The sequence below is a fragment of the Nocardiopsis sinuspersici genome, from assembly GCF_001998325.1.
Lineage (GTDB): Bacteria > Actinomycetota > Actinomycetes > Streptosporangiales > Streptosporangiaceae > Nocardiopsis > Nocardiopsis sinuspersici.
Genome location: NZ_MCOK01000001.1, coordinates 3,434,238 through 3,549,580, shown reverse-complemented (window position 1 = coordinate 3,549,580; position 115,343 = coordinate 3,434,238). Strand labels below are relative to the sequence as shown.

At 72.2% G+C, this 115,343-nt stretch carries 99 protein-coding genes, 3 tRNA genes and 1 pseudogene (2 of these 103 cut by a window edge); 51 read left to right on the top strand and 52 right to left on the bottom strand.

What is annotated here, in order from left to right:
* The 3 genes from NOSIN_RS15340 to NOSIN_RS15330 all read left to right on the top strand — a co-directional run.
* Positions 1–1,102, top strand: partial view of a hypothetical protein gene (locus tag NOSIN_RS15340; RefSeq protein ID WP_077691398.1) — the 3' portion only. It extends 434 nt beyond the left edge of the window; the window shows 1,102 of its 1,536 coding nt (coding positions 435–1,536); its start codon lies off the left edge, out of view; it ends in the stop codon at positions 1,100–1,102.
* 66 nt (positions 1,103–1,168) lie between these two features.
* The gene (locus NOSIN_RS28025) at positions 1,169–1,795 is read left to right on the top strand and encodes a helix-turn-helix domain-containing protein (protein ID WP_077693608.1); all 627 of its coding nucleotides are present in this window, start codon (positions 1,169–1,171) and stop codon (positions 1,793–1,795) included.
* A gap of 121 nt (positions 1,796–1,916) precedes the next feature.
* Positions 1,917–2,720, top strand: coding sequence for a VanZ family protein (locus NOSIN_RS15330; RefSeq protein WP_227015254.1), 804 nt, complete (start codon positions 1,917–1,919; stop codon positions 2,718–2,720).
* A 26-nt stretch (positions 2,721–2,746) separates the two neighbouring features.
* Here NOSIN_RS15330 and NOSIN_RS15325 read toward each other — a convergent pair whose 3' ends face one another.
* Positions 2,747–3,532, bottom strand: a complete 786-nt coding sequence (locus NOSIN_RS15325; protein WP_236743377.1) for a glutamate racemase — start codon at positions 3,530–3,532, stop codon at positions 2,747–2,749.
* A gap of 238 nt (positions 3,533–3,770) precedes the next feature.
* Here NOSIN_RS15325 and NOSIN_RS15320 point away from each other — a divergent pair, with 238 nt between their 5' ends.
* From NOSIN_RS15320 to NOSIN_RS15300, 5 genes are all read left to right on the top strand, one after another.
* Positions 3,771–5,222, top strand: coding sequence for an FAD-binding oxidoreductase (locus tag NOSIN_RS15320; RefSeq protein WP_077691395.1), 1,452 nt, complete (start codon positions 3,771–3,773; stop codon positions 5,220–5,222).
* A 65-nt stretch (positions 5,223–5,287) separates the two neighbouring features.
* On the top strand, positions 5,288–6,574 hold the full coding sequence (locus NOSIN_RS15315; protein ID WP_077691394.1) for an SAM-dependent methyltransferase: 1,287 nt from the start codon (positions 5,288–5,290) through the stop codon (positions 6,572–6,574).
* A gap of 217 nt (positions 6,575–6,791) precedes the next feature.
* Positions 6,792–7,277, top strand: a complete 486-nt coding sequence (locus tag NOSIN_RS15310) for a hypothetical protein (protein WP_077691393.1) — start codon at positions 6,792–6,794, stop codon at positions 7,275–7,277.
* Positions 7,278–7,434: 157 nt separating this feature from the next.
* Positions 7,435–8,721 carry a sugar ABC transporter substrate-binding protein gene (locus NOSIN_RS15305; RefSeq protein ID WP_077691392.1) on the top strand — a complete coding sequence of 429 codons (1,287 nt, stop codon included), beginning with the start codon at positions 7,435–7,437 and terminating at the stop codon, positions 8,719–8,721.
* A 118-nt stretch (positions 8,722–8,839) separates the two neighbouring features.
* Complete coding sequence (locus NOSIN_RS15300; RefSeq protein WP_077691391.1) at positions 8,840–9,739, top strand: carbohydrate ABC transporter permease; 900 nt, start codon at positions 8,840–8,842, stop codon at positions 9,737–9,739.
* 26 nt (positions 9,740–9,765) lie between these two features.
* On the opposite strand, the gene NOSIN_RS15295 is transcribed toward NOSIN_RS15300, so the two are convergent.
* Entirely contained in the window at positions 9,766–10,065 is a 300-nt protein-coding gene (locus tag NOSIN_RS15295; protein WP_077691390.1) for a hypothetical protein, read from the bottom strand.
* Positions 10,066–10,236: 171 nt separating this feature from the next.
* Between NOSIN_RS15295 and NOSIN_RS15290 the strand changes: the two genes are divergently transcribed.
* Complete coding sequence (locus tag NOSIN_RS15290) at positions 10,237–11,136, top strand: carbohydrate ABC transporter permease (protein WP_077691389.1); 900 nt, start codon at positions 10,237–10,239, stop codon at positions 11,134–11,136.
* 71 nt (positions 11,137–11,207) lie between these two features.
* On the opposite strand, the gene NOSIN_RS15285 is transcribed toward NOSIN_RS15290, so the two are convergent.
* Entirely contained in the window at positions 11,208–12,767 is a 1,560-nt protein-coding gene (locus NOSIN_RS15285; protein ID WP_077691388.1) for a long-chain-fatty-acid--CoA ligase, read from the bottom strand.
* Positions 12,768–13,064: 297 nt separating this feature from the next.
* On the opposite strand from NOSIN_RS15285, the gene leuS reads away from it, so the two are divergent.
* On the top strand, positions 13,065–15,560 hold the full coding sequence (gene leuS, locus NOSIN_RS15280) for a leucine--tRNA ligase (protein ID WP_077691387.1): 2,496 nt from the start codon (positions 13,065–13,067) through the stop codon (positions 15,558–15,560).
* 83 nt (positions 15,561–15,643) lie between these two features.
* Positions 15,644–16,234: a hypothetical protein gene (locus tag NOSIN_RS15275; protein ID WP_077691386.1), complete on the top strand. Its 591-nt coding sequence runs from the start codon at positions 15,644–15,646 to the stop codon at positions 16,232–16,234.
* Here NOSIN_RS15275 and NOSIN_RS26810 read toward each other — a convergent pair.
* The gene (locus NOSIN_RS26810) at positions 16,141–16,575 is read right to left on the bottom strand and encodes a hypothetical protein (protein ID WP_143832939.1); all 435 of its coding nucleotides are present in this window, start codon (positions 16,573–16,575) and stop codon (positions 16,141–16,143) included. The genes NOSIN_RS15275 and NOSIN_RS26810 overlap by 94 nt on opposite strands.
* A gap of 87 nt (positions 16,576–16,662) precedes the next feature.
* On the opposite strand from NOSIN_RS26810, the gene NOSIN_RS15270 reads away from it, so the two are divergent.
* Positions 16,663–17,286 (top strand): hypothetical protein, encoded by a 624-nt coding sequence (locus NOSIN_RS15270; RefSeq protein ID WP_077691385.1) that lies wholly within the window; start codon positions 16,663–16,665, stop codon positions 17,284–17,286.
* Positions 17,287–17,329: 43 nt separating this feature from the next.
* Here the strand turns inward: NOSIN_RS15270 and NOSIN_RS15265 are convergent, their stop codons facing one another.
* Together NOSIN_RS15265 and lexA are read right to left on the bottom strand one after the other, a co-directional pair.
* Positions 17,330–18,424 carry an alpha/beta fold hydrolase gene (locus NOSIN_RS15265; RefSeq protein WP_077691384.1) on the bottom strand — a complete coding sequence of 365 codons (1,095 nt, stop codon included), beginning with the start codon at positions 18,422–18,424 and terminating at the stop codon, positions 17,330–17,332.
* Between the two features lie 147 nt (positions 18,425–18,571).
* A complete protein-coding gene (lexA, locus tag NOSIN_RS15260; RefSeq protein ID WP_077691383.1) occupies positions 18,572–19,291 on the bottom strand; it encodes a transcriptional repressor LexA in 720 nt (239 codons plus the stop codon).
* 681 nt (positions 19,292–19,972) lie between these two features.
* Between lexA and nrdR the strand changes: the two genes are divergently transcribed.
* Both nrdR and NOSIN_RS15250 read left to right on the top strand, forming a co-directional pair.
* Positions 19,973–20,455, top strand: a complete 483-nt coding sequence (gene nrdR / locus NOSIN_RS15255) for a transcriptional regulator NrdR (protein ID WP_077691382.1) — start codon at positions 19,973–19,975, stop codon at positions 20,453–20,455.
* 152 nt (positions 20,456–20,607) lie between these two features.
* Positions 20,608–23,454 carry a vitamin B12-dependent ribonucleotide reductase gene (locus NOSIN_RS15250; protein WP_077691381.1) on the top strand — a complete coding sequence of 949 codons (2,847 nt, stop codon included), beginning with the start codon at positions 20,608–20,610 and terminating at the stop codon, positions 23,452–23,454.
* Positions 23,455–23,643: 189 nt separating this feature from the next.
* Here NOSIN_RS15250 and NOSIN_RS15245 read toward each other — a convergent pair whose 3' ends face one another.
* Positions 23,644–23,949: a hypothetical protein gene (locus NOSIN_RS15245; RefSeq protein ID WP_077691380.1), complete on the bottom strand. Its 306-nt coding sequence runs from the start codon at positions 23,947–23,949 to the stop codon at positions 23,644–23,646.
* A gap of 318 nt (positions 23,950–24,267) precedes the next feature.
* Here NOSIN_RS15245 and NOSIN_RS15240 point away from each other — a divergent pair, with 318 nt between their 5' ends.
* Together NOSIN_RS15240 and NOSIN_RS15235 are read left to right on the top strand one after the other, a co-directional pair.
* Positions 24,268–25,977, top strand: coding sequence for an SPFH domain-containing protein (locus tag NOSIN_RS15240; protein ID WP_077691379.1), 1,710 nt, complete (start codon positions 24,268–24,270; stop codon positions 25,975–25,977).
* Complete coding sequence (locus NOSIN_RS15235) at positions 25,978–27,441, top strand: SPFH domain-containing protein (protein ID WP_077691378.1); 1,464 nt, start codon at positions 25,978–25,980, stop codon at positions 27,439–27,441. It abuts the gene before it with no gap.
* A 134-nt stretch (positions 27,442–27,575) separates the two neighbouring features.
* Here the strand turns inward: NOSIN_RS15235 and NOSIN_RS15230 are convergent, their stop codons facing one another.
* The 3 genes from NOSIN_RS15230 to NOSIN_RS15220 all read right to left on the bottom strand — a co-directional run bounded on the left by NOSIN_RS15230 (position 27,576) and on the right by NOSIN_RS15220 (position 29,886).
* A complete protein-coding gene (locus NOSIN_RS15230; RefSeq protein ID WP_077691377.1) occupies positions 27,576–27,767 on the bottom strand; it encodes a hypothetical protein in 192 nt (63 codons plus the stop codon).
* 373 nt (positions 27,768–28,140) lie between these two features.
* A complete protein-coding gene (locus NOSIN_RS15225; protein ID WP_077691376.1) occupies positions 28,141–28,797 on the bottom strand; it encodes a hypothetical protein in 657 nt (218 codons plus the stop codon).
* Between the two features lie 552 nt (positions 28,798–29,349).
* A complete protein-coding gene (locus NOSIN_RS15220) occupies positions 29,350–29,886 on the bottom strand; it encodes a CGNR zinc finger domain-containing protein (RefSeq protein ID WP_077691375.1) in 537 nt (178 codons plus the stop codon).
* A 543-nt stretch (positions 29,887–30,429) separates the two neighbouring features.
* Between NOSIN_RS15220 and NOSIN_RS15205 the strand changes: the two genes are divergently transcribed.
* The 4 genes from NOSIN_RS15205 to NOSIN_RS15190 all read left to right on the top strand — a co-directional run bounded on the left by NOSIN_RS15205 (position 30,430) and on the right by NOSIN_RS15190 (position 35,577).
* A complete protein-coding gene (locus tag NOSIN_RS15205) occupies positions 30,430–31,128 on the top strand; it encodes a ribonuclease HII (RefSeq protein ID WP_077691372.1) in 699 nt (232 codons plus the stop codon).
* A gap of 271 nt (positions 31,129–31,399) precedes the next feature.
* Positions 31,400–33,883, top strand: coding sequence for an AAA family ATPase (locus NOSIN_RS15200; RefSeq protein WP_077691371.1), 2,484 nt, complete (start codon positions 31,400–31,402; stop codon positions 33,881–33,883).
* Between the two features lie 84 nt (positions 33,884–33,967).
* Positions 33,968–34,702: a nucleotidyltransferase family protein gene (locus tag NOSIN_RS15195; RefSeq protein ID WP_077691370.1), complete on the top strand. Its 735-nt coding sequence runs from the start codon at positions 33,968–33,970 to the stop codon at positions 34,700–34,702.
* Positions 34,703–34,779: 77 nt separating this feature from the next.
* Entirely contained in the window at positions 34,780–35,577 is a 798-nt protein-coding gene (locus NOSIN_RS15190) for a tyrosine-protein phosphatase (protein ID WP_077691369.1), read from the top strand.
* Between the two features lie 41 nt (positions 35,578–35,618).
* Here NOSIN_RS15190 and NOSIN_RS15185 read toward each other — a convergent pair whose 3' ends face one another.
* Positions 35,619–37,226 carry a hypothetical protein gene (locus NOSIN_RS15185; protein ID WP_077693607.1) on the bottom strand — a complete coding sequence of 536 codons (1,608 nt, stop codon included), beginning with the start codon at positions 37,224–37,226 and terminating at the stop codon, positions 35,619–35,621.
* Positions 37,227–37,409: 183 nt separating this feature from the next.
* On the bottom strand, positions 37,410–37,697 hold the full coding sequence (locus NOSIN_RS15180; protein WP_077691368.1) for a hypothetical protein: 288 nt from the start codon (positions 37,695–37,697) through the stop codon (positions 37,410–37,412).
* A gap of 592 nt (positions 37,698–38,289) precedes the next feature.
* Between NOSIN_RS15180 and NOSIN_RS15175 the strand changes: the two genes are divergently transcribed.
* Together NOSIN_RS15175 and NOSIN_RS15170 are read left to right on the top strand one after the other, a co-directional pair.
* Complete coding sequence (locus NOSIN_RS15175; RefSeq protein WP_077691367.1) at positions 38,290–40,377, top strand: SpoIIE family protein phosphatase; 2,088 nt, start codon at positions 38,290–38,292, stop codon at positions 40,375–40,377.
* Positions 40,378–40,694: 317 nt separating this feature from the next.
* A complete protein-coding gene (locus NOSIN_RS15170; protein WP_171986597.1) occupies positions 40,695–42,398 on the top strand; it encodes an RNA polymerase sigma factor in 1,704 nt (567 codons plus the stop codon).
* Between the two features lie 472 nt (positions 42,399–42,870).
* On the opposite strand, the gene yaaA is transcribed toward NOSIN_RS15170, so the two are convergent.
* On the bottom strand, positions 42,871–43,620 hold the full coding sequence (yaaA, locus tag NOSIN_RS15165; RefSeq protein WP_077691365.1) for a peroxide stress protein YaaA: 750 nt from the start codon (positions 43,618–43,620) through the stop codon (positions 42,871–42,873).
* A 142-nt stretch (positions 43,621–43,762) separates the two neighbouring features.
* Here yaaA and NOSIN_RS15160 point away from each other — a divergent pair, with 142 nt between their 5' ends.
* Positions 43,763–44,410 carry a GNAT family N-acetyltransferase gene (locus NOSIN_RS15160; protein WP_077691364.1) on the top strand — a complete coding sequence of 216 codons (648 nt, stop codon included), beginning with the start codon at positions 43,763–43,765 and terminating at the stop codon, positions 44,408–44,410.
* A gap of 70 nt (positions 44,411–44,480) precedes the next feature.
* Here the strand turns inward: NOSIN_RS15160 and NOSIN_RS15155 are convergent, their stop codons facing one another.
* On the bottom strand, positions 44,481–44,699 hold the full coding sequence (locus NOSIN_RS15155) for a DUF7455 domain-containing protein (protein WP_073703693.1): 219 nt from the start codon (positions 44,697–44,699) through the stop codon (positions 44,481–44,483).
* Positions 44,700–45,073: 374 nt separating this feature from the next.
* Here NOSIN_RS15155 and NOSIN_RS15150 point away from each other — a divergent pair, with 374 nt between their 5' ends.
* Positions 45,074–47,179 carry a DNA gyrase/topoisomerase IV subunit B gene (locus tag NOSIN_RS15150; protein WP_077691363.1) on the top strand — a complete coding sequence of 702 codons (2,106 nt, stop codon included), beginning with the start codon at positions 45,074–45,076 and terminating at the stop codon, positions 47,177–47,179.
* Positions 47,180–47,428: 249 nt separating this feature from the next.
* On the opposite strand, the gene cds1 is transcribed toward NOSIN_RS15150, so the two are convergent.
* From cds1 to NOSIN_RS15125, 5 genes are all read right to left on the bottom strand, one after another.
* The gene (cds1, locus tag NOSIN_RS15145; RefSeq protein WP_077693606.1) at positions 47,429–48,562 is read right to left on the bottom strand and encodes an L-cysteine desulfhydrase Cds1; all 1,134 of its coding nucleotides are present in this window, start codon (positions 48,560–48,562) and stop codon (positions 47,429–47,431) included.
* Between the two features lie 239 nt (positions 48,563–48,801).
* Entirely contained in the window at positions 48,802–49,128 is a 327-nt protein-coding gene (locus NOSIN_RS15140; protein WP_077691362.1) for a tetratricopeptide repeat protein, read from the bottom strand.
* A 203-nt stretch (positions 49,129–49,331) separates the two neighbouring features.
* Positions 49,332–49,862, bottom strand: coding sequence for a beta-class carbonic anhydrase (locus NOSIN_RS15135; RefSeq protein ID WP_077691361.1), 531 nt, complete (start codon positions 49,860–49,862; stop codon positions 49,332–49,334).
* 84 nt (positions 49,863–49,946) lie between these two features.
* Positions 49,947–52,433 carry a DNA gyrase/topoisomerase IV subunit A gene (locus NOSIN_RS15130; protein ID WP_077691360.1) on the bottom strand — a complete coding sequence of 829 codons (2,487 nt, stop codon included), beginning with the start codon at positions 52,431–52,433 and terminating at the stop codon, positions 49,947–49,949.
* Positions 52,434–52,689: 256 nt separating this feature from the next.
* Positions 52,690–55,593 carry a glycosyl hydrolase gene (locus NOSIN_RS15125; protein WP_077691359.1) on the bottom strand — a complete coding sequence of 968 codons (2,904 nt, stop codon included), beginning with the start codon at positions 55,591–55,593 and terminating at the stop codon, positions 52,690–52,692.
* A 265-nt stretch (positions 55,594–55,858) separates the two neighbouring features.
* Here NOSIN_RS15125 and NOSIN_RS15120 point away from each other — a divergent pair, with 265 nt between their 5' ends.
* Positions 55,859–58,030, top strand: a complete 2,172-nt coding sequence (locus tag NOSIN_RS15120) for a RecQ family ATP-dependent DNA helicase (protein WP_077691358.1) — start codon at positions 55,859–55,861, stop codon at positions 58,028–58,030.
* Positions 58,031–58,662: 632 nt separating this feature from the next.
* Here NOSIN_RS15120 and NOSIN_RS15115 read toward each other — a convergent pair.
* The gene (locus tag NOSIN_RS15115) at positions 58,663–59,598 is read right to left on the bottom strand and encodes a sugar kinase (protein WP_077691357.1); all 936 of its coding nucleotides are present in this window, start codon (positions 59,596–59,598) and stop codon (positions 58,663–58,665) included.
* A 288-nt stretch (positions 59,599–59,886) separates the two neighbouring features.
* On the opposite strand from NOSIN_RS15115, the gene NOSIN_RS15110 reads away from it, so the two are divergent.
* The 5 genes from NOSIN_RS15110 to NOSIN_RS15090 all read left to right on the top strand — a co-directional run bounded on the left by NOSIN_RS15110 (position 59,887) and on the right by NOSIN_RS15090 (position 66,081).
* A complete protein-coding gene (locus NOSIN_RS15110) occupies positions 59,887–62,607 on the top strand; it encodes a bifunctional acetate--CoA ligase family protein/GNAT family N-acetyltransferase (RefSeq protein WP_077691356.1) in 2,721 nt (906 codons plus the stop codon).
* An 86-nt stretch (positions 62,608–62,693) separates the two neighbouring features.
* On the top strand, positions 62,694–63,272 hold the full coding sequence (locus tag NOSIN_RS15105) for a DUF5998 family protein (protein WP_077691355.1): 579 nt from the start codon (positions 62,694–62,696) through the stop codon (positions 63,270–63,272).
* A gap of 334 nt (positions 63,273–63,606) precedes the next feature.
* Entirely contained in the window at positions 63,607–64,188 is a 582-nt protein-coding gene (locus tag NOSIN_RS15100) for a hypothetical protein (protein ID WP_077691354.1), read from the top strand.
* A 297-nt stretch (positions 64,189–64,485) separates the two neighbouring features.
* Complete coding sequence (locus NOSIN_RS15095) at positions 64,486–65,307, top strand: enoyl-CoA hydratase-related protein (protein ID WP_077691353.1); 822 nt, start codon at positions 64,486–64,488, stop codon at positions 65,305–65,307.
* A gap of 120 nt (positions 65,308–65,427) precedes the next feature.
* Positions 65,428–66,081 (top strand): MBL fold metallo-hydrolase, encoded by a 654-nt coding sequence (locus NOSIN_RS15090; protein WP_077691352.1) that lies wholly within the window; start codon positions 65,428–65,430, stop codon positions 66,079–66,081.
* A gap of 5 nt (positions 66,082–66,086) precedes the next feature.
* On the opposite strand, the gene NOSIN_RS15085 is transcribed toward NOSIN_RS15090, so the two are convergent.
* From NOSIN_RS15085 to NOSIN_RS27800, 3 genes are all read right to left on the bottom strand, one after another.
* The gene (locus NOSIN_RS15085) at positions 66,087–68,243 is read right to left on the bottom strand and encodes a CHAT domain-containing protein (RefSeq protein ID WP_077691351.1); all 2,157 of its coding nucleotides are present in this window, start codon (positions 68,241–68,243) and stop codon (positions 66,087–66,089) included.
* Between the two features lie 306 nt (positions 68,244–68,549).
* A complete protein-coding gene (locus NOSIN_RS15080) occupies positions 68,550–68,990 on the bottom strand; it encodes a hypothetical protein (protein ID WP_077691350.1) in 441 nt (146 codons plus the stop codon).
* Complete coding sequence (locus NOSIN_RS27800) at positions 68,987–69,511, bottom strand: RNA polymerase sigma factor (protein WP_227015303.1); 525 nt, start codon at positions 69,509–69,511, stop codon at positions 68,987–68,989. The genes NOSIN_RS15080 and NOSIN_RS27800 overlap by 4 nt, the downstream gene beginning before the upstream one ends.
* 485 nt (positions 69,512–69,996) lie before the next feature.
* Here NOSIN_RS27800 and NOSIN_RS15070 point away from each other — a divergent pair, with 485 nt between their 5' ends.
* A complete protein-coding gene (locus NOSIN_RS15070; RefSeq protein WP_077691348.1) occupies positions 69,997–70,491 on the top strand; it encodes a DUF3145 domain-containing protein in 495 nt (164 codons plus the stop codon).
* Between the two features lie 33 nt (positions 70,492–70,524).
* Here NOSIN_RS15070 and NOSIN_RS15065 read toward each other — a convergent pair whose 3' ends face one another.
* The 4 genes from NOSIN_RS15065 to NOSIN_RS15050 form a co-directional block, all read right to left on the bottom strand.
* Positions 70,525–71,094, bottom strand: a complete 570-nt coding sequence (locus NOSIN_RS15065) for a DUF1707 SHOCT-like domain-containing protein (RefSeq protein WP_077691347.1) — start codon at positions 71,092–71,094, stop codon at positions 70,525–70,527.
* A gap of 238 nt (positions 71,095–71,332) precedes the next feature.
* Positions 71,333–72,121 carry a 3'(2'),5'-bisphosphate nucleotidase CysQ family protein gene (locus NOSIN_RS15060; protein WP_077693605.1) on the bottom strand — a complete coding sequence of 263 codons (789 nt, stop codon included), beginning with the start codon at positions 72,119–72,121 and terminating at the stop codon, positions 71,333–71,335.
* Positions 72,122–72,135: 14 nt separating this feature from the next.
* On the bottom strand, positions 72,136–73,182 hold the full coding sequence (locus NOSIN_RS15055) for an ATP-grasp domain-containing protein (protein WP_077691346.1): 1,047 nt from the start codon (positions 73,180–73,182) through the stop codon (positions 72,136–72,138).
* 242 nt (positions 73,183–73,424) lie between these two features.
* On the bottom strand, positions 73,425–73,955 hold the full coding sequence (locus tag NOSIN_RS15050) for a YbhB/YbcL family Raf kinase inhibitor-like protein (RefSeq protein WP_077691345.1): 531 nt from the start codon (positions 73,953–73,955) through the stop codon (positions 73,425–73,427).
* Between the two features lie 255 nt (positions 73,956–74,210).
* On the opposite strand from NOSIN_RS15050, the gene NOSIN_RS15045 reads away from it, so the two are divergent.
* A complete protein-coding gene (locus NOSIN_RS15045) occupies positions 74,211–75,176 on the top strand; it encodes an LLM class F420-dependent oxidoreductase (RefSeq protein ID WP_077691344.1) in 966 nt (321 codons plus the stop codon).
* Positions 75,177–75,248: 72 nt separating this feature from the next.
* Here the strand turns inward: NOSIN_RS15045 and NOSIN_RS15040 are convergent, their stop codons facing one another.
* Positions 75,249–76,562 (bottom strand): PucR family transcriptional regulator, encoded by a 1,314-nt coding sequence (locus tag NOSIN_RS15040; RefSeq protein ID WP_077691343.1) that lies wholly within the window; start codon positions 76,560–76,562, stop codon positions 75,249–75,251.
* A 246-nt stretch (positions 76,563–76,808) separates the two neighbouring features.
* Here NOSIN_RS15040 and NOSIN_RS15035 point away from each other — a divergent pair, with 246 nt between their 5' ends.
* The gene (locus NOSIN_RS15035) at positions 76,809–77,285 is read left to right on the top strand and encodes a hypothetical protein (RefSeq protein WP_077691342.1); all 477 of its coding nucleotides are present in this window, start codon (positions 76,809–76,811) and stop codon (positions 77,283–77,285) included.
* A gap of 31 nt (positions 77,286–77,316) precedes the next feature.
* Here NOSIN_RS15035 and NOSIN_RS27250 read toward each other — a convergent pair whose 3' ends face one another.
* The 3 genes from NOSIN_RS27250 to NOSIN_RS15025 all read right to left on the bottom strand — a co-directional run bounded on the left by NOSIN_RS27250 (position 77,317) and on the right by NOSIN_RS15025 (position 79,604).
* Positions 77,317–77,490: a hypothetical protein gene (locus NOSIN_RS27250; RefSeq protein ID WP_170293715.1), complete on the bottom strand. Its 174-nt coding sequence runs from the start codon at positions 77,488–77,490 to the stop codon at positions 77,317–77,319.
* A gap of 84 nt (positions 77,491–77,574) precedes the next feature.
* Positions 77,575–78,141, bottom strand: coding sequence for a TetR/AcrR family transcriptional regulator (locus tag NOSIN_RS15030; protein ID WP_077691341.1), 567 nt, complete (start codon positions 78,139–78,141; stop codon positions 77,575–77,577).
* Positions 78,138–79,604: an MFS transporter gene (locus NOSIN_RS15025; RefSeq protein WP_077691340.1), complete on the bottom strand. Its 1,467-nt coding sequence runs from the start codon at positions 79,602–79,604 to the stop codon at positions 78,138–78,140. Before NOSIN_RS15025 ends, NOSIN_RS15030 begins: the two co-directional genes overlap by 4 nt.
* 259 nt (positions 79,605–79,863) lie before the next feature.
* On the opposite strand from NOSIN_RS15025, the gene NOSIN_RS15020 reads away from it, so the two are divergent.
* A complete protein-coding gene (locus NOSIN_RS15020; RefSeq protein WP_077691339.1) occupies positions 79,864–81,051 on the top strand; it encodes a hypothetical protein in 1,188 nt (395 codons plus the stop codon).
* Between the two features lie 165 nt (positions 81,052–81,216).
* On the opposite strand, the gene NOSIN_RS15015 is transcribed toward NOSIN_RS15020, so the two are convergent.
* Entirely contained in the window at positions 81,217–81,642 is a 426-nt protein-coding gene (locus NOSIN_RS15015; RefSeq protein ID WP_193371962.1) for an Hsp20/alpha crystallin family protein, read from the bottom strand.
* Positions 81,643–81,761: 119 nt separating this feature from the next.
* Between NOSIN_RS15015 and NOSIN_RS15010 the strand changes: the two genes are divergently transcribed.
* The gene (locus NOSIN_RS15010) at positions 81,762–82,595 is read left to right on the top strand and encodes a J domain-containing protein (protein ID WP_077691337.1); all 834 of its coding nucleotides are present in this window, start codon (positions 81,762–81,764) and stop codon (positions 82,593–82,595) included.
* Positions 82,596–82,617: 22 nt separating this feature from the next.
* On the opposite strand, the gene NOSIN_RS15005 is transcribed toward NOSIN_RS15010, so the two are convergent.
* The 5 genes from NOSIN_RS15005 to NOSIN_RS14990 all read right to left on the bottom strand — a co-directional run bounded on the left by NOSIN_RS15005 (position 82,618) and on the right by NOSIN_RS14990 (position 85,128).
* The gene (locus tag NOSIN_RS15005; protein WP_077691336.1) at positions 82,618–82,806 is read right to left on the bottom strand and encodes a DUF2795 domain-containing protein; all 189 of its coding nucleotides are present in this window, start codon (positions 82,804–82,806) and stop codon (positions 82,618–82,620) included.
* Between the two features lie 166 nt (positions 82,807–82,972).
* On the bottom strand, positions 82,973–83,314 hold the full coding sequence (locus NOSIN_RS15000) for a MerR family transcriptional regulator (protein ID WP_077691335.1): 342 nt from the start codon (positions 83,312–83,314) through the stop codon (positions 82,973–82,975).
* A gap of 82 nt (positions 83,315–83,396) precedes the next feature.
* Entirely contained in the window at positions 83,397–84,386 is a 990-nt protein-coding gene (locus tag NOSIN_RS14995) for an MFS transporter (RefSeq protein WP_227015298.1), read from the bottom strand.
* Between the two features lie 15 nt (positions 84,387–84,401).
* On the bottom strand, positions 84,402–84,608 hold the full coding sequence (locus NOSIN_RS27795) for a hypothetical protein (RefSeq protein ID WP_227015299.1): 207 nt from the start codon (positions 84,606–84,608) through the stop codon (positions 84,402–84,404).
* A 124-nt stretch (positions 84,609–84,732) separates the two neighbouring features.
* Positions 84,733–85,128 carry a MerR family transcriptional regulator gene (locus NOSIN_RS14990; protein WP_077693604.1) on the bottom strand — a complete coding sequence of 132 codons (396 nt, stop codon included), beginning with the start codon at positions 85,126–85,128 and terminating at the stop codon, positions 84,733–84,735.
* A 64-nt stretch (positions 85,129–85,192) separates the two neighbouring features.
* On the opposite strand from NOSIN_RS14990, the gene NOSIN_RS14985 reads away from it, so the two are divergent.
* Complete coding sequence (locus tag NOSIN_RS14985; RefSeq protein ID WP_077691334.1) at positions 85,193–86,395, top strand: MFS transporter; 1,203 nt, start codon at positions 85,193–85,195, stop codon at positions 86,393–86,395.
* Positions 86,396–86,544: 149 nt separating this feature from the next.
* On the opposite strand, the gene NOSIN_RS14980 is transcribed toward NOSIN_RS14985, so the two are convergent.
* Positions 86,545–87,069, bottom strand: coding sequence for a MarR family winged helix-turn-helix transcriptional regulator (locus NOSIN_RS14980; protein ID WP_077691333.1), 525 nt, complete (start codon positions 87,067–87,069; stop codon positions 86,545–86,547).
* Positions 87,070–87,252: 183 nt separating this feature from the next.
* On the opposite strand from NOSIN_RS14980, the pseudogene NOSIN_RS14975 reads away from it, so the two are divergent.
* The 3 genes and pseudogenes from NOSIN_RS14975 (at position 87,253) to NOSIN_RS14965 (ending at position 90,092) form a co-directional block, all read left to right on the top strand.
* Positions 87,253–87,950, top strand: a pseudogene (locus tag NOSIN_RS14975) (oxidoreductase).
* Positions 87,951–88,050: 100 nt separating this feature from the next.
* Positions 88,051–88,362, top strand: coding sequence for a hypothetical protein (locus tag NOSIN_RS14970; protein ID WP_077691332.1), 312 nt, complete (start codon positions 88,051–88,053; stop codon positions 88,360–88,362).
* A gap of 365 nt (positions 88,363–88,727) precedes the next feature.
* Entirely contained in the window at positions 88,728–90,092 is a 1,365-nt protein-coding gene (locus tag NOSIN_RS14965; protein WP_077691331.1) for a DUF2637 domain-containing protein, read from the top strand.
* Positions 90,093–90,149: 57 nt separating this feature from the next.
* Here NOSIN_RS14965 and NOSIN_RS14960 read toward each other — a convergent pair whose 3' ends face one another.
* From NOSIN_RS14960 to NOSIN_RS14950, 3 genes are all read right to left on the bottom strand, one after another.
* Positions 90,150–90,806: a response regulator gene (locus tag NOSIN_RS14960; RefSeq protein ID WP_077691330.1), complete on the bottom strand. Its 657-nt coding sequence runs from the start codon at positions 90,804–90,806 to the stop codon at positions 90,150–90,152.
* Positions 90,781–92,193, bottom strand: coding sequence for a sensor histidine kinase (locus NOSIN_RS14955; protein ID WP_077691329.1), 1,413 nt, complete (start codon positions 92,191–92,193; stop codon positions 90,781–90,783). Before NOSIN_RS14955 ends, NOSIN_RS14960 begins: the two co-directional genes overlap by 26 nt.
* Positions 92,194–92,378: 185 nt before the next feature.
* Positions 92,379–94,382, bottom strand: coding sequence for a serine hydrolase domain-containing protein (locus NOSIN_RS14950; RefSeq protein ID WP_077691328.1), 2,004 nt, complete (start codon positions 94,380–94,382; stop codon positions 92,379–92,381).
* Positions 94,383–94,541: 159 nt separating this feature from the next.
* On the opposite strand from NOSIN_RS14950, the gene NOSIN_RS14945 reads away from it, so the two are divergent.
* Positions 94,542–94,865, top strand: coding sequence for a hypothetical protein (locus NOSIN_RS14945; protein WP_077691327.1), 324 nt, complete (start codon positions 94,542–94,544; stop codon positions 94,863–94,865).
* Positions 94,866–95,214: 349 nt separating this feature from the next.
* Here NOSIN_RS14945 and NOSIN_RS14940 read toward each other — a convergent pair.
* From NOSIN_RS14940 to NOSIN_RS14930, 3 genes are all read right to left on the bottom strand, one after another.
* Positions 95,215–95,291 (bottom strand) — tRNA-Val (locus NOSIN_RS14940).
* A 31-nt stretch (positions 95,292–95,322) separates the two neighbouring features.
* Positions 95,323–95,393 (bottom strand) — tRNA-Cys (locus tag NOSIN_RS14935).
* 41 nt (positions 95,394–95,434) lie between these two features.
* Positions 95,435–95,507: transfer RNA gene (locus NOSIN_RS14930), tRNA-Gly, on the bottom strand.
* Positions 95,508–95,677: 170 nt separating this feature from the next.
* On the opposite strand from NOSIN_RS14930, the gene NOSIN_RS14925 reads away from it, so the two are divergent.
* On the top strand, positions 95,678–96,847 hold the full coding sequence (locus NOSIN_RS14925) for a molybdopterin molybdotransferase MoeA (RefSeq protein WP_077691326.1): 1,170 nt from the start codon (positions 95,678–95,680) through the stop codon (positions 96,845–96,847).
* Here the strand turns inward: NOSIN_RS14925 and NOSIN_RS14920 are convergent.
* Positions 96,787–98,571 (bottom strand): MFS transporter, encoded by a 1,785-nt coding sequence (locus NOSIN_RS14920; protein WP_077691325.1) that lies wholly within the window; start codon positions 98,569–98,571, stop codon positions 96,787–96,789. The genes NOSIN_RS14925 and NOSIN_RS14920 overlap by 61 nt on opposite strands.
* Before the next feature lie 190 nt (positions 98,572–98,761).
* Here NOSIN_RS14920 and NOSIN_RS14915 point away from each other — a divergent pair, with 190 nt between their 5' ends.
* Positions 98,762–99,313, top strand: a complete 552-nt coding sequence (locus NOSIN_RS14915; protein ID WP_077691324.1) for a TetR/AcrR family transcriptional regulator — start codon at positions 98,762–98,764, stop codon at positions 99,311–99,313.
* Between the two features lie 23 nt (positions 99,314–99,336).
* On the opposite strand, the gene NOSIN_RS14910 is transcribed toward NOSIN_RS14915, so the two are convergent.
* Complete coding sequence (locus NOSIN_RS14910) at positions 99,337–99,834, bottom strand: GNAT family N-acetyltransferase (protein ID WP_077691323.1); 498 nt, start codon at positions 99,832–99,834, stop codon at positions 99,337–99,339.
* A gap of 458 nt (positions 99,835–100,292) precedes the next feature.
* On the opposite strand from NOSIN_RS14910, the gene manA reads away from it, so the two are divergent.
* The gene (gene manA / locus NOSIN_RS14905) at positions 100,293–101,477 is read left to right on the top strand and encodes a mannose-6-phosphate isomerase, class I (RefSeq protein WP_077691322.1); all 1,185 of its coding nucleotides are present in this window, start codon (positions 100,293–100,295) and stop codon (positions 101,475–101,477) included.
* A 102-nt stretch (positions 101,478–101,579) separates the two neighbouring features.
* The gene (locus NOSIN_RS14900) at positions 101,580–101,954 is read left to right on the top strand and encodes an FKBP-type peptidyl-prolyl cis-trans isomerase (protein ID WP_077691321.1); all 375 of its coding nucleotides are present in this window, start codon (positions 101,580–101,582) and stop codon (positions 101,952–101,954) included.
* Between the two features lie 187 nt (positions 101,955–102,141).
* On the opposite strand, the gene NOSIN_RS14895 is transcribed toward NOSIN_RS14900, so the two are convergent.
* Positions 102,142–103,317, bottom strand: a complete 1,176-nt coding sequence (locus NOSIN_RS14895; protein ID WP_077691320.1) for an acyl-CoA dehydrogenase family protein — start codon at positions 103,315–103,317, stop codon at positions 102,142–102,144.
* Positions 103,318–103,578: 261 nt separating this feature from the next.
* Here NOSIN_RS14895 and NOSIN_RS14890 point away from each other — a divergent pair, with 261 nt between their 5' ends.
* The gene (locus NOSIN_RS14890) at positions 103,579–104,214 is read left to right on the top strand and encodes a TetR/AcrR family transcriptional regulator (RefSeq protein ID WP_077691319.1); all 636 of its coding nucleotides are present in this window, start codon (positions 103,579–103,581) and stop codon (positions 104,212–104,214) included.
* A 163-nt stretch (positions 104,215–104,377) separates the two neighbouring features.
* Here the strand turns inward: NOSIN_RS14890 and NOSIN_RS14885 are convergent, their stop codons facing one another.
* Both NOSIN_RS14885 and NOSIN_RS14880 read right to left on the bottom strand, forming a co-directional pair.
* On the bottom strand, positions 104,378–106,921 hold the full coding sequence (locus NOSIN_RS14885) for an MMPL family transporter (RefSeq protein ID WP_077691318.1): 2,544 nt from the start codon (positions 106,919–106,921) through the stop codon (positions 104,378–104,380).
* 39 nt (positions 106,922–106,960) lie between these two features.
* Entirely contained in the window at positions 106,961–107,623 is a 663-nt protein-coding gene (locus NOSIN_RS14880; RefSeq protein ID WP_077691317.1) for a TetR/AcrR family transcriptional regulator, read from the bottom strand.
* Positions 107,624–107,951: 328 nt separating this feature from the next.
* Between NOSIN_RS14880 and NOSIN_RS14875 the strand changes: the two genes are divergently transcribed.
* Entirely contained in the window at positions 107,952–108,395 is a 444-nt protein-coding gene (locus NOSIN_RS14875) for a nitroreductase family deazaflavin-dependent oxidoreductase (protein WP_077691316.1), read from the top strand.
* Positions 108,396–108,463: 68 nt separating this feature from the next.
* Here the strand turns inward: NOSIN_RS14875 and NOSIN_RS14870 are convergent, their stop codons facing one another.
* Positions 108,464–109,819, bottom strand: a complete 1,356-nt coding sequence (locus tag NOSIN_RS14870) for an MATE family efflux transporter (RefSeq protein WP_077691315.1) — start codon at positions 109,817–109,819, stop codon at positions 108,464–108,466.
* Between the two features lie 261 nt (positions 109,820–110,080).
* Between NOSIN_RS14870 and NOSIN_RS14865 the strand changes: the two genes are divergently transcribed.
* Positions 110,081–110,527, top strand: a complete 447-nt coding sequence (locus tag NOSIN_RS14865; protein ID WP_077691314.1) for a carboxymuconolactone decarboxylase family protein — start codon at positions 110,081–110,083, stop codon at positions 110,525–110,527.
* 91 nt (positions 110,528–110,618) lie between these two features.
* Here the strand turns inward: NOSIN_RS14865 and NOSIN_RS28210 are convergent, their stop codons facing one another.
* Together NOSIN_RS28210 and NOSIN_RS14855 are read right to left on the bottom strand one after the other, a co-directional pair.
* Positions 110,619–111,164 (bottom strand): TetR family transcriptional regulator, encoded by a 546-nt coding sequence (locus NOSIN_RS28210; RefSeq protein WP_077691313.1) that lies wholly within the window; start codon positions 111,162–111,164, stop codon positions 110,619–110,621.
* Between the two features lie 154 nt (positions 111,165–111,318).
* Positions 111,319–111,846, bottom strand: a complete 528-nt coding sequence (locus tag NOSIN_RS14855) for a DUF7144 family membrane protein (protein ID WP_077691312.1) — start codon at positions 111,844–111,846, stop codon at positions 111,319–111,321.
* A 246-nt stretch (positions 111,847–112,092) separates the two neighbouring features.
* On the opposite strand from NOSIN_RS14855, the gene NOSIN_RS14850 reads away from it, so the two are divergent.
* The 4 genes from NOSIN_RS14850 to NOSIN_RS14835 form a co-directional block, all read left to right on the top strand.
* Entirely contained in the window at positions 112,093–112,617 is a 525-nt protein-coding gene (locus NOSIN_RS14850; protein WP_077691311.1) for an ArsR/SmtB family transcription factor, read from the top strand.
* A gap of 240 nt (positions 112,618–112,857) precedes the next feature.
* Positions 112,858–113,931, top strand: a complete 1,074-nt coding sequence (locus NOSIN_RS14845; RefSeq protein WP_236743373.1) for a serine hydrolase domain-containing protein — start codon at positions 112,858–112,860, stop codon at positions 113,929–113,931.
* Entirely contained in the window at positions 113,931–114,326 is a 396-nt protein-coding gene (locus NOSIN_RS14840; protein WP_077691309.1) for a hypothetical protein, read from the top strand. Before NOSIN_RS14845 ends, NOSIN_RS14840 begins: the two co-directional genes overlap by 1 nt.
* A gap of 267 nt (positions 114,327–114,593) precedes the next feature.
* Positions 114,594–115,343, top strand: the 5' portion of a protein-coding gene (locus NOSIN_RS14835) for a sensor histidine kinase (protein ID WP_077691308.1). 861 nt of this gene lie beyond the right edge of the window; the window shows 750 of its 1,611 coding nt (coding positions 1–750); it begins with the start codon at positions 114,594–114,596; the stop codon falls past the right edge of the window.

Sequence of the window (115,343 nt, the reverse complement as noted above, 5' to 3'; positions counted from 1 at the left end):
CACCCGGCGCCTGGCCGGTTGGGAGCGCACTCCCGCGTGGCCCGCGTTCACCCTCGCCCGGGTGAACCTCCTCATCGACGAGGACCTGGCCGACCGTGCCGAGGCCGAGCTGCGGCGCTACGAGCACACCGCCACCGGCCCGGCCGTGCTCGGCGCCGACGGGGTGTTCGCCCTGGTCAGGGCCCTTCGGTACCAGGACAAGCACGCTGAGGCCCTGGAGGTGCTGGACCGGCTGGACGCGGAGCTGACCCTGGATGAGGCCAACTCCCGCCGGGCCGCCCTGCACCGCCGCATCCGCTTCGAGCGGGCACGGCTGCTGTCCTGGCTGGCCCGGCTGGGCCAGTGCCAGCCCCAGGAGGCCATCGCGCCGCTGCCCACCGTGGAGGAGGCCGAGGCGTACCCGAGCCTGCGGCCCGCGTGGGTGGAGGCGGTGGAGAACCTGGTGTGCCAGGGCACCGTCCGCAACGACTGGCGGCTGGGTGTGCGCGTGACCACCTGGTCGCGCTACTTCGAGCGGGTGGGAGCCCCCCGGCGCGGCGCGGAGCTCGCCCTGTCCGCCGCACGCCTGGCCGCGGGCCGCGGGGCCCGCTGGGTGGCGGGCTGTTCCGCGCTGCGGGCGGAGCGGCTCATCGGGGAGCTGGGGCGCACCGAGGAGATCGCGGGGGACCTGGCGGAGGTGCGCGCCATGATCGAGGGGATGCCGCCGGTACGGCCGCTGGCCCCGGCCGAGAACGTGCTGGACTTCCTCAGGGCGCAGTCCGCCGAGGAGGTCGACCCAGAACAGCAGGCGGAGCAGGTCAACGCCGCGCTGGAACGCGTTCCGCACGACACCCCGCTGCTGACCGCGCTCGGCCAGGTCGGCCGGACGCTGATGCTGTCGGACGCGGCGACCGAGCCCCAGTGGCGGCACGTGCGCGAGCGGCCGGGTGACCAGCGCGCTGCGCTGTCGCTGCTGGAGACCCTCCTCCACGACAACGACACCGTCGGGGTGCGCAACCTGGTGAGCACTCTCGCCGCGGGCGCTCTGGGCGGCGAGGCCTCCCGCACCGGGTACGTGCACATGGAGACCACGCGGCAGGGCGCCCTCACCCCCAATCCCTGAGGCGGTCCGGGGCCGCACGACCCGGGCCTTCGCCCTGTTCCGGCGAAGGCCGCCGTGTACGACCGGATGTCCGCGTACCGCGTCGGCCGGCGCGCACCGAACCCGCGCGGCCGGTACCCGGCGGGGCCGCACGGGTCACCGCGCCCGAGCGCCCCCACGCCCGCCCCGCCGCTTCCGTGCGGGAGAAGAACGGGTCGTCGACCACGTAGAGCCATCCACCGTCCGGCCGCCGACGGGCCGGTTCGATGGTCACGGTCGTCACCGAACCCCCTCGGGAGCCCGACCCGGTCACCGTGGCGGTGTGGGACATCAGGGCCAGGCCCGCGGACTCCTCGGCCCGTCGGGGCTCGAGCCGGATCCGAGCCCACTCTGAGGCACACGCTGGAGTGGACGGCCGCCAACCCTCACCGCCCCCTCACGCTGAAGGACATGGCCGACAACGCAGCCCTGAGCGTACGGAGCCTCAACAGGCACTTTCGCTCCCAGGTGGGGACCACTCCGCTGCGGTGGCTCCTCCAGGTCCGCGTCAACCGGGCGCAGCGGCTCCTGGAGTCCACGGACCAGTCGGTGGACCGGGTCGCCGCCGAGACGGGCTTCGGCTCGACCGCCACCTTCCGCCACCACTTCACACGGCTGACGGGGGTACCGCCCGGCGCCTACCGCGGCACCTTCGGGAGACGGCGGCGGGAGTGACGGGAACCGGACACCGCGTCGACCAGCGCGTACCGGATCCACGTGGACGGCGGTGAACCGTGACTCCGCGTGGTTCCGGTATAACTGCGGTTCCCCTAACCCCCGTGGAGGCGATATGTGGATGGTGCTCTTCTATGTCACACCGGTGACCGTGTGCCTGGCGTTGCTCGCGTTGCTGGTGTTCTCCTTGGTCCTGGCCAGGGACCAGGAGGGGGCCGGGTGGAGCCGGCCCCTGGCGCGCGGACTCCTCGGGGTCACGGCGGCCGCCTACCTCCTCGTCCTGGCCGCTCCCCTGACCTCGTGGGGCCAGGCGGAGGCGGGGAGCCGCCATGTCGTGTGGAACCCCCTGTCCGCGATCCAGGAGCTCCGGCAGGAGGCGGTTCCGGTGACGGCCTTCGGCCAGCAGCTCAGCACCGGAGAACTGGCGTACTACAGCGTCGATCCGCTCTCCCACGAGGAGAGGGCCGAGATCCTGGACCGGGAGCCCTACGACTTCTTCGCGCACGGAGCACCTGGTACGGACCCGGTGGTCCTGGACGCCGAGGGCCGACCCGCCCCGTCGGACGGGGAGGGGCTCGTGGAGCGGGAGATGGGCGAGTCGATCGCACGGGCCGGTGAACCGATGGAGTCCGCGGCCATGATCGTGGAGGAGAAGGTCCTCCACACCCTGCTCTTCGTGCCGCTGGGGATCCTGGCCTTCCACGCCTTCTCGTCCTGGACGGTGCGCGTCGTGGCCGGTCCCGGGTTCTCGGCCGTGGTCGAGGCGAGCCAGTGGGCCGCGGGCGACCTGGCCGACACCGGCGACGTCCTCGCGAACACCGCGGGTTCGCTGGCGGGAGTGGCCATGGCCGGTGGCGCCGCGGCCCTCGTGCACGCTCGAAGGAGGGCCCGCCGGGCGGAGGACCCACAGCCCCTGGAGGCGTAGCGCCCCGCCGCCGTGCCGACCGCGGACTACGCGGGGGCGGCGCGCGCCTCGTCCACGAGCGAGCGTCCGGCCGGGTAGACCAGCGCCGCCGCGGGCAGCCGGGCGGGCCTGCCGCTGGCCAGGACCCGCACCCGGCCGGGCCGCTCGCCCACGGGAACCTCGCCGGTCCGGCGCAGGGTCTGGGCGACGACCGCGTCGGCGGCGGTGAACAGCGCGGCCCGCCCGCCGAGGGCGGCCGAGATCCGCTCGCCCACCAGGTCGTAGTGGGTGCACCCCAACACCACGCCGCGCACGTCGGCGGGGGTCAGTCCGGCGGCGTAGGCGACGGCGTCGTCGATCAGCCGGGGATCGGCCGACTCCACCGCCTCGGCCAGTCCGACGCAGGCCACCGGGGTCACCTCCACGTCGCGCGCGAAGGTCTCGACGAGCCGGCGCTGGTAGCCGCTGCGCGTGGTCGCGACGGTGGACCACACCGCGATCGGTCCTCCGGCGGCGGCCGCGGGCTTGATCGCGGGGACCGTCCCGATCACCGGGACCCGCGGCTCGAACTCGGCGCGCAGCTCGGCCAGCACATGCACCGACGCGGTGTTGCACGGCACCACCACGGCGTCCAGCCCCGGGGTGCCGGCGGCCTCGCGGGCGGCGCGGGCCCCGGCCAGCGCGCGTGCGATCACCTCGTCCGGAGTACGCGGACCCCACGGCATGTGGTCGGGGTCCATGGACAGGAACAGGTCCGCGTCCGGCCGTGCGGCGCGCAGGGTCGCCGCAGTCGAGAGCATGCCGATACCGGAGTCAACGAGAGCGATACGCACGGATCCCATCTTACGGCCAGCCCTTCACCACCCCGGAGAACCGGCGCGCGATCCTTCCGTGGGGGGCGGTGCCCCGGTCAGGAGTACGGGTAGGGGGTTTCTGATGAAGACACGTAACAAATGGGGTGGCACAAGACCGTTACCGATAGGTAGAACTAGGTGGATCGGTCCGTCCGCGTGGTATCGCGCGGACGGGGCCGGCCCACGCTGTGCGTCGCCGAGGAACGGAAGAACCGGAATGGCTCCTCAACACCAGGAAACGAGCAGCGGCACCTCCACCGGAGGGCGGACGGGCTTCGCCGAGCACATAGCGGCGGTCCAGAAGCTGCGTCGCGACTACCGTGCGCTGCCCCCGGACGCGCCGGTACGCCTGGCCAAGCCCACCTCCAACCTCTTCCGGTTCCGCGAACCCACCAGCACGCCCGCCCTGGACGTGTCCGGCTTCACCGGCGTCATCGCCATCGACCCGGTCGAGCGCCTCGCCGACGTGGGCGGTATGACCACCTACGAGGACCTCGTCGCGGCCACCCTCCCGCACGGGCTCATGCCGACCGTCGTCCCGCAACTGCGCACCATCACCCTCGGCGGCGCCGTCACCGGCATGGGCATCGAGTCCTCCTCCTTCCGCAACGGCCTGCCGCACGAGGCCGTCCAGGAGATGGAGATCCTCACCGGTGACGGCGACATCGTCACCGCCACCCGCGACAACGAGCACAGCGACCTCTTCTACGGCTTCCCCAACTCCTACGGGACCCTGGGCTACAGCCTGCGCCTGCGCATCGACCTGGAGCCGGTCTCCCCCTACGTGCACCTGCGCCACCTGCGCTTCCACGACGCGGCCGAGACGATGGACGCCCTCGCCCGCGTCTGCGCCGACCGCGAGCACGACGGCCAGCCGGTCGACTTCGTGGACGGGGTGGCCTTCGCCCCCGACGAGCTGTACCTGACCCTGGCACGCTTCACCGACCAGGCCCCCTGGACCAGCGACTACACCGGCGGGGACATCTACTACCGGTCCATCCAGCGCTACGCGGGCACGGGGCCCGGCGACTACCTCACCGTCAGCGACTACCTGTGGCGCTGGGACGCCGACTGGTTCTGGTGCTCCCGGGCCTTCGGCACCCAGCACCCGCTGGTGCGCCCCCTGTGGCCGCGCTCCCTCAAGCGCTCCGACGTCTACCGCAAGCTCGTCGCCTGGGACCGGCGCACCGACTTCTCCCGCCTCCTCACCCACTACCGGGGTAAGCGGCCCCAGGAGCCGCTCATCCAGGACATCGAGGTGGACGTCGAGCGCGGCGCGGAGTTCCTGGACTTCTACCACGCCGAGATCGGCATGACCCCCGTCTGGATGTGCCCCCTGCGGCTGCGCGAGCCCCGGCGGCCCGGGCTGGGCGCCGACGAGTACGTGTGGCCGCTCTACCCGCTGGACGGGGAGCACCTCTACGTGAACTTCGGCTTCTGGGGCCTGGTCGACATGAAGCCGGGCCAGCGCCGGGCCCACCACAACCGCCTGGTCGAGGAGAGGGTCGCTGAGCTGGGCGGCCACAAGTCCCTGTACTCGGACTCCTTCTACACCGAGGAGGAGTTCTGGCGTCTCTACAACGGCCGGGCCTACACCGGACTCAAGGAGGCATACGACCCCCACGGGCGGCTGCTGGACCTGTACGCCAAGTGCGTGGGCAACCGCTGAGGCACCACATCACCGGGACGCGACCCGAGGAGATGGGCCGCATCCGAGAGCAGGAAGGACAGAACATGCGGCTTGCCGAGATCTTCGAACGCGTCGTGGGACCCGACGCGCCCATCCGATTCACCGCCTACGACGGCAGCAGGGCAGGGGATCCCAACAGCGACGTGGCACTGCACGTGCGCACGCCGGTCGCCGTCAACTACCTGGTCCAGTCCCCCAACACCGTCGGCCTGGCCCGCGCCTACGTCTCCGGCCACCTGGAGCTGGAGGGCGACATGTACACCGCCCTCAGACGCATCGAGGACTTCGTGCTCGCCGACGGGATCGACCTCTCCCTGCGCGACGTCGCCGCGATCCTGCGGTCCGTGGGCTGGGTCAAGCTCGTCAGCCGGGTGGCCCCGCCGCCCCAGGAGGTGTCCCGCGGCCGCCTCACCGGCCTGGGCTGGCGCCACTCCAAGCAGCGCGACGCGGAGGTCATCCACCACCACTACGACGTCTCCAACGCCTTCTACGAACTGGTCCTGGGCCCGTCCATGACCTACACCTGCGCCGTCTTCGACGAAGAGGACGCCGCACCGGACCGGGTGAAGCGCTTCGACGGCGCCCTGGAGAGCGCCCAGTTCCGCAAGTACGAACTGGTCTCGCGCAAGCTCGGACTGGAGCCGGGCATGCGCCTGCTCGACGTGGGCTGCGGATGGGGCGGCATGGTCATGCACGCCGCCCGGGAACACGGGGTCCGCGCGCTCGGCGTCACCCTGTCCAAGGAACAGGCCGAGTGGGCGGCCAAGAAGATCGCGCAGGAGGGGCTGTCGGAGCTGGCCGAGGTCCGCCACATGGACTACCGGGACGTTCCCGACGGCAGCTACGACCGGATCAGCTCCATCGGCCTGACCGAGCACGTGGGGGCCAGGAACCTGGCCTCCTACTTCTCCTCGCTCAACGACAAGCTCGTCCCCGGGGGACGGCTGCTCAACCACTGCATCACCCGGCCGCGCAACGACCTGCCGCCCATGAACACCAAGGGCGTCATCAACCGGTACGTGTTCCCCGACGGCGAGCTGGAGGGTCCCGGCAAGCTCCAGACGGAGATGAACGACGCCGGGTTCGAGATCCGCCACCAGGAGAACCTGCGTGAGCACTACGCACTCACCCTCCGCCACTGGGGCGCCAACCTGGACCGCCACTGGGACGAGGCCGTCGCCGAGGTCGGCGAGGGCACCGCGCGCGTCTGGCGCCTCTACATGGCCGGTTGCGTGCTCGGCTTCGAGCGCAACGTGGTGCAGCTGCACCAGATCCTCGGTGTGAAGCTGGACGGCACCGAGGCGCACGTGCCGCTGCGCCCCTGGTTCTGAGCGCCCCGACCCTGAACGGAGCCCGGGCGGACCGTCGCGGTCCGCCCGGGCCCCGCGGTTCGCCGGCGGGGGAGCACGGCCTGTCCGCGGTCCCCCGGGGACGGTTTGGCGGCATCATGGACCCGGGGCGTGTTCGGCCGGCACCCGTCCAGCCGTGCGACGCTCCGGCACCCACCGAACAGCCCCCAGTCCCACACCCACCGGAAAGGACCACACCGTGTCCGAGTCCTTCGACGGCGGCACCGACGGGCCCACGCCCGCCTCCGACGTGCCCGACCATGTCAAGCGCACCGCCATCGACCTGATCGCCGCCTACACCGACCGCGACCGGGAGGAGCTCGACCGGGTCGTTCCGCACGCCTCCGACGACGCGGACGCCGTCATGTCCGAGCTGAAGGTCATCGCCGCCTTCCTCAGCCGCCGCGTGCAGCAGACCGGCGTGGTGTGGAAGCCCGCCGACTCGCGTGAGGCCGTCGCCCGCACGGTCGCCGAGATGCTCCCGCCCGAGCTGGAGTTCGCCGTCTCCACCGCCTGGGAGGCCCACTCGGTCGGCGAGGAGGAGGCCGCCGAGCGCCTCACCCAGGGCGATCCCATGGTCTACGTGCACATGCTCGCCGCCTTCGGCGCCGCCATCGGTCTGGCGGTGTACAAGCGCGCCGAACTCCTCTCCATCCTGCGCCAGGTCACCGGACTGGCCGACTAGCGGGGGAGTCCTCACAGCGGCCGCGACACTCCGGGCGGCTCCCGTCCGCCTAACGGGTCAGACACGAAAAACAGTGGTTTACTTCACTCCAGGCGGTTCCTTACGTAGGTTTCCTACCAACCCCGGGGGAACCCTCGAAAGGAACGGGAGGCGAGCCATGGCCCGCAGACGAACACACGAGTACGTTCCGCTCACCGCCGCGGCCGCGGCACTGGTCCTGGTCGCGACGGCGTGCGGTACCGGAGGGGGTGACGGGGGCGAGGCCTCCGACAGCCTCCTGGTCTGGATCATGCAGGGCACCAACCCCGACGAGACGGAGTTCTTCGAGGCCGCCAACACCGCGTTCACCGAGGAGACCGGTATCGAGGTCGAGGTCGAGTTCGTGCCCTGGCAGGACGCCCAGAACAAGATCTCCACCGCCATCGCGGGCGGCACCGTGCCCGACGTCGCCGAACTCGGCAACACCTTCACCCCCGGCTTCGCCGACGCCGGGGCCCTGCACGACCTGTCCGGCTACGGCGTCGACACCTCCCAGTACATCCCCGGCCTGATGGAGATGGGCCAGATCGGCGGGGGCGTCTACGGCGTCCCCTGGTACGCCTCCATCCGCTCCGTCGTCTACCGCAGCGACCTGTTCGAGGAGCACGGCCTGGAGGTCCCGGAGAACTGGGACGAGCTGCGCGAGACCGCCGTGGCCCTGTCCGAGGCGGAGGAGGACATGATCGCCCTCCCCGTCCCCGGTGACGCCCAGTACTCGGTCATGCCCTGGATCTGGGGCGGCGGGGGCGAGATCGCCGTCGAGGGCTCCGACGGCACCTGGACCTCACAGATCGACAGTGAGGGGTCCCGCGCCGGGGTCGAGTTCTTCACCGACCTCGCCCTGGAGCACGGCACCTCCACCACCGGCGCCGTCAACTGGAACGAGATCGCCGTCATGGAGTCCTTCGCCGAGGAGGAGGCCGCCATGGCCATCCTCGGCAGCGCCAACCCCAAGGCCGTCCTGGAGGCCAACCCCGACCTGGAGGGCAGGATCGGCTCCTTCACCCTGCCCGGACGGGACGGCGGGTACATGCCCTCCTTCGCGGGCGGCTCGCTGCTGTCGGTCTTCGAGGGCACGGGCGACGAGGAGGCGGCCTGGCAGTACGTCCAGCACCTGACCGGCGACGAGTTCTCCACGCGCTGGTCCGAGGAGACCGGGTTCTTCCCGGGCGTGTCCGCCTCCGTCGACGAGTTCTCCGCCTCCGCCGACCCCGTCCTGGAACCCTTCGCCGTCCAGCTCAAGGAGGCCAGCCGGGGCGTGCCCGTCACCCCCGCCTGGACCCAGGTGGAGGCGGAGAAGGTCCTGGTCGGCATGCAGCAGTCCATCCTCAACGGCGAGGCCACGGTGGACGAGGCCACCGCGGAGGCGGCCGACGAGGTCGAGCGCATCCTCAACGGGGGGTAGACACGTGCGAACACCGGTCGGGCTGGGCTCCAGCAGCGGACCGGGGCAGGACACCCGCCGTCCGCCCGAGACGTCCCGGGGGCGTCCCGGGCCACGGCGGCGGGCACCGCTCCTGGGCATGCGCAGGCGCAGGGCGCTCCTGCCGTGGGTGCTGCTCGCCCCCGCGCTGACGGTCATCGGGCTGCTGCTGCTGTTCCCGCTCGGCCGGATCGTGTGGCTGTCCTTCCGCGAGTACGAGCTGCGCAACCTGGTCTCGGGCGAGTCGGACTTCATCGGGTTCGCCAACTACGCCGCCCTGCTGACCGACCCGTACCTGTGGCGGATCGCCATGGTCAACACGGTGGTCTTCGCCGCGGTCGCCGTGTTCACCACCATCGTCGTGGGAACGCTGGTCGCGCTGCTGCTGGCCACGCTGCGCCCGGTGCCCCGGGTGATCGTGGTCTCCTGCGTCATGGTCGCCTGGGCCATGCCCGCGGTCAGCGGCACCTACGTGTGGATCTGGATCTTCGACGTCGACAACGGGGTCGTCGCCCAGGCGCTGACCTCCCTGGGCCTGCTCGACCCCTCCGGGTACAACTGGTTCGCCGACCGCCTGTTCTTCTACGCCGTCGTCACCCTCAACATCGTGCACGGCGGCTTCCCGTTCGTGGCCGTCACCGTCCTGGCCGGACTGCTCACCGTCCCCAAGGAGCTGCACGAGGCGGCGCGCATCGACGGCGCCGGAGCCTGGAAGCGCTTCTGGCACGTCACGTTCCCGGTGCTGCGCCCGGTGTTCGCCGTGGTCACCGTGCTCTCCACCATCTGGGACTTCAAGGTGTTCGCGCAGATCTACCTCATGCCCGGCGGCGACGTGGGAGGGTCGCGCATGCTCAACCTGGGCGTGTGGTCCTACGTGCGCTCCTTCGGCCACAACGACTACGGCCTCGGCGCGGCCATCGCCGTCCTGCTCACCCTGCTGCTGCTGGTCATCACCGTGTTCTACCTGCGCGCGCTGTTCCGGGAGGACGGGATCGGATGAACACGGTGACGCGGGGACGGATCCGCTCAGGAGACCGGGCCGTGGACCCCCGCGACCAGCTTGTCGCGCACCTGGCGCCAGTCCACCGAGGCCAGGGAGTACCGGTTGAGGTCCTCGCGCACCGCGGCCATGGTGCGCAGGTCGTACTCGTCCAGCGGGCGCCCGTCGTCGTTGTCCCGGTTGACCAGGTTGTCGACGTAGGCGTACAGCAGCCGCCCGCCGGCGTCTTCCAGGGCGTGCCGGAGCGCGCGCTCCCGAAAGCGCGCGTCATAGGGGATCCAGCTGATGACGACCTCGGTGGGGGAGGGACCGGCGGAATCGTACACGGCGCTACGCCACCGCCTCCGGTGACCCTGTCGACACGGCCACACCTCCTCCTCCACCGCCGGGGCGAGGGCGTCCATCCCCGGACAGAGGAGGAGTCTAACGGCCCGATCCGGGCCTGGAGCAACCGGAACCGGACTCGGCCTTCCGGGCACCGCTGAGGAGGAGCACCCGTGGTCACGCGCACAGACACACCCGCCGCCGACCCCGCCTGGGAGGCCCAGGTCCGCGACGCCCGGCGCAGGGGGAACGTCCTGCGCGCGGGCGGGCTCCTGGCCAAGGGTGCCGGGGTGGCCGTCCTGCTGGCGTTCACCCTCTTCCCCGTCTACTTCATGCTCATCAGCGCGTTCTCCGACCGGACCACCTCGGGAGCCGGGGCGCTGCTGCCCACGGGCGTGTCCCTGGACAACTTCGTCTACGTGCTCACCGAGGCCGACTTCGGCCTCTACATGCGCAACTCGCTCGCGGTCGCCTGCATCACCGTGGTGGGCGCGTGCGTACTGTCGCTGCTGGCCGCCGTGGCGGTGGCCCGCTTCCGCTTCCGGCTGCGCACCGCCGTGCTGGTGATGATCCTCGTCGTGCAGATGGTGCCGCTGGAGGCGCTGGTCATCCCGCTCTTCCTCCAGGTGCGCGACCTGCGACTGCTCAACACCCTGCTGGGCCTGGGCGTGGTCTACGTGGCGCTGTCCCTGCCGCTGGCGGTGTGGATGATGCGCGGGTTCGTCGCCGCCGTGCCGGTGGAGGTGGAGGAGGCCGCCTACATCGACGGCGCCTCGTGGGGGCAGATGTTCTGGCGGGTGCTCTTCCCACTGGTCGCGCCCGGACTGGTGGCCACGGCCATCTTCTCGTTCATCGTGGCGTGGAACGAGTTCGTGCTGGCGCTGACCTTCATGACCCAGAGCGACAAGTACACGGTGGCGGTCGGGCTGCGCCAGTTCTTCGGCCAGTACGCCAACGACTGGGGGCACGTGATGGCCGCCTCCACGCTCATCACCATCCCGGTCATGGTCTTCTTCATCCTCGTGCAGCGCTTCCTGGTCTCCGGGCTCGTCCAGGGGGCCGTCAAGGGATAGGGGCGCGGGAGGCGGGGCCGGCCCCCCGAGGGGGAGGGGGCCGGCCCCGCCGCGCGCCGCGCAGGCGCGGGTCAGGCGCGCAGTTCGCGCTTGAGGATCTTGCCGGTGGAGGTCATCGGCAGTTCGGTGCGAAACTCCACCTCACGCGGGTACTTGTAGCCCGCCAGGCGCTCCTTGGACCACTCGACGATCTCCTCGGGACTGGCCTCGGCGCCGTCCTTGAGGATCAGGAACGCCTTGATCTCCTCGCCGTGGGTGTCGTGGGGGACGCCCACGACGGCGGCCAGGCTGACCGCCTCGTGGGTCATCAGGACCTCCTCGACCTCACGCGGGTACACGTTGTAGCCACCGCGGATGATCATGTCCTTGGAGCGGTCGACGATGAAGTAGAAGCCCTCCTCGTCGCGGCGGGCGATGTCGCCGGTACGGAACCAGCCGTCCCGGAGCACCTCGGCGTTGGCGTCGGGGCGGTTGTGGTACCCCTTCATCACGCAGTGCCCGCGCACCGCGATCTCGCCCTCCTCCGACTGGTCGTTCCAGTCGTTGTCGATGAGCTTCATCTCCACACCCCACACCGGCAGGCCGATCGAGCCGGTCTTGGCCTTGATCTTGGGGTTGTTGAACGACACGACCGGGGAGGTCTCGGACAGGCCGTAGCCCTCCTTGATGCCCACGCCGAAGGTCTTGGTGAAGTCCTGGGAGAGCTGGCCGGGCAGGGCGGAGCCGCCCGAGACCGCGTCCACCACGTCACTCGCGATCTTCTCCAGGTCGTAGGTCCCCGGCTCGGCGGACTGCACGGCTCCCAGCAGGCCCCAGTACATGGTGGGCACCCCCGCGAAGCCGGTGACGCCCTCCTTCTCCATGATCCTGAGCGCCTCGGCGCCGTCGAAGCGCGGCATGAGGACCATCGTCCCGTGGCGGTACAGGACCGAGTTGAGCATGACCGTCTGGCCGAAGATGTGGAACAGCGGCAGGACCACCAGGGCGACGTCGCGGCCGTCGGGGTGGGGCTCGACCATGCCGGAGGAGACGACCGCGTTCATCAGCAGGTTGTTGTGGCTCAACTGCGCGCCCTTGGGCTTGCCGGTGGTGCCACTGGTGTAGATGATGACCGCGGTGTCGTCAGGATCGGCCTGCACCGTCTCGAACTCGCCGGGCTGGCCGTCCAGGGCCTTCCAGAAGGTCTCGGCGCCGTCGATGGTGGACTCGGTGGCGCCGGGGGAGGAGGGCAGGTCCACGTAGAACTCGCAGCCCTCCACCTGGTTGAACGCCTCGAAGGAGCGCTCGCCCAGCGGCAGCTCCGGGGAGCCGGTGAAGGCGAAGAGCGCCTTGGCGCCGGAGTCCTCCAGGTGGTAGGCGATCTCACGCGGCGTCAGCAGCACGTTCAGCGGTACGACCACCGCGCCCGCCTTGAGGGCGCCGAAGTACACGAAGGGGAAGTAGGGCAGGTTCGGGCTGGCCAGCGCGATCCGGTCCCCGGGCCTGACCCCTCGCGAGACCAGGAGGTTCGCCACCTGGTTGGCGATCATGTTCGTGACCGCGTAGTTGAGGCGCAGGTCGCCGAAGACCAGGCACTCCTTCTCCGGAGCCGACCGGGCGCCGTCCTCCAGAAGCACGGACAGGTTGAGCATGGGGGCCTCCCGCAGGCAGATGAGTCCAGGACGGAACAGGGAAGCGGACCCGGTGTGACCGGGGTCGCGTGTGCTGCGCCACTTTTACGGCAGAGTAACAAACCGGCTGGTCGGTGTGGAGAGTCTCAGGGCGGTAATCCTCCGCGCCCCGTCCCGCCCCCGGCGGCCCATCCCGGTGTGCGGCTCGTTTCCGGGTTCCACCGGACGCGTCCCCGCGCGCAAAACCCGTCCGCGACCGGATCCGCCAGCCGCTAACCTGAGTCGTGTACACCCCGACCGACTAAGGAACACGTGGCGATGACAGCGGTAGACGGCGACCAGAAGACGGGCGACACCTACGACGCCCGCGCCCTCCAGGACAAGTGGCAGGCGCGCTGGGCCGCGGAGCTCCCGTTCCAGGCCGACGAGGACCCGTCGGACACCCGCCCGCGCTCCTACGTCGTCGACATGTTCGCCTACCCCTCCGGCGACCTGCACATGGGCCACGCCGAGGCCTACGCCATCGGCGACGTCATCAGCCGCTACCGCCTCCAGCGCGGTGACAACGTCCTGCACCCGGTGGGCTGGGACTCCTTCGGCCTGCCCGCCGAGAACGCGGCCATCAAGAACAACTCCCACCCCGCCGAGTGGACCTACGCCAACATCGAGACCCAGGCGGCCTCGTTCCGGCGCTACGGCATCAGCGTGGACTGGTCGCGACGCCTGCACACCAGCGACCCCGAGTACTACAAGTGGAACCAGTGGCTGTTCACGCGCTTCTTCGAGCGCGGGCTGGCCTACCGCAAGGACGGCCAGGTCAACTGGTGCCCCCAGGACCAGACGGTGCTGGCCAACGAGCAGGTCGTGCAGGGCAGGTGCGAGCGCTGCGGCTCGGACGTCGTCCGGCGCAGCCTGAACCAGTGGTACTTCAAGATCACCGACTACGCCCAGCGCCTGCTGGACGACATGGACCAGCTGGACGGCGGCCGCTGGCCGGACGAGATCCTGGCCATGCAGCGCAACTGGATCGGCCGCTCCACCGGAGCCGACGTCCACTTCGCCGTCGAGGGCCGTGACGAGCCCGTCACCGTCTTCACCACCCGGCCCGACACCCTGTACGGCGCCACGTTCTTCGTCGTGGCCGCCGACGCCGAGCTGGCCGACGAGCTGTGCGCGCCCGAGCAGCGCGAGGCCTTCGACGCCTACCGCGCCGACGTCGCCAAGCTCTCCGACATCGAGCGCCAGGCCACCGAGCGGCCCAAGACCGGTGTGTTCCTGGGCCGCCACGCCGTCAACCCCGTCAACGGCGAGCGCATGCCCGTGTGGGCGGCCGACTACGTCCTGGCCGACTACGGACACGGAGCCATCATGGCCGTGCCCGCGCACGACCAGCGCGACCTGGACTTCGCCCTGGCCTTCGACCTGCCGGTCCGGGTCGTGGTGGAGACCGGTGAGCCCGACCCGGCCGAGACCGGCGTGGCCACCGCGGGGGAGGGCACCCTGCGCGACTCCGGACCGCTGGACGGACTGTCCAAGACCGAGGCCATCGAGCGCATCATCGGGGTCCTGGCCGAGCGCGGCACCGGAAGCGGCACGGTCAACTACCGGCTGCGCGACTGGCTGCTGTCCCGCCAGCGCTACTGGGGCACACCCATCCCGATCATCCACTGCCCCTCCTGCGGCGAGGTGCCCGTCCCCGACGAGCAGCTCCCGGTCACCCTGCCCGAGCTCAAGGGCGCCGAGCTGGCCCCCAAGGGCATCTCCCCGCTGGCCGCCGCCACGGACTGGGTCAACGTGGACTGCCCCTCCTGCGGCGGTCCCGCCGAGCGCGACACCGACACCATGGACACCTTCGTGGACTCGTCCTGGTACTTCCTGCGCTACTGCTCCCCGCGGCTGGACACGGCCCCCTTCGACACCGAGGCGGTCGCGAAGTGGGGGCCGGTGGACCACTACATCGGGGGCAAGGAGCACGCCACCCTGCACCTGATGTACGCGCGCTTCTTCACCAAGGTCCTGCACGACATGGGCATGGTGCCCTTCACCGAGCCCTTCCGCCGCCTGACCAACCAGGGCCAGGTCATCAACCAGGGCCGGGCCATGTCCAAGTCGCTGGGCAACGGCGTGGACCTGGGCAGGGAGATCGACGCCTACGGCGTGGACGCGGTCCGGCTGACGATGCTGTTCGCCTCCCCGCCCGAGGAGGACGTGGACTGGGCCGACGTCTCCGCGGTGGCCGCGCAGAAGTTCCTCAACCGCGCCTACCGGGTGATGGCCGAGGCGGGTGCGGCCAGTGAGCCGGGCACCGATCCCTCGAAGGGCGACACCGAGGTGCGCCGGGCCACCCACCGCGCCGTCGACCAGATCACCGCCCTGATCGAGTCCCGGCGGTTCAACGTGGCCATCGCCCGCGTCATGGAGCTGGTCTCGGCCGCCCGCAAGGCCATCGACTCCGGTCCCGGCGCAGCCGACCCGGCGGTCCGTGAGGCCGCCGAGTTCGTGGCCGTCTCCCTGTCCCTGTTCGCGCCCTACGTGGCCGAGGAGGGCTGGGAGAAGCTGGGCCACACTGAAAGCGTCGCCGTCGGCCACTGGCCCGAGGCCGACCCGGACCTGCTGGTACAGGAGTCCGTGACCTGCGTGGTGCAGGTGCAGAGCAAGGTCCGTGACAAGCTGTCCGTCGCGCCCGACATCGACCCGGCGGAACTGGAGCGGCTGGCCCTGGCGTCGGAGAAGGCGCAGGGCTTCATCGGCGACAAGCAGATCCGCAAGGTGGTCGTGCGCGCGCCGAAACTGGTGAACATCGTCGTCGGCTGACCGGTACGGGTGACGGCGGCCGCTGGAGGCGGCCGCCGTCCGCGTGCGGTCGGCGCGGCGGCCGACAGGGAGGCGGTGGCCGGGTGGGTCCCCTCGTACGGGTGGCCGTGGTCGGTGCGGGCGCGGTGGTGCTGTCCGCGGCCGCGATCGGCGGTGCTCTGTGGCTGGCCGGGGACGACCCGGACATGCCCGAGAACGGTGACGTCCACGCCGCCGCTCCCGGGTGCGGGGTGGTCTCCGACGCGCTCGTCACGGGACTGGTGCCCGGCGCCGTCCCGGAGACCTCCGAGCACGGCCCCCTGCCGGGCGGGGACAGCTCGGTGTGCTCGTGGTCCTCCGTGGGGCCGGCCGACGGCCCGCAGGGGGTGCTGCGCGTACACCTGTCCGCCCGCTTCACCGACGGCACGGGGGAGGAGCCGGTCAGCGGCGACCAACGGGCACGGGAGGCCTACGCCGCCCTGGTGCCCGTACGCGGCGACGAGGTGGAACTGCCCTCCGGCGAGGGCCGTGTGTGGCACGGCCAGGCGCCCGGGACCGCTGAGCTGGCCTTCACCACCGACAACCTGCTCGTGCGGGTGTCCTACGCCGGGACCTCCGGCGCCGAACCGGTCGGTTTCGATGACGCCCGAGACCTGGCCGTGGAGTTCGCCGAACAGCTCGGAGAGGCCTTGTGAGCGACCAGCACCCCGATCCCCGGCATCCGCGGGGACAGGAGCACGGGCGGAACGAGGGGCAGGGGCAGCAGCCGCAGTCTCAGGAAGCCCGGTTCTCCCAGCAGCCACCCGAGCAGCCGCCGCAGCCGCAGCAGCCACCTGGGCAGCAACTGCCTGGGCAGCCGCAGCAGCCTCAGGAATCTCGGTCTTCCCAGCAGTCCCCCGAGCAGCCGCAGCAGCCGCCGCAGTCTCAGGAAGCCCGGTTCTCCCAGCAGTTCCCTGAGCAGGCGCAGCCGCCGCGGGCGCGGCCATCCGGGCAGCAGTATCCCCAGCCCTCCCGGCAGCCGCCGCAGGCGTACCACCCGCAGCAGGCGGTGCAGCCCCAGGGGCGGTACCCGCAGCAGCGGTGGCCGCAGCCCCCACCGCAGGGATCGCCCGTCTCCGAGACGGTGCCGTCCGCCCAGCCGCAGAGCCGGGGGTGCGCCACCACAGCGGTGGTCGCCGCCGCACTCGTCCTGATCGTGCTCGCGGCGGGGGCGATCTGGTACGCGGTGGTGCGCGACGACCCCGCGACGGGCGACTTCGCGTCCGCGCCCGGGTGCGCCGTCGCCGAGACGGAGACCCTGGACGAGCTGGTGCCCGACCACGAGCTGGAGGTCGATGAGCCGGTCGGCGGCGAGAGGGACCCCTTCGGCTCGGGCCGGCAGTGCCGGTGGGCGACCCCGGGCGGGCCGGGCCGGGCGGTCCCGGGCGCCGCGACGCTGGTGATGGTGGCCGCTCCCAACCCGGGCGGTGTCACGACGGCCGTCGACAACCTGCGCACCACCACCTCCCAGCACGAGACCCGGAAGCTGGAGGGGGTCGGCGACGAGGCGGTGACCTGGATCCAGGGCGAGCCGTTCACGGTCTCCTGCGTGGGCGCCCGGGTGTCCAACCTGTACCTGGAGACCTGCTACAGCGTGGCGGCCGGCTACGACGCGTCGGAGCCGGGCGACGAGGAGCGGATCGTCGCGGGAGCCGAGGAGCTCGCGGTGTCCGTGGTGGAGGCGCTGCCGGAGTCCATCCCGGAGTAGCCGCCGGCCTTGCGGCGTCGGCCGGCCGCGGAGCCGGCACGGGCTACCAGGCGGTCTCCAGGAACTCCTCCAGCGCCGGGAAGACCTCCTCGGCGAAGGGCCGCTGGGAGTCCAGGACGGTGGAGCCGGGCTGGTCCTCGTAGCGGCGGAGGATGTGGTCGGCGCCGGGGATGTCGACGCGCTCGGCGTCCTCCAGACCGGTCATCAGCCGGTCCACGTCCTCGCGGGAGACCTGGGCGTCCTCCTCGCCCCACACCACCAGCACGGGTGTGCCCTCGGGCAGGTCCTCACCCAGCTCCACGGGGTCGAAGGAGTCCATGTAGGCCAGGAAGTCCTCGTTCCGCGGGGAGTAGACGCCCTGGACCACCGTGTCGATGTCCGCCGACCCGAGGGGGCGGCCCGCCCTGAGCGCCGCCCGTGCGGCGCGCGCGTCGGAGAGCGTCTGGACGGCCTGTCCCTCCTCGACCTGGCCCAGGGCCTCGGCCACGCGCACCTGCTCGGTGAGCTGTCGGTCGAGCAGGTCCAGGTAGCGGGTACCGGGGGGAGCGGCCAGCACCAGGGCGGGGGAGGGGGCGCCGTCGTCGATGAGCTCGTGGGCGCGCAGCGCGTAGAGGGCGCCCTCGCTGTGCCCGACGACGACCACCCGCTCGGGGTCGACCTCGGGCTGGGAGACGAGTTCGTCGTAGGCCGCCGCGACCTGCTCGTCGAAGAGCCGCGGGTCCACCGACCGGACCTCGCTTCCGGGCACCGGGGGCACGAAGCCGGATCCGCTGCCGTACTTGTCGTAGCGCAGCGAGGCCACCCCGGCGTCGGCCAGCACCCGGGACAGGTTCCAGTTGGTGTTGGCGTCCGGGCGCATGTCGCTGTTGCCGTCGCGGTCGGTGGGGCCGCTGCCGGAGATGATGAGCGCGCCGGGGACGGTGCCGGAGACACCCTCCGGCGTACGGAAGCTCGCGGACACCTCGTGCCCGCCGCCCTCGAAGGCCAGCTCCCTCTCGGTGCCGCCGACCCCCGGTACCTCGGCGCTCGCGCCGTCCTCCGACGCGGGTGCGCAGGCGGTGGACAACAAGGCGACGGCGACCCCGCCGACCAGCGCGGCGCGCAGGCGGGCGGTGGGGGAGGAGGCAGGTGTGAACACCCTCTCAGCCTAGCGGCTCGCGTCGGCGGCCCCGCTGCCGTCCACGCGTGCGGGGTCCTCCACCGTGCCGTCCGCGGCCGGGCGCTCCCCTCCGGCACGGGAGGTCCCCGGTCCGTCCGAGGGGGGACGGGCCGGGGACGCGAGGACTCAGACGCGGCGCATGACCGCGACGACCCTGCCGAGGATGGTGGCGGCGTCGCCGTTGATGGGCTCGTAGGCCTCGTTGCGGGGCATCAGCCACACGTGGCCGTCCTCCTCGCGGCGCAGCACCTTGACGGTCGCCTCCTCGTCCAGCAGCGCCGCCACGATGTCGCCGCTCTCGGCGTCCGGCTGCTGGCGGACCACCACCATGTCACCGTCGGTGATCGCGGCGTCGGTCATCGAGTCGCCGACGACGGTGAGCATGAACAGGTGCCCCTCGCCGACCAGCTGGCGGGGCAGGGCGAGCACGTCCTCCACCGACTCCTGGGCCAGGATCGGGCCGCCGGCGGCGATCCGGCCGACCAGCGGCACGGCCGCGGCGCGCGAGGGATCGATGTCCTCGGGGGTCACGGCCTGCCCGCCGGCGCGGCCGGGAGTACGCAGTTCCACCGCACGCGGCCGGTTCTGGTCGCGGTGCAGGTAGCCCTTGCGCTGGAGCACCTTGAGCTGGTGCGCCACGCTGGACGGGCTGGACAGGCCGACCACCTCCCCGATCTCCCTTATGGACGGGGGGAAGCCCCTCTCACGCACATAGCGCTGGATGCAGTTCAGCACGCTCTGCTGGCGCGCGGTGAGTTTGGGGGCTTCGGGCGTGGACCCGCCCGCGTTCTCCACTGGCGCAAGAACGGTGGCGGTGTCCGCGGTCCCGGGATTCTCCTCCGGCACGGCCGGGCCTCCTCGGCATTCGGTTCGGTCAGGGCCTGCTTGTGTGACTGCCACCGCCGGCCCGCGACCGCGCCGACCTGGGGGTCTGCGTGACGGCGAAACCAGCGTGATATCACCGCCAACTTTAGTCGTTGCGCACGGTGATATCAAACAAGCGTTCGAGACCGGAGTAATTGCCTCCGCGCCTTTCCGCGGTCAATTCCCGGCCCGTACTTATGTGTGTACACGCGTTCACGCCGCGTTGTCCCACGAATGCGCGAACAGGTGTCCGCGGGGCTCGTTTCGGTGTGATGCGGAAGACATCTTCTCCTGCGCCGGTCCGGCCGAAATTCCGGTGACGTGGTGATTCCCGGCACGGCGGGCCGCCGCGGTTCGCGGCCCGAGCGGTCCTCGGCGTTATCCTGGACCGCGGTGCCGGACGCCCCCGGGAGGCCGGCGGGCGCCGAGTCCCCCTGTCCGGGCGCCGGATCCTCCCGCTCCTTCGCCGTCGTCGTCCCCGTGGCCGCGCGGTCGTTCGCCGTGCGGGGACACGCCCCTGTCAGAGTTGCGTCGCGCGGCGCGGACCTCTAGGTTCGACCACAACATCTGGTGTTTGGGGAAGAGGTTCTCACCTAGAAGTTGTGGTTGTAGTTTAGTAGTATCTAAGGGTCGTCGTTCGGTGAGAGAAGCAGGTGAACCAGGGTGCACTGTCCGTTCTGCCGTCATCCGGACACCAGGGTGATCGACAGCAGGTCCACCGACGACGGCGCGGCCATCCGGCGCCGCCGGTCCTGCCCCGTCTGCGAGCGCAGGTTCACCACCCAGGAGACCGTCCTGCTGATGGTCGCCAAGCGCTCCGGGGTCACCGAGCCCTTCAGCAGGGCCAAGATCATCGCCGGGGTGCGCCGGGCCTGCCAGGGCCGTCCGGTCTCCGAGGACGCCCTCGCCAAACTCGGCCAGCAGGTCGAGGAGGAGATCCGCGGCCGCGGCCTGGCCGAGGTCCCGGCCCACGAGATCGGCCTGGCCATCCTCGGACCGATGCGCGAACTCGACGAGGTCGCCTACCTGCACTTCGCCAGCGTCTACCGCGGCTTCGAGAGCCTCGCCGACTTCGAGGCCGAGATCGCCAGCCTGCGGCGGGACCGTGAGCCCGAGCCCGACACCCAGACCAGTACCACCGGGTAGCGCCCTCCCGCGGCCGGGAGGCGACCGCGGGAGGGGCGCCGCCCCGGGGCGGGCACGGAGAAGAGCACGTCCGGTCCCGCGCCATCCCACGACAAGACGCCGCGCACGGCCGGTAGCCGTGCCCACGAGGTAGAGGTAGGGGAGATTCCGCGATGACGGAGACCGCCAGCGGTCCGACAGGACGCAAGGGCAAGGGGAACCGCAAGGGGATGAAGGTGAGGCGCGTCTTCACCTCTCCCGGCGTGCACCCCTACGACTCCCTGGAGTGGGAGCGCCGCGACGTCGTCATGACCAACTGGCGTGACGGCACGGTCAACTTCGAACAGCGCGGTGTGGAGTTCCCGACCTCCTGGTCGATGAACGCCACCCAGATCGTGGCGAGCAAGTACTTCCGCGGCGCGGTCGGCACCCCCGAGCGGGAGTGGAGCCTCAAGCAGCTCATCGACCGCGTCGTCGGCGTCTACACCGCCACCGGCCGCGAGCACGGCTACTTCGCCTCCGACGAGGACGCCGAGGTCTTCGACCACGAGCTCAAGTACGCCCTCGCCCACCAGTTGTTCAGCTTCAACTCCCCGGTGTGGTTCAACGTCGGCACCGCCTCCGCCCAGCAGGTCAGCGCGTGCTTCATCCTGTCCGTGGACGACACCATGGAGTCGATCCTGGACTGGTACAAGGAGGAGGGGATCATCTTCAAGGGCGGGTCCGGCGCGGGTGTGAACCTGTCGCGCATCCGCTCCAGCAAGGAGCTGCTCTCCTCCGGCGGCACCGCCTCGGGCCCCGTCTCCTTCATGCGCGGCGCCGACGCCTCGGCCGGAACCATCAAGTCCGGCGGCGCCACCCGCCGGGCGGCCAAGATGGTCGTGCTGGACGTCGACCACCCCGACATCCAGGACTTCGTCGAGACCAAGGCCCGCGAGGAGCACAAGATCCGTGCCCTGCGCGACGCCGGCTTCGACGTCGACCTGGGCGGCGACGACATGTTCAGCGTCCAGTACCAGAACGCCAACAACTCCGTCCGGGTCTCCGACGCGTTCATGCGCGCCGTGGAGACCGGCTCCGACTTCGGCCTGACCTCCCGCACCACCGGCGAGGCCGTCGCCACCGTCGACGCCAAGGACCTGTTCCACCGCATGGCCAAGGCCGCGTGGGAGTGCGCCGATCCGGGCCTCCAGTACGACGGCACGATCCAGGACTGGCACACCACGCCGGAGAGCGGACGTATCAGTGCGAGCAACCCGTGCTCGGAGTACCTCCACCTGGACGACTCGTCCTGCAACCTGGCCTCGATCAACCTGCTGAAGTTCCTGCGCGAGGACGACACCTTCGACGTGGAGGGCTTCACCAGGCTCACCGAGCTGGTCATCACGGCGATGGACATCTCCATCACCTTCGCCGACTTCCCGACCGAGAAGATCGGTGAGACCACCCGCGCCTTCCGCCAGCTCGGCATCGGCTACGCCAACCTGGGCGCCCTGCTGATGGCGACCGGCCACGCCTACGACTCCGACGGCGGACGCGCCGTCGCCGCCGCCGTCACCTCGCTGATGACCGGCGCCGCCTACCGGCGCAGCGCCGAGCTGGCCGGTGTGGTCGGCCCCTACGACGGCTACAAGCGCAACGAGCAGGGCCACAAGCGGGTCATGCGCAAGCACGCCGCCGCCAACGACGACCTGCGCACCGTGGGATCCCTGGAGGAGCCGATCCACGCCGCGGCCACCCGCGAGTGGGCCGAGTGCCTCAAGGTCGGCGAGCGCAACGGCTGGCGCAACGCCCAGGCGAGCCTGATCGCGCCCACCGGAACCATCGGGTTCATGATGGACTGCGACACGACCGGCATCGAGCCGGACTTCTCGCTGGTCAAGTTCAAGAAGCTGGTCGGCGGCGGCTCCATGCAGATCGTCAACCAGGCCATCCCGCGCGCGCTCAGGAACCTGGGCTACCAGGACGAGCAGGTGGAGGCGATCGTCGAGTACGTGGCCGAGAACGGCCACGTCGTGAACGCGCCGGGCCTGCGCCCCGAGCACTACGAGGTGTTCGACTGCGCGATGGGCCGCCGCTACATCCAGCCCATGGGCCACGTGCGGATGATGGCCGCGGCGCAGCCGTTCCTGTCCGGCGCGATCTCCAAGACGGTGAACGTGCCGGAGGAGGCCTCGGTCGAGGACTTCGAGCACATCTACTTTCAGGGCTGGAAGCTGGGCCTGAAGGCGCTCGCCGTCTACCGGGACAACTGCAAGGTCGGCCAGCCGCTGTCCACCGGCGGGACGAAGGAGAAGGAGAAGGCCGCGCCCGAGGCGGCGGGGACCGCCGAGGTGGCCCGCCCGGTCCGGCGCCGCCTGCCCAAGAAGCGCCCGAGCGAGACCACGTCGTTCTCCGTGGGCGGGGCCGAGGGCTACATCACCGCGGGCTCCTACCCCGACGACGGCCTGGGCGAGGTGTTCATGAAGCTCGGCAAGCAGGGGTCGACCCTGGCCGGGGTGATGGACGCCTTCTCCATCGCGATCTCCATCGCCCTGCAGTACGGGGTTCCGCTGGAGACCTACGTGGAGAAGTTCACGAACATGCGGTTCGACCCGGCGGGCATGACCGACGACCCGGACATCCGCATGGCCCAGTCGGTGGTGGACTACATCTTCCGCCGCCTGGCGCTGGACCACCTGCCCTACGACGAGCGTGCCGCCCTGGGGGTGCTGTCGGCCGCCGAGCGCCAGGCGCAGCTGGCGGGCGAGGACCCGGCCCAGGTCGCCGCGCAGGTGGAGTCCTACGCCCAGTCCGCCGCCACCCACGGGTCGGAGGCCGCCGAGGCCCCGGCCGAGTCCCGGGAGGAGGAGCCCGCGGCGGTGGAGAAGCCCACCGCGGCGCACTCCACCACGGAGCTGATGGAGGGCAAGGGCTTCGTCGCGGACGCGCCGCTGTGCGTCACCTGCGGTACCAAGATGCGCCCGTCGGGCAGCTGCTACGCCTGTGAGGGCTGCGGCGCCACCAGCGGTTGCAGCTGATCCACCGGGGCCGGACCGCCGGCGGGGGAGGGGCACGGCGTACGGCGCCGTGCCCCTCCCCCTTCCGCGTCGCGCCACCGTCTACGATCCGGACCTGCCAGGCGGCCGGATCCCGAGGACCCGGGTGTCCCGGCCGGCGGACCGGACCGACCGCGGTCGGCGGGATCCAGCGGTACCGGACCGGGCGCCTCAGTCGCGGTCGCGGTCACCCGAGGCGGCCGCGACCGCCGCGGTCGCCGCGGTCACCCCCAGCACGGCGGGCCAGGGGCCGACCTTCCTGGCCAGCGGGTGGGCCAGCCCGAAGGCCCCCAGGTACACGCCGGTGAGCGCGACCGCGGTGCCCACCCCCGACCGGCGCCGCCACGTCTCGAAGGCCGCGGCGCCGAACGCCGCCAGCACGACCCCGCCCAGCGGGCGGTTGCCGGTCGTGCGGGCCACCGTGTAGCCGCCGAGCAGGCCTGCGCTGGTGAGGACGGCACTGGGTACTGCGGGCATCGTCGGTTCCCCCTCTGCTTCCGGCCGAGGCCGGTGCGATACGTGCGGCAACGACGTTATCCCGGCCGGGGGGAGGCCGGCACGCGGGCCTTCCCCGCACGTGTCCGGCCAGGGTCCGCGCCCGACCCGCCGACCCGCCGGAGGGCTGCCCCGCCATGTTCGGGACACGGCCCCTGGGTTTCGGGCGTCTCTCGTGCCAAGGTTGGTGCTGTCCACTATGGTTCGCCGGGTCACACGACCGGTCCCCGTCCGGAACCGGACCGCGACATGCGACGTCAAAGCCGATAGTTCCCCACCTCCAACAAGGAGTTCATGCCTATGTCGTTCGCGCAGACCGTGCGCGGCGCGGCTGGCGCCGTCGCCCAGGGCGGCGATCCGCGCCAGGCGGTGTCCGACGCAATGCAGCAGGCCACCGAGGACGGCGGTCTCGACCCACGGGACTTCGTCGCCGCCCGTGAGCAGGGTGACTCCGTCGGAACCCGCATCGAGCAGAAGACCACCTCCCTCAACAACGCGGGAGAGGCGCTCAACCGCAGCTACTACGAGCGCGGCGACAGCGGCCCGGTCCACGTCATCTGCCCCATGGTCATCCCCCGAGGCCGCACCTTCCTGACGATGCTTCCGGCCATCGCGCTGGTCGTCATCGGTGTGCTCGGCGCCTTCGCCGTCCTGACCCCGCAGGCCATGGCCGGTGGAAACCCCCTGCTCAACCCCGTCTTCGGCGTCCACTACTGGCTCATCACCCTCGCGATCGCCGTGTTCATGTGGTGGCGCCAGGGCATGGTGATGGTGCCCGAGGGCTGCGAGGCGATCGTCACCCGCTTCGGCAAGATGGAGAACATCTACCAGCCCGGCCGGGTCACGCTCCTCAACCCCTGGAAGCGCGTCTCCTACATCGTCAACACCACCCGCGAGTACCCGTTCAACGCCCCGATCCGCTCGGCGCCCACCAAGAGCGGCGTGCAGGCCTCCATCGACCTGTTCGTGCAGTTCAGGATCGTCAACTCCACCGACTTCGTCTACACGCTGGGCGGTGTGAACGGCTTCCAGGAGAAGCTCAACAACGCGATCAGCGAGACCACCCGGAGCCTCATCTACGAGCAGGAGGCCTCGGCGATCTACGACATGGTCGGCGACAACACCCAGAGCCTGGTGGAGCAGCTCAACCGCCAGTTCAGCGGGATCGTGGAGCTGACCAGCGCCAACATCACCCACGCCGAGCCCTCCAACCAGGAGTACCGGATGGACCTGGCGGCGCCGGAGATGGTGCGCGTGGCCAAGGACGCCTACACCTTCGAGTACGAGCTCCAGCTGCGCAAGGAGCAGAACGAGGGTGACCTGAACAAGGAGCTGGCGACCCTCAACGAGACCCTGTCCGCGATCCAGGCCGACATCGCCCAGTACCAGGCGCAGATGGACACCGCCCTGGAGCGCGAGACCAACCGGGCCCGCTCCCTGGCGCACCAGCGCTTCGTCGAGGCCGAGTCCGAGGCCAACGCGAACGCCGCCCTCCTCCAGGCCCAGGCCCTGGACATCCGCGCGGTCAGCGCGGCCGAGGCGCCCGAGATCCTCAACTACCGCTTCCGCGGGAACCTCCTGGACAAGCTGGAGGCGGTCGCCGACAGCCTGCCGCAGGTCCTGCGGATCGGGTCGGGCGACTCCGCCAGCGTCGACTACCTGCGCATCGCCCAGGAGATCATCGGCCAGGCCGACACCGCCCTGTTCTCCCAGGAGGACATGGAGGGCCTCCGCTCCCGGCTGGACGACATCCGGACCCGTATCGCCGAGCGCGAGCAGGAGATCAACACGCTGCTCGATGACGCCGAGAGCCCCCAGGCCGCGCCGGAGAGCGGCGAGGACCCGGGAGAGGACCGGGTGGAGCAGATCCGCCAGTCCGTCTCCGAGCAGTCCATCGACGAGCGACTGGCCGACACCTCACAGGAGTCCGAGTCCCCCGAGGACCCGCCGGAGCCGCCGTGGTCACAGCGCGGCCCCCAGGGTCCCGGCCAGAACCAGGGAGGTCAGTAAATGAGCCAGCCTGTGAACGCCGGCGGCGGCTCCAGCATCAAGGAGTCCCTCGCCTCCTGGGGTGACCTGGCCGGTCTGCTGCGCGGCGGCGACCAGGGTGCGATCGTCCCCGTGGTCATCCCGCGCGACAACCGCGGCCTGCGGTGGATGATCCTGGTCTGGTTCGGCCTGTTCGCCCTGTGCTCGGCGCTGATGATGTCCCTCAACGCCGTGATGGGCGGGGTCGTCGCCGGGATCGGCTACACCGTCCTGGCCGTTCCGACCCTGATCGTGGGCGTGCTCAGCATCATCGCGGCGGGCCTGTGGTGGTGGCGCGGCTCGATCATCGAGATCGAGGAGGGCACGCACGGCATCCTCACCAGGTACGGCGCGATCGTGAAGCCGATCGGCCCGGGCCGCCACTACCTGTGGCACCCGTGGTCGCGGGTGGACTTCGTGGTGGACACCCGCACGGAGATCCCCTACACGGCGCCGGTCCTGGCCTGCCCCACGCGTGAGAACGTGCCGCTGAAGTCGATCGAGTTCTTCCTCAAGTTCCAGATCACCGATCCCATCCGGTTCGTGACGATCATCGGCGCCAGCAACTTCGACCTGGTGCTGTCCAGCGCGGTACAGGACGCCATCCGCCAGCGCAGCCGCCAGGTCAACACCGAGTCCGCCTACGACCTGCGCGGCTCCAACGTGGAGGACATGCGCCGCCTGCTCAACGGGCAGCTGGAGAAGTACGGGGTCCGGATCACCGGCTGCAACATCCCCGACGTGCAGCTGCCCAACCAGTACCAGCAGCACCTGTCCACGCGGGAGCGGGTCGCCAAGGAACTGGTGGCCTACGAGCAGGAGTGGGAGCTGACGCGCAAGCGCCGCATCGACACCCTGCTGATGGACATCGAGCGGTCCAAGAAGACCCGTGACGCGAAGATCGTCGAGGTCAACGCCTCCCTCAACAAGGCGCGCAAGGACGTGGCGCAGATGCTGGAGGAGCAGGTGACCGAGGCGCAGCGGGTGCGCTACGAGATCGAGACGCGCGGCCGGGCCGACCTGGTGGCCGCCGAGAACGAGGCGAAGGCGCAGCAGCGCCTGGCCACCGCCTACCGGGACAACCGGGCGGTGCTGGAGTACGAGCTGGCCCGCCGCCGCCTGGACGTGGGCGCCGTGCTGGCCGAGCACGCCCCGCGGCCGGTGGTGGTGCAGACCGAGGCGGGCTCCGGGGACAGCTCGACGCTGTCGACGCTGCTGACCGCTCAGCTGCTGCCGCAGATGATGAACGAGGGCTCCGCGCGGGCGTCGCTGGGCACCGCGGGGAACGGCACCCAGGAGGCCGTGGACTCCGCACGGGGCGCGGTCGCCGCCGCGGCCGAGCGCCAGCAGCAGATGGCCGAGGAGTACCGGAACCAGCAGGACACCGCGATGCGCCAGCAGTTCGAGCGCGGTGAGGGCTACGGCGGGCAGGGACGCCGCCGGTAGCCCGGCTGTTCGCCCCGAGGCCCCGTGGAGGGGCCTCCGGCGGGGAACGAGGGAAGAGGGGCCCGCGACCGGGAACGGTCGCGGGCCCCTCCCGCTGCTGGGGGAGCACGCGTGTCCGGGCTCCCCGGGCGGGGTCAGCCGACGGGGGAGAGGGCGGTGTAGCCCGCTTCGATGTCGATCCCGTGTCGGGCCGCGATCTCCACCAGGTCCTCCACCTCTCCCGCCTGGGCGCTGGCCAGGTCGTCGTCACCGCGTGCGTGGGCGCGGCGCAGCGCGGTGATCGAGTCGTGGAGCCGCAGGTGAAGGGTGAGCACGAACTCGCGCATGGAACCTCTCCTCAGGATTGGCAGCGCTGCCGGAAGGGGGGAGACCGTGGGGCCTCTCCCGGGGGGCGCGTCCATCTCTACCGGTCGAAGGTGAGAGGAACGTTGGAACAGGACAGCCGCCGGCAAGGAGAAGGTAAGACCGCGGTCGCAGACCGCCCGTCGAGGACGGCGGAGAGGCCCGGACGTGCCGTTCGGTGAGGTTGGTGGACTCGGTCCTGTGCCGCTGGGGGTGGCGGGGCGCCGACGGGGCCGCCGGAGGCTCCACGGGTGAGCCCGTGAGGTAGGCGCGGACACACCGTGGGGACCGGGGCTTTCCGTACCCGCGGCGTCCGGGCACGAGGCGAAGCGCGGCGGAGCCCCAAGGAGGCACGGCCTAGTGGTCGACCCAGACGTACCAGTCGCCCGACACGTGCTCGTAGATCTTCGAGCCCTGCCCGGGGACGAACACGCCCTCGGGGATCTCCTCGGTGCTGTAGGCCAGCCCGCCGGGGGCGAACAGCCCCGAACCCTCGACGGCGTAGTGCGTGACGTCCCCCGACACGGAGATACTGCGCAGCGAGTACATCCCCGCCCGCTGGCCGTTGAGCGGGATGGTGGTGAGGTCGCCGGTGCTCTCGCGCAGGTCCATCAGAGCGTCGGCGGAGGCCTGCAGCCGTGTCTGGAGGGGAACGTCGGCCACGGCCAGTCCGAGCACCACGGCGGCGATCACCGGAGCGGACACCCAGCGCAGCCAGTAGTAGCGGATCATCGGACGGGCCACGGCCAGCGCGATCCCCAGACGCAGGGCGCCCATCCCGGCGAGGAGCAGGCCGCCGGCCAGGCCGATGGCGAACGTGGGCAGGTGCCCGGCGGGCACGCTGTCCTCGAAGAGCAGCACCAGTCCCACCACGCCGCACGCGGGGATGTAGAGCCGTCCGGGCGGGCGTGAGGCCCAACTGATCAGGCGTTGGCCGAAGGTCGGCTTCTCCGCGATCTCGATCAGTTTGGCCACGGACCCGTCAGGGTTCGGGCCAGAAGCTGCGGCGGACATGGTGTTCCCCCCACCGAATCCGTGTCATGGAGACGCTGACCCGAATCGGGTGTGGCGGAGGGGCCACTGGGCCGCGTCATAGTCGATACGGCCGCCATAGCGCGGCCTGTCCCACAGGATAGAGCAGTGGCGGAGCGTGTTCGGGGAGACAGGACGAAACAGCGGGATCTTTCTCCTCTGTTCCGGGGGGTCCGCGTCCTCGCCGTCGATGCCGTTCGATGTCGCTCCGCCCCCTTCGGCGGCGGTACGAGGTGATACCGCGGACACCGTCCGCCATGCGCGGTCGCCCACAGGAGCACCGCCGTGACCAGCGCCGTCGCCGTCCACGAGGAGAGCGGCGCCGGGGCCGGGGAGCCCGTCGCGAGGGCGCCGGGCAGGGCTTCCGACACCGGACGGGTGCCCGGCCGGCCGTGTGAGCAGGCACACCGCGAAGGCGGACGAGAACGACACGCGCGGGGCGGGGCACTGGTGCCGTCGCCGTCCGGGGCGCACCGTCGGCCGGCGCTTCGGGGCCGGGTACCCGGGTCCGGCGGACGGCCCGCCCCCGCGGTGCTAGGCCGGTGAGGAGCGCGTGCGGTGTCTGCGCACGCGCACGCGTGTGGAGCACCGGTCGGAGCAGTAGTGCCGGTTCGCGCGTGAGGAGCGGTCCAGGAACGGGGTGTCGCAGTCGTCGGCCCCACAGGTGCGGACGCGCGGCATCAGCCCGGACGCCCATGCGCTCATGACCCCGGGGACCAGGGCCTCGGCGACCCGGGCCACGGTCCGCGGGTCCGGGCTCACGTGGCGTACCGGGCCGCCGACGGAGTCCACCACGGGGGCGAGGTCGAATTCCCGGGCCAGCGCCGACAGCGCGGCCGGCGCCGACCCCGGGTCCGGGTCCAGGACCAGCGGAGCCAGGCGGTCGCGCAGGCCGCGCACCTCGGCGAGGTCGGTCGCCGCCCCGTGCCGTGCCCTCGGGGCGGTGCCCGGGACGAGTTCCTCCAGCCGGTCCAGGGAGTCCAGTTCCTCCGGCCACGCGCCCACCGGGCGGGTCGCCACCAGGGCCAGGGCGGCGCGGAGCAGGTCTTCGGCGGAAAGGTCCGAGGTCATGCCCCCATCCTCCCATGTAACGATATATTGTCGTACTTACCCGTTACGCTCCCCTCCTGGCCTCCCCCTCAAGACCACGCTCGCCTCCCGGAGCCTCTGGTCCTTCTCCCCGGTCGCCGCCCTGTGCCGTGCGCCCGCACCCATGGCCGCCGTCGCCACGACCACCACCAGCCTCACGCTCACCGGCCGGATCGACACCGGTGCGGTCATGACCACCTGCCACGTGGTCGGCACGCTGGCCGCCACCCCGTCGCGGCACGTGTCGTCGGGCGCCGGCCGGTCCCGCGCGTGCCCGCGGTCCGGATGTCCGCCCACGGCGTGCTCTGGCCGGCGGTCTGGGCCGCCGTCGGCACCGGCCAACCCGGGCGGACCCGGTATCCGGGCGCGGTCCTCGCCGGAGCCTGCCCGGCCGTCCTGGGGCAGCCGGCCCTCCTCGTGCCGTCGGGTCCGGCCACCGCCTCGACACCGGCCGTGGCGGTGGGCCTGTCCCGGCCTCCGGCGGAACCGGCCCGGACGGTGGCCGGGCCGTTCTAGGGTGGGGGTGTGTCGACCACTCCCACACCAGCCGTGCAGCCCGCCGCCCCCACCCACGAACTGGAGGACGAACTCCGTGCCTTCGGCGCGCGGGTGGTCGCCGGTGTGGACGAGGTGGGGCGCGGTGCCTGGGCCGGGCCCCTGCTGGTCTGCGCCGCCGTCTCCGGCGGGGGAGACCCGCCCGCCGGGCTGACCGACTCCAAACGCCTGACCCCCAGGCGCCGCCGCGAGCTCGCCGACCGGCTCCGTCCCTGGGTCGCCGACCACGCCTTCGGCTGGTCCCCTCCCGAGGAGATCGACGAGGTCGGCATGACCGAGGCCCTGCACCGTGCCTCCCGCCGCGCCCTGGACGCGCTCGCCCCGCGTCCCGACGCCGTCATCCTCGACGGCAGGCACGACTTCATCGGCCGCCCCTGGCGCGTCCGCACCCAGGTCAAGGGCGACCTGACGTGCGTCAGCGTCGCCGCCGCCGCGATCCTGGCCAAGGTCCACCGCGACGCCTTCATGGCCGAACTCGCCGCCGACCACCCCGGCTACGGGTTCGAGCGTGCGGCCGGATACCCCTCGCCCGTGCACCGGGCGACCCTGGCCGAGTCCGGCCCCACCCCGCACCACCGCATGAGCTGGGCCTACCTCGACGACCTCCCCCGATGGAAGCACCTGCGCAAGGTCCGCCCCGGTCCCGGCGGACAGATCTCCCTCCTCTGACCCGCCCGAGCCGCTGTCCGTACACCCTCCGGCGTCCGTACGTCCCCGTCCGGGGCCGCGTGCGGGACCGGGACGAACCCCGGGAACCGGCGTCGGCCCGCACCCGGCGACCGGGCCGCCGGGGAGACGACACGCCGCCCCGCACTGGACATCGGCCCCACTTGGGACAAGGCTTTGGCTGTGGACGTCGGCCCCCGGCGCCCATCCACCCCGACCCCCGCCGGTCAGGAGAACCGACCGCCCACGGACCCCCACGCAGGAAGGGGCACGGATGACGCGTGAGACGCGCTCCACCACCGCCGCGGAGCCCGAACGCGCCTCGGGACTCGACCGCCTGCGCACCCTCTACCACCGGATCCCCCTCGGCAGACGGCTCGTGTGCGCCCTGGTCCTGACCACCGTGGTCGCCGTCGCCGCCTTCGTCACGGGCCCCTCCGTCCCGGGCGCGGTCGTGGGGACCCTCGTCCTGTTGACGGTCCTCGCCGCCCTCATGCGCTCGACCGACGCCTTCGTCACGGTGATGGTGTGCGTGCTCTGGCTCGCCGTGGCCGTCCCCCTGTTCCAGATCCCCCTCACCGGCGAACCCGTCACCCTGCTGATCCCGCCGCTGCCCCTGCTCGTGGTCCTGGCCGCCGGCCGGGCACGCGAGTTCCCCGTCTGGCACACCGCCGCGCTCTCCCTCACCGCCGGGCTCATCGCCGGATTCTCCCTGGCCCTGGTCGGACTGGTCGTCGAGTCCTTCTCCGCCTCCTGGGGGATCGCCCTGCTCTACACCGCCGCGGGCGCCTGCCTGCTGTGGCGGCTGTCCGCCTCCCGCCAGATCCTCAGGGACAGCGAGGCCAACCGGCGCGAGGCCGCCAAGGCCATGCCCGTGTCCCGCCGCACCGGACGCGGCGACCGCTCCGACGCCTCCGGCGGACCGGACGCCGAGGGCCGCGCCCAGCCGATGCGCGGCCGCGCCGACACCGGCCCCCGCCCCGGCCGGCCCGCCGCGGGAGAGGCCCACGACGAGGAGCCCGTCCCCGTGGACCAAGCCCTGGCCGAGCTGGAGGACATGATCGGGCTCGACCCGGTCAAACAGCAGGTGCGCGGGATCGCCGCCTCCATCGAGGCCGCCCGGCTGCGCGCCGACGCGGGGTTCCCCGTCGAGCGCCCCCTGCGCCACCTGGTCTTCTCCGGGCCGCCCGGCACCGGCAAGACCAGCGTCGCCCGCACACTGGCCACGATCTTCCACTCCTTCGGCCTGCTGCCCACCTCCCGCGTGGTCGAGGCCCAGCGCGCCGACCTCGTGGGGGAGTACCTGGGCGCCACAGCCATCAAGACCAACGAGCTCGTGGACCGCGCCCTGGGCGGCGTGCTGTTCGTCGACGAGGCCTACTCACTGGTCAACGAGGGCGACGGGCAGTCGGACCGGTTCGGCAACGAGGCCGTGCAGACCCTCCTCAAGCGCGCCGAGGACGACCGCGACCAGCTCGTCGTCGTCCTGGCCGGGTACGAGAAGGAGATGGACGCCTTCCTGGCCTCCAACCCCGGCCTGGCCTCCCGCTTCGCCACCCGCATCAGTTTCCCCAGCTACTCGGCCGACGAGCTGTTCCGTATCGCCGAGTCCCTCGTCCGCCAGCGCGGCGACACCCTGGAGGCCGGGGCCGCCCAGGCGCTCCGGCGAAGATTCGACCAGGTGGTCCAGCGCGAGGTGGTCGACGAGCTCGGCAACGGCCGCTTCGCCCGATCGGTGGTCGAGAAGGCCGCCCAGGCCCGCGACGTGCGCGTGGTCACCGCAGGGGTGGACGGCGGCGAGCCCGCGCCCCGCCCCGAGGCCGAGGACCTGATCACCGTCCGGGCCGTCGACGTCGAGGCCGCCCACCGGGAGCTGACCTCCCGCCTGCCGGGCTTCGGGGAGGCCCCGGGCATCGAGGAGGCGCTGGCCGAGCTGGACGCCATGATCGGGCTGGAACCGGTCAAGGAGCAGGTCCGCTCCATCGTCGCCCAACTGCGTGTGGCCAAGCTCCGGGAGGAGCAGGGCCTGCTCAACCAGGCGCCCATGCGGCACTTCGTGTTCTCCGGCCCGCCCGGCACCGGCAAGACCACCGTCGCGCGGGTGCTCGGCCGGGTCTTCGCCGCCCTCGGCCTGCTCGGCCGTGCCGAGGTGGTCGAGGCCCAGCGCGCCGACCTGGTCGGCGAGCACCTGGGGGCCACCGCGGTCAAGACCAACCGGCTGGTGGACCGCGCCCTGGGCGGTGTGCTGTTCGTCGACGAGGCGTACTCGCTGGTCAACCCGGGCTACAGCGGCGGGGACGCGTTCGGTGCCGAGGCGATCCAGACCCTGCTCAAGCGGGCCGAGGACGACCGGTCCCGGCTCGTGGTCGTGCTCGCCGGGTACCCGGCCGAGATGGAGCGCTTCCTGGCCTCCAACGCCGGACTGTCCTCGCGGTTCAACGTGCGCGTGCGCTTCCCCTCCTACGCCCCCGCCGAACTCACCGAGATCGCCGAGGCCGTGGCGGCGCGCACCGGGGACACCTTCGACGACACCGCGCGCGAGGACCTGCGCAGCATCTTCGCGCACGTGTGCGAGGCCGGGTGGATCGACGAGCTCGGCAACGGCCGCTTCGCCCGTTCCCTGTTCGAGAAGGCGTGCTCCCACCGGGACCTGCGGGTGTCCCAGGAGGTGGGGGAGGCCGCGACCGCGGCCGATCTCACCGTGGTGACCAGCGCGGACGTGCGCAGGGCCTACGCCGAGGCCACCCAGCAGGCCTAGCCGGCGCACCCGTGCGCACCTCGGCCCGGCGGCCCCGTACACGCCCCGGGAGGCACCCGCCGACGTGCTGCTAGTGTCCGTCGCATGACCGCTTCTCCCACTTCCTCCTCAGTGTCCCCCGTCACCCAGGCGCTCATCCTCGCCGGCGGCAAGGCCACCAGGCTGCGGCCCTACACCGACACACGCCCCAAGGCGATGGTGGAGGTGGCCGGACGTCCCATCATCGACTACCAGCTGGAGTGGCTCACCGACCACGGTGTCGAACAGGTCGTCGTCTCCTGCGGCTACAAGGCCGAGGTGCTGCGCGAGTACCTGGAGGCCCGCGAGGGAGGGCCGGAGATCACGCTCCTGGTGGAGGACGAGCCGCTCGGACGCGGTGGCGCCCTGCGCTACGCCTCCACCGGCCTGCGCGACTCGGGCGCCCCCTACTTCGCGCTCAACGGCGACGTGCTCACCTGGTTCCCCCTGGACGAGATGACCGCGCACCACCGGGAGCGGGGCGGCCTGGCGACCCTGGCCCTGTCCCAGTTCCGCACGACCTGGGGCATCGTGGACGTGGACGACCAGGACCGGGTCGAGGGCTTCACCCAGAGCCCGCTGCTCCCGGTGTGGATCAACGCCGGGGTGTACCTGTTCGAGCCGGGCCTCACCCCGCTGCTGCCCACCAGGGGCGACCACGAGTCCTCCACCTTCCCCGACCTGGCCAAGGAGGGGCGGCTGACCGCCTACCGCATCGACGGGTTCTGGCGCGGTGTGGACACCGCCAAGGACGTCAAGGAGGCGGGGGAGCAGATCACCGCCATGCGCGAGGGCGACTGACCGCCACGGTGGTGGGGCGGGCGCCCGACCGCCGTTCCCCGAGAGGGCGGACGTCGGCTGGAGGGGCTCTGGGACGGATGGGTATCGTCGCGGATGTGACGAACGACGGTTTCATCCTCTCCAGCGCCCCCAACTTCCGTGACCTCGGCGGTCACCGCACGGCCTCCGGCCGCACCGTCCGCCGCGGCCTCGTGTACCGCTCCGACGCCCTGCACACCATCGCGGCGGAGGAGCTGCCCGTCTACAACGGCCTGGGTATCCGGCAGCTCGTCGACCTGCGCACCCCGCACGAGCGCGAGACCCTGCCCGACATCACGCCCGAGGGCGCCGAGTACGCGGCCGTGGCCGTGCAGAACCCCGAGGCGGCCGGGGCCAACTTCTCCCTGTCCCTCGCCGATCCCGAGAAGGCCCGGAGCATGTTCGCCGACGGTGCCGCCGAGCGCTTCATGCACGGGGTCTACCGCGAACTGGTCACCGACGCCGAGGCGCTCACCGGGTACCGGGACCTGGTCGAGCGCGTCGCCAAGGGCCCGACCGCCCTGGTCTTCCACTGCAGCGCGGGCAAGGACCGCACCGGCTGGGGCGCCGCCCTGATCCTCGGCCTGTTGGGCGTGGACCGCGAGACCGTCGTCGCCGACTACCTGGCCAGCAACGAGCGCCAGGCCAACACCGACAAGTGGATGAGCAGGCTGGCCGCGCACAGCGGTCTGGAGTGGGAGGAGGTCGCCCCGATGACACGGGTGCGCGCCGAGTACCTGCGGATGTCCTTCGACCACATCGACGAGGTCTACGGCTCCTTCGACGACTACGTCTCGGACGGGCTCAAGCTGTCCGACGCCGTCGTGGAGAGGCTGCGCGAGCGCATGCTGGACTGACTCCCCCGGATCCACCCGGGACGGAGGGCCCGGGGCGGCCCCTACAGCGCGTCCAGGCGGCGGCGCAGGTCGTCCTCGCCGGTGGCGGAGTCGAGCACCCCGGCCAGCGCGGCCAGCACCGTGGGCCGGTCCATGCCGCGGTCCAGCATCCGGCGTGCCGCCGCCCACAGGTTCGCGGGCCGCCCGTGCCACAGCCGTCTGGCCAGCCGCTCGTGCCGGTCCAGCTCCCGCTCCCGCCCCGGGTCGTCTCCGGTCACCGGCCGGTACCAGCGGTCCTGCCCGGTGGAGTGCCGGCCGCTGTGCGGTGTGGCCGCCTCGTACTCGCCGTAGTGGTCCAGCCGCAGCAGCGCCCGGCGGCCCTCGGGCGTGTCCGGGTCGAACTCCTTCGGCGCCCACGTCACCAGCTCGCTCGCCAGCAGCGGGAACGCGAACATCCGCCGTGCCAGTGACGCGAAGTCGCCGTCCGGCAGCAGCCGCCGCACCGCCTCCTGGCGCAGGCCCAGCGGGCGCGCCGGATCGCGGTAGGTGCGGATGAACTCGGAGGTGCACTCCCACACGGCGTCCAGGGTCGCCCCCACCGCCACCTCGGGCAGATTGCCGCGCGCGCCCGCCCAGCGCACCCACGCCGCCAGCACGTGCGGCATGGCCTCCTGCTCCTCGGGCAGCAGCACCACCCGGCCGGGAAGCCAGTGCAGCAGGAACGACTCGACCTTGCGCGGGCTGACGCGCATCGGCCGACCGCTGTCCACGTCGCAGCCGTGGGCGATGATGTGGTCGACGCAGCGGCTGGCCGCGTAGGAGTCGGAGAGCTCGGCGGCCTCGTCCGAGGACAGGAAGCGGGCGGCCAGCACCGCCCGCCGGTCGCGCCGCCACACCGGCACGGGGGAGATCTCCACCCCCTCCGGAGGGACGGGCAGTGCCCGTACCCGTGCGTTGGCCAGCGCGAAGTGCGCGGCCAGGGAGCCCCCGGTCAGGTCCGAGACCTTCAGCCCGACCAGCTCCACGGTCGGCCCCGAGGCCGGGTCGCCCGAGGCGTCCACCACCTGCTCGGTGCGCTCCAGCGCGCGGGACAGCAGCGCGCGGGCCTCGGTCAGCTCGATCCGTGCGAACCGGGCGAACTCGTCCGCCTCGGCCCTCTCCCGGCACTGCTCCAGCAGCTGCTCGACCTTGGTGGTCACCCAGGCGTCGCGCAGCACGCCGCCGCCGTTGTGGTCCAGGACCAGGATCAGCGCGTGCTCGGGCGGCAGGGACCCCGGGCCGCCGGGGCGGTCGCGGCTGAACACGCACACCACGTCGTCGGTGTCGCCGAACTGGTCGCTGCTGACGTAGGCGGCCACCGGGGTGGCCACACCGAGCTGGGAGGCCCACTCGGGCACCTGGAGGCCGCGCTCCCTGAGCGCGATCATCCCCTGCTCGGCCAGGCTCCGCTGCGTGGAGGAGGTGCCCAGCGCGGTGACCGCCGCGAGTACGCCGAGCCCGGCGGGGTCGGCGGAGGCGGTGGCGTGTGCGATCAGCCCCTCGCCGAGCAGTCGTTCGACGTCCATGCCGGGGACACGCTCACCCCACCAGGCGCCGAGCATCTCGCTGAAGGCCAGCTCGGCGTCGAGGGGATGGCGCATGGCCAGCAGTGCTCTGGCGGCGCGCAGCATCTCGTCGAAGACGGCGTCGGGCACCGGTTCGGGACCTGTGGGTGGAGGTGTCGGGGAGGGCACAACCCGAGCGTATGCCAGCCCCGGGCGTGGCATTCGCGTCCGGGCGGCTCCGCGTCGGCCGCCGCACTCGGGGTGCGGTTCCTCACGGCGGGTGGTCGCGCGCTCCCCGCGTCCGGTGGGTCAGCGCGGCCCGGAAACGGTGTGATGGCTGGTGAACAGGGACGTTCCCGGCCTCCGTGACGCCTTTCTGACGGTCTGCGAGGGCGGTACGGAGTTCACCATCGCCTCCAGGTGCTCGCGGGCGACCCGCTCGACCAGGTGCGGTGTGACCGTGATGCCCAGGTGCTCGACGCAGTGCCAGGTGTCACTGACGCAGCGCTCGACGCAGCGACGGGACAGGGCGTTGAACTCGCCGTGGAGCCGCGCCGATATCCGCCTGAGATCCTGGACCGGGAAGATCTGGAGCATTCTTGCTCACACCCCTAGCTGGAGATGGCCTGGACGGTGACCTTCACCCATTCCACTTGTTCTGGACGGAGTGTCAACCCCTCTCCAGGCGCGCTGTTGACAAAACCTCTGGGAAGCATTGTTTACTCGAACACCACCATCACCGCAGGTCAGCAAGACGAAAAGGGCATTTCGGGCATATAACGTTCCTGTTGCGAACGGTGGAGTGCAACCCATCATGAGTGCTCATAGCCCAGAATGGGCCGAAAACACGCCGGGGAAACTCCCCGTCCACCTTGGCACGGCTGACAGGTGGCCTATTATTTACCTTCCGCGTCCGTGAGTGGTGCTCCTCCATCGCGGGCGCCGCCCAGGCACGACGGCCGTTGCGCGCGGACGGGTGTGTCTTATGCTTGGAACCGTGACAGCGGCCGAGAGGAGTCATCGAGCGTGACTCCCGAGAGTCGCGGAGCCCCCGGTCACCTTCGGCGCCGCCCACCTTTCGGTTTTCACGCCGTGGACGGTCCGCGTGGTCGACAGGGGCCACGCGGTCCAGGCAGCAGCCCCAACGAAACACGGATGGGGAATCGACGGTTCCGGAGGTGTCGAGCAGTTGAGCGCCGAGACGTCCATTCCGCCGCCCAGGATCAGCGGGGCGCAACTCCCCGACGCGGTGCAGTCCCTTCTCACCGACTCCCCGGTCGGATTCGCGTTGCTCGACTCCGACGACGTCTTCAGCACGATCAACCAGCGGCTGGCCGCCGTTTTGGACCGCACCCCCGCGGAGTGCCTGGGCAGGACCCCGGGCGACCTGCTGGAGGAGAGCGGCGAGCGGACCGCCGCCGCCGACCACCGCGCCTGCCTGGCCAGCGTGCGCGAGGACGGGCACGCCGTGCGCGACCGCTACCGGACCCGTACCGGGCAGCGGTGGGACCTCACCTGGTTCCCCGTCACCGAACCCGACACCGGTGACTCCTACGTCGCCCTCATCGCCGTCCACGACGCCGGCCGGGCGAGCGGGCACGACGGCGTGGACGGCGGCACCACCGCCCACCGCGACGAGCAGCGGCTGCGCGCCCTGCTGCGCGCCGGCAACCAGATCGTCTGGACCGCCGGACCCGGCGGCGACGTCCACGAGGACTGCCCCCAGTGGCGGGCCATCACCGGCCAGGACCTGGACCACTACCTGGGCCGGGGCTGGCTGGAGGCCCTCCACCCCGACGACCGCGCCCGCGTCGAGCGCGCCTGGGACGACGCCGTCCTCGACGTCACCCCCTTCGACGCCATGTTCCGCGTGCGCACCTGCTCGGGCGGCTACGGCCACTACCGGGCCCGCGCCCACCCGATCATGGACGGCTCCCGGACCACCGAGTGGGTCGGAACGCTCGTCGACATCACCAACGAGCGCGAGGCCGACGAGCTCCGCCAGCGCCTGAACCAGCAGCTCAGCGAGGCGGCCATGCGCACCGCCCGCCTACAGAAGGCCACCTCCGACCTGGCCGAGGCGCTCACCGCCGACGAGGTGGTCAACGCCATGTCCCAGATCGGCCGCTCCGGAGTGGGCGCCGACCACACGTGCGTGGTCCTTCTGGACCGCGGCCGCCTCCGGCTGCACGCCGTCGCCGCCGAGCACACCCACCAACTGCCCGGGTCCGCCTTCCCGGTCGACCACCCGGACATCGCGGCCAGGGCGATCGCCGACCGGCTGCCCCGCCTGGCCGCCAACCCGGCCGAGCTGGCCGAGCTGCTCGACGACGCCCCCGAGGTCGCCGAACTCGTCAGGTCCACGCCGGAGAGGGCCTGGGTCGCGCTGCCGATGATGGCCGCGGGCCACCCCATCGGCGCGCTGCGCTTCGCCTTCTCGTCCCCGCGCAGGGTCACCGACGAGGAGCGCGTGTTCCTGGAGGCCCTGGCCGGGCAGTGCGCGCTGGCCATCGGCCGCGCCCTCCTCTACGAGCAGGAGCACAACACCGCCGTGGAGCTCCAGCGCAGCCTGCTGCCCGAGGAGCTGCCCGAGGTGCGCGGTGTGCGCCTGGCCGCCTACTACCGGTCCGGATCACAGAACGTGCAGGTCGGCGGCGACTGGTACGACGCCTTCCCGCTGCCCGACGGCCGCGTCGCCGGGGTGCTGGGCGACGTCATGGGCAAGGGCATCCAGGCGGCGGCCGGGATGAGCCGCATCCGCAACGCGCTGCGCGCCCTGGCGTTCTCCATGCCCGAGCCCGCCGACGTCCTCGCCGGACTGGACCGCATGTTCTCGGCGACGGAGGGTATGGACCAGGTGACCACCCTGGTCTACTTCGTGCTGGACCCGGTCACCGGCCAGCTCGACCTCAGCAACGCGGGGCACCTCCCGCCGCTGGTCGTGGCGGGCAGCGCCGGTCCGTCCCTGCTCGAAACCGATCCCGACACACCGCTCGGCGTCAGCTCCGCGCGGGGCCACCACAAATTCTTCGTGCAACCCGGTAACACCGTCGTCCTGTATTCCGATGGACTGGTTGAGAACCGCAAGCGGTCCGTCGACTCCGGACTCGACGAGCTCGTCGACGTGGTGTCGTCGGCTCCTCCGGAGGTGGTGGGCGATTCACAGCAGATGCTGGAGTACCTTGTTGAGAGCATGCTCGATGGGTATGAGCAGGACGATGACGTCACTCTGCTCGCCGTTCAACTTCCGGTGATCGATTCCGCGTCGGAGCGGTAGTACCGGTTCGCGGCGGAGCGATGGACCTGCGGTGGACCGACAGCAGACCGTACGAACAAGTCCATCGCCTTGCCTACAGTGAAGAAGCCGTTCCGCCCCGCGATGCGGGGGTGATCCTCTGCGGGGATGACCTCCCGGAGCGCATACGCTTGAAGGGGCCGACCCCCGGGGAGCGCATACGCTTGAAAGACCAACGGCTTCCCCGTTCCAGTGGGGACGATCCCAGGCCGCAGGTGGGAGAGGGCGCGGTGCCCGGTCCCGGCCAGGCGGACCACCGGGTCCGACAATCTCGCCACACGTCCGTTCGAGAGGTGTTTGTGTCATCTGCCAGTTCGACTCGCTCGAAGCAGTCCGAGTCACTGCAAGAGCCCGTCATTCAGCAGCTGATCGAGCGTGGGCGGTCCCAGGGCTTTCTTGAGCCCGAGGACGTGCGCCGTGCCTTCGAAGAGGCCGAAATCCCGATGTCGCAGGCGCAGTCCGTGCTCCGCAGCCTCGCGAAGGAAGGCGTGACCGTACTCGTCCCCGAGTCGGCATCCTCCCGGCGCAAGGCGCCGCGGCGCAAGCCGGCGGCCACGCGGTCCACCTCGACCAGGTCCACCAAGGCCGCGACCGCCGACGGGGCCGCCAAGCCCGCGCGCGCCGCGGCGGCCAAGGAGCAGCCCGAGACGGTCACCGCGGTGGTCGACTCCGTCGCCGAGGCCGTCGAGGAGGTCGAGGGCCCCGCCGGGAAGTCCGCGCCGAAGAAGGCCGCGGCCAAGAAGCCCACCGCTGCCAGGAAGGCCGCGCCGAAGAAGGCCGCGGCCAAGAAGACCACTGCCAAGGGCCCGGCGGCCAAGTCGGCCGGAGCCAAGAAGACGGCGGGCAAGAAGGACCTCGCACTCGCGGCGGACGGCGAGTACACCGAGGACGAGGATGGCCTGGACGACCTCGAGCACACCGGCGCCGAGCTGGAACTGGTCGAGGACCCCCCGGAGTCCGGGGACAAGGACGTCAAGCCCGCCAAGCCCGAGGCCGTGGGCGCTCCCGCCAAGCCCGCCAACGAGGACGAGTCCTTCGTCCTCTACGACGATGACGACGACGCCCCGGCGGCCCAGGTCGTCGCGGCGGGCGCGACGGCCGACCCGGTCAAGGACTACCTCAAGCAGATCGGCAAGGTCCCGCTGCTCAACGCCGAGCAGGAGGTCGAGCTCGCCAAGCGTATCGAGGCCGGCCTCTTCGCCGAGGAGAAGCTGTCCGAGGACGGCGAAATCCTCACCTTCGAGCTGCGCGACGAACTGGAGTGGATCGCCGAGGACGGCGGCCGTGCCAAGAAGCACCTGCTGGAGGCCAACCTCCGCCTGGTGGTGTCGCTGGCCAAGCGCTACACCGGCCGCGGCATGCTGTTCCTGGACCTGATCCAGGAGGGCAACCTCGGTCTGATCCGCGCGGTGGAGAAGTTCGACTACACCAAGGGCTTCAAGTTCTCGACCTACGCGACGTGGTGGATCCGCCAGGCGATCACCCGCGCCATGGCCGACCAGGCGCGCACCATCCGTATCCCGGTGCACATGGTCGAGGTCATCAACAAGCTGGCCCGCGTGCAGCGCCAGATGCTCCAGGACCTGGGCCGCGAGCCCACCCCGGAGGAGCTGGCCAAGGAACTCGACATGACCCCCGAGAAGGTCGTCGAGGTCCAAAAGTACGGGCGTGAGCCGATCTCCCTGCACACCCCGCTGGGCGAGGACGGCGACAGCGAGTTCGGCGACCTGATCGAGGACTCCGAGGCCATCCAGCCGGGCGAGGCGGTCAGCTTCACACTGCTCCAGGAGCAGCTGCACTCGGTGCTGGACACGCTGTCCGAGCGAGAGGCGGGCGTGGTGTCCATGCGCTTCGGGCTCACCGACGGCCAGCCGAAGACTTTAGACGAGATCGGCAAGGTCTACGGAGTCACCCGGGAACGCATCCGGCAGATCGAGAGCAAGACGATGTCGAAGCTCCGTCACCCGTCGCGTTCGCAGGTACTCCGCGACTACCTGGACTAGTCCTTCCAGGTGGTGGCCGGCCCTCTCCCCGACGGTGTCGGGGCCGGAGCGGCCGAGGCCGACGAGGACCGATCCGTTCCCGGTGTGCCGCCTCGCCCTGTGGGCGGGGCGGCACACCGGGTTCCGGTGCCCCGTGGTCCGCGCGGGTGTGGCGACTCCCGCGTGTACCGGAGCATCCCCCGTGGCGCTCCGGGACGTCCACCGCGTTTCCAGGCGCCGCTACGCCTGGTCCGGCAACACCGTGTCATCCATCCGATGTGTCATCCATCCGACACCGACCATGGTGCCGCACGTGCTGTAGGTCTGGCATAAAGTCGCGATATCGAGTCGTTACATTACGGGGAGTGGCCGGCGGCCGCTCCCCGTCGGTGTGCCGTTCCGACCGCTCGCCGCCCGTGTCCACCGTGCCCGTGGCCACCGGCCGGCCCCCGCGGGGGTCCCTTCCCCCGGGGCCTTCCTCCCGTGCGGTCCCTCAGTCGCGGACGATGACGTTCAGGGCACGCGGACCGGGCAGTTCCACGGTGTGCCCCAGGTCGCGCAGGGCGGCCACCAGCTCCTCGGGGGTGGCGGCGTCCACACCCTCCACGAGCAGGGAACGGGCGATGTCGCCCCGGGTGGCCTTGGCCATGTGGCTGACCACCGAGCGCTTGACGGCACCGTCCACGACGCGCTCGCGCAGCACCTTGACGGCGACGCCGTTCGCGGGGGCGAACGCGGCGGCGTAGACGGCCGAACGGCAGTCGACGACGAGCTGGTCCCCGACCAGCTCGCCCAGGGGCGCGGACAGCTCGCGGCGCCAGTAGGCGCCCAACCCGCCCAGGGGCGGAAGCTTCACACCCATGGACAGGCGGTACGGGGGAAGCCGGTCCGCGGGGCCGACCACGCCCCACAGCCCGGAGAGGACGAGGATCCGCCCGGCCGCGTCGTCGGGGAGGTCGGTCGGGCGGAGCCGGTCGTAGAGCACGCCCGTGTACAGGTCGGCGGCGCGCAGCGTCGGCGCGGTGGCCAGGTCCATGTTGCGCTTGAGCGCGTCGGTCTGGCTGGGGCCGAGCCCCAGGATGTCCATGGCGGTGTCCGCGGGCCCCGCGCACAGCTCCGCCAGCGCGGCCGCCACCCTCTCGCGGGCCCCGGCCAGCTCCGGGAGGGTCAGCGCTCCCAGGTCCAGGCGCGGCCCCTCCCCTGAGGTGGCCTTGCCCTCGGACGGCGGCAGCAGGACGATCATGGTGCGGACTCCCAGGTGGACGCGGGTTCTGTGTGCCCGCCCATGTTAGGACGGTCGCGTGCGGGAGCCGTGCCGCCCCTCCTCCGCGGAGGCCGATCGGAGGCCGGCGTGTAGCATCGGCCGCTCTGGGAGAGGAGCGGGGATGCACGAGTGGGCACGGCGGGTGACGCGGGACTGGCCGCCCTTCGAGGTCGAGGAGCGCGGCGGCTGGCGGTTCGGGTTCGCCGAGGGGATCACCAAACGCGCCAACTGCGCGCTGGTGATGGACCCCGGCGCGGACGTGTCCGAGGTCACCGCCTACTACACCGGGCGCGGGGTGCGGCCCTGCGTGCAGGTGTGGCCGGGGGAGGAGGAGGTCGACCGGCGCCTGGCCGGGCACGGGTACGCGGTGGTGGAGCCCACGCTGGTCCTGGCCCGTGACCTCGGCGAGCCTCCCGAGGCCCCCGGAACCTCCTCGGTCTCGACCGCGCCCGGAGCGGCCTGGTCGGGCCTGGACCTGACGCGCATCCTCGGCGGGGTCGACGCCGCCTACGCCGCCGCCGGAGGCGGCAGGGGCGCCGCGGTGCTGGACGGGGAGTCGGTGGGCGTCTGCGCCATGTTCACCGAGCCCGGGGCGCGCGGCAGGGGCGTGGCCACCGGGATCCTGGCCGACCTGTTGCGCTGGTCACACGACAAGGGCGCGCGCAGGGCCTACCTGTGCGTGGTCGCGGACAACGCCCCGGCCCTGCGCCTGTACGAGCGTGCGGGGTTCACCAGGGTGTCCGGCTACCACAACCGGGTCCTGGGCTGACCGGGTCCCGGGTCCGGACACCACGAAGGCGGCGGTTCGGTGAACCGCCGCCTTCGCCCTGTTCGTGTGGCTAACGCTCGTCCGTCTTGCTCTCGTGCAGCTTGTCGGTCTCGTCCTGGATGTCCGAGGCGATCTTGCGGAGAGAGTCGTCGTGCTTGCGCATGTGGTGCGCGCAGAACAGCAGTTCACCGCCGGAGTTCAGCAGCACCCGGACATAAGCCTGTGCACCACAGCGGTCGCAACGGTCAGCAGCCGTTAGCGGCTGGGTGGGGGCAAGGGTTCCAGTCACTTCGCCATCCTCAATACTCGGCGTTAGTCACCTCTGACAACATCTAACCCGGCCAAGACGTTCCCAACCCGGGCCCGTGTACGCCGACAGCGGAATCTGCCTGGTAGGTGCCCTGGTGGGGCGCTTTCGAGATCGATGTCGTTTCTGTTGCTGGTTGTACCCGTATGGAGGAGCTACATCCCCGTAGAGAAGGAGCATCCAGGTCGCATCCACCAGAGGTGGTAGTCTCGCGCGGGGCAGGCTCCCGTCCTCCCGCCGTGTCCCGGCGGTAGCAAGTGACCGGCACGCCGCCCCCTATCGTCAGTGCGGCGCGGTACAAAGGGCACGCACCGCATCAGCGCCCTGATGGCCCTCGAAACGCAGGAGATGTCCGAGTGACCGCCTTGACCGCAGCCGTTCACGACCCCGAGGATTACTCCGCCCGGCACCTGTCGGTCCTCGAAGGTCTTGAGGCGGTGCGCAAACGGCCGGGCATGTACATCGGGTCCACCGACAGCCGCGGCCTCACCCACTGCATGTGGGAGATCATCGACAACTCCGTGGACGAGGCCCTGGGCGGCTTCTGCGGACGGATCGACGTCACCCTGCACGCCGACGGATCCGTGTCGGTGAGCGACGACGGCCGCGGCATCCCCGTGGACGCCGAGCCCAAGTCCGGCCTCTCCGGCGTGGAGCTGGTCATGACCAAGCTGCACGCGGGCGGCAAGTTCGGCTCGGGTTCCTACACCGCCTCCGGCGGCCTGCACGGCGTCGGCGCCTCGGTGGTCAACGCCCTGTCGGCGCGCCTGGACGTGGAGGTCGACCGCCAGGGCCGCACCCACGCGCTCAGCTTCCGCCGGGGCATGCCCGGCCACTTCGCCGGCCCCGGGCCCGACGCCGAGTTCACCCCCTCCTCGGGCCTGGAGCAGATCCGCAAGGTGGCCCAGAAGGTCACCGGCACCCGCATCCGGTTCTGGCCGGACCTGCAGATCTTCCTCAAGGAAGCCGAGATCGCCCGCGAGTCGCTCCTGGACCGGGCCCGCCAGACCGCCTTCCTCGTTCCCGGGCTGACCATCGCCGTGCGCGACGAGCGCGCGGAGGGCGAGCCCGCCCACGAGGAGGAGTTCCGCTTCGACGGCGGCATCAGCGAGTTCTGCACCTTCCTGTCCCCCGACGACCCGGTCAGCGACGTGCTGCGCATCCAGGGCAGCGGCAACTTCACCGAGACCGTCCCCGTCCTGGACGACGCCGGGCACATGGTGCCCGCCGACGTCGACCGCCGCCTGGACGTGGACGTGGCCCTGCGCTGGGGCACCGGCTACGACACCACCGTGCGCAGCTTCGTCAACGTCATCGCCACCCCCAAGGGCGGCACCCACATCAACGGCTTCGAACGCGCTCTGGTGCGGGTGATCAACGACCAGCTGCGCGCCACCAAGCTGCTCAGGAACAGCGACGACCCCGTCACCAAGGACGACACCCAGGAGGGGCTCACCGCGGTCGTCACCGTCCGCCTGCCCGAGCCGCAGTTCGAGGGACAGACCAAGGAGATCCTCGGCACCTCCGCGGCGGCCAAGATCGTCTCCCAGGTGGTGGGCAAGGAGCTGCGCGAGTTCCTGACCACCACGAAGAAGGCGGAGAAGGCCAAGGCCCGCATGGTCCTGGAGAAGGTCGTCGGCGCCGCCAAGGCCCGTCTGGCCGCGCGCCAGCAGCGCGAGACCCAGCGGCGCAAGAACGCCCTGGAGAGCTCGGCGCTGCCCGCCAAGCTGGTGGACTGCCGCAGCGAGGGCCTGGAGCGCAGCGAGCTGTTCATCGTCGAGGGCGACTCGGCCCTGGGCACCGCCAAGCTGGCCCGCGACTCCGAGTTCCAGGCGCTGCTGCCGATCCGGGGCAAGATCCTCAACGTGCAGAAGTCCTCGGTCGCCGACATGCTCAAGAACGCCGAGTGCGCGGCCATCCTGCAGGTGATCGGCGCCGGCTCGGGGCGGACCTTCGACATCGACGCCGCCCGCTACGGCCGGATCATCCTCATGGCCGACGCCGACGTGGACGGCGCGCACATCCGCTGCCTGCTGCTCACGCTCATCTACCGGTACATGCGTCCGATGCTGGACTCCGGGCGGGTCTACGCGGCCGTCCCGCCGCTGCACCGCATCGAGCTGACCAACACCCGGCGCAAGCGCGGTGCCAAGCCCGAGGACCGCTACATCTACACCTACTCCGACGCCGAGCTCTCCCGCACGCTGTTGGACCTGGAGAAGCGCAAGATCTCCTGGAAGGAGCCGGTGCAGCGGTACAAGGGCCTGGGCGAGATGGACGCCGACCAGTTGGCCGAGACCACCATGGACCCGCGCCACCGCACGCTGCGCCGGATCCGCGTGGAGCAGGCCGAGGAGGCCGCCTCGGTGTTCAACCTGCTGATGGGCAACGAGGTGGCCCCGCGCCGCCGCTTCATCCAGCAGGGCGCCCAGGAGCTGGACGTGACCCGCATCGACGCCTAGACCGTGTTTCTTTGAGGCTGCGCTGCGCCTCGCCTCGTGCTCGGGCGCCGCGGGTACGGGAACCTTCGGTCCCTGCGGTGCACCCGCTCGTGCCTCGCGGGCGCACCTGCGGGGCCTCCAGAACCCCGTCGGCGCCCCCGCTGTGTCGTCTTTGAGGCTGTGCTGCGCTTCGCCTCGTGCTCGGGCGCCGCGGGTACGGGAACCTTCGGCGCCCCCGCCGGACCGGGTCCACCGACAGGCCCCGGGTTCTCAGGGGGTCCGCGGCGGTGCCCAGACCCCCTCCGCGAGGAACCGGTCGACGGCCGTGCGGTAGGGGGCGGGGTCCAGGCCCCTCTCCGCCACCCAGGCGTCGTTGTAGTAGCTGTGCTGGTAGCGTTCGCCGCCGTCGCAGATCAGGGTGACCACGCTGCCTCCGCGGCCCTCACGGAGCATTCTGGCGATGAGCTGCCACGCGCCCCACAGGTTCGTGCCCGTGGAGCCTCCGGCGCTCAGCCCGGTGACATCGTGCAGGTGCCGCATCGCGGCGATGCTCGCGGCGTCGGGCACCGGCATCATCAGGTCGATCACCGAGGGCACGAAGCTCGGCTCCATGCGGGGGCGGCCGATCCCCTCGATCCGCGAGGGCATGCCCGTGGAGTAGTCGGCCGCACCGGTCACCCAGCCGGGGAAGAACGCCGAGTTCTCCGGGTCCACCACCGCCAGGCGGGTGCTCAGCCGCCGGTAGCGCAGGTAGCGGCCGATGGTGGCGGAGGTGCCGCCGGTGCCCGCGCCCACCACGATCCAGTCGGGGCAGGGGTGGCGCTCCAGGCTGAGCTGTTCGAAGATCGACTCGGCGATGTTGTTGTTGCCGCGCCAGTCGGTGGCCCGCTCGGCGTAGGTGAACTGGTCCATGTAGTGGCCGCCCGTCTCGGCGGCCAGCCGCTCGGCCTCGGCGTACATCGCGGGCGGGGTGTCCACGAAGTGGCACTTCCCGCCGTAGCGCTCGATGAGGGCGATCTTCTCCGGGCTGGTCCTGCGCGGGATGACGGTGACGAAGTCCAGGCCGACCAGTTGGGCGAAGTAGGCCTCCGAGACCGCCGTGGAACCCGAGCTGGCCTCCACGATGGTGGTGCCCTCACGGATCCACCCGTTGGCCAGCCCGTACAGGAACAGCGAGCGCGCCAGCCGGTGCTTGAGGCTGCCGGTGGGGTGTACCGACTCGTCCTTGAGGTAGAGGTCGATGCCCCACTCCGGGGGCAGCGGGAACACGTGCAGATGGGTGTCGGCCGAGCGGTTGGCGTCGGCCACGACCCGGCGCACCGCCTCGTCCGCCCAGGAACGGGCGCTGTCGTCACGCCGGTCCACCCAGGAGGTGTCGCCCGGCTCGCTTGGTGAGGGTGCCATGCCCAGCAGGGTAGCCCGCACACGCGTGGAGAGGCGCCCGAGGCGGGAGGGCGGACCTCGTCGCGGGGACCGCGGCCCGCGCCAGGGAGGAGCCGGCCCTGGCCCCGCTGGAACGCCACGACGAGTCGGGGACCGCGGCCCGCGCGAGGGAGGAGCCCGAGCCCGGGGATCCCGGCCTCCTCGCACGGGTGCCGTCGCCCGGCGGGCGGGGCGGGCGGCGCCCCCGGAACAGGCGCCGGCTAGTCCAGTGAGCCGCCGGACATCACCGAGTACATGCGGCGGTAGGTGGACGCCTCCTCGTGGCGGCTCTGGCGCTCCAGCGTGCGTGCGAGCGCGATGTGCGCCCAGTTGTCCACCGGGTCCAGCTCGATGATCCTGCGGAAGGTCCGCTCGGCCTTGTTGAGCTGTGCGGAGTGGAAGTAGGCGCGGCCCAGCAGCTCCAGCAGGGAGCGGCTGTCCGGTTCGTGCTCGACGATCGGTTCGAGGGTCCGGGCGGCGTAGATGGGGTCGCCCAGCTCCATGAACATACGGGCGCGGTTGAAGGTTTCGTAGGTGTTCTCTTCCACGGTGCTCCTTCCGACGACGCGGGGTCGTCCCGGGTCACAACGGCCGGGGCGGCGACCGCATTCCCTGGTGGGGCGGGTGGGGCGGACGCCCGGTGCGGTCCGACACGACCGCACCGGGCCCGCGCTCCTACTGAAGAGATCCCCGGACACGTGCGCCGCGACACACCCGGCCGACGCGTCCCTCCCGGAAGGCGGGAGGCGCCTCAGAGGTCGACGGGGGTGACGCGTCCGGTGTCCACGTCGTAGATCGCGCCCGTCACCGGAAGGCCCTGGGGCAGCAGGGGGTGGTGGCGGATGCGTTCCAGGTCGTGCCGGAGCGCCCCCAGCTGGTCGTTGTCGGTGTGGAACTCCAGACTGCGGGTGTCCACCCCGTACTCCTCCCGGATGAGGTCGTGGACGGCGTCGTCGCTCTCCACGGAGGCCATCTTGCAGCGGGTGTGCGGCAGGATCAGCACCCGGTCGACACCGAGCAGGTACACCGCCAGGACCAGGGTGCGCAGGGTGTCGTCGGTCACCCTGGCGCCCGCGTTACGGAGGATCTTGGCGTCCCCCGGCTTCAGCCCCAGTGTGTCCAGGGGCTCGATCCTGGAGTCCATGCAGGTCACCAGGGCCAGGCCGCGCGCGGCGACCGGCTTGAGGCCGCCGAGGGAGAAGGACTGGGCGTAGGCCTCGTTGGCGGCGAAGAGGTCGTCGAAGGCACCCTCGGAGGAGGTGGCACCGCTGTTGTCACTCACGTGGAGTCGCTCCCTTGTTCCGTGGTCGCACACGCGCCGCGCGCACCGGGCGGATCCGGTGCGCGCGGCACATCGGTGAAGAACTCAGGCGCCGGCCCCGGAAGGGGTGATCCCGGAGTCGGTCTGCCCACTACCTACGGTAACGATCGCACGGGGGAGGGCCTCACCCGACCCGTCCCTGCGCTCGGTCAGGTCGGGCAGGCGCACCGGCTTGCCGTCGGCGCGCGCGGCGCGGGCGGGGGATCGGCCGATCCAGGCCAGCAGCAGCGTGTCCTCGCCCTTGAGGTAGCGGTGGCAGCGCACACCGCCGGTGGCGCGGCCCTTGGACGGGTAGGCCTCGAAGGGCGTGACCTTGGCCGAGCCGGCCTGGGTGCCCTCCAGGGCGTCGGAGGAGCCGGAGACGGTGACCACCACCGAGTCCTCCGGACAGGACACGGCGCCGAACCACAGCACCCGCGCCTCCTCCGACAGGCGGATCCCCGTCACGCCGCTCGCGGGACGGCCCTGGGGCCGCACGGTGTTCGCGGAGAAGCGCAGCAACTGCGCCTCGGAGGTGATGAAGGCCAGGTCCTCCTCGCCCGTGGACAACTGGGTGACGCCCATGACGCGGTCGTCGTCCTTGAGCGTGATGATCTCGAAGTCGTCCTTGTTGGGCGGGTAGTCGGGCGAGACCCGCTTGACCACGCCGTCGCGCGTGCCCACGACGAAACCGGGCCCGGAGGCGTCCATCGACACCACCGACACCACCCGTTCCCCCTCGTCGAGCTGGACGAACTCGGTCACGTCCAGCCCGGAGGCCAGCGGCGGGGCCTCCCCGACCTCGTCCGGCAGCTCGGGCAGCTCCACCACCGGAACGCGGATCATCCGGCCCAGGTCGGTGACCAGGCCGACGTCCGAACGGGAGGTGGTGGGAACGGACACGTGGACCGCGTCGTGCCGGGTGCGCAGACCCTCGTACACGCGCGGCACGGCGGCGCCCTTGCTCCGCCCGATGGTGCCGTGCACGCCCATCAGCACGTGGCAGGGCTGGTCGGCCATCTCCAGCGGGATCACCGCGCTGCGCGAGGCGCCGTCGCTCTCCCGGAGCTGGGTGCGGCGCGGGGTGGCGAACTGCTTGGAGACCTCGCCCAGCTCCTTGGAGACCAGGCGGCGCAGCTTCTTGTCCGACTCCAGGATCTCGGTGAGGGCCTCGACCTCCTTGTTGAGCTTGTCCCGCTCGGTCTCCAGCTCCTGCCGGTCGAAGCGGGTCAGGCGGCGCAGGGGGGTGTCCAGGATGTAGCGGGCCTGGACCTCGGACATGTCGTAGGCGCCCATGAGGGCCTCGCGGGCGGCGGCGGTGTCGTCGGCCTCGCGGATCAGGGAGATGACCCGGTCGATGTCCAGCAGGGCCACGATCAGGCCGTCCACCAGGTGCAGGCGCTCCTGGCGCTTGGTGCGGCGGAACTCGCTGCGGCGGCGCACCACGTCGAGGCGGTGGTTGACGTAGACCTCGAGGAGCTCGCGCAGGCCCAGGGTCTGGGGCTGGCCGTCCACGAGGGCGACGTTGTTGATGCCGAAGGACTCCTCCATCGGCGTGAGGCGGTACAGCTCCTCCAGGACGGCCTCGGGGTTGAAGCCGTTCTTGAGCTCGATGACCAGGCGCAGGCCCTGGGTGCGGTCGGTGAGGTCCTTCAGGTCCGAGATGCCCTGGAGCTTCTTGTTCTGTACCAGCTCCTTGATCCGGCTGACGATCTTCTCCGGACCCACGCTGTAGGGCAGCTCGGTGACCACCAGGCCGGTGCGGCGCGCGGAGACCTTCTCGATGGAGACCGTGGCGCGCGTCTTGAAGCTGCCGCGGCCGGTCCGGTAGGCGTCGCGGATGCCGTCCATGCCGAGGATGGTGCCGCCGGTGGGCAGGTCCGGGCCCGGAACGAACTCGGTGAGTTCCTCCAGGGTGGCGTCGGGGTTGGCGATCAGGTGGCGGGCGGCCGCGACGACCTCGCCCAGGTTGTGCGGGGCCATGTTGGTGGCCATGCCCACCGCGATCCCGGAGGCGCCGTTGACCAGCAGGTTCGGGAAGGCGGCGGGCAGGACCTCGGGCTCGGTCTCCTGGCCGTCGTAGTTGGGCCTGAAGTCGACGACGTTCTCGTCGATGGAGGAGACCAGCAGCTCCGCGGCGTGGTCCAGCCGGGCCTCGGTGTAGCGCATGGCGGCGGGGGCGTCGTCGCCGCCCAGGGAGCCGAAGTTGCCGTGGCCGTCGATCAGCGGCACGCGCATGGCGAAGGACTGGCTCAGGCGCACGAGGGCGTCGTAGATGGCGCTGTCACCGTGGGGGTGCAGCCGTCCCATCACCTCCCCGACGACGCGTGCGCACTTGACGTGGCCGCGGTCGTGCCGGAGCCCCATCTCGTTCATCTGGTAGAGGATGCGCCGCTGCACGGGCTTCATACCGTCGCGCGCGTCCGGTAGCGCGCGTTGGTAGATGACCGAGTAGGCGTACTCCAGGAAGCTGCCGCGCATCTCCTCGGAGACGTCGATGTCGATGATCTTCTCGGCGAGATCCTCGGGGGGACGGGTAGTAGTACGGGCCATGTCCGTAATTCTGGCCTGTGCCAGAGACTGAAACGTACATAGGCGCGTGGTTGGAGGTGTGTGAGCCGTGCGACGCGTGGTTTTCGCCCATCCTTGGGACGGTTTTCGCCCCGGGGGCGGGCCGGGGCGAGAACCACTGTCGGGGATGGTGCGGGGAGGGGGCCGTCCGCTGGTCACGGCCCCTCCCGGGCACCGCGGGAACGCCTGGGGAGCGGCGTCCCCGCGGTGCCCCGCCGACCGCCGACCGCCGTCGCCGTCAGCCGGTGAAGGGAATCGTGATCGAGGCGCCGCCGTCGGGGCCGAGCAGAACCTTCGACGACTGGTTTCCCAGGGCGCTCCACAACTCGACGCGGACCGAACCGCCGTTCATGTCGCCGAGGGCGCCCTCACCGCTCGCCAGGCCCTGTTCCTGCGTGTACTCCTCCCAGCCGTCCAGGTCGTCGGTGGCGAGGTAGCGGTAGGTCTCCGTCCGGTCGTCGGTACCGTCGCCGTCCAGGTCGTAGACCACGCGGACCTGGACGGCGTTGGCGATCGCGCTCCCGGAGTCCACCGGAAGGGAGAACGCCGTGGAGCCGCCGGTGTGGGAGCCGGTCAGGCCGTCGGCGCGCAGGACCACCCTGTCGTCCGGCGGCAGGCCGTCCTGGTTGCTCCCTCCGGCGGAGGCCACGGTGATCTCGTCGACGGAGCCGTGCGGGGTGCCGGAGAGCGCGGTGGGGGTCAGGTGGAGGCGTCCGTCACCGATGTCGCCGTCCCCCGGGTCCCCGGGGTCACCGGGGTCACCGGGGTCTCCCGGGTCGCCGGGGTCGCCTCCGCCGCCCTCACCCGTGGTGGAGGCCAGGGAACGCGGCTCCACGCGCAGTTCGACGCCGTCGGAGAAGGTGACGGTGACGGGCTCCGGTCCCGGGTTGAACGCGGTGTGGGTGCGGGCGCCGTTATCGTCGAAGACCGCGTAGTGCGCGGTGTCGGCGGTGACGGAGGTGTCGACGGTGCCCACCTCGGCGAGCGTGGAGACCCACTGGTAGGTGTGCGGCTTGGACTCGCCCGCCTCCGGCTCGTAGGTGTCCCACTGCTCCTCGAACATGCGCAGGGCGTCGTCTCCGTCGGAGAGGGCGCGGTGCGCCCAGTGGATGTCGCGCCAGATCTGCGGTTCGCGGCCGAGGCGGTCCACCAGGGACTCGTACATGGCGCCGGCGTGCTCGGGGTCGTACCCCAGGTACAGCGAGCCGGCGGTGATGGGCAGGTAGTTGATGCCGTAGTGCTCCTCCTCACCGCCGTCCCACCAGATGCGGTAGTCGCCGCCGTCGCCCCAGACCATGCCCACGACGTCGTGCCCGAAGTCGTCGGGGAAGGTCGCGCCGCCGTGGTCCTGCCAGTAGCGGGCGATGGCGGAGGCCTGGGTGGTGTGCAGGTACACGCCCAGGTCGCGCAGCTCCTCGTCGCCGGTCAGCGAGCCGAACAGGGCGGTGGCGGCGGCGAAGTGCATGCCCTCGGAGGAGGACTCCTGGTTGTTGCCCGAGGCGAACCCGGCGTGCCCGGAGGCCCATCCGTGTCCCGCGTAGGGGGAGAAGGAGCGCAGGCGGGGGAACATGTCGCTGTCGGGGTCGGGTTCGGCCACGTCCCGGATCAGCAGGCGGACCATGCCGCCCCAGGAGTCCTCGTCGGCCCACGCGCTGTCGTAGCGGGCGACGACGGCCGCCGCCGAGACGAAGTAGCCGTAGTGGAAGTCGTGGTCGTTGAGCTCCTGCGCGGCGCCGAAGCTGGCCGGGTAGCCGAGCATGGTGCCCCACTCGGCGTTGTGGTGGAACTGGCGGGTGCCGCCGGCGGTCAGCCAGTCCTCCAGGCGCCCCCTGACCAGGTCGAGGAGCTCGTCGCGGGCCTCGGTGTACCCGATGGAGTCGGCGATGGGCACGAGCTGGGCCAGGCGCCCCATGGCCTTGCCGTCCCAGTAGGTGTCGCCGGGTTCGGGGAAGGGCTCGGGGTCGGCGAGGACCTCGTCGATGAGCTGGCGCATCCGGTCGTGGTCGGCGCTCTCCACGGTCGGCAGGCTGGGCAGGACGCCCTGGGTGGTCAGCTCGGTCGTGAAGGCGGTGCCCTCGACCACCCGCATCTCGCCGCGCGGTGAGGCGTAGGAGAGGTCGGTGAGCGCGGTGGTGGCGTTGTCCCACTGGTGGGGGTAGAGCGCCATCAGCGTGCCGGTCTCCCCGCCCTCGCGCGCCTCGGTCTCCAGCCGGTAGGTGCTGGTCAGGGTGGCGGCGGCCTCGTCGTAGCCGTACTCGACGACGGAGCCGGTGACGAAGGAGTGGGCGTAGGGGGCGAAGGCGTCCAGGTCGCCGGGGGAGGGGAGCACCGCCACGGAGTAGTGCCCGTCGGCTCCGGTGGCGGCGGTGAAGGTGTTCCCGGACCGGGTCCAGGCGGTGTCGGAGGGGGCGAAGAGGGCGTAGTGGCGGCCGTCGACGCTCGCGCCGACCACCGGTCCGTCCTCGTGCCAGACCTCGGGCGGGCTGGAGAAGGCCACCTCGGCGTCGCCGCCGCCGGTCTCGGCGTAGGCGAAGGGCATGCCTTGGCCGATGGTCACGCGCAGGGACGAGCCGCCGCCCTCCCAGTGCGGGGTGACCGTCCAGTCGCCGCTGTCGGCCACCCGGGTGTCGGGGGAGTCCAGCCCGGTCGTGCCCAGGGACAGGTCGGCGGTGTGGGGGTGCTCGTACTTGAGGCCGTCGCCGACGAGCCGGTGGTCCTGCGGGTAGCCCATCTCCAGCCCGCCCGCGTGGGGGCGGAAGCTGGCGGGGTGGGCGAAGAGGTTCTCGCCGTACGGGTTGTCGGGATAGCGCTGGAAGATGAGGGAGGACCACCACTCGTTGGTGGGGGCGGGGCCCTGGTAGTCGTCGGTGACCTTGGGCGAGACCGGGTTGCCGTTGAGGTCGGAGGGGCCGGAGGCCCCCGCGGGGAGGGCGTCGGTGTAGCTTCCCGCGCCCACCGGGACCTGTGCCGCCGACTCGGCCGCGGACGCGGTGCCGGCGCCGTCGAGGGTGAGGGCCGGAGTGGACGCTCCGACGACGGCGAGTGCCGCCGCGGCCGCCAGCGCCCCGAACCGCGCGTTCCGCCGGGACGAGGCCCGGGATCGCGGACGCCCGGGACCGGATCGACTCCATGGGTGTTGCATGGTGCGCCTTTCGCTCGTTCTGGAGGGAGGTGGCTCCCCGTACATGCGGGAGCGCTCCCAGACGTGAGCCCTGACGAGGAGTGTTCATCCGGGCACCGAGAAGCGCAATGCCGGTAAAGTGGAAAGTTTCCTTACTGTTACACGGGTGGCCTCGTGCACCTTTTTGGAACTCAGTGCCTAAATGTCCGTCTGGACCTGTTCCCGTCGGGACCGGGCCTGTGGACGACCGCTTCGTCGGTCCCCGGGCTCTGGTACCAAAGGACGTATGGCCACACCCGTTCCTGACAACACCGTCCCCACCGACGCCCCCGGCGGCGCGCTGCGCGAACGCGCCGAGGTGCACCTGCGGGCCCTGGCCGGGGACTCCGCCCGGCTGCGCGAGGACCAGTGGACCGCCATCCACGCCCTGGTCGCCGAGCGCCGCAGGGCCCTCGTCGTCCAGCGCACCGGCTGGGGCAAGTCGGCGGTGTACTTCGTGGCCACCGCGCTCAGGCGCGCCGAGGGGGCGGGCCCCACCGTCATCGTCTCCCCGCTGCTGGCGCTGATGCGCAACCAGATCGCCGCCGCCGAGCGCGCGGGCATCCACGCGCGCACCATCAACAGCTCCAACACCACCGACTGGGAGGCCGCCTACACCGACGTGGCGGCGGGCAGGGTCGACGTGCTGCTGGTCAGCCCCGAACGCCTCAACAACCCGGAGTTTCGCGACCGGGTCCTGCCCGAGCTGGCCGCCGGTGCGGGCCTGGTCGTCATCGACGAGGCCCACTGCGTCTCCGACTGGGGCCACGACTTCCGCCCCGACTACCGGCGGATCCGTTCCCTGCTGCACGACCTGCCCGACGGCGTCCCGGTGCTGGCCACCACCGCCACCGCCAACGAGCGCGTCACCCACGACGTCGCCGAGCAGCTCCGGGCGGGCGGAGAGCGCGAGGACACCCTGGTCCTGCGCGGCCCCCTGGAGCGCGAGAGCCTGCGCCTGGCCGTCGCGCGGCTGCCCGACTCCACGGCCCGGCTCAGCTGGCTGGCCGAGCACCTGCCCAAGATCCAGGGTTCGGGCATCGTCTACACGCTCACCGTCAGCGCCGCCCAGGAGACCGCCCGCTTCCTGACCGAGCAGGGCATGGACGTGCGCCCCTACACCGGCCAGACCGACCCCGACGAGCGCCGCGAGGCCGAGGACGACCTGCTCGCCAACCGGGTCAAGGCACTGGTCGCCACCAGCGCGCTGGGCATGGGCTTCGACAAGCCGGACCTGGGCTTCGTCGTCCACCTGGGCGCCCCGCAGTCCCCGATCTCCTACTACCAGCAGGTCGGCCGCGCAGGCCGCGGCGTGCAGCGGGCCGAGGTGGTGCTGCTCCCCGGCCGTGAGGACACCCAGATCTGGGAGTACTTCGCCGGGCTGTCCTTCCCGCCCGAGCAGACCGTGCGCCAGACCCTGGAGGTGCTCGCCGACGCCGACCGGCCGCTGTCGCCCGCCCACCTGGAGACCCGGGTGGACCTGCGCCGCACCCGCCTGGAGCAGATGCTCAAGGTGCTGGACGTGGACGGCGCCGTCCGCCGGGTCCGGGGCGGCTGGGAGGCCACCGGCCGACCGTGGTCCTACGACGCCGAGCGCTACGAGGCCGTCAGCCGCGCACGCGAGCGCGAGCAGCGCGCCATGCTCGACTACATCGACCTCGGCACCTGCCGGATGGAGTTCCTGCGCCGCCAGCTCGACGACCCGGAGGCCGTTCCCTGCGGGCGCTGCGACGTCTGCACGGGGGAGTACTGGCCCACCGACGTCGACTCCACCCGGCGTGAGGCCGCCGCCGAGCACCTGGACCGGCCCGGCACCCCGATCGCGCCGCGCCGCCAGTGGCCGACCGGGATGAGCACCCTGGGCGTGGACCTGTCCGGCAAGATCAAGGAGGAGCTGCGGGCCGGGGAGGGGCGCGCACTGGGCCGCCTCACCGACATCGGCTGGGGCAACGAGCTGCGCCGTGTCCTGGCGGCCGACGCCCCCGACGCGCCGGTGGACGAGCGCGTGGTCCAGGGCGTGGTGCGGGTCCTGGCCTCCTGGGGGTGGGAGCGCCGCCCCGTCGGAGTGGTGGTGATGCCCTCGCTCACCCGCCCCGGGATGATCACCGACCTGGCCTCACGGCTGGCCCGGCTCGGGCGGCTCACACCCGTGGGAGCGCTGGAGTACGGCACCGGGCAGGGGCCGGGGCCCCGAAGGCACAACAGCGCGATGCGCCTGGAACAGGTGTACTCGGCCCTGGCCGCGGGAGAGGAGCTGGCCGGGCGGATGGCCGAGCTCCAGGAGCGGACGCCGGGACCGGTACTGCTGGTCGACGACTTCGTCGACACCGGCTGGAGCCTCACCGTGGGCGCCGCCCTGCTCCGCCGGGCCGGGGCCCCCGAGGTCCTGCCGCTCACCCTGGCCACCACCGGGAGCTGATCCGGCGGCGTCCGCGCGGCGGACGGGTGAAACTCCGAGGAGGCTCCCTCCACGCCGGTCCCGCGCCTGGGCTGTGTCTCCTGGAGGCTGCGCTGCGCTTCGCCCCGTGCTCGTGCGCCGTAGGTACGGGAACCTTCGGATCCTCCGGTGTGGCGGCTCGTTCCTCGCAGCCCCACCTACGAATCCTCCAGAACCCCGTCGGCGCCCTCGCTTCTCCTTGAGGCTGCGCTGCGCTTCACCTCGTGCTCGGGCGCCGCGGGTACGGGAACCTGCGGTCCCTGCGGTGCGCCCGCTCGTGCCTCGCGTGCGCATATGCGGGGTCTCCGGCAGCCCCGTCGGCGCCCTCGCTGTGTCGTCTTTGAGGCTGCGCTGCGCTTCGCCTCGTGTTCGGGCGCCGCGGGTACGGGAACCTTCGGATCCTCCGGTGTGGCGGCTCGTTCCTCGCAGCCCCACCTGCGAATCCTCCAGAACCCCGTCGGCGCCCTCGCTGTGCAGTGGCACGGGACCGAGTCCACCAAGCAGAACCCAGGGTCGTCGCGGAGGCCGACGGTGTCACGGGGAGCAGGAGCACCGCGGCCGGGCACGTCCCGACGAGCACTCGCGGCCACCGCCCCGGCCGCTGCCGACGGCGTCTAGCGGATGCGCTGGCCGCGCGGGGCGCCGCGGCGGACCGGCTGGCCCTCGCCCAGGTCCGGGCGTGCGCCCGGCTGGTGCAGGGCGCGTGCAGCCAGGTGGTGCGCCCGGGACAGCGCCTCCTTGGGGTGGCGTCCGGCCAGCCACGCGGGCAGGAAACCGGCGACGAACGCGTCACCGGCGCCCACCGACCCCGGGGACGGCTCCACCTGCTCGGCGGGCGCCGTCACGCAGTCCTCACGGGTCTTGGACGCCCACAGGCCGCCCTCCTGGCCGAGCTTGAGCACCACGTTCGGGAACCAGGCGGTCAGCACCTTCGCGGCGGCCTCGGGCTCGTCGCGTCCGGTGAGCACCCGGGCCTGGTCGACGTTGGCGAACAGCAGGCGCGTGCCCTGCGTCCACTCCAGGAAGTTCTCCGCGCCCGCTCGCTCCAGCGGCGCGTGCGAACCGGCGTCCACCGAGATCGACATCCCGCTCTCGCGGGCCATGCGCAGCGCCACCCGGGCCGCGCGCCGGGAGTCGGGGTTGATCAGCGTGTACCCCGACACGTGCAGGTGCCCGTCCGGGCCGAACACGTCGCGGGGCAGGTCCTCGGGCTGTAGGCGGGCGTTGGCGCCCGGATCGCTCAGCATCGTCCGGTCGCCCCGGTGCGTGATCATCACCACGCAGGTACCGGTGGGGCGCTCGGGGTCCATCACCACGCGCGAGTCCAGGCCGTAGCCCATGAGTTCCATCTCGCGTGTGCGCCCGGTGATGTCGGAGCCACGTCGACCAACGAAGGTGGTCTCGGTGCCCTCCACGGCCAGCCACGAGGCGATGTTCGCCCCCGATCCGCCGCCGTACATGACCACGGACGCCGGAGTGTCGCTGCCGCGAGCCAACGGGTAGAACGCGCGCGCGACGGCGTCGGTCATCAGGTCACCGATCACGACCACTCGTGTCATTTCGCCAACCACCGCCGAGGATTATGAGATTCCGTGCTCGCACGACGTTAACAGGTGAACTGTCAGCGGCGTGTAACGAAGTGACAGCACCCCGGCCACACCGGATCCGATTCCTTCCCGGAACCCCGAACCCCGGCAGGGCAGGCGACCGGGGCCCGGACCGAAACCCTGGGACCGGGCCTGTGGAGACGCGCCCGACAGCGCCCTGCGAGCGGGGTTTTCACGGCACCCGGGCGGACTTTCCCCGGATTCGGCCGTTTGTCGTCTAGTCTCGCAGTCGTGCAGTCCTACCCGAACCACTGGGAAGCCGACGTCGTCCTCACCGACGGAGGCACCGCGCACCTGCGCCCCATCACCCCCGAAGACGCTGACCTGCTCCGCGAGTTCCACGCCAGGCTCTCCCCGGAGACCATCTACTACCGGTTCTTCGCGCCCTACCCCAAGCTCTCCGACCGCGACATCAGGCGCTTCACCAACGTCGACTACGAGGACCGGGTGGCGCTGGTCGCCACCATCTCCGACTCCCTCGTCGCCGTGGTGCGCTACGACAAGGTGGCGCCCGAGGAGGCCGAGGTCGCCTTCGTCGTGGAGGACGCCCACCAGGGCCGCGGACTGGCCTCGGTGCTGCTGGAGCACATCGGCGCCGCCGCGCGCGAACGCGGCATGCGCCGCTTCATCGCCGACGTGCTCCCCGAGAACCGGCGGATGATCAACGTCTTCCGCGAGGCCGGATACACCGCCCAGCAGACCTTCGACGAGGGCGTCATCCGGCTCACCCTGGACCTTCAGCCCACCGACGACTCCACCGAGGTCATGCGGGCACGTGAACAGCGCGCCGAGTCGCGATCCATCGCCCGCCTGCTCTTCCCGAGCTCGGTCGCGGTCATCGGCGCCAGCCGCACCGCGCACACCATCGGCCAGACCGCCCTGCGCAACCTGCTCGGCGGTGAGTTCCAGGGCCCCGTCTACCCCGTCCACCCCGAGGCCAGGGCGGTCGTGGGCGTGCGCGCCTACCCCTCGGTCCTGGAGATCCCCGACCAGGTCGACCTCGCCGTCGTGGCGGTACGCGCCGACATGGTGGTCGACGTGGTCGAGCAGTGCGCCGAGAAGGGCGTGCACGGACTCATCGTGGTCAGCTCCGGGTTCGGCGAGACCGGCCCCGAGGGCCGCGTCCGCCAGGACGAGCTGGTGCGCACCGCGCGCGCCGCCGGGATGCGCGTGGTCGGCCCCAACTGCCTGGGCATCGCCAACACCGACCCTGCGGTCTCGCTCAACGCCACCCTGTCCCCGGACCTGCCGCCCACCGGCACCATCGGGTTCTTCTCCCAGTCCGGGGCCCTGGGCCGCGCCATCCTCCAGCGCGTCGCCGAGCGCGGGATGGGCCTGTCCACCTTCGTCTCGGCGGGCAACCGCGCCGACGTGTCCGGCAACGACCTCATGCAGTACTGGCAGGAGGACCCGGCCACCGAGGTGGTGTTGCAGTACCTGGAGTCGCTGGGCAACCCGCGCAAGTTCACCCGTCTGGCCCGCCGCCTGGCCAAGCAGAAGCCGGTCGTGGCGGTGCGCAGCGGCGGTTCGACGCGGACCACGCCCACCGGCCACGCCGCGGGCGGGCTCGCCCTGCCCGACTACGCGGTCACCTCGCTGTTCCAGCAGGCCGGGGTGGTGCGGGTGGACGACATCACGCAGATGTTCGACGCCGCGCAGGTGTTCGCCTACCAGCCGCTGCCCGAGGGGCCCCGCGTGGGCGTCATCGGCAACTCCGACTCCCTGGAACTGCTGGTCAAGGACGCGGCCGTGCGCCAGGGGCTCAAGCCGCACGACCCGGTCAACCTGGGCCCCCAGGCCACCGCGGAGGACTTCGACCGCGCCCTGGAGACGGTGCTGGCCGCCGAGGACGTGCACTCGGTCGTGGTGGTGTTCGTCCCCGCGCTGCACCCCATCTCCGACGACGTGGCCCGTGTGCTGCGGGCCCGCTCCCTGAGCTCGGCCAAGCCCATCGTCACCACCTACCTGGCCCGCCAGGGGATCCCCGACGAGCTGCGCCAGGTCGGCGAGCGGGGCGAGACCCTGCGCGGGTCGGTGCCCTCCTACCCCTCGCCCGAGGACGCGGTGCGCGCCCTGGCCTACGCCACCCGCTACGCCCAGTGGCGCAACCGCAGACCCGGACGCCACCCCGAACTGCCCGACATCGACCGCGCCCGCGCCCGCGCCACCATCGCCCGCGCGCTCAAGAACAGCACGAACCAGACGAAGGACATCGCCTGGTTCGGCGGGGAGCGCCGCTACGACGAGGAGACGGCGATCTCCGGCGAGGACGCCCGCGAGCTGCTGTCCTGCTACGGCATCACCGCCTACCCCGACATCCCGGTCTCCTCGGAGGAGGAGGCCGTGGTGGCCGCCGGGGAGCTGGGCTACCCGGCGGTGGTCAAGGCCGACTCCCCGGACCTGCGCCTGAGGGCGGGCGGCGCTTTCGTGCGCGCCGACCTGCGCACCCCCGAGGACGTCCGCAGCGCCTTCGCCTCCCTGCACGACCGCTTCGGCGAGGAGGCCTCGCTCGTCGTGCAGCGCATGGCCGCCCCCGGGGTGCCCACGGTCATCCGGGCGGGGGACAACCAGTCCTTCGGCTCGGTGGTCTCCTTCGGCCTGGCGGACGTGACCGCCGAGCTGCTCGACGACCGGTCCTTCCGGCTGGCGCCGCTCACCGACGTGGACGCCGCGGACCTCATCCACGCCGTGCGCGCGGCCCCGCTGCTGTTCGGACTGCCCGCCGGTGCGACCTCGCTCGCCGAGCAGCCCAACGTGGAGGCCCTGGAGGAACTCCTCATACGGGTGTCGCGCCTGGTGGAGGCCTTCCCCGAGGTCGGCTACGTCGACCTGGACCCGGTTCTGGTCAACGCCACCGGCGCCCACGTGCTGGGCGCGCGCATGTGGCTGCGCGAGGCCCCCGAGGTACGGCCGGACGTCGGTCCCCGGCGACTGCGCGGGGTGACGTTCTGATCATGGGATGGGCGTCCCGTTTCACGTTCCGGTCGCGAACTGTCACGGGGAGGAGGCAGGATAGGGGTATGAGGAAAACACGTGCCGTGTCCACGGACTGGCGGCTGGAGATCGAGCGCAGCGGGTACTACCCCGCGCTGGTGATCGACGCCGTCGCCGATGTCCTTGGTGACGAGAGCGCCGAGGCGTTCATCGTGCACCACGAGGCGACCTTCGACCCGGCCATGGAGATGCGGCGGCACATCACCGTGATGCTGCTGACCGCGACCCGGCTCGTGGTGTGCCACACCGACGAGCACCCGCCCACCGAACCCGGCGGTACCTCGCACGCCTCCACCACGACCGACAGCATCCAGTTGGGCAACATCCAGTCGGTGGCCCTGACCCGGGTGGTGCCCAACCCCGCCCAGTACACGCCGGGCAGCCTGCCCAGCGAGCTGGTGCTGAGCGTCAACCTCTCCGTGAACTGGGGAGCGATCGCCCACATCGACCTCGAACCGGCCTCCTGCGAGGACGAGGCGTGCGAGCTCGACCACGGTTACACCGGAGCGATCACCGCCGAGCCCCTCACGCTGCGTGTGAGCGAGGCCGCGGACGGAGCCCCGGCCGTTTCGGCGATGATGCACTTCGCCGACGCCCTGTCCGCGGCGAGCACCCGCCGCTGAGGACGCCGGAGCCGGGAGGTCCTCCCCGGGTCCGAAGGAGGCTTCCGGCCCCCGGCCGGATCCCCGGCCGCGAGGCGGGGGCCTCCGGTGCCGCACGGGGGCCACGGCGTGCGGTCGGCCGGTCGCCGACGGTTTCGTCGGCGTCGGCGCGAAGAGCGCGGGTGAAGCCGGCCGTGACGGCGGCCGACCCCCCGAAGGGGCCCGGCGCCGTTCCCGGCACGGGCACGGCGCCGGGCCCTCCCGCGAAAAGGACGGGAAAACCGTTCCGGGCCGACAGCACCGGCTTCCCGAGTGTTCGCTTGTGGGCCGGAGGCCGCGGCCATAACCTGCGAATATGCTCGTGCAACGAATGCAGGCGGCGGCACTCTTCGCCGGGCCGGTCATATTCGCCGCATCGCCTTTCTTCTGGGTCGACGGACATTACGGCGTGAACGGTGGGATATTGATCGCGCTTTCCATGGTCCCCTGGGTGTACGGACTGATCGGCGAATATGAGCGGTTGCGCGAACGCGTCCCCCGTGTCGCCGGACTGTGGTTGCTGGTGCTCCTGATCGGGATGTCCGGCACCATCGCCTTCGGGTTGCAGGGATTCTTCGAAGGCGTGCTGGGTGTGGAGGGCCGTGCGGCCCTGGCGCGGTTCGGCGACTACCCGCCGCAGAGCGTTCTTGTGCTGTGGATTCCGGGTCCGTTCTTTCCGCTTTCCCTTCTGGCCTTCGGTGTGCTCATCGGTTGGACCCGAATGTCTCCATGGTGGGTGTCCGTCCTGATCTGCCTGGCCGCTGTCGCCTTTCCGCTGGGCCGAGTTCTTCGCCTCGAATGGGTCGCCTACATCGCCGACCTGCTGGTGGTGATTCCGTTCTCCCAACTCGCCTGGCGCGCCTGGCGCAGGGCGGAAGCCGTCTCCGCGGCGCCCTGAGCCAGGGCGGCCGCCCGCCTCCGTGACCGCGCCCCACCGCGACCCGTCGGCTCCGGGAGTACGGCGGCACGGGAGCCGCGGGTGGCGGGGAGCGGACTCCGTCGCTTCACGTGACACGGGGACACGGCCGGGAACCGGCGAGCGCCGTGGTGTCCCGACGACCCGGCCCTCTAGGGTTGTCCGTGCACAACGCCACGAGCGGGACGCGTCCGGCCACGAGCCGGGCGTGTACGCGAGCCGCGACGGACCCGCGCGCTCCCGTCCCTCCCCGCACCCGGAGAAAGGCCGGCGCCCACCATGACGCAGCACCCCTCCCCGACACCCTCGGACGACACGCCCCTGGTACGCCTGACCGTCGACCGGGCCATCGCCACGATCACCCTCGACTCCCCCCGCAACCGCAACGCGCTGTCCGCGCGGCTGCGCTCGGAACTGTCCGAGGCCCTCGCCGACGCGGTGGCCGACGACGAGGTGCGCGGTGTCGTGCTCACCGGCACGGGCCCCGTGTTCTGCGCGGGAGCCGACCTCAAGGAGATCGGCGCGGCGCTCCGGGGCGCCCCGGTCGAACCGGCGCCCGAACTCCCCGAGGTCTTCGAGCAGATCATGGGCGCGCCCAAGCCGGTGGTCGCCGTCCTCAACGGTGCCGCCCGGGCCGGGGGCATAGGGCTCGTGGCCGCCGCGGACATCGCGCTGGCACCCGAGAGCGCCACGTTCGCCTTCACCGAGGTGCGCATCGGCGTGGTCCCCGCCGTCATCTCCGTCCCGGTGTCCGCCCGGATGCACTCGCGCCAGCTCAGCCACTACTTCCTCACCGGGGAGGTGTTCGACGCCTCCGAGGCCGCCGGGGCGGGCCTCATCACCCGGGCCGTCCCCGACGGGGACATGGAGCACGCGGTGGACACGGTCCTGCGGGGGCTGCGGGCGTCGGCGCCGCGCGCGCTGTCGCGCACCAAGGAGCTCCTGGGCGAACTGGGCTCGGGCGCGCTGGCCGCCGCCGACCGGCGGTCCGAGGCCTTCTCCCGGATGGGCGAGCTGTCCGCCGAGTTCTTCGGGAGCGAGGACGCGGCCGAGGGCCGTGCCGCCTTCTTCGAGAAGCGCCCGCCGCGCTGGGCCCGCTAGCCGGCCGCCGGCCGCTGGGGGCGCCCTCCGCGACATCCGAAGGTCGGACACCCCGTCACCGGGTGTCCGACCCGTGCGACCCGGGTGCGTCCGCTCCCGACGACAGGTCACAATGGTCGGGTGAGTTACTCCGGAGATACCAGGGTCGGTGGTCCCCCCGACCTGCGACGACTAACGCATCTGACGATCACCAAACTGGCCGTCGGGCCGATGGACAACAACACCTACCTGCTACGTTGCCGTGCCACCGACGAGGCCGTGCTCATCGACGCCGCGGCCGAGCCCGACCGCATCCTGGAACTGATCGGCGAGAACGGCCTGACGAGGGTGATCACCACCCACCGCCATCAGGACCACTGGCAGGCACTGGCCGAGGTTGTCGGCCAGACCGGTGCCCGCACGGTCGCCCACCCCGACGACAGCGGGGAGCTCCCGGTCTCCGTGGACGAGCCCGTCGTGCACGGGACGCGCGTCCCCGTGGGGGAGAGCTTCCTGACCGTCATCCACCTGCGCGGGCACACCCCCGGGTCGATCGCCCTGCGCTACGACGACCCCGACGGTCGAACCCACCTGTTCACCGGTGACAGCCTCTTCCCGGGCGGTGTCGGCCGCACCTGGTCCGACGAGGACTTCCGCGTTCTGCTCGGGGACGTGGAGGAGCGCCTGTTCGGTTCGATGGCCGACGACACCTGGGTCTACCCCGGGCACGGGCGCGACACCACCCTGGGAGTGGAGCGCCCGCACCTGGACGAGTGGCGCGAGCGCGGCTGGTAGGGGCCTCAGACACCGAAACAGCAGAAGCCGATCCGCCCGAGGTGAACGGCCACCGCCTCGGGCAGGGGCACACCCCTCGCGAACGCGCGGTGGAAACGGCGCATCGCCACGTCGGTCCTGGAGTCCCCGACGGGGACGGGGCTGGCGACCACCGCGCGCACCCCCGCGGCGAGCAGAGCACCGACGAAGCCCAGCGGAGCCCCGGCCCGGCCCGCGAAGCCCCGGCCGCTCCAGCAGGTGGACAGGACCACCACGCCCGGCACCCGGGGCAGCGCGGCCAGGTCGCAGGCGAGCAGGGGGCCGTCGTCCAGCGTGACCGAGGCGAGCATGGGCGAGCGGTGGGGAACGCGCCCGTGCCCGGCCAGGTGGACCAGGTCGGCCTCCCCGAAGGCGGCCAGCACGTCGAAGCGCCCGGTCCGGTCGGCGGTGAGCACACGCGCTCCCGGATAGAGGCCGGCCAGCCCGGCCACCTCGCGCCCGGCCCCGGCGGGGCCGGGCGCCGCCACCAGCAGTACCCGTTCCGGCACGGCGGGCGCGGCGGTGCCGGAGGGGGCGTGGTCCAGCCAGAACCGGGCGGTGGGCACCAGGTGCACCGGACGTCCCCGTAGCGGGGGGAGCACGCCCCACGGCGGATCGCCCAGGTAGGGATCGCCCGCCACCACCAGCGGGCGGTCCCCGACCAGTGGCAGCAGCGGGCCGAGCAGGGCGTCGGCGGCGGCGTCGGCCGCCTCCTGGGCGCCGGTCCCGAACGCGTGCCCGGGGAGCAGCAGCGGATGCACGAACCGGCCGAGTACCCGTGCCACGTGGCGGAGCGGCCCCAGCACCCGGGCGTGGACCCGCCCGGCCACGGCCACGAGCGCCACGGCCTCCCCTCCGGCCCGCGTGTACCGGACGAACGCCCGGTCGCCGAGCCGCTCCAGAAGCGCGTCGGCCACGGGCCGGACGCGGGAGTCCCGTGGCGGGCCGCCCGCGTGCCCCCGCGCGGGCGCGGAGGGCGGCGGTGCGCCGGACGGCCGCGCGGACCGGGTCTCGTGGTGTGCCTGCCAGCGGGCGGACTCCAGGCGTCGGGCGGCGGTGTCGGGGTCGCGCCCGTGGACCAGGGCGTCCCGGTAGTGCTCGGCCAGTGAGACCGTCGCCGGCGTACGCAGCCCGGGACCGGGAACGTGGGGGACCGCCCAGGTCCGGGCCAGCTCCGCCCACTCCAGGGCGGCGGCCGCGTCCCCGGCCTCCAGCGCGCTCTCCAGCCCGGCCTGGACGACGTGCGGGTCGCTTCCCGCCTCCGCGAGCCAGGGCCCCGGCAGACGGGGCGCGGCGCGGTCGAGCGCGTCCAGCGCCCGGTGCCGCGCGGCCCCTCCGTGCGGTCGGGCCACCGCCAACGGCCTCCGAACGGCCAGGGCGTTCCGTGCCCGGGACACGGGGCGGGACCGGTCGCCGCGCACCGCGATCCGTTCCAGGCGCGCGGCCAGCCGGTACCACAGGGAGCCGGTGCCGAACATGTGGCGGACCCGGCGGGTGAGTTCGACGGTACGGAGGAGGTCGCCCCGCAGCAGCCACAGTTTGGCCTCCACCAGCATGGTGTTGGCCGACGCGGGCGCGCCGTCGGCCCAGGGGCCGTCCGCCAGGGCCGTCGCCGCCTCCTCCACCAGCCCCTCGGCCAGCAGTGCCTCGGCCAGGTCCACGTGCAGGGCCTCCCGCCGCTCCGGGGGAAGGCGGTCGGTCAGGCCGTGGAAGGTGGCGATGGCCCCGGAGGCGTCGCCCCGGTAGAGGCTCAGGCACCCCAGGTTCTGGCGGACCACCATGTCCATCAGCGGCAGGCGGCGCTCCTCCGCCAGGGAGAGGGCCTCGCACAGGTGGTCCTCGGCCTGCGCGAAGCGTCCGCACAGCGTCTGCGCCAGTCCCAGGTTGAGCAGGACCCCCGGCATCACCGTCACGGACTCGGCCACCGGGTGGCCGCGGAGCCGCCGATGGGTGTCGGTCAGCAGCTCCGCGGTCTGCTCGAACATGCCGCCCTCCTGCGCCAGCAGGACTCCGCGGGTGACCCGGGCGAGCAGCGATCTGCCGGAGCGCAGCACGGTGTGGTCGAGTTCGCCCCGCCCGCCTGGGAGGGGAGGGGCCGAGGGGGAGTCCGGGGGAGGGGATGCCGGCTGGGCGCGCAGGGACACGTACGGGTGCCTTTCACCGAGGGGGTGTCGGTCCCAGGGATAACAGCGGTGGGGGCCCGGCGGGAGTGGTCGGAGCCGATCCGGGGAAACCCGGCGTGCGCGAACCCGGACGAAGCCGGGTAAGAACCACGATCGGGAGGGTGTTCACGTTGTCCCCCAATCCGGATTCGGAGCGTCCCGTACTGTGACGCCTGGGACACAGCGGCCCGGAGCACCGGAGCACCGGAGCATCAGGGCACCGGAGCGCCAGGGCGGCGCCGGGCGGTGCGGTACCGGACGGGCCGGGAGCGCGGGACGGCCGTCCGGTCAGACGGTGAACCAGTCGGTGACCACCGGCGGGTGGCCCATCCGGCTCAGGGACAGGCTGATCGGCCCGCGGGCCAGGCCGGACAGGGTGAACCTGCCGTCCTCGCCGACCCGCAGGCTGTCGGAGGAGCCGGGACGGCGCACGTGGAGGACCGCGTGCTCGCACTCCCCGGTGGCCAGCCCGGACAGGGCGCGCAGCCCGCCCTCCGAGTGGACCTGGACATCCATGGTGAGCTCCCCGTGCTCGAACCGCAGGACGGCCACCGCCACACCGTCCGCCTCCTCACCGGCGGAGCGCAGGACCTCGGTGGTGGGCGTCGCCTCCCCGGTCAGCCGTGCCACGTCGGCGGCGTCGTCGCCGCGGCCGAAGGCGGCCAGGGCGGACGACCTCCCCTCCAGGGCCCACGTCGGGAGGGGGCCGGTCCCGGGTCGGTTCCTCACGTCGGTTCCTCCAGGAGGCGGCGGAGTCTGCGGAGCATGCGGCGCCGCTGGTTCGTGGCGGCCCTCGGGTTCCCCGGGCCGTCGGCGGACCGGGGGCCGTCGGGCGCGAGGGGCTCGCCGGCGTTCCCGTCGAGGTAGAGCAGGGCGGCACGCCGCTCTCCGGGGTCGGTCAGCCGCAGGACCGCTCGGCGCAGCTCGTCGCGCTCCTCCTTGCGCAGGTACGCGGACTCGGGGCTCGGAGCCCCGGCGGAGGCGTCCCGGGGGAGGCTCTGGGGATCGACCGGCCGGAGACGGGCGCTCTGGCGGCGCTGGCGGCCGCAGACGTCGCGGGTGACCCGGCGCAGCCAGGCGCGGAGCAGTTCGGGGGAGCGGAGGCGGGGCAGGTGCTGGTTCAGGGTCAGCCACACCGTCTGCACGGCGTCCTCCCGGTCCGGGGCGGACAGGCCGTAGGAGCGGGCGACCGCGTTCACGACGGGCAGGTGCCGGTCCACGATGGCCTCCCACGCCCTGTGCTCACCCAGGCAGGCCCGCCGGACGAGTTCCGCGTCACCGGGGGAGGCGTCGGGGGCGGGGGTCGGAGGGGGGACCGAAGACGTGCCGACGTCCCGTCCGCCGGCGTCCGACGGTGCCCCATTCGCTCCGGGGCCGTCTGCTCCGGGGTCGGCCGTGCCGCGGCCGGTTGTGGCCGCGGCCGGAGAGGACGAGGTTGCTTCATCCCGAGAAAAGGTCGAAAGTACGGTTTGAGGAGAGGCTCGGGTGCTCTGGACGTCCTTGTGCGACTGGTCTGGCAAACCCGCCCCCACTATGATCGGACTTCCGCTCGCCGGGGCTCACGCTAGTCTCTGGGGCCTCCGGACACGGCGGGAACGCTGGAAAAGACCAGTGTGAGCGCTGGTTCTCAGTGTGCCCTTGGGGCACAATGGGGCAGGAGAATTCAGGCGGGTATGCAACCTTCTCGTGGTACGAGGGCGTCGGGGAAGCGCACTCGTTCGTATCAGGAGGTTCGGTGTCCGCACGTGGCGTCTTGTACGTCCACTCCGCGCCCGCGGCGCTGTGCCCACACGTCGAGTGGGCGGTCGCGGGCGTCGTTGGAGTACCCGTGAAACTCGACTGGGTCGCCCAGCCCGCGGCCCCCGGCAACCACCGGGCCGAGCTCAACTGGCAGGGGAGGCCCGGAACCGCGGGCGCGGTGGCCTCCGCGCTGAACACGTGGCAGCGCCTGCGTTTCGAGGTGACGGAGGAGGGGTCGCCCGGTTGCGACGGCGTGCGCTACAGCTACACGCCGTCCCTCGGCATGTTCACCGCCCTCACCAGCGCCGCGGGGGAGGTCCTCGTACCGGAGGGCCGCCTGCGCCTGGCCGTGGAGCGCTCCGCCGCCGACGGCGTCGAGCTGGCCGCCGAGATCGAGCGCCTCACGGGCCGGGCCTGGGACGAGGAGCTGGAGCCCTTCCGCTACGCGGGCGACGGTGCTCCGGTGCGCTGGCTCCACGCGGTGGGCTGAGCACCGGGCGGGAGCGGGCGGGCGCCCGGACGGTCAGGGCGGCTCCTCCTCGCTGGGCCAGATGGCGGAGGCGAGCAGGACGGAGGCCCATATGCCCAGGGGCACCAGGGGCCAGTAGGGCACGAGCTCCCCGTCCAGCAGGCTGACCACGCCCCAGACACTGGTGAGGAGCACCGCGACGCCCAGCCACCAGCGCCACTCGTCGCCCCACTCCCGCCAGGGGACGGAGAGAACGGACAGGTCGCCCTCGGCCGGGGGCTCGTGCCGGCACCGCGGACGGGGATCGCGCTGGAACCCCGGGTCGGTGCGCGCCGTTTCCGGCCGGGGCCCGTGCCGCGGGTACCGCCGGTCCGGTGGGCCGGACCAGGCGGGGCCGGGGCCGGGAGGGGGTCCGTGGACGGAGGGGCCGGGCACCGGGAGGTCGGCGGTCAGCGAGCGCAGTTCGCCGAGGAGCACGGCGCCCAGTGCCAGGCCGACCCGGTGGTCGTACTCCTCGTGGTCCAGGCGGCCCTCGACGAACGCGGTGGTGAGGTGCTCCACCGTGAGGTCGCGTTCGGCGTCCGAGGCGCGCATCCGGTTCAGCGGCAGGCGTTCGTCCTCCACTTCCCACCCCCAAAGGCGCGAGCTGGTGACCACACGATACGCGTCGCACCCGGTGTGGAAAAGGGATACACGGAAAGTGAGCCGGGGTCTCCCGCGGAAAGCCCCGGAGCTGCGAGGACGCCTCGCCGAGCCGTTTTGGAGCCGTTCCGGGAGAGGCCGGTGAGGAGCCCCGGGAAAGGGGTTCGGAAGGGGCCCGGAAGAGGGCTCCCCGGCATGCCGGACGGACCCGGACGCCCCCTCAGGAGGCCAGCCAGCGGACGACGGTCCGGCAGGTCCGCGGATCGGCGCACCCGACCAGTCCCGTGTGCTCGTAGGTTCCCCGGTAGTCGAACGGCGTGCCGTCCAGGCGGGTGACCAGACCGCCCACCTCCTCCAGGACGAGTGCGGGCGCGGCCACGTCCCAGTCGCGGACGGGTACGTCCTTGACGAACAGGTGCGCGGAGCCGTCGGCGACCAGGCACAGTTTCAGCGAGATGCTGCCGCTCTCCAGGTAGGCGCCGTAGCCGAAGTGCTCGTGGACCCGGCGGGCGATCCCCGACGGCTCGGGGGTGTTGTCGGTGAGCACGCCCCGGCCGGGCGGGGACGCCTCACAGGAGGGCATCGGGTGGCCGTCGCGCCACGCGCCCCGTCCGCGCACGGCCGTGTAGAGGGTCCCGGACTCGGGGGCGAACACAGCGGCGACCTCGGGCCGCCCCCCGACCACCAGCGCCGCCTGCGTCACGTATCCGGGGAACCCGTGGACGTAGCTGGCGGTTCCGTCGATGGGGTCGATCAGCCAGTAGCGGGGCGGACGCTCCCCGCGCAGCGAGTCCGGATCCTCCTCGCTGACCACCGGGATCCGCCCGTCGACCCCGCCCAACCGCTCCGACAGGGCCCGGTGCGCCATCGCGTCGGCCCGGGCCTTGAACTGGTCGCCCTCCCACACCCCGCTGCGGGCGGAGGCGTCGGACCGCCATGCGCGGAGCAGGCCGCCGACCTCCACGACCGCCGTGGCCACCGCCTCCGACAGGGGGTGCCCGCCGGCCACTTCGCGTACGACGCTCACCGGGCACGCACCGGCACCGCGGGGGCCTGGCCGCCCGACGGCATCCGCCGGGGCAGCGTAGAAGCGCCCGCGGGCGCGGGGGTGATGCCCTGCGCGGTGAACTCGGACTCGCTGAGGAAGTCGTCCGTCCACCGCCGTACCATCGCCACCCCCTCGCGCCAGTCGTCGGTCAGGCGGGGACCGCCGGCGACGGCCTGCCCCAGCAGGCCGGCGATCTCGTCGACCCCGGCGGCCGCGGTCAGCGACGCCGTGGAGGAGAACCGCGGGTTGATCTCGAACACCCTCGGCCGGCCCTTCCCGTCCAGGCACAGCTGCACGTTGAACGGTCCGTCGGCGCGCAGCGCGGTCTGCACCGCCCGGCAGGTGCGGACCACCTCCTCGTGGCGCCGGGTCACCGCGTACCTGGTGACCCCCTGCTTGAGGACGACCTCCTTGGGCACCACGGCCTGCACGTCGCCGTCCCGCCACACCACCACCGACACCGTGTACTCGGGGCCGGTGATCCTCTCCTGCACGATCAGCTCGTCCGCCGCGTAGCCGCCCTCGGCCACCACCTGGGCCATGTCGCGGACCGAGTCGATGGCCACCACCCCGCGGCTGCCCCGTCCGGTGCGCGGTTTGACGATGAGGCCCCCGGAGGCCGATCCCGCCGCGTCGCTGGGCCACTCCGAGGCCAGCCAGGTGCGCGGCACCCCGATCCCGGCGTCCTCCAGCTCCCGCATCAGCACGTACTTGTCCAGGCAGGTGGTGACGAAGTCCAGCCGGGGGAGCAGGACCGCCACCCCGTCCTTGGCCAGTTCACCCACGTGGACCAGTTCCTCGTCCACCAGGGGGACGACCGCGGCGGCGTCCTCGTCCGCGCACAGTGCCCGCATCCGGGGCAGGAACGCGTCGCTGTCACCCGGCGGCACCAGGTACCCGCGGTCGGCCAGGTACAGGCCGGGCGCGGCGGGGTCGACGTCGGTCGCCACCACACGGAAGCCGTGTTCGCGCAGGTGGAGAATGGTGTCGGGGGTGGGAGCCGACCCCGCTGTGGTGACCACGACGGTGGGTTTCCTCGCAGGCTGCTGTGGCACCTTCGGTCCTTCCAAGCGCGGTCGGTGGACGTGTGGAGGATGGGTTTACGAGCCTAGACCGCAGGTCACCGGATGACCCGCGATTGGCCGGTTCCGGTTGCCGGGTGAACCGGCGGGGCCTCTCGCGCGTGCCCACCGGCCTCCGTGGGAAGGGGCGGGTGCGCGGCGGCGCCGCAGCACCGGCCCCCGTGCCCGTGGGCTCCTCCTCGCTACTCCTGCTCGTAGACCGGGGTGATCATCGCGCGGCCCAGGGCGTGTGAGAACAGGTTGAAGCCGAGGAAGGCCGGGCTCGCCGACTCGTCCACCTCCAGACGGGGGACGTCCACCGCGTGCACCACGAAGAAGTACCGGTGCGGACCGTGCCCGGGGGGCGGAGCGGCACCGATGTAGCGGTGCGCCCCGGCGTCGTTGCGCAGGGTGACGGCCTGCTCCGGCAGGCCGGAGCCGTCGCCGGCGCCCGTCGCCAGTTCGGTGACCTCGGCGGGGATGTTCGCCACCGCCCAGTGCCAGAAGCCGCTGGCGGTGGGCGCGTCCGGGTCGAAGCAGGTGACGGCGAAGCTCCGCGTCCCCTCGGGGAAGCCGCTCCAGGACAGGTGCGGTGAGACGTCCTCGCCTCCGGCGCCCATGATCCCGCTGACCTGGGCCTTGGGCAGGGTCCGCCCGTCGGCCACGTCGTCGCTGGTGACGGTGAACGACGCGACCTGGGGCAGGAAGTCGTAGGGGGAGGGTGGCATGGCCACGAAGGGGCCTCCTTCGTTCGTCTGGGTGGCTTCTGCGGCCCGGCCGGGTCCCGGCGGAAGCGGGGCACGGTCCCGGGCCCTACGAACATACGCCTCACAGGGAGCGTGCGTCTCGGGACGAGGCGCCGTGTCGGAAGACGGGGGCCGTCTCGCGGTGTATGAGGGGAGGCGCTCCGAGACAACAAACCGACCGGGCGGTACGGTCTTGTCGACAAGAATCGGATTCGGTCCTTCGAACACCGACAGGGAGTCGCCATGACCACTCGCTGGGGCATCACCATTCCGCTGGAGGGGGTCCCGCTCCCCGAGCAGCGGTCCATCATCGAACAGATGCCCGACCTGGGCTACACCGACGCCTGGTCGGCCGAGGCCAACGGCACCGACGCCTTCACCCCGCTCGCCCTGGCCAGTGTGTGGGCTCCCCGGCTGCGCCTGGGCACCGCGATCGTGCCCGCGTACACGCGCGGTCCCGCCACCCTGGCGATGAGCGCCGCCACCATGGCCGCCGCCGCGCCGGGCCGGTTCGCGCTGGGGATCGGCACCTCCTCCAACGTGATCGTGGAGCGGTGGAACTCCATCCCCTTCGAGGAGCCGTACAAGAAGGTGCGCGACACGGTGCGCTTCCTGCGGACCGCGCTCACCGGGGAGAAGGTCAAGGCCGACTACGACACCTTCAGCGTCAAGGGCTTCACACTCGGGGCGGTCCCCGAACAGGCCCCGCCGCTGCTGGTGGCGGCCCTGCGCCCGGGCATGCTCAAGCTCGCCGGACGCGAGGGCGACGGCGCCATCATCAACTGGCTGTCGGCGGAGGACGTGCGCCAGGTGACCCCCTACGTGCGGCAGTCCGGTGAGGACAAGGAGGTCGTCGCGCGCATCTTCGCCATCCCCGGCGCCGACGCGGACACCGCCCGCCGGATCGGCCGGTGGGCCATCTCCGCCTACCTCAACGTCCCCGTCTACCGGGCGTTCCACGAGTGGCTGGGCCGCGAGGAGCTGAACCCGATGTGGAAGGCCTGGGACGAGGGCGACCGCAAGGGGGCGCTGGCCGCGATCCCGGACTCGGTGGTGGACGACCTGATCGTGCACGGTCCCGCCGAGTACTGCCGTGAGCGCATCCGGGCCTACATGTCCAACGGTGTGACCACCCCGGTGATCGCGCCGATCGGCCCGCCCGGCCAGGACCCGGCCGCCGTCGTGCGGGCACTCGCCCCGGGGGACTGACGCGACCGCTCCGCCGGGAGGGCCCGGCGGGATCTCCGTACCGGACTCCCGCCGGGCTCCCCGCCGGAGCCCTCACTCCGGCCCGCCCTCCTCCACCGGGCCCAGGATGCGGCGCGCCCGCAGCACCAGTTCCAGTTCGAAGCGCTCGCCGGGGTCGCGCAGCCGCGCACCGAACAACTCCTCCAGCCGGCGCATCCGGTAGCGCACCGTCTGCGGATGGATGTGCAGCCGCTCCGCCGCCTCGTTGGCGTTCAGCCCCGACTCCAGCCAGGACAGCAGCGTGTCGGCCATCCGCTCCCGCTGCGGCCGGCGCAACCGCGCCAGCGGGGCCAGCCGGGACCGCGCCATCTCCGCGACCAGGCCGGCGTCCCGCGTCAGCAGCAGGGCGGGCAGGTGGTCGCTCCACCGCACCACGCCCCCGCCCCGCACCGCGCCCGTCCGCACCAGCTCCGCCAGGTCGCGGGCGCGCGCCAGCGACGCCGGTGCCCGGTCCAGCGGCACGCTCGGCCCCAGCACCGCGCACGCACCGCGCAGCGAGCGCTCCAGCGACCGCAGCCGCCCCGGCCCCTCGGGGTCGGGCACCAGCGCACACGGCTCCGCCCGGTCCGGATCCACCAGCACGTCCGACGGCAGCGCGGACACGGCGGGGAGCGCACCCGTCGGCGACGGCACGTCCGCCGCCGTGCCCGTGTCCCCGCGCGCCGTCCCGGGTACCGGCGTCCCGCCCACCGCCGTACCGGGCGCCTCCCGGTACAGCAGCGCCACCGCCACCCGGTCGGGTACCCGCCACCGGGCCGCCCGGGCCAGCGCCGGCACCGTCCGGGCCTCCTGTTCCGTGCCCGCCTCGGCCAGCAGCACCTCCAGCAGCCGCGCCCGGCGGCGGCGCAGCGCGTCCGCACCCGCGCCGCGCACCCGTGCGTGCCCCTCCCCGGCGGCGGTCGAGATCTCCTCCTGGAACGCGAAGATCGCCTCTCCCAGCACCGCCATGTGGTCACGGGTGAGCGCGTCGGCGTCGGCCAGCCTCCGCCACGCCACGGCCGCCGCCGTGCGCATCCCCGTGTGCAGGCACTCCAGGGTGCGCCCGTGCCGGGCCTCGCCGGCTCCGAACGCCCGGAACTCGGCTGCCAGCGCGTCCACGTGCCCGGGGGAGCGTCCGCCGCTCTCCACCCGGTCCAGGAACGCGTGCACCCCCGCGCCGATCACCCGGCGCTGTCCCTCGGCGTCGGCGGACTCCAGGGGCGGGGGGTGGCTTCGCGCCCGGCGCCGGACGCCCTCCAGGGCCTCCTCCACCAGGGGCGGCACCAGCGGGCGCAGCCGGGCACCCAGCTCCGGGGGGATCCGCGCGAACGGGTCCGTCCGAGGGCTCTCCCGCGGGGGATAGGTCATGTCACCTCCGGCGCGGACGCACGGCGGAGCCGCCCGTGGCACGCCCGCGCGTGCTCTGTGCGCCAGAAAGCTCGGTCGCCCCCGGGGGAGGGGGACCGCGTTCCCATACCACCAGAGCCGGGCCTCGCGGACAACCCCGGCCTCTCCCCGCCCGCCGGAGGTGTTCTGGTCACGGAGCGGGTGGATGCGGTAACAATGGTGCGGACACGCCGCCCTTTCCCCGCGACCCCCTCGAAAGGCGCTCCGATGAGACGGTCCCCGCTGTTCACGCTGCCCCTGGCCCTGCTGCTGGCCGTCACGGCCTGTTCCGGGGAGGAGACCGGAGGCGGGGACGCCGGGCGGGAAGCCGCGGGCCAGGAGGGCGGGGACGTCCCGGCCGAGGCGCTGCGCGCCGCCGAGGGATTCGTGGCCTCCCTCCAGGCGGCCGACGGCGAGGCGGGCTGCGCGCTGATGGACGAGGCCGCCCGGAAGGCCCTGGCGGACGCGCACGGGGCCGCCGACTGCGCGGCGGCCTTTCCCCCCTACGCCGAGTCCCTCCAGAACGGGGAGGGCGTCGAGACCGGTGAGACCGCCATGAGCACAGACCTGGGGGGCGACACCTCCATCGTCACGGTCACCCTGGTCCACCCCGAGGAGGACCCCGGTTCCCTGGAGCTGCGTCAGGACTCCGACGGACAGTGGGTCGCCACCCGTCTGCCGGGCGTCTCCCTGGGCGGCGCCTGAGGAGGCCGGTCCCCACGGCGGGAGGCCCGGTTCAGGTGAAGAGGGCGTAGCCGAAGGCCATGCCGCCGATCACGACCACCACGGTGACGAGCTGCCAGATCCACCGGGCGAGCAGTCCTTCGGACGGGTCCGCCGGACCTGCCTGGTTCGCCGGGCTCGACGGCTGGGCGCCGTCCTGGTCCTTGGGGTTCTTCCGGTTGTCCACCCCACCTGGCTTACCAGACGCCGTGGAGGTCGGTGCCCCCGGCCGGTCGGCGGACCGGGGCCGGGCCCGGGGAGGGGCCACGCCTCAGCGCGGGTCCGGGCAGGCCCGCGCACAGGCGTCGACCTGCTGCTGGACGAGCGGGGCGTACAGCTCCAGCAGCGCGTCGCGGGAGACCTCGTCCTCGGGGAACAGGCCCAGGACGCGGACGCCCTCGGCGAGGCCGAGCATCTGGCAGGAGATGGCACTGGCGTAGCGGCGTTCGGGTGTGGTGTCCCCGATCAGGGCGCCGACGCCGTCCAGGAGCTTCCCGCGCGTCTCCTCGCGGGAGCGGTCGGGCTCGGGGGAGTCGCGGACGTGGGCGGCGACGATCAGCCAGCTGTCGGGGACGCCGTGCTCCCGCCGGGTGAGGACCTTCTGTACCAGGGCGCGGCCGATGCCGGAACGGGGCAGGTCCAGCTCGGCGAGCGGGACCTCGTGCGGCCCCATCTCGTTGAAGAGCTCGGCCTTGCTGCGGTAGTGCTTGATCACCAGGGCGGGGGACACCCCCGCGGCGGCGGCGATGTCGCGGATGGTCACCCCCTTGTAGCCGTGCTCGGAGAAGAGCTCTCGCGCCGCGGCGATGATGGTGCTGCGGCTGTCGGACCTGGTCACGGTCTCACCCCCACGGACTCCTTGGCGCTCCCGGGCCCGGACGCCCTCACGATGGTCCCGTACTCCCCGTCCCCTCCGCTGCGCAGGGTCGGGATGAGCGCTCCCACCAGCACACTGGCCAGGGCCACCGCCACACCCAGCCAGTGGACCAGCTCCATGGCCTCCTCGGAGGGGAACACCGCCCCGCCCACGCTCACGGTCAGGGACGCGAAGACCAGCGCGATCACGGCGCTGCCGCTGGAGGTGCCCAGTGAGCGGACCAGGGTGTTGAGCCCGTTGGCCGAGGCGGTCTCGCTGCGGGGCACGACCGCCATGACCAGGGCGGGCATGGAGGCGAAGGCGATGGCGGTGCCGATGCTGACGAACATGTTGCCCAGCACCACGTTCAGGACGGTGTCGGAGTTGAACACCCTCCACAGGTAGGTCAGGCCCATGACCGTCGAACCGGTCAGCAGGGTCGGCTTCCCGCCCCACCGGTCGAGCATGCGGCTGGAGACCGGGGAGAAGCACAGCATCATCAGGCCGCTCGGCACCATCGCCAGCCCGGCGGTGACCACGGGGAGGGCCAGTCCGTACCCGGTGTCCTCGGGGACCTGGAGCTCCTGGGTGGTGACCAGGCCGTTCAGGAACATCGCGAACCCGGCGAAGTACGAGGACACGTTGGTCAGCAGCATCGCGGGCCGGAAGGCCGTGCGCAGGTTCACCATGGGGTCGCGGGTCCGCAGCTGGAGGGGGACCCAGACCGCGAGCGTGACCGCGGAGAGCGCGGTCAGGCCGATGACCTGTCCGCTGGCCCAGCCCCACGAGGAGCCCTTGGACAGCGCGAGCAGGAAGCCGACGAGGACGACCGAGAGCATGATCGCGCCGACGACGTCGAAGCGGCCGGAGGAGCGCTGCGGGGACTCGTTGATCAGCAGGCGGATGGCGACCATGAGGACCGCCCCCACGAGCGCGGTGGACCAGAACAGGGAGGTCCACCCGAACGCGCTGTAGAGCACACCGGAGAGCGGCAGTCCCAGGGCGGAGCCGATGCCGAGGGTGGCGCTCATCAGGGAGATGCCCCCCGAGAGCTTCTCCCTGGGCAGTTCGTCACGCATGATGCTGATCCCCACGGGGATCAGGGAGGCGCCGAACCCCTGCATGGCGCGGCCGGCGATCAGGAACGGGAAGCCGCCGCCGAGCGCCGCGACGAGCGAGCCCACGGTCATGACCGCGAGGGAGATGAGCAGCATCCTGCGCTTGCCGTACATGTCGGCCATACGGGAGACGATCGGCGTGGCCACGGCACCCGTCAGGAGGGTGGCGGTGACCAGCCAGGACGTGTCGTCGGCGGAGACGCCGAGGATCTGCGGCATGTCCGGCAGCAGGGGGATGACGAGCGTCTGCTGTAGCGAGACGATCAGCCCGCAGAGGGTGAGGATTCCCGTGGTGGCCCAGGCGGGCACGCGTGGGACGGACGTCATTGGGCCTCCAGGGACGACGCGCACGAGTGGGGCGCGGAAGTGTTCGGGCGCACGCTCCGGACACGTTCGTTCGAGCCGGTCGGGTAGGTGCCTGAGGGGAGGAGAGGGGGTGAACGATCGTTCACCCCCATCGAGTAAACACTGTTACACCTTTGGAGGTCAAAGCCCTCGCGCTGATTGGGACCCTTCTCACTCGTGGGCCGGTGCCGCTTCTCCTCGGTGTCAGCGAAGTGGCATTGGGTAGCCGTCGGTCCGCGACGTGATCGATCCGGTGGAACAGGACGTGGTGGCGGTGTCGAAGGACGAGGGATCCGAGGACGACCGGAGCATTCGCATCGGCTTCCTCGCCGATCCCGGCCTGCCGGCCAAGATGGCGGAGCAGATGGCCGAGAAGCTGGCCGACGTGTTGTCGGAGAAGGTCGACGACACGGTGCGGTGGCGGGTGAGCGTACGCTCCGAACCGCTCGTCCTCGACGGACACGACGACGTCCCCCTCGACTCGATCGCCCGCAGCGCCTCGGCGGAGGAGGAGTGGGAGTACGTGGTCGCCCTGACGGACCTGCCCCGGCGCGTGGGGAGGCGGCCGCTGCTCTTCAGCCTCAGCAAGGCGCACAGGCTGGCGATGCTCTCGCTTCCCGCCACGGGCTGGATACGGATGCGCGCCCACGTGTGGCAGGCGGTCGTCCACCTCGTCGACCGGATGACCGCCGAGGACCCGGACCGCGGGCGCGGGAGCGGGGCCGCGTCGCAGCAGCCGGGGCACCGCCTCGTCACGTTCGCCTCCCCGGTCCGCGACGTCGGAGCCGAGTACGACATGGACGAGTACCTGGTGCTGGTCGGACTGCGCGGACGGGTACGCCTGCTGCTGGGCATGGTGCGCAGCAACCGGCCGTGGCGGCTCGTGCCCAGCCTCTCCAGCGCGTTCGCCGCGGCCGCCGCCACCGGCTCCTTCGGTGTGTTCTACAACTCGATGTGGAACATCGCCGACGCACTCAGTCCGCTGCGCCTGTCACTGATCAGCGTGTTCGCGCTGACGGCCATGACGGTCTGGCTCATCGTCTACAACGGGCTGTGGGTGAGTCCGAGGCAGCGGCACCAGCGGGAGGAAGCGGTGCTGTACAACGTCTCCACCGTCTGCACCGTGGGGATCGGCGTGGCGTGCATGTACGTCCTACTGCTCGGGGTGACGCTCACGGAGGCCCTGGTGGTCATCGCCGGCAGCGTCATGGAGTCGGCTCTCGGCCACCCCCCGGGGCTGGGGAGCTACGTCTCCATCGCCTGGCTGGCCAGCTCCCTGGGAACCATGGCGGGCGCGCTCGGCTCCAGCTTCGAGGACCAGGCGGCCGTCCGAGAGGCCGCCTACAGCGCGCGGGAGCGTGAGCGCCGCACCAAGTTCGAGGAGAACGCCGAGAAGCACCGGGAGACCCGCGGGGACACGTCCGGATGACGCCGTGGCGGGCGGCGGGGAGAGCCGCGGGGAGCCGGCCGGCCGGGGTCGCGGGGCGGATACGGCCGGGGGCCGGGAGCGGCCCGAGGACGGGTGCGGCGGGGCCGCCCGACGGTAGCGGGGGCCGGGAGGGTGCGTCCCCGGCCCCCGCTGGTACGGACTGGATCAGGCGTCGAGCCGGCGGGTCCGGCCCTCGCCCCCGCTGACGCTGATCTTGCGCGGCTTGGCCTGCTCGGCCACCGGCACGCGCAGTGTGAGGACGCCGTCGGTGTAGTCCGCGACGATGTTGTCGAGGTCCAGCGCCTCGTCCAGGAAGAGCTGACGGGAGAACGTGCCCGAAGGCCGCTCGGCCACGACCATCTCCCGGCCCTCCGCCGACGCGCCGGTGCGCTCGGCCCTGACGGTGAGCACGTTCCGCTCGACCTCCAGGTCGATGGAGTCGGCCCGCACACCGGGCAGGTCGAAGTGGACCACGAAGGAGCCGTCGTCACGGTAGGCGTCCATCGGCATGGCGGCCGGACGGACGGAGCCGTCGAGAAGGCGCTGGGCGATCCGGTCGAACTCACGAAGCGGATCCGTGCGCATCAGCATCACGCCACCTCCTGCTTGCTGAGATTACCTGATGCCAACTGACGCAAGTTTTATACCACGGCCGATGGAGAATAAACATCGTGAGCAGGTAAGGAAACCTCCATGGGGAAGGAGGGGCCATGTCCTCTCGGGAGGATCCCCACGCCGTGCTGGGACTGGAGGCCGGAGCCACGAGGGAGCAGGTCGTCCGGGCCTTTCGCGCACTGGCACGGCGCTACCACCCGGACTCCCCCGGTGGGGACCACGCCGCCTACATCCGCGTCCGCAGCGCCTACGAGGCCCTCATGGACCCCCGCCACCGGGGCGGCCGCGACACCGATCGCGGTGCCGATCGCGGCACCGGCGGCCACACCCCTCCACCCCGCCGAGGCGTCCGCATCCCGGTACGGGTGCGCGGCCAGCGGCCGCGCCGCGGCTCCGACGCCACGTTCACGGTCCGCCTGGACCTGGCCCGGGCAGTCTACGGCACCGCCGTGACCGTCGCGCTCGGCGACGGCCGCACCGTGGACGTCGCCGTCCCGGCCGGGACGGAGCACCGTTCCCGCCTGCGTGTGCCCGGCCACGGGCGGCCGGGTTCCCACGGTGGGGCTCCCGGCGATCTCGTGGTGACCGTGCTGGTGGAGGAGCACCCGTTCTACCGGAGGGTGGGGGAGGACCTGCGCACCACGCTCGTGCTGAGCTACGCGGAGGCCGTCCTCGGTGCGCGGGTCGCCATCACCTCGCTGGACGGCAGGGAGATCACCGTGCCCGTCGCGCCCGGTACCGCGCCGGGCGCCACCATCCGGCTTCCAGGCCAGGGCGTACCGTCCCGCACCCGCGCGGACGGCGCCGGCGCCCTGGTCCTCGACGTCACCGTCGACGTTCCCGCGGGGGGCCTGACGCCCGGGCAGCGCGCCGCACTGGAACACCTCGGCGGCACGCTGCCCCGCCCTGGGAGGGAACCGCGCCGATGAGCAGCGGTGCCCGCGGTCCGTGTCAGCCGAACACGGCCTTCTGCACGTCGTCCGGACCGTCGAACCGCTCCGTCTTGGCGTTCGAGATCCTCTCGACCAGATCACTGCCCGCGCCGTTGTTCTTCGCCAGCGACGCCAGGTCGTCGCGGCTGGCGGGATAGTCGGCGCCCTTGAGTGCCTTCTGCAGCTCAATGGGGTTGATGCTGGCCATGGCGGCCTCCTGTTCTGTGCTGGTACACACGGCGCCAGTCGTCTACCCGACCCCCACGGCGCCAATCGCGCCGGAAGGCAAAACGCCGTTCGGCCCGGTGACGAGTCCACCGATATGCGGATGAACCCCTCGCACGCGTTGGCCGGGGCGCGGGGCGGGCCCGGCGCTACCGGTTTCCGATGCGTCCCAGGAGCCGCTCGCGGTGGTCGGAGAGGTCGGAGATCCTGCGGTCCAGTTCCGTGAGGCGGCTGTTGTAGATCTCCAGGACCCGGTGGCAGTACTCCGGGTCGAGCGCCTCTCCCAGGCAGGGGGCGAGGGGGCGGAGGTCGGCGACGGTCAGGCCCGCGTCGAGGAGTTCGCGGATGTTGCGGACCCGCACGACGGCGTCCTCGTCGTACTCACGCCACTCCTTGCCGGTCCTGCGCGAGTACAGGAGTCCCTGCTGCTCGTAGTACCTCAGCGACCTTCGACTGGCACCCGTGCGCTCGGAAAGCTCCCCGATCCTCACGGAGCCAGCGTACCTTCGCGGGGTCCGGGAGCGACGCCCACACCGCGGCGCCGCCATGGCGGGGCGGCCCGCATCCGTGACCTCACCCGGCTCCGGTCGGGGCACTCCGCCGGGCCCCGGCTCCCACAGGCGGGTTCTGGCGTGCGGGCCGCAGCGTGAGCGCCAGTGCGGCCAGCATCAGAGCGGTGGAGGCCAGGGGCAGGTAGGCCACCCCGACGGTCCCGACGACGACTCCTCCCAGGGCGCCGCCGACGCCGGCGCCCAGGTAGAGGCCCGCGATGTTCGCCGCGAGCGCCGTCATGCCCTTTCCCGGGCCGGCCGCCGCGAGGACGCTGCCCTGGACGGGCGGGTTGAGCCCCCAGGCGAACACGGCCCAGAAGGCGACCAGCGCACCGATGACCAGGGGATGCCCCGAGCCGGTGAAGGCCAGGGCCGCGAGCATCCCGAGGCCGAGGACATGGCCGCCGACGACCGCGGAGAGGGCGCGCTGCGGTCCCAGCGAGTCCGCCCAGCGGCCACTGACCAGGGCCCCTCCCAGTCCGGCGACACCGACGACGAAGAGCAGCGAGGTGAGAAGCGTGGAGGAGTCGGAGGAGACCTGCGCGGTGTAGACGGACAGGTAGCTGTAGAACATCAGTCCTCCGCTGGCGGCGAGGAAGGTGATCGCCACACAGCGCAGGACCGCCGGATCGCCCAGCGGACCGAGCCGCTCGCGCAGAGGGGCGGGCGCACCGCCGGGAACCCCGGGCGCGGAGGCCAGCAGGCCCAGGGCCGCGGCCACGCCCACGGAGGCGATGAGCACGAAGGTGGCGCGCCAGCCGACCGCTCCGCCCAGCCAGGCGCCCAGGGGGACGCCGGTGATCAGCGCGACCGTCATGCCCGCCGTGACGACGGCGAGGTAGCGCCCCTGCTGTCCCTCCGGGGCGCGTGCGGCGGCGGTGGCGAAGGCCGCCGCCGTGACCACGGCCGCGGCCAGGGCCGCGACGGCCCTCGTGCCCATGAGGGTCCAGTAGCCGGGCGCGACCGCGGCGCCCGCGTTGGCCAGGGCGAAGACGAGGAGTCCGACCACCATCACGGTTCGCCTCGGCTACCTCTCCAGGGTGACGGCCATGGTGGGCGCGCCCAGGGCGTAGACCACGGCGAAGACCGTGACCAGTTGTCCGGCCGCGGCGACGGACACGTCGAGGTCCGAGGCGATGGCGGGGAGGATCCCCGCGATGATGAACTCATCGGTCGCCGTGGCGAGGAGGACGACGAAGAGGACGAACAGCCAGAACGGCGGTCTGCGACTCACTGGTTTTCCGTGCATGCGGATCACGCTAGGTACTGACACTGGTGTCAGGTTCAAGCGCTGCGCCCGGATTCCCCTGGAATCGCGGGTCGGTGGCCACGGCCCCGTGCGGGGAGGACGGACGCGCTCACGTGTCCGGCTCTGTACCGACCGCCTCACGAGAGCGGTTGTCGCGTACTGCGTCGAGGTACTCGGATACCGCGTCCCTGTTGCGGGACAGACAGTCGATGCGGCTGGTCATACGGTCCCGTTCCCGCTCCAGGGTGGCGATCATCTCCGGTGTGGCGTCGGAGAAGTGGATCGTCCTGGGTTGGTCGAGGCATGGAAGGATCTGCCTGATGATCCTGGTGGGAAGGCCCGCGTCGAGCAGTCCCCTGATCTGTACCACCCGGTCCACGAAGCGCTCGTCGTAGTCCCTGTAGCCGTTCTGGCAGCGCCGGGAGGCGATCAGTCCCTGCTCCTCGTAGTAGCGAAGCAGGCGACGTGAGGCGCCGGTGCGCTCCGACAACTCACCGATGAGCATGTGGTCCACCTCACTGGGGCCGCGATTGACCTTCACATAAGTGTGAGGCTTCCAGTATGCGGCCATGCCCATTGACAGCACACACCAGCCCGAGAACAGCGACACAAGCCAGAAGCTCCCCGTGGCCTCTCTGCTCGCACTGGCCACGGCGGTCTTCATCACGGTCCTGACCGAGACGCTGCCCGCGGGACTGCTTCCACTGATGAGCGCGGACGTGGGGGTTAGCGAGTCCGCGATGGGGCAGGTGGTGACGGTCTACGCGATCGGCACCGCCCTCACCGCCATTCCCCTCACCGCGGCCACCGCAGGGTGGCGGCGCAAGAGGCTGCTGGTGACGGCCATGATGGGTTTCGCCGTGGCCAACACCGTCACGGCCTTCTCGGACGACTACGTCCTGACCATGGTGGCTCGCTTCGTCGCGGGGGTGGCGGCAGGCCTGGCCTGGGCAATGCTCGTCGGATACGCGCGCCGGATGGCCCCCGCACACATGCGGGGCAAGGCGATCGCGATCGTCATGGCGGGGATCCCGATCGCCCTGTCCCTCGGAGTGCCTACGGGGACCTTCGTCGGTGGTCTCCTCGGCTGGCGGATCACGTTCTCCCTCATGTCCCTGCTCGCAATCGCGGTGGTCGGCTGGATCATCCTGGCCGCTCCCGACCGCTCCGGGCAGAAGCCGGGAAACCGTACTTCGGTCCTGCGCGCCCTCACCGTTCCCGGTGTGGTGCCGGTCCTCGTCGTCACCCTGCTCTACGTGCTGGCCCACACCATCCTCTACACCTACATCGCCGCCTTCCTGGAAGGTGTCGGTATGGGCGGCCTCGTCGGTGTCGTTCTCCTGCTCTTCGGTGCGACCTCCATGGTCAGCATCTGGGTCGTGGGAGCCCACATCGACCGCAGGCTGCGGCCCCTGACCATCGCGGGCATCGTCCTGATCGGCGTGGCCGCCATGATCCTGGCGGTACTGGCACAGAGTCCCGTGATGGTCTACCTGGCGGTGGCGCTCTGGGGGCTCGGCTGGGGCGGTGTTCCCACGCTGTTGCAGACCGCGGCGACCGACGCCGGAGGCGATCCGGCGCAGGCCGTGCTCGTCACCCTCTGGAACGCGGCGATGGCGGGTGGCGGAGTCGCCGGCGGCATCCTCCTCAGCGTGCCGGGGTTCGGCGCCCTCCCATGGAGCGTTTTGCTTCTCCTGGTGCCGGTGCTACTCATCGTGCTCGCCGCACGGGTGCACGGGTTCCCGGCCAGAGGCGTGGGAACGGCCGTGTGAACACCGGAGCCAAGGCCCGGCCAGTGGGGTGAGGCGCCTTGCGGCGCACGTGCCCACCGGCCGGTGTCCGACGACGGCGACGGGGCCGCAATTCTGCGTGGGCGGGCCGGGCGGCTGCCCGAACGGGCGGAGCGGACGTCGGCTCCACCTCAGCGACGCCGACCCCTGCGGCCCTCCTCCGAGGCGGACAGGTTGCGTTCGAGCTCACCGAGCGCGCGAAGCACGCCCTCCCGCCGGTCGTCGTCCATGTCGGCGACCGTCATCCGCTCCAGGTCCGCCCAGATGCGCTCGACGGCCTGCCGCAGCCCCATGCTCGCGGAGGTCGCCTCGACGATCGTCACCCGTCCGTCCGTCGGACTGGGCGAACGCCGCACGAACCCGGCGCGTTCGAGTCGCCGCACGGAGCGGGTGACGGTCGGCGCGTCGGCGTCGAGAACGGCGACCAGGTCGGTCTGCCGCTGCGGGCCCTCGTCCCAGAGCCGCATCATCAGCAGCTCCTGACCCGGATACAGGCCCACCTCGCGCAGCAGTTGCCCGGCGAGCAGTTTGTGGATGCGCGCCACCCGGAAGATCGCGTGGCTCACGGGTCCCGCACCGGCGACCCGGTTCCGGTCCGGCCCCGCGGCGGCCGTGCCCGCGGCGGCCGTGTCGTCGGCGTCGTTCGTCGTACTCACCGGCCCAGTCTAGGACAGCCGCCACGTTTGTCCGGACAACCTTTTTCGCCGTAAGGCTTGATCGGGCCTACTGGGGGTGACATGGTGAGGTTGGTTGATTGAACAACAAAGCGAGGGGAGGCAGTGCGAGCAGCCTTCACACCCGGACGCGTCGGCCGACACGAGCTGAGGAACCGGATCGTCATGTCCCCGATGACCCGCAGCAGGGCGTTCGGCCCGGACCTCGCCCCGACCGGCATGACGGCGACGTACCACGCCCAGCGCGCCGGTGCCGGGCTGATCATCACCGAGGGCATCCGGCCCAACGCCGTCGGCCAGGGCCACCCGAACACCCGGGCCTGCACACCGACGCCCGGATCGCCGGCTGGCGCGGGGTCACGGACGCGGTCCACGCCGAGGGCGGAGTGGTCTACGCCCAACTGATGCACACCGGCCGCATCGGCCACCCGTCCGACTACCGGACCTCCCACCACACCGTCGGTCCGTCCCCGGTGAGGGCGCGGGGCCGGATCTTCACGCGGGAGGGCCTCCAGGACCTCGTCCTCCCGCGGGAACTCGGCGCGGAGGAGATCGGACAGACGATCCGCGACTTCGCCGCCGCGGCCGAGAACGCCGTCACCGCCGGCTTCGACGGGGTCGGGCTCCACGGGGCGAACGGCTACCTCATCCACCAGTTCCCCTCCACGAAAGCGAACCCGCGGACGGACGAGTGGGGCTCCTCCTCTCCCCGCGACGGGGCCCGCTTCGCCCTCGAAACCGCCTCGGCCGTCGCCGAGGCGGTCAGATTTCCCAGTGGCGCAGACCCCGTCCTTCGGGACGGGGACAGCCACCCCGGGGACAAGAACAAGAAAGGTACGCTGCTCCGTGTTCTGATCCGATAACCAAGGATCACGCGGATGGCCTCACCTCTCGGGGCGAACCGTGCCAGCCTGTGGAGACCTCTGGGATGCCATGTCTGTGAAGCAGGAACCAGCGCGTGCCGTGAGGCGCGTAGCGCCACCGGGCCGCAAGGTCTGCCCGGAATCCCTTTCCCTTCGGGAGAGGGAGGAAGCCAAGGTCCTCGACCCGGCCACGCCCGGGACGGGGACGGGGCCGGAGCACCTCGCCCCCGTCGAGGAGGGCGCGACCGACCCGGTCTCGTTCGGCGGGCTCTTCGTCTCCAACCCGGGCCTGCCCGAACGGCCGGCGGCGGGGGCTGAGCTGGCCGAGCCCGACATGTCCAGGGCCTACGGCGCTGAAGAGCGCGGATACACCGGCTATCCCGCGCTGGCCGACGGCATGGTCCGCTTCTGAGGGAGCGGCGGTGTCCGCACGGCACGAGACGAACCGCGTGGGGGTCGTCACCGGGGCCGGGGCCGGCGGGGGCGCGTCCGTGAACTGACCGGGCGACGCGTCATCCGGACACGGGTTCCCGGCCGGCCGGGATAGCGGCCGGGGCGACCGTGTCCTCCTCCGCGGGGGCCGAGGACGACACGGCGTCCGCCCCAGGTCACAGGAGCGAGTCGATCCCCACCCTTTTCCGGCAGGAGCATCCGGCATTTCGCCAGGGAGCGCGGGGTGCTCTCCCTCCAGGTCCCGGCAAGGGGGGCGATTCCGGAGTTTCTGCGCAATCGGGCTCTGTCACACTCGTTTGGGTCCCCGCCTGCTCTGGAGAATTCATGTCCGAATCCCTGCCCCTCCCGTTGTGGTCGCTGATCGCCGCGGCCGCCCTGGCCGTCACGGTACTGGCGGTGTGGGGCATGCGCCGCCTGGCCTCCCGCAGACCCGCGCGCGTGCGGGGGGACTCGGGGACGGCGCCCCTGCACGGCGGCTACCTGGTGGCCACCGCCGTCATCGCCGTGGTGGCGCTGGCACTGATCCTGGTCGCGTTCACCATGAGCTACGCCGCCCTGTACGAGGCGGCCACCTGGCTGGCCCGCACCCAGTTGGACGCGATCAACGGCGGTGACCTGCGCTTCCTCTTCCCGCTGGGCATCGACGCGGTCATCGTCTACTTCCTGGCCATGGACCTGCTCATGGAGTGGCAGGGCCGGCGCCACCCCCTGAACCGGTGGGCGGCCTACGCCCTGTCGGCCATCACCATCATCCTCAACGTGAGCCAGGGGGACGGCTCCACCGCCTCCTACCTGGGCCACGCCGGCCCGCCCATCGTCATCATCCTCATCGCTGAGGGGGTGGCGGCCTGGGTGCGCCATCTGGCCGGGATCGCGCACGGCCAGTCCGCTGACCGTATTCCCGTGGGGCGGTGGATCGCCCACCCGCTCTCCACCATGAAGGTGGCCCGGCTCATGCTGGGCTGGGGCATCACGTCCTACCCCCAGGCCCTGGAGCGCGAGCAGCGCCGCCAGCTGGCCTACGCCATGCTGCGCGAGCAGCACGGCCGTACCTGGCGCCGCCACACCCCCCGGCACCTGCGGTGGATGCTCAACAACGGCTACGACCTCGACACCGCCTACGAGCTGACCCGGGCCATGACCGCGCACGCGGTGGCCATGACCGCCGCGGAGGTGGCGGCCCTGGCCGGCGGCACCGGCCGCCGCCGCCCGACCGCCCCGGCCCACACCGAGCGGGAGCGGGCCGACACCACGGGGCGTGAGCGGGCCGAAACCTCCGGCACCGCGTCGTCGCGGACCCGCGCCGCCTCCCGGGCGCGGGGCACGCACTCCTCCTCCACCCCGCGCGCCAGCAGGGTGGAGGAGACCCCTCCCGCGGAGCCGCTCGCGCCCGCGCAGAAGCGCCAGCGGGTGCGTGAGCTCATGCGGTCCTTCCCCGGGATCACCGACAGCGAGCTCGCCCGGTACATCAACGCCTCCCCGAGCACGGCGCGCCGTTACCGCAACGAGATCACCCACCAGCGCCTGGGGGTGGACATCCCGGGACACACACCCGGCCAGGACCAGGCACGGCGCGACGACGAAGGCGAACGGCGCGACGACGAGGGCGAACGGCGCGACGACGAGGGCGAGGGCGAACAGCGCGAGGGCGCCCCTCCGGCGCTGGCCACGGCCCGCCCGGAGCACTGACACGCGGGGCGGACCCCCCGGCCACCGGAGGCCGTCACCTCTCAGGGGGCCGCCCCCTCAGAGCGCCGCCACTCCGTTGCGGTACGCCCAGACGACGGTCTGAAGCCGGTCGCGGACCCCGATCTTGGTCATCACCCGTCCCAGGTGTGACTTGACGGTGCTCGCCTCGATGACGAGCTTCTCCGCGATCTCGACGTTGGACATGCCCAGGGCGAGCAGCCGCACGATGTCGGTCTCGCGTTCCGTGAGCAGGTCGCCCGACCCGGTGTCCCTCACGCGTACGGGCTTGCGCCTGGCGAACTCCGTGATGACCCGCCGGGTCACGGCCTGGTCCACCAGGGCGTACCCGTTGGCGAGTCGGCGCACGGCCGCGACCAGGTCGTCGGGCGCGATGTCCTTGAGGACGAACCCGCTGGCTCCGGCCTCGAGCGCGCCGAAGACGTACTCGTCGAGGTCGAACGTGGTCACCACGAGGATCGCCGGAGGGGTTCCCGAGGCCCGGGCCAGGATGTCGCGGGTGGCCGTCAGCCCGTCGCCCCCGGGCATGCGCACGTCCATGCACACGACGTCGGGCCGCACGCGCTCGACGAGCCCGACGGCGGCCGGACCGTCACCGCACTCCCCGACCACCTCGATGTCGTCGGCGACCTCGAGCATCACCCGGAAACCCGCCCGGACGACGAACTGGTCATCCACCAGAGCCACCCTGATCATGAAAGGCATCCTTCGCGGTGACATGATCGGCCCGGTCGGCCGAGATCCCTCGTGTGAAGGGCAGTGTAAGCCGGACACGCCATCCGCCCGAATCCGTCGCCCCTGTCCTGAGCACAGCGCCGATCAGCTCGGCCCTCTCCCGCATCCCGATGAGGCCCAGTCCGCGTGCGTGCCCCGGTGCCTCCTCGCGTTCGAGGCCGGGCCCGTTCTCGACTTGGAGCACGATCTCGGACTCCCGGTAGTGCAGTTCCACGCACACGTGCGCTCCCGAGGCGTGGTCCCGGGCGTTGGCCAGCGCCTCCTGGACGACCCGGTAGAAGGTGACGTCGGCAACGGGCGGCAGGTCGTAGGCGTGGCCGGTGCGTCGCAGGGTGACGCTGCCTCCCAGCGCCAGCTCCCGTTCGACCAGGTGGCCGAGTACGGCGATCCCGGGAACGGGCGCGCCGTCGGCCCCGCCACCGGTGCCGTACGGATGCTCCCCGGGCTCCCGCAGGGCACCGACCACCATGCGCAGGCTGTCGAGGGTCTCCCTGCCTTGGGCCCGGACCCAGGCGATGGCCTCTCTGGCCGCCCGGTCGTCGCGGCCGACCAACTGCTCGGCCGCGCCCGTCTGGACCACCATTCCGGAGAGGTGGTGCGCCGCGATGTCGTGCAGTTCCCGTGCCATGAGGGCGCGCTCCGCCCTGATGGCGTTGTTCGTTCTCTCCCGCTGCGCCTCGGCCGCCCTGCGCCGCTCCAGCCGGGCGAAGCGTCGACGCGCGGCCACGTCGTTGCCGACGAAGCCGACCACGCCGAAGCCGAGCAGCCCGGCCAGCGCCTGCGTGACCCCCGCCACCAGGGGGCCGTCCACCTCGGCGGGGGGCGACAGCGACGTGAAGGGCGGCAGCGCGAACACGAAGCCGCAGACGCCCAGGACGGCCGTGACCGCCACGACGGTCCAGAGCAGCCGCCGCAGCGAGAGGAGGGTTCCGCAGGTGTAGGCCACGAAGAACGACGCCAGTCCTTGGAAGGCGACGTCGCCGGGCAGGAACACGTACATCCCCGCCTGGGCCGCCACCACGGCGGACAGGCACAGGAGGGGAGCACGCCTGCGCACGCACAGCACCAGCGACTGCGCGCATGCCAGGACGGCGATGACGGTCAGGGCGGTCGGTGTGAACGCCGCTCCCGAGGAACCGGCCACGACCTGCAGCGATAGGAGCATGCCGGTCGAGACCAGCGCGACGAGCACGCCAAGAGCGAGATCGCGGGCGAACGGCCCGCGCAGCCCCAGACGGTCGAGTCCGGCGTCGAGCAGCGCCAGCGGGCGGGAGATCGGTGTTCCGGGCGGATCACGGATCCCCGCGGCCTCGGTGTTCTCGGAGTGCGCCGTGCCTTCGAGCGTCATGCTTCCGCCTGGTTTCGTGTGTGGAGGAGGGGATGAGGGTAGCGCGGGCCGAGACCTCACACGCCGCCGGCGGACGGTTCCTCGCGGAGGCTGGAACGGGTCGGCCCCGGACGTGCGGGGACCCCCGTCCACCTCACGGTGAACGGGGGCCGGACCCGGACCGGTTACCCCCCGCCGGGACACGGTCAGTAGCTCACGCTGGGGGAGAGGAAGTTGAGGAAGAGGGCGATCCAGCCCATACCGAGCAGTGCCAGCAGGACCAGCGCACCGCCCGCGTACCTGGCCCATCCCGCCTTGCGGCCGATGTCGCCCGTGAGGGCCATCGCCGACGGGACGATCGCGCCGAGGCCCAGCAACTGCAGGACCTGCAACAGCCGGAGGACGAACGTCGGGACGTCCTGGAGTTGGGAGAGCACCACCACGACACCGATCCACCCGGCGGCGGCGACCACGACCGCGGCGACACCGACCCGGGTCAGCACCCGGACCCGTCGGCCGGCCGGGCCGGGCTTGGGCAGGGACCGCCACCGGCGGACGAGGGCGCCGACGGGCCAGGAGAGCATGGTGAGCACCAGCACCAGCAGGGAGGCACCGAGAACGGGCACCACGACCGATGGCGTCTGGGCCGGGCCGGCGGGCAGGTAGGTGGACGCCGCGCCGCCGAACGCCTCGACCTCTCCGCCGGCCAGGCGAGCCGCCAGCAGGCGGTGCCCGCCGACCTCGCGCCAGACCCAGGGCTCGACCTCCTCGTACAGTCCCGGGCCGAGTGACTCCGGCGCCGGGTTCACGACGATCGTCCCGTCCGGGTTGGCCGTGATGCGGGTCGCGCCGTCGACGGCGTAGTAGGCCGCCATGAAGTTGCTCTGAATCGACCGGGACGACGCGTAGCTTCCTTCGAGCATCCTCGCGTGCTCCTGCGCGGTCGGCGATTCCGCGTCGCCGTCGGCCCCGCCGCCCGGGGGCGGGAAGAAGCGGTCGGCGAACCCCTCCAGCAGGGTGCTGCGGAGGTGGTAGACCGCGGACTCCTTCCCGTCGCTGTTGAAGTTCAGGAAGATCCCGGCGTCCTGCTCGGGGAGGATCTGCATGTGGGAGTGGAAGACGGTGGAGTCACCCCCGTGGCCGAGGACGCGCTGACCGTTGCGGTCCTCCTCGAAGAACCCGAGGGTCATCCGCGACCCCTCGGCGAGGCCGCCTAGGCTGTCGGAGGCCAGGCCGGGTTCCTGCATGAGCGCACGCGTGTCGGGCTGGAGCAGGCCCCCTCCCTCGTCGTCGAGGTCTCCCAGGTGCGCGAGCATGAACCGCGCCATGTCGGTGGCGGACGACGTCACCGCCCCCGCCGGGGAGTCCGAGACCGTCTCGAACGCCCGGGGCGGCCCGTCCGCGGTCACGTAGCCGTTGGAGAGCCGGGACCGCAGCTCCTCCGGGAGGGGCTGGGCCAGGGTGGAGGAGGTCATGCCGGCGGGCTCGAAGATGTTCTGCCGGAAGTAGTCGTCGAGGGGCGTCCCGCTGGTGTGCTCGACGATGTAGCCGGCGAGCGCGTAGCCGTAGTTGGAGTAGGCGGGCGTCGTTCCCGGTACGTAGAGCTGGTGCGGCGGGTCGACGCTGACGGACTCGCGCAGGTCCGCCTCGGTGCCCTCGGGCAGGATCGCCCCGGCGATCCGCTCCTCGTAGCCGGCGGTGTGCGTCAACAGGTGGCGCAGCGTGATGTCGGCGGGGAACGTGCGCTCCAGCTCGAAGTCGACGTACTCCTCGACGTCGGTGTCCAGGTCCAGCTCTCCCGCCTCGACGAGCTGCATGACCGCGGTGGCGGTGAAGCTCTTCGACACCGACGCCACACGGAAGAGGGTGTCCTCGGCGTCGACGGGCTTCTCCGCCTCGACGTCGGCGTACCCGTACTCGCGGGCGGTGAGCAGCTCTCCGTCGTGCACGACGCTCACGGCGCCCCCGGCGATGCCGCCGTCCTCCAGGGCCGCGGGCACCGTCTCGTCGAGCCAGGCGTCGACGTTCTCCCGGGTCAGCGGGGCGGTGGCCGTGTCCCCGGTGGCGGGTTCCGGAGGGGCGTCGGCGGGGGCGCAGCCGGTCGCGAGCGTGGCCGTGGCGAGGAGCGCGGCGGGCCAGCGCCACCGTCCCCGTGCGGGGCGCCGGGCCAGGGAGGCGCGGCCGGTGTCGTCGGTGGTGATCACGGACATTCTCCTGGGAGTCGATGGCGCCGGGCGGACGGACCCAAGCGGGTCGCCCGGCGCGGTGGAGACTCCACACTCCCAACACCGGCGGTGCCGGGTCTTCTGGCGCAGGACGGCATCGCGCCTACGACTTGTGGGGGAGGCGGCCTCCCCCACGAGTCGGCGGTGAACACGTTCGGGAAGCGGGTCCGTGCGGTGGGACAGGCGAAGACGCCGACCACGCGGGCGGCGGTCCGCACGCCGGGCCGCCGCTCCGTCGTGGAGGGACTGTGGCGAGCGGCACCCCGGGCGGGCTCGCGGGGCGGAGCCTTCCGATTCCGGAGCGTCGACGGCACCGGGGACGTCACCATCCTGTGGAACCCGGCCGGCATCCAGGACTGCTTCCCGGAGGTCGGCGAAGCCGAGGCCCGTGAGGACTTCGAACACCTCTGGCGCCTCGAGTCCTTCGGCCTGCGCGTGTTGGACCGGGCTCCGGTCGACGGCGCGTAGTCCCCGCCGCCGGTCGCGTGCCGCGACCGCACAGAGCACGGACACACAGAGCACGGACACGGAGTGCCACGGAGCGGCCTCGTGTCCGGCGGTACTGACGAGGGGGCGGGTCCCAGGCGTACAGGGACCCGGCCCTCGGACGCGCCTTCAGCCGGTGGAGGACAAGGCGCGGGCCGAGAGCCGGCCCGACCCGCACCGTGAGTCCGCTCCTGGAGGAGCGCCACCGTGGAGACGGCGAGAGCGGGCTCCCGGAGGAACCCGCTCAGAGGATGCTCTCCCGGCTGCCCCCACGCGGGAAGGACCCGGAAACGACTCGGGCCAGAGCGTGTGCTCTGGCCCGAGGTGATGCTGGTGGGCGATACAGGACTCGAACCTGTGACCTCTACCGTGTCGAGGTAGCGCTCTAACCAACTGAGCTAATCGCCCTCATCGGGGGGATGAGGCAAAGCCTGTTACGAGGTGGAGACGGGATTCGAACCCGTGTAGACGGCTTTGCAGGCCGCTGCCTCGCCTCTCGGCCACTCCACCGAGTTACACGAGAGGCGCCTGGGCGCCTCGCGTCTCCTCCGAGCGGACGACGGGATTCGAACCCGCGACCCTCACCTTGGCAAGGTGATGCTCTACCAGCTGAGCCACGTCCGCTTGCTGCCCGGCGCGGGACCCGAGGGCCTCGCCGTGCCGCTGGTAAGAACTCTAGCGGAAAGTCGGGATACGGCAAATCGACGCAGGGAGGGACTGGTCCGCCGTGCCCGGGTGGGGAAGGGTGGGCGGGTGGACAATGGGGGCACACCGGAGTGGTGAGGGGAGACGGTATGAGCGGGAGGGGACACGGCGATCACCGGCCGTGGTCGCAGGCGCGTGAGGCAGCCGGGCTTCTGGGCGGGCGGAGGAGCCCCGCTCCGCGCGACCTCCCCCTCACGGAGGCCCTGGGCGCGGTCCTCGCCGCGGACGTGCGCGCCCTGGCGGGCCTGCCCGCCTTCGACGCCTCGGCCATGGACGGTTTCGCCGTGGCGGGCCGGGGCCCCTGGCGGCTGGTCGGCAGGCAGTTGGCGGGCGCGTCCCCGGAGTCCGTGGTCCTGCGTCCCGGCGAGGCCGTCGAGATCGCCACGGGCGCCCGGGTGCCCAAGGACACCGACTCCGTCCTGCCCTACGAGCTGGCCGTCGCCGGTGGCGGGACGGTGGACGGGCCCGCCGAGGCGGGCCGCCACGTGCGCTGGGCGGGGGAGGAGACCGCTCCCGGAGAGACCGTTCTCACGCGCGGGACGGTGGTCGGCCCGGCGGCGCTGGGCCTGGTCGCCAGCCTGGGCCACGAGACCCTGCCCGTGTTGAGCCCTCGGGTCTCGGTGCTGGTCACCGGGGACGAGGTCACCACCTCGGGCCTGCCCGGGGACGGGAGCGTGCGCGACGCCATCGGTCCGATGCTGCCCGGGATCGTCGACCGCGCGGGCGGGCGGGTCGGTGAGGTACGGCACCTGGGCGACGACCGGCGGCCGATGCTCGGCGCCGTGGCGGACGCGGGCGGTGACGTGGTCGTGGTGTGCGGGTCCTCCTCGCGCGGGCCGGCCGACCACCTGCGCTCGGTCCTGGCGGAGTTGGACGCCCACGTCGTCGTGGACGGCGTCGCCTGCCGCCCGGGCCACCCGCAACTGCTGGCCCACACCGACCGGACCGTGTTCGTGGGCCTTCCGGGCAACCCCGGCGCCGCACTCGTCGCGGCGGTGACCCTGCTGGTCCCCCTGCTCGCCGCCATGACCGGCCGCGCGGACCCCTGCGAAGGGCTGTCCCCGGCCGTCCTGGAGGGGCGGGTGAGCGCCCACCCCAGGGACACCAGGCTCGTCCCGGTCCGCCTGGACGGCGACCGCGCCCGCCCGGTCGGCCACGACCGGCCGGGCAGTCTGCGGGGTGCCGCCCAGGCCGACGCCTACGCGGTGGTGCCCCCCGACTGGGGCGGCGCCGAGGCGGACCTGCTCCGCCTTCCCTGAGCCGGCCGGACCCGGCGGGACGCCTCCCCGGAAGGTCCCTCCGAGGTCTCCTCGACGGCGTCCTCCGTGTCCTCGACGTTCTCGGAGGCTTCGACGCCCTCGACGCCCTCGACGCCACCGGCGTCCCCGGCGGGCTCCGGAGCGGGCGCCGGCTCCACCGCCGGGTTGCCCCGGCCGCGCAGCAGCACCCAGGCCTGCGTGGCGGCGTACAGGACGATCGCTACGGCGATGGCGCTGGTCAGGTGCATCCCGTCGGTGAACGCCGACCGCGCCGCGCCCATGAGGGCCTCGCCCGCGCCGCCGCCCAGGTCGGCGGCGGTGTTCGAGGCACCGCCCAGCGTCTCCCGTGCGGCGTCCACGGCCTCCGGGGGCACGCCCTCCACCGCGTCCAGGTTCGCCCGGTAGGACGCGGTCAGCACGCTGCCCAGCACCGCGACGCCGAGCGCGGCGCCCAGTTCGTAGGCGGTCTCGGAGATGGCCGAGGCCGCACCCGCGCGCTGCGGAGGGGAGGCCGACATGATCGCGCCGTTGGTCAGCGTCTCGGCGAACCCGGATCCCGTGGCGATCAGGGCGAACCCCAGCGCGACGAGCGTCACACCGGTGACCACACCGGTCTGCGGCGCGAACACCAGTACCGCGAACCCCGTCGCGGTCACCAGCAGGGCCCCGCCGATCACCGTGGCCAGGCTCAGGTGGCGCGACAGCCGTACCGCGACCAGGCTCGCCAGCACCGACAACACCAGGCCCGGGACCAGTACGAACCCGGCACGCATCGGGGAGACGCCCAGCACCAGTTGCAGGTACTGCGTCAGGAAGAACAGCGACGAGACCAGCGAGAACACGATCATCAGGTTGGTGGCCACGGCCACGCCGAACACCCGGTACCGGAACAGGCCCACGTCGATCAGCGGATCGCGGAGCCCCCGCTGGCGGCGGACGAACGCGTATCCCAGGGCCAGGCCGACCAGCAGGGACGCCACGGCGACGGCGTCCAACCCCTCGGTGGCCAGCTTCTTGACCCCGTACACGGCGGGCAGCATCGCGGCCATCGACAGCACCACGCTCAGCGGGTCCAGGCGGCCCGGCTCGGGGTTGCGCGACTCGCGCACCAGCAGTGGGGCCAGCACCAGGATCAGCGCCATCACCGGCAGGTTGATCAGGAAGACCGAGCCCCAGGAGAAGTGCTCCAGCAGCCAGCCGCCCAGGATCGGGCCGAGCGCCGCGCCGCCGGAGAACCCGGAGCCCCACAGGGCGATGGCCAGCAGCCGCTGGCGCGGGTCCAGGAAGGTGTTGCGCAGCAGCGACAGGGTGGAGGGCATCAGTGACGCGCCCGCCATCCCGAGCAGGGCGCGGGCCAGGACCAGCACCTCGGCCGTGGGGGAGAAGGCGGCCAGCAGGGAGGCCGCGCCGAAGGCGGCCGAGCCGATCATGAGCAGGCGCCGTCGGCCGACGCGGTCGCCGAGCGACCCCATGGTGACCAGCAGCCCGGCCAGGACGAAGCCGTAGACGTCGACGATCCACAGCAGTTGGCCCGATGTGGGGCGCAACTGCTCGCTCAGTTCGGGGACGGCGAACCCGAGCACGGTCGAGTCGACCGAGATCAGGACCACCGGCAGGACCAGGACGGCCAGGGCGGCCCATTCGCGCGGACCCGCGAGGGCGGGCGCCGCGTCATCGCGGCCGCGCACGCCAGTGGTGCCGTTTCCGGCCTTGGCGGAACTCATCTTTCCTCGTTACGTGATCGCTGGTGGCGCGCCGCTCGGAACGAGGGGCGCGGTCGCGGCCCGGCGGGAGGCGGAGAAGGGCGAACGGCCGGGCGGGCGGGACGGGAAGTCTGGTCGACCGGAGGACGTACTCCGGGACTCTTCGACCGTCCGGACGGTACAGTACCGTCCAGACGGTACAGTGTCAATCGTGACTGCCTCGAACACCCGCGACCGCATCCTCGACTCCCTCCAGGACATCCTCGTCGACGAGGGTTACTCGGGGGTGACCCTGGAGGCCGTGGCCCGGGACGCCTCGGTGTCCAAGGGCGGGCTGCTGTACCACTTCCCGTCCAAGGCCGCCATGCTCACGGGGCTCATCGAACGCCTGAGCGCGCTGGCGGAGGAGGAGTTCCGCGAGGCCGTGGAGGGAGGGGAGGGCGTGGTCCGCGTCTTCCTGCGCACCTCGCTGCCGCGCAGCCCGCAGGAGCGTGAGCTGTACTGGGCGGTCATCGCGGCCCTGCGCGGCCAGGAGGACCTGCCCGAGGAGGCCACCCGCAGGGTCCGGTACCTCTTCAGCCGCTGGGGCGAGCTGCTGCACGAGGAACTCGACGACCCCGTCCTGGCCGAGATCATCCTGCGCGCGGGCGACGGACTGTACATGTCGGCGATCGCCGGCCTGCCCCAGCCCGATCCGGAGCTGACCCGGCGGATGATCGACCGCCTGGCCGAGGCCGCCGACAAGGTGCGTCGCGAGCGCTGAGGCGCCCGCCCGGGCCTGGGCCCTCAGACCCTCTGCCGGAACACCTGGACCTCCTTGTCCCCCGAGGGGACCCGCTCGACGGGGGTGAAGCCCTGCCTCTCGTAGTAGCGCACGAGGGCTCCGTCGCCGCCGGCCCAGCAGTCCACGCGCAGCAGTCCGATGCCGCGCACGTGCGCCTGCCTGCGGGCGAGGGCGAGCAGCGTGCCGCCCACGTTCTTCCCGGCGTGCGCACGGGAGACCAGCAGCAGGCGGACGTAGAGCTCGCGCTCGGCCACCGGGGGCGCGTAGTCGGGAGCCTGCTCGGTGATGGTGAGGAACCCGGCCGCCTCGTCGCCGATCTCGGCCACCCACAACCCCTCGGTGACGAGTTCCTCCACCAGGGCGATCCGGGCGGGGTCGCGTGACCAGGGTTGGTCGCCCCACTGGCCGGAGCGGCCGTGCGCGGCCAGCCAGGCCACGGTGGAGTCGAACGTTTCCAGCACCGCCGGCAGATCCGCCGGCCCGCCCTGGCGCAGCCTCATGTGTCCGCCTCACCGGTCGGGGGAACAAGTACAACCAGCACACGCTAGCCGGTCGACGGCCCAACCGGCATCTTGAGACGCCCGGGATGCCCGGGACGCCCGGGACATCCGGGGCCAAGAGTGGAGGGTGAGGAGCCGCCACCGCGGGAACCACACGGCCCCGAACCCGTCGGCACCCCTGGCGGCGTCCGTGTTCCAGGAGGACAATCGTGTCCCGGGAGGTGACCACGCGGTGCTGTTCACGTGTCGGCGATCGTGATTTACTTCCCGGTAACTTCGTTGCCGCAATCGGGCCCCGTGCTCGTAGGGTGCCCGCCCACCCCGCGAGGTGAAGTGTGCACTACCGCCACGAGTGGGGCGCGCCGTATCGACCGCGACCGGCTCCCTTCGCGAGACTGTTGCCACTTCGCGGGGGCGTCCACGGGGTGAGGACACGCAGACGGGAAAGCGGGGGGCGGATGCACAGGCTCACCAACCAGGTCAGACCTTACGCCTGGGGAGCTCGCACGGCCATCCCACGGCTGTTGGGCACCGAACCCGACGGCACACCCCAGGCCGAGCTCTGGCTGGGCGCACACCACGGCGCGCCGAGCACGGCGCACTGCGAGGACGGCCCGCGCCCCCTGCCCGGCCTTATCGCCGAGAACCCCCACCGTGTGCTGGGGCGCCGCACCACGGAGCGCTTCGGCGGTCGGCTGCCCTTCCTGCTCAAGGTCCTGGCCGCCGAGGAGCCCCTGTCCCTCCAGGTGCATCCCGACGCCGCCCGCGCCCGGTCCGGGTTCGAGGCCGAGGAGCGCGCGGGCATCCCCCTCGACGCACCCCACCGCAACTACCGCGACCCCCACCACAAGCCCGAACTCCTCCTCGCCCTGGAACCCTTCGAGGCGCTGTGCGGCTTCCGCGAACCCGCCGCCGCCTACGCCGACCTGAGCGGGCTCACCTGCGAACTGGCCGCCTTGCTGCGCCTCGACCTGGCCCTGGCCGACACCCACGCCGCCCTGCGCGCCGCCCTGACCCGCCTGCTCACCCTCCCCGAGGACGGCCGGGCGCGGCTGATCGGCGAGTTCGTGCGCGAGTGGTCGGCCTCCGGCGCGCGCGGTTCCCACAGCGGCATCGTCGCGGACCTGGCCGACCGCTACCCGGGCGACCCGGGCGCGGTCGCCGCCCTGCTGCTCAACCGGGTCACCCTGGGCCCGGGGCAGGCACTGTTCCTGCCCGCGGGCAACATGCACGCCTACCTCCAGGGGACCGCGGTCGAGGTGATGGCCAGCTCCGACAACGTGCTGCGCGCCGGGCTGACCCGCAAGCACGTGGACGCGCCCGAGCTGCTCGACGTGGTCGACTTCTCGGTGCTGCCCATCCCCTACGCACGGCCCGACCACCGGGAGGGGCGCCGGGAGTTCCGTCCGGCCGCGCCCGAGTTCGCGCTGCACGAGATCGGCCCGGGCCGCATCACCGCCCACCTGCCGGGGGAGGGGCCGACCGTCATGCTCGCCCTGCACGGGCAGGTGGAGCTGGTCGCCGAGGTCGGCCAGGGGCTGACCCTGCAACGCGGTGAGTCGGTGTTCGTCCAGGCCGACAGCGGCCCGGTCAAGGTCGAGGGACACGGGCACGTCGTCGCCGCGACCGTCGGGGACCGCTGAGGGGCGGACCGGCTCGCGCCGCGTCCGGACCGCACCGGGGCACCCGGGCGCGCCGATACCCTGGGCCTCTCTGTTCTCATAGACAACACAAGGGGTATCACCATGGCGCTTGAGCGTCCGGAGATCGACTTCATCGAGGGCCCGCCGCCCGCCGACCTGGAGGTCACCGACATCGAGATCGGCGAGGGCGAGCAGGCCGGTCACGGCAGCACCGTCGACGTCCACTACGTCGGTGTGTCCTTCTCCAGCGGCGAGGAGTTCGACGCGAGCTGGAACCGCGGCGCCCCGCTGAGCTTCCGCCTCGGCGCCGGACAGGTCATCCAGGGCTGGGACCAGGGCGTCATGGGCATGCGCGTGGGCGGCCGCCGCAAGCTGGTCATCCCGCCGCACCTGGCCTACGGCGAGCGCGGCGCCCCCGGCGCCATCAAGCCGAACGAGACCCTGATCTTCGTCTGCGACCTGGTCGGCGTGCGCTAGGGAGCGTTCTCCCGGCCCTCCCGGCGGCGTCCGTCCGGCCCTCCACCGGTCTCCGGCGGATGCCGGGGACGTCGGTGTCCCGTCCGTCCGCCGCTCGGTCCGCCCGCGCGGGCACGCGGACGGACCCGGGCATACGAGGGGGCCCGTGCCACGCTCCCACGTGCGGCACGGGCCCCCTCTCCCGCTCCTAGCCCAAGGTTGCGCCCACCTTCACGTGGCCCTTGAGCAGGTCGCGGGCGATCGTGCGGCGCTGGATCTCGTCCGTGCCCTCGAAGATGCGCAGCAGCCGCACGTCGCGGTAGAAGCGCTCGATGGGCAGCTCACGGGTGTAGCCCATGCCGCCGTGGATCTGCATGACGCGGTCGACGATCTCGTTGGCCTTCACGCCGCCGAAGAGCTTGGCGATGGACTGCGCGTGCCGCGAGTCCTTGCCCACCGAGACCTGCCAGGCGGCGTGCAGCACCAGCAGGCGCAGCGCCTCGATCTCGGTCTGGGAGTCGGCGATCATCCACTGGATGGCCTGCCGGTCGGCGATGGGCGCGCCGAAGGTCTCGCGCGTGAGGGAGTACTCGATCGCCATGTCCAGCAGGCGCTCGCAGCCGCCGAGCGCGCGGGCGGGCAGCAGGTAGCGGCCCTTGCCGATCCACTTCATGGCCAGCTCGAAGCCGCGGCCCTCCTCGCCCAGGATGTTCGCATGGGGCACGCGCACGTCCTGGAAGACCAGGGCGGCGGGGCGGCGCTCGCCCATGGTGTCGATGGGCTCGGAGGTCCAGCCGGCCTCGCGGTCGGCCAGGAAGCAGGTCACGCCGCCGTTGGCGCCCTTCTCGGGGTCGGTGACGGCGAAGACCATGGTGAAGTCGGCCTCGTTGCCGCCGGTGATGAAGGTCTTCTCACCGTTGATGACCCACTCGTCGCCGTCGCGGACCGCGCGGGTGCGGATCGCCTTGGCGTCGGAGCCCGCTCCGGGCTCGGTGATGGCGAAGCAGGAGCGGCGCTCACCGGCGATGGTGGGCAGCAGGTAGCGCTCCTTCTGCTCCTCGTTGGCGTAGTAGAGGATGTTGTCGGCCTCACCGCCGAACTTGAAGGTCAGGAAGGTCCTGCCCAGCTCGGTCTCGATGATCGCGGCGGTGATCGGGTCCAGGCCCATGCCGCCGTACTCCTCGGGGGTCTCCACACCCCAGAAGTCGGACTTGCGGGCCAGCGCGCGCAGGCGGGCGTTCTCCTCGGCGTTGAGCCCGGGCGGGTGCCCCTCGCGCTCGCGGCGCAGCACCTCGTTCTCCAGCGGCATCAGCTCCCGCTCGACGAAAGTCCGTACCCAGTCGCGTACGGCGCGCTGCTCTTCGCTCAGTGAGAAATCGATCACGGCCTGTCTCCCCAGTAACCTAACAGTGTTCGGTTATTTGAGGGTACGGTGTTCATGGCGGTGCGTGCAAGGGGAGGGCTCCGAGCAGGTGGGAGCGGGCGCGCCGGCGCCGCGGCACGGGCCGGGGAGGCGCCCGGGGGCCGGTTCGCCCGTGCGAGGAAAGACCGCCGAGGGGCCGCATACGGTGCACCGACATGCGATGATCAGGCCGGACGCCGGAGGGACCGGCTCGTCCGCCGCAGTGGAGAAGAGGATCCTTCCGTGGCCCGACCCAAGACGCCGATCCTGAGCAAGCCGGCCATCCGACAGGCCGCGCTCGCGCTCATCGACCGGGCCGGACTGGACGGACTGTCCATGCGCAAGCTCGCCCAGGAGCTCGACGTCCAGGCGGCCTCCCTCTACAGCCACTACCGCACCAAGGAGGAGCTGCTCACCGACGTCGCCAACGAGGTCACCTCCCACATCGACGTCTCGGGCTTCGAGGGCGGCGATTGGCGCGAGGGGCTCACCGTCTGGGCCAGGTCCTACCGCGACGCCCTCACCGAGCACCCCCACCTGCTGCCGGTGGTCTCCTCCGGACCCGGACGCCGTGAGGAGGCGCTGCGCCGCGCCGACGCCGTGCACGGCGGACTGGTGGGCGCCGGATGGCCGCCCCGCTACGCCACGATGATCGGCGCGTCCACCAAGTACCTGGTCGTGGGTGCCGCCACCAACTCCTTCGCGCGCGGGTTCGACGACGACGTGCGCGTCTACCGGGACCGCTACCCCAACCTGTCGCAGGCCCACCGCCTGCCCGAGCACGCCACCGAGATCGACGACGCGAGCTTCGAGCTGGCGCTGTCGGCCTTCCTGGACGGGCTCACCGGCGTCTTCGACCGGGTCAGGACCCGGGACTGACCACGGGAGGCGGCCCGCCACCACGGGGAGGGGCCGCCCGGACGGCCCGCCCCGGAGGCGTGCGCCCGCCGAGGCGGCCCGGCACCGCCACGGCCCGATCGCGCGAGGGGCCCGGGTGCGGTCCCCACCGCTCCCGGGCCCCTGGGCCGAGTGTGCCCCTGCCTCAGCTCCGCTCGGAGGACACCCGTTCCGCGGCCTCCTCGGAGGAGGAGCGCGTGTCCCCGTCGGCCGGGGCGTCCCCGGTCGGGGCGCCGTCGTCCCCGGCCGCCCGCTCACGCGGGTGGCGGCTCTCCAGGGAGGCGCCCTCCACGTCGATGTCGGGCAGGATCCGGTCGAGCCACCTGGGCAGCCACCACGCCGCGTCCCCGGCCAGGTGCATGAGCGCGGGGATCAGTGCCATGCGCACGACGAAGGCGTCGATGAGCACACCGAAGGCGAGCGCGAAACCGATCGAGCTGATCATGACGCTGTGGGAGAAGACGAACCCGCCGAACACCGAGATCATGATGACCGCCGCGGCGGCGACCACCGCGCGCCCGGCCCGGAAGCCCTGCACCACGGCGGTCCGCGAGGGCGAGCCGTGCACGTAGGCCTCGCGCATGCCCGTGCCGATGAAGAGCATGTAGTCCATCGCCAGGCCGAACAGGATCCCGGCCAGGAGCGTGGGCAGGAAGTTCAGCACCGGTCCGGTGTTCTCCAGCCCGAAGAGGCCGCCCAGCCACCCCCACTGGTAGACGGCCACCACGCCGCCCAGCGCGGCGAAGAAGGACAGGATGAACCCGAGCGTGGCCACGACCGGCACGAAGACCGACCGGAACACCAGCAGCAGGATCACCAGGGACAGGCCCACGACCACCGAGAGGTAGGTCGGCAGCGCGTCGCTCAGGGTCTCGGAGATGTCGATGTTGCCGCTGGCCATGCCCGCGACCCCCAGCGGCCCGGTGCCCTCGATCGGCTCCATGTCGCGGAGGGTGTGCACGAGCTCCTCGGTGGAGGCGCTGGCCGGGCCCTCGACGGGCACGACCTGGAAGATGGCCAGGGTGTGGTCGTCGGAGACGGCGATGGGGGCCACCGCCGCCACGTCGTCGTGGGAGTGGATCTCCTCCGCGACCAGCGCCTGCTCCTCCTCGGCGTTGCGCTCCGCGGCCTCCTCGTCCGGTCCTCCGGTGAGCCCGGCCACGACCAGGAGCGGGCCGTTCTGCCCCGCGCCGAAGTTCTCCTCCACGGCGGTGAAGGCCCGGTACTGGGTGGAGTCGGTGGGCTCCGAGGAACCGTCGGGCATGCCCAGCCGCAGGTCGAGGGCGGGCAGGGCGACCACGCCCAGGGCGATCACGGCGACGGCGGCCTGGGCCAGTGCACGGCCGGTCGGCATCGGCCGGGTCCGCTCCGCCGGACCCGCGCCCTCCACGGGAGCGGAGGCGTTCTCGGAGAGGCGGGCGCGCTCACGGCGGGACAGGACGCGCGTGCCCAGAAGTGACAGCAGCGCCGGAACGAGCGTGATCGCGATGAACACGGCGATGGCGATGGAGACGGCGGCCACGCTGCCCATGAGGCCCAGGAACCCGATTCCGGTCAGGTTCAGGCCCAGCAGCGCGATGAGCACGGTCGTTCCCGCGAACACCACGGCGTTGCCCGCGGTCCCGTTGGCCAGACCGATGGACGCGCCGACGCCGACGCCCTGCTTGAGCTGGCGGCGGTGCCGGTTGATGATGAACAGCGCGTAGTCGATACCGACGGCCAGGCCGAGCATCAGGCCCAGGATCGGTGTCACCGACGCCATCTCCAGCACTCCCGACAGCGACATCGCGATCAGGGTGGCGACACCGACGCCGACGAGCGCCGTCAGGAGCGGCAGGCCCGCGCCCACCAGGGTGCCCAGCATGACCATCAGGACCACGCCGGCCACGATCACACCGATCACCTCGGCGGCGCTGACCAGGGTGGGCATGGCCATGGCCATGTCGTTGCCGAAGTCGACGGTGGTGCCCGGCACGGGGTCGCTCTCGAAGACCTCCATGACGGCGTCGCGGGTCTCCTGGGTGACCTCCGTCTGGCTGTCGGTGAAGGTGACGCGGACCAGGGCGGTGTCGCCGTCCTCGGAGACCGAGCGGATCCCGGAGGCCGTCTCCAGCATGGCCTCGCCCCGCTCGACCTCCTCCAGGCCGGCCTCCAGCCCCTCGCGCTTCTGGTCGATCACGGCCTGCTCGGCGTCGAGCCCGGCCTCGGCCTGGTCGAGTGTCCCGGTGGCCTCGGCCTGGGAGCGGCCCTCGTCGAGCTCCGCCTGGCCGGCTTCGAGCTCCTCCAGCCCGCTCTCCAGCTCCTCGCGGCCCTCCACCAGCTCCTGCCGCTGGTCGGCGCGCTCCTGCTCCGTGGCGAACGGGTCGATCACGTCCTCCACGCCGGAGACCCCGGTGGCCTCCTCGGCGCGGTCGGCGATCGCGTCCCGCTGCTCCCCGGTGAAGTCCGAGCCGTCCTCGGTCTGGTAGACGACGGTGCCCGAGCCGCCGCCCATCCCGGAGAACTCCTCCGACAGGAGCTGTTCCACCTCGTCGGTGGGCGTCCCGGGAATGGAGAAGCTGTCCTTCAGCTCGCCCGAGAAGAGGAGGAAGGCGGTGCCGGAGGCCACCAGGAGGGCCAGCCAGACCGCGATGACGGTGGGGGCGCGACGTGCGCACGCACGCCCGAGTCTGTAGAGAAATTCAGCCATGGCTCCTGCAAACGGAGTGGGTGGGAGCGCGCGGTGCGCTCAGGAGGTGTGGGGGCCGACGTTTCCGTAGCCGTCACGGTTCACGGCGAGCATGCGGTCCAGCAGGTCGGCCCAGACCCGGCGGGAGTCGTCGCTGTCGACCCCTCCGGTGACCTGCTCCCAGCGCTGGACCATGACCGTGCCACCGCTGATGACCGCGCCGCACATGAGGTCGACCACGAGCGGGTCGGCCCGCGGATGGCGGTGCGTCATGATCGCCGACAGGCGGGCGCTCACGTCGTTGATGGCCCGCTCGAACAGCGCCGCCTGGCTCGGGGCGGGCTCGTGCCCCTTCTGCCTGAGGAAGCGCTTGAGCCGGGTGATCGGGGTGACCAGGTCGGTCTCGCGTATCGCCGCTGCGAACTCGTCGAACATGTTCCCCGCGTGGTCGCCGGTGGCGGCGGTGAGGTTGGCCTCGATGCTGTCGACGATCGCCTCCAGCATCCCGCCGAACACCTCGAGGACGATGTCGTCCAGGGACCTGAAGTGGTTGAACACGGTCCTGCGGGAGACGTCGGCCCGTTCGGCGAGCTGGTCGACGGTGAAGCCCGTGTCCCCGCGTTCGGTCATCAGCGCGGCGGCGGCGTCGACGATGGCGCGGCGGTGGCGCGACTTCAGTGCCTCACGCCGGTCACGTGAGGGCGGTTCCTGCTGTTTGTCCACGTTCCAACGTTACGGACACGGATGCACTAAGTGCAACGAAGCACTGAGTGCACCCGGTCACACCCGGGGCCGTGGCCGGGAGCGTTCGTGAACCGGTGGGCTTGGCCTCGGAGCCGCCCCGGACGGCGCCGTGCCGTCCCGAGGCGCACGCGGCCGCGCTGAGCAGTCCGGTCGCCTCGGTTCGAACCGAGGCCGGCGGCGCCGGCCCGCGGCCCCTCGGGCGGGGTGTCCTCCCCGGCCGCCGCGCCGCCCCGGCTCGTACTCCACGGGCGGTGGTGCGGGGAGTAGTGTCCTGTGGCGAGACGGACACGACGACGGGAGGGATTCCATGCCGCTCGAAGGTGAGTACGCGCCGAACACGATGGAGTGGGTGCGCAAGCAGGTCGAGCAGATCGAGAGTTCCGGCGGGACCGAGGGGATGACCCTGAAGGGCAGGCCCGTCATCCTGCTCACCACGCGTGGAGCCAAGACCGGCAAGCTGCGCAAGACGCCGCTGATGCGGGTGGAGCACGAGGGCCGCTACGCCGCCGTCGCCTCGCTCGGCGGAGCGCCCAAGCACCCCGTCTGGTACTACAACGTCGTCGCCCACCCGCACGTGGAACTCCGGGACGGCACCGTGCGCAAGGACATGACGGCCCGTGAGGTCACGGGCGAGGAGAAGGCGCTGTGGTGGGAGCGCGCCGTGGAGGCGTTCCCCGACTACGCCGAGTACCAGAAGAAGACCGACCGCGAGATCCCGGTCTTCGTCCTGGAGCCCGTCGACGGCCACTGAGCCGTCCCGGGGCCGCCGGCCGTTCCGGCATCCGCGGACCCGGTCGGCACCGCCGGGTTCCCGCGGTGTCAGACCCGCGCGGACAGCCGCCGGAACGCCAGGCCCTGTCCGACCACCAGCCCGGCGGTCGCCACCGCGTACACCGCCCACAGCGACGTCAGCCCTCCGGCCCCGGCGACGGGCACCGCCACCAGGGCCAGCAGTCCGTAGCAGACAGCGAACGCATGCATCGAGGACCTGGCTTTCTTGATGCCCAACAGGCCCATACCGGGCAGTGCCTGCGCGGCGTCGGCCACGGCCACCGCGCACAGCACGGGCAGCAGCGCGGTCACCAGGGCCGCCACCTCGGGGTCGTCGGTGAACAGGCCGACGACCGTCCCCGAGGCGGCCCACACCAGCGTCGCGCTGACCGCGACCACCGGGACCGCCACCAGGTAGCCCGCCAGGACGGACCGGCGCACCCCGGCCCGGTCACCCCTTCCCGCCGCGCGTGCGGTGAAGGGCACGGTGGCCTGCCCGGTGGCCGCGGCCGCGAGGAACACGAAGGTGGCCACGACCACGAGCAGTTGGTGGGCCGCGGCCTCCGCGGGGCCGATCCGGGCCGCCGCCAGCGCCAGGACGCCCATCGCGCCGAACTTGACCAGCAGGGTGGAGCCGGTGGGCAGCCCCACCCGTGCGATCCGCCGGACACCGGCCCAGCGGGGCGCGCCGAGCCCGATCGGCCGTCCGCGCAGGACGGTCACGCGACGCGCGACGTACAGCGACAGGCAGACGGTGGCGCACCCGTGGAGCAGCACCGCCGAACCGGCGCCGGGGAGTCCCATCGCGGGCACCGGGCCCGGGCCCAGCACGAGTGCGGGAACGAGGACGACCGCGAGGGCGGTGGTGACCAGGCTCAGCGCCAGGACGGCACGGTTGTGTCCGAGGCCGGTGAGCAGCACGGTCACCGAGGCCTTCACCGAGGCGACGACCACGTACAGGCCCATGAGCAGCGGATAGGGGCCGAGCGCGGCCAGCGTGGGGGCGGCCACCCCGGCCAGCCGGCCCCACAGGGGGGCGGTGGCGACCAGGAGGCCGCCGAGCGCGCCCATGGCCAGGGCCAGCCACAGGCTGTCGCGGACCACCGGGGCGAGCCTTCGGGGATCGTCCCCGTGCTCGGCGACGAAGGGCATCGACCCGCGCAACGCGCCCTGGACGACCATCAGCACCGGATTGAACACCGCGATGACCACGGCGTAGGCCGCGAGCTGCGCGGTCCCGGCGTTGCCGAGCACCCCCGCGGTGACCATGCCGCCCGCCATGGTGGCGAGCATGGACAGGTACAGCGGCCCCGCCTTGCCCGCGACCCTCCCGGCCAGGGCGCCCACGGCCTCGGGGCCGCCCGCCGGTTCCGTGGTGTCCTCCGACTCGGACGCGGTGGACATCGGTCTTCCTCCGAGAGGGTTTTTCCTGTGGCGCCACAGAACCTAACATCCCGGCCGGCAACGGCGATATCGAACTCCGGGAAAGCTCTCTTTCGCCGTGCCGAGCCTTTTCGGAAGAGCCGGAAAACGTCCGGAATCGGCCTTTCCCGCCCGGTTCGGATCCCGGCCCCTCGGGGAGGTCAGCGCGTTGGTAGCGTGGTCGCCAGGACCCCGGTTCCCGGACCGGGGCGGCGAAGGCGTCCGACGAGGAGGGCTGTTCCCGTGGCCGAAGAACGCGTGATCTGGGCGAAGAAACTTCCCGAGGTCTACGGAAAACTGGACGAAATCGACAAGATCATCGCCGGGCACCTCGACGCCGGTCTCCTGGAACTGGTCAAACTGCGCGCCTCGGTGCTCAACGGCTGCTCCTTCTGCGTCGACCTGCACACCCGGACGGCCCAGGAGGCCGGAGAGACCCAGCAGCGGCTCTTCCTGGTCTCCGCCTGGTATGAGGCCGGTGAGATCTTCACCGACGCCGAGCGGGCCGCCCTGGCGCTCACCGACGAGATCACCCGGCTGGGCGAGCACGGGGTGTCCGACGAGGCCTACGGGGCCGCCGCCGAGCACTTCGACGACCAGGCCCTGGCCGCGCTCATCACCGCAGCCTCGATGATCAACCTCTACAACCGGCTGGCCGTCACCAGCCACCTGCACCCGCGCAAGCGCTGAGACCGGTACGGGCCACCGGCGCAGCGGCTCGGTGGCCCGGAGCCGGAGCACGCGGGGCCGCTCCGACGCGTCCACGGCCTCGGCGTACCCCTCAGCCCTTCGAGGCGACGGCCGTGACGACCCGGGTGAGCGCTGCGCGCGCCTGACCGGCCCCGAACCTCCCCGTGACCGCGGCCCTGGCGAGGGCGCCGCTGCGCCGACGACCGCGCGGAGGTCGGCCGTGTCGACCGGCTCCGGCCCCGAGAACGGGGCCGGGGCCTCGCGACACCTCCCGCTGTGGGCGTCTTCGGCGTCCTGGCGCAGCCGGTCCGGTGTCGGCGAGCCGGCCGGTGCGGCGATGACATCGGCCGGTTCTCTTCCCTCGGCCAGGGCGCAGTCGATGCGGGCCCCCGCGACGACCTCCGCCACGGCGCGCAGCTCGCGCTCGGCGCCTTGCAGTGCCGCGTCGAGCCTCGTGCCGGCGGGCGTCGAACTCGCGGTGGAGCTCTGCGAGGACGCCGGCCCTGTTGCCGAAGTGGTCGTAGACCAGCGGCTCGGCCACTCCGGCGCGTTCGGCGATGTCGACGCGATCGTCTTCAGCGCCGGATCCGACGGTGGCAGCAGGGAGGCCACGAAGGCCACCGACCGGCAGGGGCACGACCGCCGCGTCCGCCTCCGCGCGCCCGCTCCGGGGCCGGGGCCGGAGGAGACCCGGAGGGCCGGTGTCCGGGCGGCTCCGGCCGTGCGGAACCGCCCCCGCTCCGGGAACGGGGGCGGCCCGGGAGGGGTCCTCGGCGACCCCGGCCGGCGGTCTACTGCGACTCGGTGGTCTGGTGTGATCCGCTGGTCTGCTCGGGTGACCGCGTGGGGCGGGGAGCCGCGTGGGAGGCGTCGTATCCGCTGCGGTAGGCGGCCTCGTCCCCCTCGGGCTCCCGCGCCTCCTCCGGGCGCTCCGTGAACGCCACCGCGGAGGGCCAGCCGGCGGTCAGGCCGTAGATCACCACGATGTCCACGGCGATGGCCACCATCGACCACAGCGGCATCGCCATGGCGAAGCCCAGTTGGGCGACGGCGTTCGCCGCGGTGAGGACGAGCGCGAAGGCCCGGGCCCACGTGCTGAGGGACAGCACGGCCAGCCCGGTGATCACCAGGGCCACGCCCCACAGGCCGAGCAGGACGCCCCAGGCCTCGTACTCCAGGAAGAGCACGTCCGCGCCCGTGGCTGCGTAGAAGACGGGGGTGAAGGAGGCCACCAGCCCCTGGACGATGTTGACGGCACCGATGACGACCAGCAGTGTCGCGACGAAGAACTGCCAGCCGTTGGCTCCCTGCGTTCGCATGTCCGCTCCTTCCGGCCGTCCCCGGGCCCCGGAGGTCCTCGTCGGGCAGCGCCCGGGACCGGGACGTGGGAACGGCCGCTCGGGTGTCCCCTGCGGATGCGCGGTCCACGCATCCTGCACCCATCATCGAACCCGGCGGGTCAGCGGCACCTCACCGTCGTCTCCGGATCGGGCAAAGCCCCGGGGCGCGGTGGCTGGGTCAACGGTATTACGTAATTACGGAATAACAGGTACAGTGGAGGCGTGATGGAGAGAACGGCGGAGGAGCGGCTGGCGGACCTGGAGGCACGGGTCGCGGCCCTGGAGGACGGCGCGCACGGGCGGTCCGCGCGGGCCGGAGCCGCGGCGCGGCCGCCGGAGGACGTGTTCTTCGCGCTCAACGCCCTGCGGGAGCAGGTCACCGGGCGCGGCGGCGTGGTCTTCGCCGGGATCGTCCGCGGGGAGGGGGAGGAGAACGGGCTGGAGTGGCAGCAGGGGCTGCCGGTCGAGCGGCTGGAGGGGGCCGACTGGTCCCGGCACGCCGCCAGCCTCGACGCCCTGGGCAACCCCGTCCGCCTCCAGTTGCTGCACGCCGTCTGGGACGGCACCAGCACCGTCGCCGAACTGGCCGAGCGCTCCGACTTCGGCACCACCGGCCAGATCTACCACCACGTCAACCTGCTCGCCGCGGCCGGATGGCTCACCACCGTCCGGCGCGGCCACTACGCGATCCCCCCGGAACGCGTCGTCCCCCTGCTCGCCATCCTGACGGCGGCGGGAGGCGCGCCCTAGGGGCCTTTCGCGAGTGCTCGCTCAGCCCTCGGGGACGTGGTTCGGGCGCCGGCGGGGTTCTGGAGGTGCCGCAGACGGGTCCGCAGAGGAACTGCGCCGTAGGCGTCGTTCGAGGGTGGTGGCGGGCGACGGCGTGGGCACGGGCCAACCCGTCGGAGGCGCCGAAGGCTCCCGCCCGCAGGGCGCCCGGACATGGGGTGGATCGGGGCGGAGCCCCGAACACGAGGAAAGGAGGGTCCCGTGGGACCCAGAACGTGGATCGTCGCGGTCGCCTGTGCGGTGGCCGCCCTGGTCGTCGCCGTCGGGATCGTCGTACGGCCGCACACGCCGGCCCTGTCCGCCGAGGAGACCGGAGACCCCGGCCTGCTCGACCGGGCGCGGCCGCTGCTGGCCGGGGGCACCCACGACAGGGTCAGCGTCGTCGAGATCGACGGCGACCGGACCCTCTCCGCCCACTTCGGCGCGGACGGGCACACCGGCTACGAGATCGGGTCGGTGACCAAGACGATGACCGGGGCGCTGCTCGCCGACGCCGTCGAGCGGGGCGAGGTCACCGGGGACACCCGGCTCGGCGAACTCGTCGACCTGGACGGCGCCCCGGCCGCCGACGTCACCCTGGCCGAACTGTCCAGCCACCGCTCCGGCCTGCCCCGGCTCCCCGGCCGCCTGTCCGACGTGGCGATCTCTGTGACGGCCGCCAACCTGGGCCTGGACCCCTACCCCTACGACTACGACACCCTGGTCGCGCAGGTGGCCGCCGCCGAGCTGTCCGGCCGCGGCGAGTCCGGCTACTCCAACATGGGCACGGCCGTTCTGGGCCAGGCCCTGGCCAACGCCGCCGGGACCGACTACGCGACCCTGCTGCGGGACCGGCTGCTCGACCCGCTGGGGATGGGTGAGACGATCCTGCCCGACTCCCGGGAGGACCTGCCCGAGGACGCGACCGTGGGGTACACCGACCGCGGACGCCTGGCCGATCCCTGGCTGGCACACGCCTACGCGCCCGCGGGCGGGGTCCGCTCCACCCCCGCCGACATGGAGCGCTACGTCCGCGCCCTGCTGGAGGGAACCGCCCCCGGCACGGCGGCCCTGGAACCGCGCTGGGAGGACGGGGACGGCGGCCGGATCGGCTACGCCTGGGTCGTGGAGGAGCACGGGGGCACCGAGGTCACCTGGCACAACGGGGGCACCGGGGGGTTCTCCGCCATGGTCGCCCTGGACCGGGAGGGCGACCGGGCCGTGCTCGCCTTCGGCAACACCACCACCGGGCTGGAGCCGCTGGCGCTGGAACTGCTCACGGGGGAGGACTCCTGATGGATCCCATGGACCTGCTTCCCTACGCCATGGGAGTGTTCTTCAACGGCATCTGCGTACTGAGCGCGTCGGACATCGTCCTGCGGGCCTGGCGCGGCGAGGGGCGCCACCGCTTCCCGGACCGCTGGGACGCGCTGGCCCGGCTGGCCGGCACACTCCTCTACCTGCTGATCGCCCTGCTCATGACCTCGTGGGCGGTCTTCCCCGTGGCGGTGTGGTACCTGGTCTCGGCCCTGACGGCGGCCGCCGCCGCGGGCGTGGTGCTGCGCTGGCCGGAGCTGCCCGCCCGGGCCGGGGACCGGAGCGCGGCCACGAGGCGGGTCTCCGCGGTCGGCACGCTGGTGTTCCTCGCGGTGGCCGTCACCGCGCTCCTCGTCCTCGGCGTCTTCGGCTGACGGGGAAACGATGGGCAAAAAGTGTCGAATGCTGGGAATGTCAGAATTCGGAAACGACGGAGCGCCCCGTTTCCCGGAAAGGTCGCGGGTATTCCTGACCAGAACGCCCACGTGCCTTTCCCATGTGGTCTACGGTAAATTCCGTCCGCCTTCGAATGCCCCCGGCCCGAGGGATATCCGGGTGGACCTCCCCTGCCCGGAGACCGGGCGACGGAGGCGGGCGCCGCCCCGCCCCCTTCGCACGATTGCCCCGCGAGGATTCCGCCCATGTCAGTACATGCGTCCGGCCGGAAACGGCACGGTCCCCGCCCCGGACAACAGGCCCTGGTCGCGCTCCTCCTCGTGACCGCGCTGGTGGCCCCCGCCTGGTCGTGGGTGGTGATCTCCGCCCCCGCCGACGCGCGCCAGAGCGTGGCCCTCGCCGTCGGGACGGCCGGGATCGCCCTGTGCGCGGCCGTGGTCGTCGCCGCCCACCAGGCCGCGGCCGCCCGCGCCGCCCGCGACCACGGCACCCGGGCCGACGCCACCGCCGAGACGCTCGAACGCGAGGCGGACCACCTGGTCGAACAGGTCCTGCCCGCCCTCGCCGAGGGCGTCCGCGAGGGCCGCTCCGCGCGTGAGGTCCTCGCCCGCCATCCGCAGCCCGGCCACGCCGCGCTGCACCGGCTCGCCCACGCCGTCGGAACCGAACTCGACGCCGTCGAGGCCCGTGCCGCCCACGACCGGGCCCGCCGCTCCGTCCTGGAGGAGCAGATCGCCGACCTGGACCGCACCGGACTGCCGCTCATGGTCACCCGCGTCCGCGAGGACCGCATCGGCGCCGCCGAGGCCCTCCAGGACGAACTGCCGACCGTCGACGACGCACTCGCACGGCTGCGCCGGCACGTCCTGGAGGAGTTGCTGGCGGCCGCGCGCCGCTCCGCCTCGGCCATGGAGGCCGCCTCCGCCTCCGGCGCCCGTATCCAGGCCCACCTGACCACCCTGCTGGCCAGGCTCCGCGAGCTCCAGGACCGCTAC

Bases quoted from the DNA above. Each gene is read 5' to 3' on its own strand.
- NOSIN_RS14920 (WP_077691325.1), bottom strand. From the start codon at position 98,571: ATGAGTTCCGCCAAGGCCGGAAACGGCACCACTGGCGTGCGCGGCCGC.
- NOSIN_RS28025 (WP_077693608.1), top strand. From the start codon at position 1,169: ATGTCCGCGTACCGCGTCGGCCGGCGCGCACCGAACCCGCGCGGCCGG.
- NOSIN_RS15190 (WP_077691369.1), top strand. From the start codon at position 34,780: ATGGGTATCGTCGCGGATGTGACGAACGACGGTTTCATCCTCTCCAGC.
- NOSIN_RS14925 (WP_077691326.1), top strand. From the start codon at position 95,678: ATGAGCGGGAGGGGACACGGCGATCACCGGCCGTGGTCGCAGGCGCGT.
- NOSIN_RS14995 (WP_227015298.1), bottom strand. From the start codon at position 84,386: ATGGTGGTCGGACTCCTCGTCTTCGCCCTGGCCAACGCGGGCGCCGCG.
- NOSIN_RS14855 (WP_077691312.1), bottom strand. From the start codon at position 111,846: ATGCGAACGCAGGGAGCCAACGGCTGGCAGTTCTTCGTCGCGACACTG.
- NOSIN_RS15160 (WP_077691364.1), top strand. From the start codon at position 43,763: ATGCACGAGTGGGCACGGCGGGTGACGCGGGACTGGCCGCCCTTCGAG.
- NOSIN_RS14990 (WP_077693604.1), bottom strand. From the start codon at position 85,128: ATGCTCATCGGTGAGTTGTCGGAGCGCACCGGCGCCTCACGTCGCCTG.
- NOSIN_RS15100 (WP_077691354.1), top strand. From the start codon at position 63,607: ATGCTCGTGCAACGAATGCAGGCGGCGGCACTCTTCGCCGGGCCGGTC.
- NOSIN_RS14840 (WP_077691309.1), top strand. From the start codon at position 113,931: ATGGATCCCATGGACCTGCTTCCCTACGCCATGGGAGTGTTCTTCAAC.
- NOSIN_RS15315 (WP_077691394.1), top strand. From the start codon at position 5,288: ATGCGGCTTGCCGAGATCTTCGAACGCGTCGTGGGACCCGACGCGCCC.
- NOSIN_RS15245 (WP_077691380.1), bottom strand. From the start codon at position 23,949: ATGCCCGCAGTACCCAGTGCCGTCCTCACCAGCGCAGGCCTGCTCGGC.
- NOSIN_RS14950 (WP_077691328.1), bottom strand. From the start codon at position 94,382: ATGTCCGTGATCACCACCGACGACACCGGCCGCGCCTCCCTGGCCCGG.
- NOSIN_RS14965 (WP_077691331.1), top strand. From the start codon at position 88,728: ATGTCCGAATCCCTGCCCCTCCCGTTGTGGTCGCTGATCGCCGCGGCC.
- NOSIN_RS14850 (WP_077691311.1), top strand. From the start codon at position 112,093: ATGGAGAGAACGGCGGAGGAGCGGCTGGCGGACCTGGAGGCACGGGTC.
- NOSIN_RS15235 (WP_077691378.1), top strand. From the start codon at position 25,978: ATGAGCCAGCCTGTGAACGCCGGCGGCGGCTCCAGCATCAAGGAGTCC.
- NOSIN_RS15250 (WP_077691381.1), top strand. From the start codon at position 20,608: ATGACGGAGACCGCCAGCGGTCCGACAGGACGCAAGGGCAAGGGGAAC.
- NOSIN_RS15180 (WP_077691368.1), bottom strand. From the start codon at position 37,697: ATGCTCCAGATCTTCCCGGTCCAGGATCTCAGGCGGATATCGGCGCGG.
- NOSIN_RS15035 (WP_077691342.1), top strand. From the start codon at position 76,809: ATGAGACGGTCCCCGCTGTTCACGCTGCCCCTGGCCCTGCTGCTGGCC.
- cds1 (WP_077693606.1), bottom strand. From the start codon at position 48,562: ATGGCACCCTCACCAAGCGAGCCGGGCGACACCTCCTGGGTGGACCGG.
- NOSIN_RS15330 (WP_227015254.1), top strand. From the start codon at position 1,917: ATGGTGCTCTTCTATGTCACACCGGTGACCGTGTGCCTGGCGTTGCTC.
- NOSIN_RS15010 (WP_077691337.1), top strand. From the start codon at position 81,762: ATGTCCTCTCGGGAGGATCCCCACGCCGTGCTGGGACTGGAGGCCGGA.
- NOSIN_RS15120 (WP_077691358.1), top strand. From the start codon at position 55,859: ATGGCCACACCCGTTCCTGACAACACCGTCCCCACCGACGCCCCCGGC.
- NOSIN_RS14900 (WP_077691321.1), top strand. From the start codon at position 101,580: ATGGCGCTTGAGCGTCCGGAGATCGACTTCATCGAGGGCCCGCCGCCC.
- NOSIN_RS15285 (WP_077691388.1), bottom strand. From the start codon at position 12,767: ATGCTCAACCTGTCCGTGCTTCTGGAGGACGGCGCCCGGTCGGCTCCG.
- NOSIN_RS15130 (WP_077691360.1), bottom strand. From the start codon at position 52,433: ATGGCCCGTACTACTACCCGTCCCCCCGAGGATCTCGCCGAGAAGATC.
- NOSIN_RS15200 (WP_077691371.1), top strand. From the start codon at position 31,400: ATGACGCGTGAGACGCGCTCCACCACCGCCGCGGAGCCCGAACGCGCC.
- NOSIN_RS15300 (WP_077691391.1), top strand. From the start codon at position 8,840: ATGCGCAGGCGCAGGGCGCTCCTGCCGTGGGTGCTGCTCGCCCCCGCG.
- NOSIN_RS15320 (WP_077691395.1), top strand. From the start codon at position 3,771: ATGGCTCCTCAACACCAGGAAACGAGCAGCGGCACCTCCACCGGAGGG.
- NOSIN_RS14960 (WP_077691330.1), bottom strand. From the start codon at position 90,806: ATGATCAGGGTGGCTCTGGTGGATGACCAGTTCGTCGTCCGGGCGGGT.
- NOSIN_RS15195 (WP_077691370.1), top strand. From the start codon at position 33,968: ATGACCGCTTCTCCCACTTCCTCCTCAGTGTCCCCCGTCACCCAGGCG.
- leuS (WP_077691387.1), top strand. From the start codon at position 13,065: ATGACAGCGGTAGACGGCGACCAGAAGACGGGCGACACCTACGACGCC.
- NOSIN_RS15025 (WP_077691340.1), bottom strand. From the start codon at position 79,604: ATGACGTCCGTCCCACGCGTGCCCGCCTGGGCCACCACGGGAATCCTC.
- NOSIN_RS14955 (WP_077691329.1), bottom strand. From the start codon at position 92,193: ATGACGCTCGAAGGCACGGCGCACTCCGAGAACACCGAGGCCGCGGGG.
- manA (WP_077691322.1), top strand. From the start codon at position 100,293: ATGCACAGGCTCACCAACCAGGTCAGACCTTACGCCTGGGGAGCTCGC.
- NOSIN_RS15045 (WP_077691344.1), top strand. From the start codon at position 74,211: ATGACCACTCGCTGGGGCATCACCATTCCGCTGGAGGGGGTCCCGCTC.
- NOSIN_RS15015 (WP_193371962.1), bottom strand. From the start codon at position 81,642: ATGCTGATGCGCACGGATCCGCTTCGTGAGTTCGACCGGATCGCCCAG.
- NOSIN_RS14870 (WP_077691315.1), bottom strand. From the start codon at position 109,819: ATGTCCACCGCGTCCGAGTCGGAGGACACCACGGAACCGGCGGGCGGC.
- NOSIN_RS14910 (WP_077691323.1), bottom strand. From the start codon at position 99,834: ATGAGGCTGCGCCAGGGCGGGCCGGCGGATCTGCCGGCGGTGCTGGAA.
- NOSIN_RS15095 (WP_077691353.1), top strand. From the start codon at position 64,486: ATGACGCAGCACCCCTCCCCGACACCCTCGGACGACACGCCCCTGGTA.
- NOSIN_RS15005 (WP_077691336.1), bottom strand. From the start codon at position 82,806: ATGGCCAGCATCAACCCCATTGAGCTGCAGAAGGCACTCAAGGGCGCC.
- NOSIN_RS15240 (WP_077691379.1), top strand. From the start codon at position 24,268: ATGTCGTTCGCGCAGACCGTGCGCGGCGCGGCTGGCGCCGTCGCCCAG.
- NOSIN_RS14875 (WP_077691316.1), top strand. From the start codon at position 107,952: ATGCCGCTCGAAGGTGAGTACGCGCCGAACACGATGGAGTGGGTGCGC.
- NOSIN_RS15305 (WP_077691392.1), top strand. From the start codon at position 7,435: ATGGCCCGCAGACGAACACACGAGTACGTTCCGCTCACCGCCGCGGCC.
- NOSIN_RS14885 (WP_077691318.1), bottom strand. From the start codon at position 106,921: ATGGCTGAATTTCTCTACAGACTCGGGCGTGCGTGCGCACGTCGCGCC.
- NOSIN_RS15125 (WP_077691359.1), bottom strand. From the start codon at position 55,593: ATGCAACACCCATGGAGTCGATCCGGTCCCGGGCGTCCGCGATCCCGG.
- NOSIN_RS15040 (WP_077691343.1), bottom strand. From the start codon at position 76,562: ATGACCTATCCCCCGCGGGAGAGCCCTCGGACGGACCCGTTCGCGCGG.
- NOSIN_RS15225 (WP_077691376.1), bottom strand. From the start codon at position 28,797: ATGTCCGCCGCAGCTTCTGGCCCGAACCCTGACGGGTCCGTGGCCAAA.
- NOSIN_RS15185 (WP_077693607.1), bottom strand. From the start codon at position 37,226: ATGCTGCGCGCCGCCAGAGCACTGCTGGCCATGCGCCATCCCCTCGAC.
- NOSIN_RS15230 (WP_077691377.1), bottom strand. From the start codon at position 27,767: ATGCGCGAGTTCGTGCTCACCCTTCACCTGCGGCTCCACGACTCGATC.
- yaaA (WP_077691365.1), bottom strand. From the start codon at position 43,620: ATGATCGTCCTGCTGCCGCCGTCCGAGGGCAAGGCCACCTCAGGGGAG.
- NOSIN_RS15220 (WP_077691375.1), bottom strand. From the start codon at position 29,886: ATGACCTCGGACCTTTCCGCCGAAGACCTGCTCCGCGCCGCCCTGGCC.
- NOSIN_RS14985 (WP_077691334.1), top strand. From the start codon at position 85,193: ATGCCCATTGACAGCACACACCAGCCCGAGAACAGCGACACAAGCCAG.